This window comes from Frigoriflavimonas asaccharolytica, from assembly GCF_013294015.1.
Lineage (GTDB): Bacteria > Bacteroidota > Bacteroidia > Flavobacteriales > Weeksellaceae > Frigoriflavimonas > Frigoriflavimonas asaccharolytica.
Map to the genome: position 1 here is coordinate 57,672 of NZ_JABSNO010000007.1, position 110,275 is coordinate 167,946.

Sequence of the window (110,275 nt, forward strand, 5' to 3'; positions counted from 1 at the left end):
TTAAACCTGCTGCATCACTCAAATAATCACCAAATGCAGTTCCCAAACTATTGGAAAATAAAACGGCAATCCAGAAAAATAATTCCTTTTTTCGTTCAACAATCGGACTTACATTTAAGTTGTTGTAATTTTTAAACCATATAAAAAGTGTAATTATCAAGCCAAAAACCAGCAACAAACTTCCGTATCCGTATCCTAAATGCAAACTTCTATCTATAAAATCTGAAATTTCTGTACCCAAAGTTGTGGTTGCAATGATGACCAACCAAAATGCCAAAGGTTGATATTTAGCAAGTTGTAATTGCCAAAAAAGCACTGCGAGAAAAAATACCAAAGTAATCCCAATTCCTGCTAAATATCCAAGATCCAAAGTCATAGAAATGAAATCTCCCAGCGTTTCGCCCAAAGTTGTGGCTACAATTTTCATCAACCAAAATAGCAAAGTAATTTCTGCAATTTTGTTGAACTTTAGATTTTCCATTTTTACTAAAATTTTAGAATAGTAAATGTAGTCTTTAAATAAAAAAAATTGCCAATAAAGATTGGCAATTTTAATATTAAATGCAAAGGTGCAGAAATCTGATTACTCAATTATCAAGCACCATTTATCAATAATTTATTTATTCATACTCATCAAAAACTCTTCGTTGTTCAAAGTGTTTTTCATGTGTTTTTCTACCCAATCCATTGCTTCTACTGGGTTCATATCTGCTAAATATTTACGCAAAATCCACATTCTTTGTTGGGTTACATCGTCATGAAGAAGATCGTCTCTTCTCGTGCTAGAAGCTACCAAATCTATGGCTGGGAAAATACGTTTGTTGGCAATTTTTCTATCCAATTGCAATTCCATATTTCCTGTTCCTTTAAATTCTTCGAAGATTACCTCATCCATTTTAGAACCAGTGTCTATCAAAGCAGTTGCGATAATTGTAAGAGATCCACCTCCTTCAATTTTTCTCGCTGCACCGAAGAATCTTTTCGGTTTGTGCAACGCGTTTGCATCTACACCACCAGAAAGTATTTTTCCAGAAGCTGGTGTTACGGTATTATAAGCTCTTGCCAATCTTGTGATAGAATCTAATAAAATCACTACATCATGTCCGCATTCTACCATTCTTTGTGCTTTTGCCAAAACTAAATTGGCTACTTTCACATGTTTGTCTGCAGCTTCATCAAAAGTAGAAGCGATAACTTCTGCATTTACGCTTCTTTCCATATCCGTAACTTCCTCTGGACGTTCATCAATAAGAAGAACCATCATATAAGCTTCTGGATGATTGGTAGAAATGGCGTTTGCAATTTCTTTCAAGAGCATTGTTTTACCCGTTTTTGGTTGGGCAACAATCATGGCTCTTTGTCCTTTCCCGATGGGTGCAAACAAATCTACAATTCTGGTAGATTTTGTAGAACCTTTCGCAGCAAGATTAAATTTTTCCTCTGGGAAAAGTGGCGTTAAATATTCAAAAGCGACTCTATCTTTTATGAAATCTAAATCTCTTCCGTTTACTTCTGTAGGTTTTTGTAGAGAAAAATATTTCTCGCCTTCCTTTGGCAAACGCACAATACCTTTCACATTGTCTCCTGTTTTCAAACCATAATTTCTGATTTGGTTGGTAGAAACATACACATCATCTGGTGAAGAAATGTAAGAAAAATCTGAAGATCTTAAGAAGCCGTAATTATCTGGCAAAATCTCCAAAACACCTTCTATGGTTACCATTCCATCAAAAGAATATTCTTTCTTTTGCTCTTGTGGCGGATTGTTGTTGGATCTATTTTGGTTAGGATTTCTATTATTAGATTTGTTATCAGAATTTCCATTTTGATCTTCATTTTGGTCAGAAGATTTATTTTGATTTGGATTTCTGTTCTGATTTGGATTCTGGTTCGGATTTCTGTTGTTAGATTTCGCTTCCGAATTTCCGTTTTGCTCCTCGTTTTGCTCAGAATGCTTGTTCTGGTTGGGATTTCTGTTTTGGTTCGGATTCTGGTTTGGATTCTGGTTTGGATTTCTGTTGTTAGATTTTCCTTCAGCGTTTCCGTTTACATCCTCGTTTTGATCAGAAGATTTGGTTTGATTTGGATTTCTATTCTGATTCGGATTTTGATTAGGATTCTTATTCTGGTTTGGATTCCTTTTTTGATTCGGATTAGAATTTTGATTACCGTTTTGGTTCGGGTTTTTGTTTACATTTTCCCGCGGATTTTCGTTACTATTCTGATTTATATTCTCAACAGCATCTTCCTTCTTTATTTGATTAGGATTCTGCTTGGTTTGTTTCGCAGGCAAAGGTTTTTTTGCGACAGGTGGTTTTGAAGCTGGAACATCCTCTACAACTTCTGCAATTTTTTCTTCGTCTTTATTCTCTTCAATTTCTGCAACTTTCGGCTTTCTACCGCGTCTACTTTTTACTTCAACTATTGGAGCTTCAATCTCAGCAGTTGCTTCTATCGGAGTTTCTATTTGCTCTTCTACAGCCTCAACCTTTTTCTTAGGAACAGCTTTCTTGCGTGGAGCAGGTTTTTTTGCTGGAATTTCTTCTGTAGAAGCTGCCGTTTTTTCTGCAGTATCTTCTGTGGTTGTCTTCAGATAATCCAAAACTTGTTTGGTATTGGAAGCTTGAAAATCTAAAAGCGCAAAAACTTTCTCGTCTTGCGTGCTATTTCTAGGATTTTTAATATTTAGATCTTTAGAAATTTGGTTCAGTTCCGCATCAGTTTTAGACCGTAGCGTTTCGATTTTGAACATATAAAATGTTAGTTTATTGGTATGTAAAAATTTGAAAAAGCAATTGTATTACTTTAAGTTCAATCATAATCAGGAGATTATGTTTGGAGCATCTCGCTCTATGCAAATCTACAATTATTTTTGAATTATACAAATTTTATCCTATTTTTGCAGTATTATCTTTACAAATGCTACAAAGAATACAAACTATTTGGCTCGCACTTTCGGTTTTAGGATCATTTTTCCTGTTTTTGACAGGGCAAGATGTTTTCATTATTAAAGACATTCCAATTGTTTTGGGAAGTTGCATCGCTTTAGTTATTTTAGGATTATTAAGTATTTTTAGTTTTAAAAATAGAAAAAGACAATTAATGCTAAACAAAATTTGTTTGTATATAAATATTTTGTTGATGGGTATTATAAGTTATTGGTTGCTAAAATTATCTGGAGGAATTAATTTTCCCGAGAAAGGTATTGAGCCAGTTTTTGTGCTTCTTTCTATATTTTGCCTTGTGATGGCAAATATATATACGAGAAGAGACGAAAGGCTCGTGAAATCTGTAGACCGCTTAAGATAGCCAAAAATGATTTTTTTTGAGTGAAACAGTTCCCTATTTGGGAGCTGTTTTTTTTGTTTAAAAATTTGAAATGCGCCATCCTAATATTTTCCGTAATTTTGCACATCAATTTTCCAGAATGAACGAATATAAAAAAATCCTCAGATTTGCTAAGCCGCACCAAAAATATATCTACGGAAGTTTATTTTTCAACATACTTTACTCTGCATTCCAAATTGCTTCTCTAGGAACAATTTTGCCAGTTTTGGGAATGCTTTTTGGCACTATTAAACCCGAAGAATACAAATCTGCTCCTGTATATGATGGTGAAATTCTAGATTTCTTCTCCTATTTGAAGGACTATGCTAATTATTTTGTTCAAAAATTAGTTTTTGAATACGGGTCTTTAAAAGTTCTTGCTTGGTTGTGCATCATCACTTCAGTCATGTTTTTACTGAGAAATATATTTCGCTACTTAGGCTCTTTTTTACTCATCAATTATAGAGTTGGCGTCACCAAAGATCTACGTGGAGCGATGTATAGAAAAATTCTTTCTCTGCCCGTTTCCTTTTTCACCGAAAGTAGAAAAGGCGATCTAATGTCGAGAATGTCAAATGATGTAGGCGAAGTGGAGGGCAATATTTTGGGAAGTTTGGTAGATTTAATTAATGCCCCTTTTATGTTAATCAGTACATTGGTTACTTTATTTTTTTTAAGCACAGAAATGACGCTTTTCTCATTATTAGTATTGCCAGTAATGGGAACAATGATTGCTTTAATCGGGAAAAGCCTGAAAAAAGACTCTCATGAAGCACAGCACGAAATGGGAAACATTTTCTCAATAGTTGATGAAACTTTGAAATCTACTAAGGTTATCAAAATTTTTAGTGCAGAAAAAATAATGGACAACCGATTTATGGGTTCTATGCAAAAATGGATTAATAGCTCCATAAGTTTGGGACGAAAAAAAGAATTGGCCTCACCGATGAGTGAATTTTTGGGTTCAATTACATTCTTAATCATTGCTTGGTACGGCGGAAAACAAATCATTGTAGATCAGAGTATTTCCCCCGCCGAATTTCTTGTCTTTTTAGGGATTTTCTTTCAAATTTTACCTCCCCTGAAAAGTTTATCCAGTTCAATTTCTAATGTGCAAAAAGGAGAAGCTTCTTTGAAAAGAGTTCTAGAAATTCTAGATGCAGATGTGAAAATTGATGAAATTGCAAATCCGATACAGATTTCTACTTTAAATTCACAAATTGAATTTAAAAATATCGGTTTTTATTATGATAAAGATAATTTGATTTTAAAGAATTTTAATCTCACCATACCAAAAGGAAAAACTGTAGCTTTAGTTGGCCAATCTGGTTCTGGTAAAACAACCATTGCAAATCTTTTGGCTCGTTTTTATGATGTTTCCGAAGGAGAAATATTAGTAGATGGAGAAAATATTAAAAATTTAAAATTACTAGATTACAGAAAATTATTAGGAATGGTGACGCAAGAATCTGTTTTGTTTAATGATTCTGTATACAATAATATTTTAATGGGAAAACCCGATGCAACGCGGGAAGAAGTGATCACTGCGGCAAAAATTGCTAATGCAGATTTATTTATCACACAACTTCAAAACGGATATGAAACAAATATTGGTGATGATGGCGGAAAACTTTCTGGCGGACAAAAACAAAGAGTTTCCATCGCAAGAGCAGTTTTGAAAAATCCACCAATTATGATTTTGGACGAAGCAACCTCTGCTTTAGATACAGAATCTGAAAGATTTGTGCAAGATGCATTAGAAAAAATGATGGAAAATCGCACTTCCCTTGTTATTGCCCACAGACTTTCTACCATTCAAAAAGCAGATTGGATTGTAGTAATGGAACAGGGAATAATAATTGAGCAAGGAACTCACAGCGATCTTTACACCAACAACGGACATTACAAAAAGCTGGTAGATTTACAGAATTTTGAATAAATTTTTATTAAATTTCCTTACTTTTACATAAATTACAATTACATGAGTTTTCAAAATATCATTATCAATAAAGAAGCTGCAATTTCTATCGTTACCATCAATCGACCAGAAAGTTTGAACGCTTTGAACGCGCAAACCATCGAAGAATTGAGCCAAGCATTTTCTGAAATTGAAGCCGACGAAAATTGCAGAGTAGCAATACTAACCGGAAGTGGCGAAAAATCTTTCGTAGCTGGTGCAGATATTAAAGAATTTCAAGATTTTAATTCTGGAGAAGCTGAAAATTTAGCAAAAACAGGACAAGACAAATTATTTAATAAAATTGAAAACCTAAATAAACCTGTAATCGCAGCTGTAAATGGTTTTGCTTTGGGCGGCGGTTTAGAATTGGCAATGTCTTGCCACATTCGCTACGCTTCGGATAATGCAAAATTGGGTTTGCCAGAAGTAACTTTAGGATTAATTCCCGGATATGGTGGCACGCAAAGATTGCCAAAATTGGTAGGAAAAGGTTTGGCAAACGAACTGATTTTCTCTGCAAAAATGATTTCTGGCGAACGTGCAAAAGAAATTGGATTGGCAAATGAAGTATTTCCTTTAGAAGAATTGATGCCAGAATGCATGAAATTAGCTACCCAAATTTCCAGAAATTCACCATTAGCAATCACAAAAGCAATAGCAGCCGTAAATCTTTCCGATACCGAAAAAGGCTTTGAAAAGGAAATAAAATCCTTCGGAGAATTGTTTGAAATGAAAGATAAGCAAGAAGGGGTTTTGGCATTTTTGGAGAAAAGAAAACCGCAGTTTTAAGCTGAGAAAGATTACCACAAAAGGAATACAAGCAGTCTCAATTATTTATAAAGTTGCTGTAAATTTTTTTTACGGTTAACAAAAGTTTTGAAAACCTACGGTTTCAGTTTATATCCTTCTTTAATTACTAAATTCCCACAAAACTTTTGTTACTTTTGTGGTTAAAATTACACTTTGAGTTTAAACAAAAATCCTACAAAATTTGATATTGCTTACCTGAAAATGGCGATGGAATGGGCAAAATTGTCATATTGCAAGCGCAAACAAGTTGGCGCACTCATCGTGAAAGATCGCATGATTATTTCTGATGGTTACAACGGAACACCTTCTGGTTTTGAAAATAATTGTGAAGATGAAAACGGAAAAACGCAATGGTTTGTGTTGCATGCAGAAGCCAACGCAATTTTGAAATTGGCGAGTTCTACCCAATCTGCAAAAGGCGCAACTTTGTACCTCACACTTTCACCTTGCAAAGAATGCAGCAAACTTATTTTGCAAGCTGGAATTTCAAAATTGGTCTACATCCACGAATATTCTGATGATGATGGTATTTCATTTTTAAAAAATCATGGAATAGATGTATTGCAAATTTCGGAAGAAGATTTTTAGCTTAAATTTGAGATAATTAATCACTAAATTAGCCTTATGAATTTACGAGACGCAATTAATACGAAAATGGCTGAATTTTTATTGTTATGTGAAAATCATAATGTGAAAAGTTTATATGCTTTTGGATCTTCAATTACCCCAAATTTTGATGAAAGTAAAAGTGATATAGATTTAATGATTGAAATTAGTGATGAAGATCCACTACAACATGGAGAAAAACTGATGTCAATTTGGGATAAATTTGAACTTTTTTTTGAAAGAAAAGTTGATCTACTTACTTATAAATCTATAAAAAATCCTATCTTAAAAAAAAACATCGACGCTACTAAAATTTTGATTTATGATGGACAGGACTACAAAATATCTTAATGACATTTTAATAGCTGTAGATTTAATAGAGAATTTCACAGCGGATCAAAAAGATTTTGATGAATATCAAAAAGATTTAAAAACTCAAAGTGCCGTAGAAAGACAATTAGCAATAGTAGGCGAAGCTCTTAATAATTTAAAAAAAATAAATCCAAATTTAAATATTGAGCATTCTCAAAAAATTATTTTCTTTAGAAATAGACTTGTGCATTCTTATGATAATATTGATAGCACAATAGTTTGGGCAATTATTCAAAGGCACCTACCTCAATTGAAACTTGAAGTTTTAAACATATTAAAGAAAATTTAGTCTTCGCTTTTAAAAAACTATGACCTGGAAAGAAAAACTCAAAGACTTTCAAAACTACCTAAAATTTGAAAAAAATTTTGAGAAAAATACCATTTCCAGTTATTTAAGTGACGTTTCTAAACTGAAATCTTTTGCCGAAACTGACGATCAATTTTCCCCAGAAACAATCAATTACGAAAATATTCAGCATTTTTTGTTTGAACTTTCTAAAGAAAATTTAAGCGAAAGAACGCAAGCAAGATGCATTTCTTCTCTGAAAGCGTTTTTTAATTATTTGGTAGAAGAAGAAATTCGCGCAGACAATCCAACCGCACTTTTGGAAGGGCCAAAATTGGGAATTTATTTGCCAGATGCCTTAAGTTTAGAAAATATCGAAAAAATAATTGCAGCTGTAGATCTTTCAAATCCCCTTGGAAAACGAAATCTATGCATGATAGAAGTGCTTTATGGTTGCGGCTTGCGCGTTTCTGAAATGACGGGACTAAAGATTTCTAACATCAACTTCAAAGAATTGTACTTGAGAATTGAAGGAAAAGGTGGTAAAACGCGTTTCGTTCCTTTGGCAGAATTTACTTCTAAAATTATTAAAAATTACATTAATAATGAACGTGCAGAAGGAAAAATTAATGAAAAATTTAGCGATATTTTATTTTTAAATAGAAGAGGAAATGCCATCACCAGAAATATGGTTTTCATCATCATTAAAGATTTAACGGAAAAAGCAGGCATCAAAAAAAATATTTCACCCCACACTTTTCGCCATTCTTTTGCAACACATTTGATGCAAAATGGTGCAGATTTGCGCTACATACAAGAAATGCTTGGACATTCTAGCATCACCACTACAGAAATTTACACACATTTGGATACCGAAGAATTGCGAGATGTAATTTTAAATTGCCATCCGAGAAATAAAAATAAATAATCGCTAAATTGACAAAAGCCTATAACGCGTATTTAGTTTTTCAATAGTAACCAAAATTTTGTAGTAAATCTATTCCAACTCTAACAAAATCTTTAACTTAACTTTCGTTTCTTTTGCAGTAAAAAATTGCACTAAATATTTAATATTACATTTTGATTCACTAAATTTATCAAAGATTTTTTAAATTTTGTTTCAGTGCATTACAAAAATTAAAATCTGAAAAATTAACCATTACTTGTCTTGTTCTCAAAACGAGAAAAGTCACAAAAGCAGATGTTTTTAAGTTGAAATTAAAATATTTTCAAACTTATTTTAACTTTTGAACTACTTCTTTAGCAGTTTCCTTTTGTTTCTTTTGTGGTTTAAAAATTTTTTGCTAAATAATTTTGTAGTTAAATAAACCTATGGAAAATATGCCTTTCTGCCCAAAATGCGGCAACAAAACTTTGCAATACGATGGCGAAAAAAAATGGAGCTGCCCATGCAATTTCACGCTGTATAATAATGTTGCAGGTGCAGTTGCAGTTCTTATAAAATGTGGCGACGAATATCTTTTTACCAAGCGAAACCAAGAACCAAAAGCAGGAAAATTAGATTTGGCAGGTGGTTTTGTAGACCCAAAAGAAAGTGCAGAAACCACTTGCAAAAGAGAACTTTTTGAGGAAATGAAAATGGATATTGATGAATCTAAATTGGTGTATGTAGCCAGTTTGCCCAACGTTTATCAATACAAAAATATAGATTACAATACGATAGATCTCTTTTATCTCTACGAAATGCAAGAAAAAACCGAAGTGCAATTAGAAATTTCGGAGATTTCTGAAATACAGTGGATTACAAAAGAAAACCTGAATTTAGAAGATCTGGCTTTTGATTCTCAGCAAAAATTTTTGAAAAATTATTTTAATTTGTGAGTACCAGAATCCAAAACTTTTTTGAAATAATTAGCTAATAAAGTTCGCTCTGCAGTATTGATATTTGCTTCTGGATGATTGGCTACATAGCTTTGTTTTGGCATGCTTCTATCTTCCAATGCATCTATTGCATTTTGCAACATGCTGCGCTGCAAATCCGGATTTGTAGCAGCCCAAGTTGAAAAATTCATCTGACTTCTCGCTTCTTTTATGTGCCCATTTATCACCCAAGAAATTGGAGCAATAGATGCATAATTAGGATATTTAGTTTCCAAAGAGTGGCAATTGTAGCAGGTATTTTTAAGTAAATTTACAATTTTTGGTGGCGTATTTTCCACTACTTCAAATTTCGCTTTTTGGTCTATTGGTTTTTGAGATTGATCTATCGGGATGAGTTGTATCAACCCAAATCCTAAAATTATAAATCCTATTATTTTTAAAAATTTTTTCATCGTCTTAATTCTTTTGTAGATTGATTGGTAGAATTAAACCCATTGCTGGATCTATCTAATTTATTTCTCTCGTTTTCTTCGTTATTTGGAAGGTTAGTGGGTTTGGAAATCGTGGTGGCAGATGGATCTAATTTTCGCTCATCTTTCAAATCCCATGTTTCTTCTATGGTCCAAAGTGGACGAATATTTAATTTTTTATAAAAGACAAATACTGGTTCGGCATCTTTTAAAATAGAAAAATCTGAATCATCATAAAACCCATTTTCGTTTTCATCAGAGAGAATTTTTACGAAATATTCCCCAGGTTTTATGATATTGAATGAAATATCAGATGCATTGGTGTATTTGCTATACATCACATTTTCATTTGTATCCAAAAGTTGAATCCAAAATTTATTGCTCGGTATATTACTTAATTTCACAGAAAACACACCATAATTTTCCGTCTTATCACCTTCAAAATCAAAACGATATGGTTTTGCATTGCTATCGTAATAAGAAGAAACTGTCTTTGAGGCTACTGTTAATTGATATTTATCTCCTTCTACAAAATTGGCTTTTACCAAAACTTGAAAAGGATTTGTTTCGGAAATTCTTGCAGTAAAAGGTATTGCAACCGTACTATCTTTATTTAAAGTCCAACTTTCTGGCTGTACTTTGTCTACAATTTGATTGGAGGTAAATCTAAATTCCTTTAGTGGTGGCAACAGATTTCCTTCATTATTAATGATGGTCATTTCATTTTTCTCATTTTTTTTGTAGAAAAGGGAAACAGAATCTTTTTTGCCATCTGCATTGTAAGAAAATTCTAATTTTTCGGTTTGAGCAATACCAATATTTTGAGAATCTGCATTGAAATAAACCCTCACAGAATCTGAAAACTTTTGGTGAACAGCCTTATATTTTGTCAATTTTTCTGAAATAGAAAGCACATCAATTTTTTCTGGATTTCCCTCAAAAGTCATTAAGACTCCACCATTCATTTCGGTAAGTTCTTTATATTTAACTTTCTTTTTAGCTTTAAATAATTTCAATGGTATGCCAGAAATATTTTTTTCTAACACGATATTTTCTTTTTGAAATGCTACTTTTTCCTTTCCTTCATCATATATAGAATTGCCATTCTCGTCTTCAAAAGCTAATATTTTATAGGTTCCGGGTGATAGATAATTCAATTCAAAATATCCATCGTCATCTGCATTAGAAATATAGTATGGCTTTTCTTTATAATTTAAAGAGTCGGAATCTTTGTATAATCCTACTACATTTTTACTCATAGTATTAGCAACTTTGGTTATTTTAGACCCATCGGAAACCTCGCCACTTATGTATAGATTATCAATTTTATCTCCGGTAGAAAATGCAAAATTAAAATACCTCAATATGTTAGATTCGTTATTGTCTTGTATAGAATTTCCAAAATTGAAATTGTAGGTAGTATTTGCCTGCAAAGAATCTTCCCAAGTAATTTCTACAAATTTTGTAGCCAAAGTGGTTGGCAAAATTTTCACTATTTTCTTGATGGGCGGAGAAATGATTAAACTTTTTTGCACATCTTTTAATTGAATGTATTCATTAAAATCTAACCTCAATTTTTTGATGTTCCTATCTACATTTATTCTCGTGGTATCTATATTTGCGCCCAAAAATACAGGTGGAATGGTATCTCTCTCGCCACCAACAGGAGATCCAACTCTGGCGCAAGAAAAAAATAAGAAACCCATCAAAAAATAAAGCACACATCTCTTCATGAAAGAATTTTTGGCAAATTTACGGGTTTATTCGGAATATACGTTTGTGCTATCAGATACTTTGGCAGGTTCTTCCGTTTCGCCTATTGCTTTATTAAATTTTTCTGCTTCATACGGCAGATTCTCAAAAAGAGCGGAAAGCGAAAGCGCAGAATACACCCTTCTAGAAAATTTATTGCCTATCGCGATAATAGTTACTTTTGAATCTAAAAGATGTGCAAATACGGAATTTGTACCATGCCACCAACCATTGTGATAGGTTAATTTAGAGTTTTCGTCAAAAATTTTCATCCGAAAACCTATTCCATAATTGTTGACTCCAGCTTTTTCGTTAGAAAAAGGTTCAAAAATCATAGCTTTCAAATCTTCTCTCAAAAAATCTTTGGAATATAAAGCGATAGAAAAATTGAGCAAATCTCGTGGAGTTGTGTACACGTTTTTATCGCCGTATATTAAATCTAGCCTGTCATAAGGATAAACTTTTGGCCCTCTTTGGTAAAAAGATCTTGCGGCAGACTTCATGTTTTTTTTCTGAAAAATAAAGGAATTTTTCATTTCCAATGGTTGAAATACCATTTCATCCATTGCTTTTGGAAAAGGTGTTTTAGTAGCTTTTTCTATAATTAAAGCAAGCAGTGCAAAATTGGTATTGCAATATTCAAACCCAGTATTTGGTAAGCGAGAAACGGGTGGTTTGTATTTTATTAAAAGATTTACTACATCCTCGTTTTTCAGATAATCTTTGGAAAGTTCTTTGGCGAGAGGATCGATGTGATCTACAAAATATTCATATTTTGGAAGTCCACTTCTTTGGGTTAAAAGGTTTTTAACTGTAATCCCTGGGTAAGGAAATTTTGGAAAAAATTTAGAAAGATCATCATTAAGATTGAGTTTCCCCGCTTCTACTAATTTCAAAGTTGCCATTGCAGTAAGGGTTTTACTGATGGAAGCTACATGAAGTGGCGTATTATTTTCTATTGGGTTTTGATTATTTTCTTGAGAAAATCCCCGGTATTTTTCGTAAATAATTGTATTCCCTTTCGCTATCAAAAACCCACCCCAAAGATCTCCATTTTCCCAAACATTTTTGTAATAATCGTCTACTTTCGCAATCGCAGAATCGCCATTTTCTAGCTTACCTTCTTCTTTGGTGAAGACATCATCTAATTTTACGTTTGAAAAGTTGGGTAGATCTGATTTAAAAATTTTGGAAGAATTTTCATCTTTTTTGCAAGAGAAAATGAGTAGAAAACAGAAAATTAAGAAAAGAAAATTCTTCATTGTATCATCTTGAAATTTAGATTGAAAGCAATTTACAGAAATCTTCTAAAAATCTATTTTTTTAAATACATTTTGGGAAAATTTTAACAGAGGATCTAAACAAAAATTCCTGCGTGGTGCAGGAATTTTATTTATTGTTTTGTGAAAATAATATTTGATGCTACTGGTAGATGAATTGTAATATCAGATCCTGATGGACATTTATTACTATCTAATAATGTGCTGTTAGGTTCATAGTCCCAAGAAAGCTGATTTTAATTAAATTTTGTTAATTTTATTTCGCCCCATCCTACTCCACAATTTGTACCACCGTAATATAAAAGTAATTTTGTTCCGCTGTCTTCAACCCACATGCTGCGTATGGTATGTCTTAGTTGTGTCTGTGAAATATACTGATCTTGAGTATTATAAACAATTAAACCATTAGTAGTTTCTATTTTATAATCTATGTTTATTAAATCATTGTAGTAATTATTTAGAAGACCATAAATCAATTTATGGTTTTCCAGATTTATATTTAAAGTAATAATATAGTTTTGATAATTTGCCTTGTAAATCCCTACGAAAGACGGTAATTCATTGTTTAGGTCTTTTAAATAAGAATTATTAGGTATTTCAGTGTAATCCGTTTTCAACGGATATTGAGCTGTACAAGAAATTCCAAGGTAAAATGTAATTAATAGTATAAAATTTTTCATAGTCCAGTAAAGTTAAAAATTTCTGCGTGGTGCAGGAATTTTTTTATTGTTTTGTTAAAACAATATCTTTAGGAAAGTTGACGGGAAAGTCTCCATATTGTTGCTCATAAGCATTGTGTTGGCAATCTGCATCGTAGTAACTAGGCTCATATTCAAAATGCAAGGTCATTTGTGTAGTTGTAAAACTTTTGATGTATAATGAGACCCGCTTTCTACACATGTTTTTAGGCGAAAAAAGAAATTTTTCTTCCCCACTGTAGCTTCGAAATGGTCCCCTAATTTCAGGACTATCAAAATCGAAATTTGTTATCCTATCTATTTCTACTACGCCATTTGAACTAACAACCTTTCTTTCTCCAAAAATTCTATCTTTATAATATGGATATTGTGGGTGATTTCTATGATCTTTAACTTTTTTGAATTCAATAGAGAGCGTTTTTCCATTCCAATTTCCTACCCAAATACCTACATATTTATCAAGTTCGTTATCTAAATCTTTTATATATCCATTGTAAGGCACATCATCCAAATTTGTGTTTAAAGGAAAGATTTGTGATTTGCAAGAAATAGTTGTAATTAATAGTAAGAATAATATTGTTTTCATAATTTATTTATTTTGTTTTAAGGACAAGCCGTTCGTTTTCGTTTTCCATTCACTAAAGATATTTCAAAATTTCCAGAATCCAAAACTTCAAATAATTTCATTTTTGGCATTGGCATATATTTTTCAGTAAATTTTAAGAACTGGTATTCTAGTTTTTCCATATAATCTTGTTGATAAGAATTTCCTGCAGCAATCATATAGTCCTTGTAATCATCGATAATATCATCAAATTCTTCTTGTGTATACGCGGGGTAAGCATCAATAGTTGTACTATCAAATGACATAAGGTATGTGCTAGTTTCAGTAACAACTGAAATTGTTAATTCTTTTACGTTTATTTTAATAGTATTATTAGGATCAGCATTATAGGCTATCACGCCTGCAATCCATTTGTTTAACTCAATCAAATCATCTGGCGAAAAGATTGGATACAACCCATTATGATGTGAATGTAAAATAGCGAATGTTTGGGGCGTGTAATTAAAATTAAGCCTATTGGTACCCGGATAATTTTCAAGTATTTGATCTTGAGTACCAACCTGATTTGTACCTGGCATTGGATAACTTAATTTGTACCCAACCTCATTAGTTAAATTTACTTTAGTTTTTAGAATTGCTTTTTTAGCAATAAACTTTGCATCATCCGTCGTTTTTTTAATTAATTCACAAGGGGTTTTGCCTTTTATTGGCCCCACATTCGGTTGCGTAGGCACACCAATAGCACAACCATTTCCATCTACAAGACCAACTTCCCCAGGATTTGATGCTGCATTCACACAAGGATCTGGTGCTGGTCCTAGATCTCCACCGCCACCACCTGGACCGCCAGAATCTCCACCACCACCAGCTCCATCAATAGGTACAATCGCTTCTGCAACTTCTTCACAACTATATGATGTATTTATATAATAACTAGGTTGATGTTCAGGAGGATTCTTACAATTTGCCCAGTTTGCAAAAACATCAGCCGTTACATTAAAATTAGTTTCATTGTGTGCTCCTCCTTTACAAGGTTGATAAACGATAGTAGATTTCCAAACGCACACCATCGTACTTTTTGCTAAGTGATTACCACTATTCATTGTACCAGCAGTAAGTTCCGTTATTAAAGTTTTACCTTTTGTATCTACAGGATGACCAAAGATTAATTTTTGTTTTTCTTGCACACTTAAATTATAAGAAACAAAAAATTCTTGATATGTTCCATTTGGCAAAGGTGCAAGTAAAAGATTTTCTACAGGGTCATTTGCTTGCGGATTTGTTCTTTTTATATTAAAAGTATAAGTGTGGTAATTAGGTCCATTTTCTATATAGATTACACCTTCTGTATCTATAGAAATACTATCCCCAAAATTTATTGTTTTACCAAACGGATTAATTGATTTATTAGTAAGCTGCTGCTTTGCAAATTTCAACTCTGGCAAAATTTTATTTCTATGCGCACTTTCTTTTAAAGAAATAATTTTAGAAGTTAGGCCGCTTTGTGCCGCTTGGTTTCTTGCATCTTGCTCCAGAAGAATATCTGGACGGCAGGAAAACAGGATTGCAAAGAGCAATAGCATCGCTGGGATTACATTTAAATACTTTCTATTCATAATTTGATTATTAGTTGCCCGAAACATAAAAACAAATTTTAACATAGGCAAATACGCCTACTATATTTTTTCTTTAAAATCCAAACTTTGCCTTGTGCAAAACCAAGACGAAATAATACTAATTAAAATTGGAAAGAAAATCCAAGAAATACGTCTTGCAAAAAATCTTACGCAAAAAGATATTGCTTTTGCTTTGGATGTAGAGATTTCCCAAATTACCAGAATAGAACGTGGGAAAATAAATACTTCAATTCTCAATATTTTAAAAATAATTGATGCTCTTGATGTTTCTAAAGAAGAATTTTTTGCAGAATTAGAAATTTAACTAATTATTACATCTTCAAAACTCCTATTTCGGGCTTGTTTAATGATAGCTTGCGGTTGTATTACTAATATTTTGCCCTTCTGAAATGATATTTTGCGGTCTGGAAAACATCTCACGGCTTACAAAACACCTTCGTTGCGGTTGATATACCCCAAAATAGGCTTATTGAACCTGAAAATATCATCTCAAAACCTCAACACTTTATTCTGTAACCTCAAAAGTAGGGTTCTACAACCCCAACAGTTGTATCTGGAACGTGTAGCGAGGGGTTTAATAATGATTTGGTGTGGTTTTTAACTGAAATTTACCAAAATCTTATCCACAATCACTTGTGCCAATTTTCTTTTGCTTTCAACCGTCCAACCTGCGATGTGCGGAGTGACGATTACTTTTTCAGATTCTAAAAGGTATTGCAGATCTGGGTTTTTAGTATTTAAATTCTCAAAAGAGGGTTTCTCATACTCTAAAACATCTAAAGCTGCACCCAAAATTTTGCCGGCTTTTAAAGCTTCTATCAAACTTTTGGATTTTACTTGCTCTCCTCTTGCAGTATTAATTAGATAGAAATTTTTCTTCATTGCAGCTATGAATTTTCCATCTACATAGTATTTACTTTCTTGCGTTAATGGCAAATGCAAACTCACAATATCTGCTTTTTCTTGCAATTCTTGGCGAGAAACTTGCGTTGCAAATTCATCTTCTAAATTGGGCAAAATATCATGAAAAATAACTTCAACCCCGAAACCAGAAAGTCTTTTTGCCACGGCTTTTCCCATGTTTCCATAGCCAATAATGCCGAAAGTTTTGCCTTTCAGTTCTGTACCACGATTTTCTTCGCGTTTCCAAATTCCGTTTTTTACTTCTATTGAAGAGATAAAAAGTCGGTTCATCAACACTAAAAGCATGCCCACAACTTGTTCTGCAACGGCATCTCTATTTCCTTCGGGAGAATTGATGAGTTTGATATTTAATTTTTGGGCGGTTTCTGCATCTATATTTTCCATTCCCGCACCAACTCGCGCTATGAATTTTAAATTTTTTGCATTCTCTAGAAAGTTTTTGTCTAATGGTATTCTGCTGCGAATAATAATGCCATCAAAATGACGAATTTTTTCTAAAATTTCTTGGTAAGAAGAATAAAAATCTTCTTCTATTAAAAATCCTTTCGCCGAGAGTTGCTCAGCAATTAAACGGTGGTTTTTGTCTAGTTGAAGGATTTTCATAATTTAAATTTTTAAAATTAAAAAACAACGATAAAAAATTTTCACAAATAATTTGAATAACAAAAAGCTTGAGAAATTTTTTCAAAAATTAAACGAACTTTAAACTTGCTACACTTTGCAGCCCGACCTGAGTGAAGCTCTTTTTCTGTGACTGAGCCCAAAGCGAAGCAACAGAAAAAAGCGGGAACGGAGGGCGGAAATGTCTGCCATAAAAAAATAAATTTTAGTTTTCGACGTAGTCAAATGTCTGCCATAATAATAATTAAACATTCGACGAAGTCAAAAAGCTGCCATAAAAAATAAATTTTAGTTTTCGACGTAGTCAATTATCTTCCAAAATAATATCAATACTAATTACAAAACAATTTTTTTAATTCTACAGAATCTGCAGGTTTCATTCTTCCAGATAATATTAAAGACAGTTCTTTTCTACGCAAAGCGCCATTGAAACGCTCTTTTTCTAGATCCGTTTCTGGTATTAAAGCAGGAATAGGCACTGGTTTGTTGTATTCGTCTACCGCTACAAACGTGTAAATCCCATCGTTTGTATGAATTTTTGTCTGGTTAATAGGATCGTCTAACCAAACGTCTACGTAAATTTCCATAGAGGTAGAAAATGCGCGAGAAACTTTGGCTTCCAAAATCACAATTCCACCTTCTGGAATGGGATGATTGAAGGATACATGATTGACGGAAGCTGTAACCACACGTCTTTCGCAATGTCTTGCAGATGCGATTGCGGCACATCTATCCATTTTAGAAAGTAGTTCTCCTCCGAAGAGATTTCGCAAAGAATTGGTTTCATTGGGTAGCACAATATTCGTCATAATTGTATGAGATTCAGCGGCTACTTTTTCATTTTTCGTTTTCATGTTTGAATTTCTATTTATTTAAATGGAGATAGATAATGGCAAACGCGCAATTACTAATACACCAAAAATATTGTTGCGATTTCACGCTTAATTACTGATTTTTAATGTTTTGCGGAGCTATTTTTAAGCTATCCATTTTTGTAGAATCTACAATTATTTGTACTTTTTTTGCTGGTTTGCTATCTTCTATTCTGTGCGTCGCATTTTTGATGGTAACATCATTAAAAGATTTCTTGCCAAATATAAATTCTTGATTGGTGAAGGCAAAATATGCCAATGCTGAAATTGGAATTATTAACAGAAACAACCACAAGATGCTTTTGCTTAGTTTATAATCCTGATTTTTTTCTGCAGCATTAGGAGAAATTTCTTTCTCTTTATTCTCAATTTCGGAAAACACAATTTCTTCTAATCCAAAAAAGTCTGGTGCTAATGCAGGTAGTTTTTTCCCAACAAAGTTCATTTGGTGGTTTTCTAACACAAAACTTCCTAGTTCTGAAATAGCAAATTCTTCTTTTGCAGCAATTTTCTTTTTCCAAAAGTCTGTTTGCGTTTGGATTTCATGTTTCGCATTTTGGGCAGAAACATTTTTTTCCTTGGAAATGTATTGAATTAAATTTTCATTCTCTTCCGCAAAATTTTGCTGAAAACAAACCAATTGTGAAGGCGGCATAATGCTTTTATTTTCATTATTGAATTGTGCACCCGCATTTTTCAAAGTAAAAACACCGAAATTTGGAACAATCGCACGTTGATGATTTTGCAAATAATCTAAAATATATTGGGGAATATTTTTCACGTTGCAAATTTAGGTGTTTTTTGCTATTCTAGAAAGTTAATTTTTGAAAGTACAATTATTTTAAAATTATAGAAAATCCTGCCATGAAATTAAATCCTGCTTGAGAATAATAATATGGATTTACATCATACACAAATCCGTTGTTCACATATTGCTTATCAAAAATATTGTTTAATAGTAAATTAAAATCTACTCCTACTCTTTTTAAATCTAAATGATAAACCGCATTGAAATCTGATAAGAAATAAGATTCTAATTTCAATTTTTCATTATCTGTATTGTCTAAAAACTGGCTTCCAATGAATTGATTTTGAATAAACAAACTCAATTTTTTAGTAGGATTAAATTGAACTAATACATTCGAGATCACTTCTGGCGAGAAAGAAATTGGCGTATCTCCCAAATTGTTGATGCCACTTGCATTTTCTATATTGAAATCTTTATTTCTATTCTTGCTAAAAGTTGCATTACCAGAGAGCATCCATCGAGCAGATAAATTTGCTTGAGCAGAAAATTCTATACCAGCACGATAGCTATTTCCGGAATTGATGCGGATAAACTCGCCAACATTGTTTATTTCTCCATTCAGAACCAATTGATTTTTGTAATTCATGAAATATAAATTACTAGAAAATTGATATATACCGATAGATTTTTCTACTCCTGCTTCAAAATCATGCAATCTTTCAGATTTCGTTTCTGGGTTGCTCAACAAATCGTCTCTATTCGGTTCTCGGTTTGCTTGTGCGTAAGAAAAATACAATTTCCCAGACGGAATTTTGTAATTAAAACCAACTTTTGGATTGAAAAACAGCCAAGAGTTACTCAGATTTGCTCCTTCATCATCACCTTCCATTACTACATTCGTATCGTAATTGATATTTCTCAATTGCAAATCTCCAAAAAACTCGAATTGATCTACCTTATATAAAGCCTTCGCAAAAGATGAAAATTCTTTTTTCACAGAATTATTTCGGTAATATTCGTGCTCATTAATCTCTGGAAGGAAAACGCCTGTCACGTTGCCAAAATGCTTGCCATCATATTGATTTGCAACAATTCCTACATTAAAATCCACATCTTTAAAACCACCTGAAAGTGTGGATATAACGCCGTAGAAATCGTTATCCAACCATTTTTTTCGTATGAAATCTGTTCTGGAAGAAGTTCCAACATTTGCTAAATTATATTTAGAAAATTTTGCAGATTGTTTGTAGTTTTCATAAAAACCCTTGCCTTTTGTAAAGTGCAAGGTTGTTTCTAAATTCCAATTATTTTTAAGCTTTTGGTTCCAAAGCAATTGGTAATGGTTTTGTCTATAATTATCGGTTTCATTATCATAAAAATCGACAATATTTTCAAAGTTTTGGTCGTAGATGGCACCAGAGATATTAAATTTAGGATCGTTTTTATACGTTTCTGCATCAATTCCATTCCAAGCTTGATAGGTTTTTTCCTTCCCACCAAAAGCTAAGAAGCGTATCTCCGTATTTTTCTCTTCAAATAAAGCCGCAATATTGTATGAATTTAAATTTGAAGAAGCACGATCTATAAACCCATCAGATTGAATACGGGTATATCTTCCCATGAGGCTCAATTTATTATTCAAAAATTTTCCAGAACCAATTTCGGCAGAATTTTTAAAAGTATTGAAAGAACCAAAACTATTGTCAGATTTTACATAAAATTTTTCTTCTGGTTTTTTAGAAATGATGTTTACACTTGCTCCAAAAGCCGCAACACCATTGCTAGAAGTTCCTACTCCACGCTGAATTACAATTTGCGATGCCGAACTCGTAAGATCTGGAACATTAACAAAAAATGTACCTTGAGACTCAGAATCATTGTAAGGAACGCCGTTCAACATTAGATTTATGGCGGTTCCACTTACACCACGAATTCTAAAGCCAGTATATCCTACTCCGTTTCCGGCATCAGAAGTTGAAACGATGCTCGTTTGGTTTTTCAGTAAAATAGGGAGATCTTGTCCTAAATTTTTTCGAGAGAGATCTTTTTCCACAGAAATAATCTCTTTTGCGATGGGTAATTTTTTGGTAAAAACTACAGACTCTATGTCTTGTGTTTTCAGCGTGTCTTGCGATTGTTGAGCAAAACTAAATGGACTAATGGCTAGTCCTAAAATAATGAATCCTTTCATTCTTGTAAATTTTTGTTTAATTTATTTGAATAAAAGGGGCTTTTTGTGATATAATGACAATAGATAATAAGCAATATACATCGCTTATTACCAATTCTTCATTGGTTTTCCCTAAACAGCATTACCTGTTCTAGGTTCATTGGGTATCATCTCAGCTTTTTACAGCACCCCTTAAATTTGCAAACACAAAACTACAAATAATTATGTTTAAAATATATAAAAAGGAATTATTATTTAGGAAGTACATAAGAACTTCCTATTTTTTTGTATTTTTGTTTTCCACAATTTTTTTGATAAATAAAACATTACAGATATGACTTTTGATTTGGACATGATAAAGAAGGTGTACGAGCAATACCCTCAGAAAATAGCTGCTGCTAGAAACGTACTAGGAAAGCCATTAACGCTTTCGGAGAAGATACTTTACACTCACCTTTGGGATGGCGCTGCTTCTCAAACCTTTGAGCGAGGAAATTCTTACGTAGATTTTGCGCCAGATAGAGTTGCGATGCAAGATGCAACAGCACAAATGGCCTTACTTCAATTCATGCAAGCGGGAAAAGCGAAAGTTGCAGTTCCATCTACTGCTCATGCAGATCACTTGATACAAGCGAGAGTTGGAGCAGAATCTGATCTTCAAGATGGAATCAACAAAAACTCTGAAGTATTTAGTTTTTTAAGTTCAGTTTGTGATAAATATGGAATCGGTTTTTGGAAACCAGGCGCAGGAATTATTCACCAAGTTGTATTAGAAAATTATGCATTTCCTGGTGGAATGATGATTGGAACAGATTCTCACACCGTAAATGCTGGTGGATTGGGAATGGTAGCCATCGGAGTTGGTGGTGCAGATGCAGTAGACGTGATGGCAGGAATGGCATGGGAACTGAAAATGCCAAAACTAATAGGTATAAAATTAACAGGAAGACTAAATGGTTGGACTTCCGCAAAAGATATTATTTTAAAAGTAGCCGGAATTCTAACCGTGAAAGGTGGAACTGGTTGTATTGTAGAATATTTTGGAGACGGTGCAATTTCCTTATCTGCAACTGGAAAAGGAACTATTTGTAACATGGGTGCAGAAATAGGAGCTACAACTTCTACTTTTGGGTATGATGATTCTATGCGTAGATATCTTTCTGCGACAGGAAGACAAGATGTAGTAGATGCAGCAGATGAAATTGCAGAACACTTAACAGGTGATGCAGAAGTATATGCAAATCCAGAACAATATTTTGATCAGGTAATAGAAATAGACTTAGATACTCTTTCTCCACATTTAAACGGACCTTTCACACCAGATTTGGCTACTCCGGTAGCAGAATTTAGAGAAAAAGCTTTGGCAAACGATTGGCCAATAAATATAGAATGGGCTTTAATTGGTTCTTGCACCAACTCCTCTTATGAAGATCTTTCTAGAGCTGCTTCTATAGTAGAAGACGCTGTAGCAAAAGGTGTAAAACCAGTTGCAATTTTAGGAATTAATCCTGGTTCTGAAACCGTGAGATTTACGGCAGATAGAGACGGATTCTTAGATTCTTTTAGAAAATTTGAAAACGCTAGAATTTTCACCAATGCTTGTGGACCTTGTATCGGACAATGGGACAGAGAAGGAGCAGAAAAAGGTGAAAAAAATTCTATCATCCATTCTTTTAATAGAAATTTTGCAAAAAGAGCAGACGGAAATCCAAATACTCATGCTTTCGTTGCTTCACCAGAATTGGTTGCTGCAATTGCTTTAGCGGGTAGATTAGATTTTAATCCTATCACAGATACTTTGACAAACCAAAATGGTGAAGAGATAAAATTGAACGAACCAAGTGGAATGGAATTGCCTCCAAAAGGATTTGATGTAGGAGACAATGGCTTTCAAGCACCTGCAGAAGATGGATCTGGAGTTGTAATTAAGGTAAACCCAGAATCTGATCGTTTACAATTACTAACACCTTTCCAACCTTGGGATGGGAAAAATATTACCAATGCAAGAGTTTTAATTAAAGCTTTTGGAAAATGTACAACAGATCATATTTCTATGGCAGGACCATGGTTGAAATATCGTGGACACTTGGACAATATTTCAAATAATATGTTGATAGGTGCTATAAACGCTTATAATATGGAAACCAATACCGTAAAAAATATGGTAACTGGAGAATATATGGAAGTTCCGGCTTCTGCTAGAGTTTATAAAGCAGAAGGAATTCCTACCATCGTAGTTGGAGATCACAATTATGGAGAAGGATCTTCTAGAGAACATGCAGCAATGGAGCCAAGACATCTTGGTGTGAAAGCAGTTTTGGTGAAATCTTTTGCAAGAATACACGAAACAAATTTGAAAAAACAAGGAATGCTTGGTCTTACTTTTAATAATGAAGAAGATTACAATCTTTTTCTAGAAGAAGACACAATCAATTTCCTAGATTTAGATCAATTTGCACCTGGAAAACCATTACTATTAGAATTGGTTCATGCAGATGGAAGTAAAGATCAAATTGTAACAAACCACACCTACAATCAAGCACAAATTGATTGGTACATCGCTGGTTCTGCTTTAAATTTAATTGCGGCAGAAGCAAATAAATAAATTTTTATCTTAAAATATTCCCTTTCAGTCTCGCTTTAAATCGATATTGGAAGGGATTTTATTTTTAAATAACCTACAGCGAAAATATTTTGAAAAGGAAAAACATTCTATTTATATCCTCTTGGTTTCCAAATAAAACAGAACCTACCGCTGGAAATTTTGTGCAAAGACATGCAGAAGCAGTTTCATTATTGAATGATGTAGAAGTATTGCATACAGTTGGAATTAAAAATCAGAAGGAGAAATTTGTTTTTGAAGATCAAATTATCAATGATGTAAGAATATTAATTATTTATTTTAAAAATTCTAAATTTTCTACGCTCAATTTTTTGCGAAGAATGAAAGCGTATAAATTTGGATTTCAAAAAATGACAAAACCAGATTTGGTGCACGCAAACGTGATGCACAATCCTTTGCTTTTCGTTGTTTGGCTAAAAAAAATGTACAATATTCCCTTTATTATTACGGAACATTGGACGGCTTTGCAAAAAGATAATTTGCACAAGACACCAAATTTAATATTAAAAATCGCAAGAATTATTGGAAACCAAGCAGAGTTCATCCTTCCAGTAAGCCAAAACCTTTTAGAAAGTCTAGAATTAATTGGAATTAAAACTAAAAAAAAGGTAATTTCTAACGTAGTAAACACAGAAGTATTTAATATTAAAAAAAATGAAATTTCGGTTCCAAAATTTCTGCATATTTCAAATTTAATTCCAAGAAAAAAAGCAGATAGAATCATCGCGGTTGCAAAAAAATTGCATGATGATGGTTTTAAATTCACAGTAGAATTAGGTGGTGATGGAGATTTTCAAAATTTACAAAAACAAATTGAGAATTTAAATGCTGAAAATTTTATAGAAACATTTGGTGAATTATCTTATCAACAAGTTGCAGAAAAAATGCAAAATTCCAGCTGCTTTATCCTTTTTAGTGAAAACGAAACTCAAGGTTGCGTTATTTTAGAATCTTTTGCCTGTGGAATTCCCGTTATTTCTACAGCTGTAGGTGGTGTTCCAGAATTCTTGCAAAAAGATTTCGGAATTCTAATAAAAAAAAATAACGAAACAGATTTGTATGAAGCAATGAAAAACTTGCTAGAAAATACCATTAAAATAGAAAAGCCAGAAGTCATGAGAAATTATGTGCTTTCGAATTTTTCCAGAGAATCAATAGCCAAACAATTTGACGAAATTTATACAAAAGTTTTGCAATGATAAAGGGGTTTTCCATACAAATAAATTCATCAGAAAATACTTTCAACTCTTTTCTGCAAAATAATTATGACGATTTTTATCTTCAAACAGAAAATTTTGATTTTCTTTTCGAAGGAGTATTATTGAACAAGAAAAAATTATTAAAAGAATTTGCTTTGAAAGATTTTGAAACTTTCATCAGAGAAAAATATCGAAATCAAAAAGAGCAAATTATCAATTTATTCGAAGGAGAATATCGTGGTTTTATTGTGGATAAAATTCAAAATAAAATATTTATCTTCACCAACATAACTTCCACACAAAGGGTTTTTTATGGCAAATTTAAAGATACAATTTTTATAGATTCAAGTTTAATTAGATTAAATGAAAACCTTAAAAAATCTGGTGTCATTTCAGAACCAGATGAAGAATCTCTTTATCAATTATTATGTTTCGGAAACTTACCAGAGGATAAAACGCCGATTTATAAGGTGAAAAAACTTCTAGACGGCTGTTTTTTAGAAATCGATTTAAATACATTAGAACTTACGGAAAAACAGTATTTTTCTCTTGCAGATATTTCGCGAAGTACTTTGAACAAAGAGAAATCTATAGATAAAGTTCATGAGATTTTCACAGAATCTATCGTTTTAGAATATGAAAAAGATGCTGAATTAAATACAAATCATCTCGCGTTTTTAAGCGGTGGTTTAGATAGCCGAGTTGCGATGCTGTATGCTATTAAAAATGGATATAAACCAGACAACGCGCTTTGTTTCTCACAATCCAATTATTTTGATCATACTATTTCTAAAAAAATAGCTGAAGATTTCAACATTCATTATGAATTTATTCCTTTAGACGAGGGCAGATTTTTGAATAAAATAGATGAGCTTATAGAAATTTCTGAAGGCATGAGCTTTTTCACCGGTGCAATTCACGTTCAACATGCGCTAGAAAATATGCAATACGAAAATTTTGCGCTTTTTCATGGTGGTGCGATTGGAGATGGCGTTTTAGGAGCTTTTAATTCTGAACCGAAAAGAAAAAAACCAACTGGTTATAAATTTATTGGCAATGATTTTTTTCTACCAAAAGTTCAAAATTCTCTAGATAAAATGATAGACGATTATGAAACTGAAGAATTATTTCTAATAAGAAACATTGCATTCAATAGAACTGTAATTGGCGCGCATGTTTTAGAAAAAAAAGCCTATCAAACTTCGCCTTTCATGACAAAAGATTTCCTAAAATTCGCAATTTCTATTCCAGAAGAGTGGAAGTACAAGCATCAATTCTATGTAGAATGGATCAATAAGCATTGCCTAGAAGCAACAAAATATCGTTGGGAAAGAACATTAATGAAACCAAACGCCGCATGGAAAACCACTTTTGGAGATCAAGTTGTGAAAAGAGGTTTTAATATTTTAAATAATAAAATCTTCAAGATGCCGCAAGCTGCGAGTATGTATCCGTATCAATATTATTTTGAAAAAAATAGTAATTTGCAAAATATTTATCAAACTTATTTTGAGGATAACATTGGGAGAATTGAAGCTTTTCCAGAATTGCAACAAGATTTAATCACGTTGTTTTCTTCCAAAAAATTTCATTACAAATGCCAATCTATCAATATTTTAGGTATTTTTAAACTTTATTTTTCCAAATGAAAAGTTTAAAGCTATTTCTAGAACAATTTTTGAAAAGCAAAGGACAATTTGTATTTCTATCTTTGCTTTTAGGTAAAATTACCGCTTTTCTTGGTTCTTGGCTTATCATCAGAATGTTGCCTATTTCAGAATTTGGAACCCTTACGATTGTCGCTTCCACTTTTGCAATTTTCTCCACATTTAATGGTTTTGGTAGCCAGCAAAGTCTATTGCGTTTTGGCTCAGTTTCTACAGAAAATTTAGAAAAAAATAACCTCGCTGCTTATCTATTTAGGAAAGGATTATTATATCAAATAATTTTGAGCCTTGCTTTTCTTTTATCTTCAATATTTTTCATTAATAAATTTGAAGATATATTCCTTGTTTTCATATTCTTCACTATTCGATTGGTTGGTTTTTATTTTTTCAACCATATCCAATGTTACTTTAGAATACAAAATGAAAATGGAAATTTTGCAAAAGTGAACAATTATGTCAATGTATTTGGTTTAGTTTTATTAGTATCATTAACTTATCTTTTTGGTTTCCAAGGTTATTTATTTTCGATCGCTTTTACGCCATTTATTTCTTTGTTCTGGTTAAAAAAAATTCCTACTAAATCATTAAAAATAAATTTTTCATTTACAAAAAAGGAATTGTTTCAATATGGTATTTTCGCTTCTGCCACAGCATTATTATCAGATTTGATGTTTTCTGCAGATGTACTACTATTGGGTTTTATTTTAAATGATACTGCTGTTGCAAACTATAAAGTTGCCATTTTGATCCCTGCAAACATCACCTTTCTTTCTTTGGTTTTTATGCAAACTGATTTTCCGAAATTGGCGAAAAATTTTAAAAACAAGGTGTTTCTAAAACATTATATCATCAACTATTACAAAATATTTTTACCAGTTTGTACCATTATTTTTCTAGTAGGGTTTTACTTTGACCAGCAAATATTGAGCTACTTTTTTGGAAGCAAATATGGAAATAACGGTTGGATTTTCAGCATCTTACTTTTTGCTTTTGCCTTCAATATGCTTTCTAGAAATTTATATGGAAATTTGCTTTCTGCAGTTGGGAAAATAAAAGTTAATAGCATTGTTTCGTTTTTATCCTTAATAATTCTTGTAATTTTATCCTTTATTTTGGTGCCAAAAATGCTCATTTTGGGTATGGCAATTAGCATTTCTGTAGCGATGATTTTTTCAGGTGTGTTTTTTGCATTTTTATTTTATCTATATTACCGTAAATTATAATTAAATGAAAAAATTTTTAAATATATTCTCCACCATTATTTTATGTTTCGTCTCTGTAATATCTTGTAGAACAGACGATTCTGTGATACGCGAAATTGATCAAACCTTAAATATATTTGTAGATTCTGCTGGTATAGATATGTTGAACAGTAATGTAGATTTTGGATATCAAACGCTTACTTTCAACGACATCAATGGAGATACAGATAGTTCTCCAGTAACTATTAATTTGTTGAAAACTGCCGATACCATCAATTATTTACAATACGTTGCGGGCGCAAAACGTGTTTTAATAGATTCCTCAAACCTAGATAGAAAATTATATCAATCTAAAATTGCATTGAAGTTTTCAAAACCAACACCAAATCTGGGAACTTTTGTTGTAGATGATACCATGATTATCAATTATTCTTTCTCGCCAGAAAGATTTCAAATAGACAATGTGATTTATAATAATGAGCAAGTTTTTACAAAAACCACTAATGGTGAAAATACTTTTAAAATTTTGAAATAAGATTAATCAAAATTGTAAATTTGCTACTGATTTTTAATAATAAGAAAAATACTACTAAATGCTACAAGTTCAATTTTTGCGAGACGAGAAAGAAAGAGTTTTAAATGGTTTGAAGAAAAAAAATTTCTCACCAATATCTTTGGTTGATGACGCAATTTCTACAGATGATTCTAGAAAGAAAATTCAATTTGATTTAGACGAAAATCTTGCAAAGATGAATGCACTTTCCAAAGAAATTGGAGAATTGATGAAAGCTGGAAAAAAAGATGAAGCCAATGAAGCGAAAGTTGCTACATCTAAATATAAAGAAGAAATTGAAAAACAAAAGGAAGAGTTAAAGAAAGCGGAAGCAGAATTACAAGATATTCTCTACACAATTCCAAATATTCCAAATGAAAAAGTTCCGAATGGACTAACACCAGAAGAAAACGAAATCATCTTTCAATCTCATGAAGTAAAAGGTCTTGGCGAAGGCAATATTCCACACTGGGAATTGGCAAAAAAATACAATTTAATAGATTTTGAATTGGGAGTAAAGATTGCTGGAGCAGGATTTCCCGTTTATTTTGGAAAAGGCGCAAGATTGCAAAGAGCTTTAGTACAATATTTTTTAGATAAAAATGTGGATGCTGGTTATTTGGAAGTCAATCCGCCTCACGTAATTAATGAAGCATCTGGATATGGAACTGGACAATTGCCAGATAAAGAAGGACAAATGTACTACATCAACGAAGACAAATTATTTTTAATTCCAACTGCAGAAGTTCCAATCACCAATTTGTACAGAGATGTTTTGCTAGAAGAGAAAGATTTGCCGATAAAAAATACTGCATTCACCCAATGCTACAGAAGAGAAGCTGGAAGCTATGGCGCTCATGTACGCGGTTTGAATAGATTGCACCAATTTGAAAAAGTTGAAATTGTACGTCTTGAAAAAGCAGAAAATTCTTATGCTGTTTTGGAAGAAATGGTAGATCACGTGAAAAGTATTTTGGAAGATCTAGAATTACCCTACAGAATCTTGAGACTTTGTGGTGGCGATATGGGTTTCGCTTCTGCAATGACGTATGATTTTGAAGTTTGGAGTGCAGCACAAGAAAAATGGCTAGAAGTTTCTTCTGTTTCTAATTTTGAAACTTTCCAATCCACAAGATTAAAATGCAGATATAAAGCAGAAGGTAAAAATCAACTGGTACATACATTAAATGGTTCTGCAATGGCTTTACCAAGAATAATGGCGGCGCTTTTGGAGAACAATCAAACAGAAGATGGTATCAAATTACCAAAAATAATTGCAGATTATGCAAAATTTGAGATGATTGGATAGTTCATTTTTATAAATAAATTATAATCTGTGAATTTTTTTCACAGATTTTTTTTGCTTTGATTTGAAACAATTTGCAAAAATTATATTACTGTTTTTAAGCTTACTTTTTTATTTTTGAATGATTTTAATTTAAAGATATGAACTCTACAATGCTTCAATTTTTCCATTGGTATACCGAAGGAAATTCTACATTATATGATGAAATAAAAAATTCTGCAACACATTTAAAAGAATTAGGAATAGATAATGTTTGGTTTCCGCCTGCTACGAAAGGAAATGGTGGAGAAAGCACTGTTGGATACGATCCTTACGACCTTTTTGATCTAGGAGAATTTGATCAAAAAGGATCAATACCTACAAAATATGGTAGCAAAGAACAGTATTTGAGTGCCATAAAGTCTTTGAAGGATAAACAGATAAAGGTGATTGTAGATATTGTACTCAATCATAAAGCTGGCGGAGAAACTACAGAGAAATTTCAAGTAGTAAAAGTGGATCCTGAAAATAGGGAAAAGCCAATCAGTGATGTGATGGAAATAGAATCTTACACAAAATTTGATTTTGAAGCAAGAAATAATAAATACTCGGATTTCAAATGGAATTTCACTTGTTTTTCTGGCGTAGATTATGCTGAAGGACAGCAAGATGGGATTTTTCGCATTGTTAATGATTACGGAGATGGTTGGGATACAATGATTGACGGTGAAAAAGGAAATTATGATTTTCTAATGTTTAATGATATCGAACATCGAAATCCATTCGTGCGAGAAGAATTAAATCATTGGGGAAAATGGTACCAAGAAACGACAGATTTTGATGGAGTTCGATTGGATGCTGTGAAGCATATTTCTTTTGATTTTTATAAAGAATGGCTTACAACATTGCGATCTAATGCTGGCAGAAACATATTTGCTGTGGGAGAATATTGGGCACCCGGAAATTTACCACTGTTGCAAAAATATTTAGAATATACGGAAGGTTGCATGAGTTTGTTTGATTCCTCTTTGCAACACAATTTTCACGTAGCTTCCAAAGAAGGAAACTCCTACGATTTAAGACAAATATTTGCTGAAACATTAACGCTTGCAGATCCACTGCACTCTGTTTCTTTGGTAGATAATCATGATACGCAACCTTTGCAGGATTTGGAAGCGCCAGTAGAACCTTGGTTTAAACCTTTGGCCTACGCGTTAATTTTACTGAGGGAAAATGGTTTTCCATGTTTGTTTTATCCAGATTTGTTTGGCGCAAAGTATACCGATAAAGACAAAGAAGGCAACGATCAAGAAATAATTTTACCAAAAGTAGAGAAGATTGAAGAATTATTAATAGCAAGAAAAAATTTCGCTTACGGAATACAAAGAGATTACTTTGAAGATGCCAATTGCCTTGGATGGACACGTGAAGGTGATGAATCTCACGCTGGTTGTGCAGTAGTTTTAAGCAACAAAGATGCCTACCAAAAATCCATGGAAATGGGCCAAAAATATATTGGGAAAACTTTCTATGATTATCTTGGCTGGTATGAAGATAAAGTAATTATAGATGAAAACGGTTGGGGAAATTTCCCTGTTCCTGCAGGAAATGTTTCCGTTTGGGTGGTGGAATAAAACATCACTAACAACTTTAAATACCACTAATCTTTTTGTTAATTTTTTATAGTTCTGTTAAAATTTTCTCAAAAAACAATATTATCCCTTTTTTAAATTATTAGACCTTAAATTTACAATAATAAAATATTTATGAATACAAATACAGTAAAAGCCTACGGTACAGAATCCAAAGAAGCAGATTTAAAAGAAATAAACATCGAGAGACGTGAAGTTCTAGCAAATGATATAGAGATAGATATCCTTTTTTGTGGTGTTTGCCACAGCGATTTGCATACCGCAAGAAACGATTGGGGCGGCACAAAGTATCCTTCCGTTCCAGGACATGAAATTGTAGGAAAAATTACAAAAATCGGAAGTGAGGTAAGTAAATTCAAAGTTGGAGATTTAGCAGCAGTTGGCTGTATGGTAGATTCTTGTAGAGAATGCGAAAATTGCAAAAGAGATCTAGAGCAATATTGCACCAATGGAATGGTAGGAACTTATAACGGAAATGATAAAAATTTAGGCGGACACACTTTTGGTGGCTATTCAGAAAAAGTAGTCGTAGATGAAAACTATGTTTTGCGCGTACCAGAAAATTTAGATTTGGCTGCAGTTGCACCGCTTCTTTGTGCAGGAATCACCACCTATTCGCCTTTAAAACATTGGAACGTGAACGAAAATTCAAAAGTTGCTGTAGTTGGCTTGGGAGGTTTGGGTCACATGGCAATAAAATTAGCAAAAGGTTTGGGAGCACACGTAAGTTTGTTTTCTCGCTCACCAGAAAAAACGCAAGATGCGTTGGATTTGGGTGCAGACCAAGTAATTATTTCTACAAACGAGGAAGAAATGAAAGCAGTGCAAGGCAAATTTGATTTAATAATAGACACCGTACCTTACGAACACGAATTGAATGAATATGTGAACACCTTAGATATTGATGGAACCATAGTTTTACAAGGTTTCATAGGGGAATTAAACAAAATGATTTCTACCGTTCCTATCGTTTTGGGAAGACGTTCTATTTCTGGTTCTTTAATTGGTGGAATTGCAGAAACGCAAGAGATGCTAGATTTTTGTGGAGAAAAAAACATCGTTTCGGATATAGAAATGATCAATATGGAAAACATCAACGAAGCCTACGAAAGAATGCTGAAAAGCGATGTGAAATATCGCTTCGTGATTGATATGAAGAGTTTGAAAAACTAGATCTTTCACCACATAAGTTTCTTTGTTTTAGTATTAACTTTAAGAAACATTCGCGCACATTAGCGTTAAAAAAAAATTAAACACTTCAGAAATGGGGTGTTTTTTTTTAAATAATTTTTTAAATAAAAGAAATAAGTTTAATGTTTATTTAAAATTACAAAAACAATTAACAATTAGAGAATTTCTTTGGTTTCAATTTCTTTGGTAGTTGCAAATCTTACTTTAATGTATTTTACGGTAGCAATAAAGGCTTTGAAAATCAGAATACCAAATATCCAACCTGACCCAATTCCAAAAATAACACCACTAATAATTGCTATTAAATTACTAGTCCACGGCCAAATTTGATTGCTTAAAATGAAGAAAATTAACGATGCAACAATTGTTAAGAAGGAACAACCAATGATAAATAACGTTTTGAAACCAGCAGACAAACTCTTTTGATGAAACCCAACCAAAATAGAAGACGATATTGCGCCAACTGCGGCAAGTATAAATAATATTCCAAGAATAAGCACGGTGAATACAATGACAACGATAAACGCAATGATAGAAAAGATTGCGCCCATTATCATCAGACTGATTAAAAAATTTTCTTCATCATTAAATGTGTAAATCATGTAGGAAGCATTTAAAAAGCACTTAAAAAAAATTTGAATTGCTAGCATTTTATTATAAATTCTTTTCAAATTTACCTAAATTTTCGCATTTTGAAAGGCAAAATTTAGCCTAGAAAATTCATTCTTCGCCTATTCACATTTATTGCTTATCTTCGCAGGACTTTTTGGTCTTGTTGAGAAACGAGATAATAGGGAATGAAGCGTAAATCTTCAACTGTCCCCGCAACTGTAAATCACGTAAGAAAATTTTTGCAAATCAGCCACTGTTGAAAAATGGGAAGGCGCAGAAAAAAGTGAAAGTCAGGAGACCTGCCAAATTGCAATCAAAAAATATTGAACGTCTTCGGAGGAAAGGCAACAAGATTATGAAAAAATTTTTTCTATTCATTCCGCTACTCTCTTGCATTTGCTTTTCCGCACAGGAAAAAGTGATAGACACCGTATTTTTGTTTGATAATCAACAAAAATCTTCGGAAAAAACTCAATCCGTACTTACCTTAAAAAACGAAGATATCAAGAAAAATGCGACCAATCTTTCTGAGGTTTTGCGTTTTCAATCTTCTGTTTATATTAAAGAAAACGGACGTGGTGCTGTATCTTCGCCTTCTTTTCGTGGAACTTCTGCACAGCAAACAGCATTTATCTGGAATGGATTAAATATTAATTCGCTTTTTCTAGGCCAAGGAGATGTAAACAATCTCGGACTTTTGGATTATGATCAGATTGATATAAAATCTGGCGGTGGAAGCGTAATCTACGGTAGTGCAGCAATTGGCGGCAGTATCCATTTGAATAATTACACGAAATACAATAAAGGTTTTCAGCAAAAACTATTTGTAGAATATGGCTCTTTTCAAACAATTAATTCTCAATTAGTTTCCTCTTTTAGCAATGAAAATTTGAGTGTTAAATTTTCCGCTGGTTTATCAGATAGTGAAAATCAATACAAAATAGAAGAGAAAGATTATGAAAATTTTAATGGTCAATATCAAAATGAGACCATAAGTTTAGAAGCAGCCTATAAATTTAGTAATAGAAACCAAATTTCTTGGCTCACTCAATTTGTAGATGGTAGCCAAAATTTTCCAATCTTCACTGAAAATGGAAATAAAACAAAATATGAAACCAGCAGTGCAAGAAATCTTTTGTCGTACGAATATAATTCAGCGAAAATAAAGAATATCTTTCGCTTGGCATATTTGGAAGAAAATTTTGATTATTTCGCAGATATTGACGGACCAAAATCTAGCGGTGGAACGGGTAAAAATTATATCATTAAAAATGATGTGACATACCAAGTTGGAAAGCAATTTAATGTAAATCTAGTTGGCGAATTTCGGAAAGAAGAAGCACAAGGTTTTGGTTCTGGAATAGAAAATCCTAGCAGAAATGTAGGATCTGGAGCAATATTGTTTCGCTATTCTCCCTCAGAAAAATTGTATTTGGAAGGTGGGATAAAAAAAGACATTATAGAAAACCTCACAACACCAATTTTATATTCTTTTGGAAGCAGCTATCAAGTTTCCAACTGGTATCAATTAAAATTAAATATATCCAAAAATTTCAGATATCCATCCTTCAATGATCTTTATTTTCAACCTGGCGGAAATTTAGATTTAAAACCTGAAACTGCCTATCAAGGTGAATTGAGCAACAATTTTAAGTACAAAAACTTAACATTAAATGTAATGCCTTATTACATCTATATCAACGACATGATCCGTTGGATGCCTACTGCGAAAGGATATTGGTCGCCAATGAATACGAACAAAGTGCAATCCTATGGTTTAGAAACTTCTTTAAATTATAAAAAAGACTGGCAAAATTCTGGAGTGAATTTTAAACTTGGCTACGCCTACACAAAATCTGAAAATCTGGAAACCAAACAACAATTATCTTATGTTCCCTTTCACAAATTATTTGGAAACATAGATTACAACTATCGCTGGATCAGCATTTTTTCGCAGGCAATGTTCAATGGTTTCACTTATACCAGCACAAATGAAGATCTTGCATCTTCTTTGAAAGAATATCTCATCATCAATGCTGGTATTTCTGTGCAACCAATCAACCATTACACCATAGGTTTTCGTGTTAATAATCTCACAAATCAAATCTATGAAACTACCCGCTTTTTCGTAATGCCAAAAAGAAACTACGCAATAAATATCTCTTTAAATTTTTAAAAATAAATATATGAAAACAAAAAAATTATTGTCCCTTGCAGCTGCTGCAATCCTCTTATTTTCCACATCTTGTAGAAATGATGAAGAAATATACACAGAACTTCCAACCTCCCCAAAAGGTGCTTATGAAAATGGTATTCTCATCTCTAATGAGGGCAATTTTGGTACGCCATCTGGTACTGCTTCTTACATATCCAAAGATTTAGGAACGGTACAAAACAATATATATGCAGCCAATAATAGTGGCGCCAATCTAGGAGATATTTTCCAATCTATCGCTTTCAATGGAGATAATGCCTATTTAGTTTTGAATAATTCAAATAAAATTGAAATCGTAAATAGATACACCTTCAAAAAAACTGCTACATTAACGCAAGAGATCAACCAACCAAGGTATATCGCCTTTAATGGTAACTACACCTATGTAAGTAATGACAAATATTTGGGAGCAAAATATTTGAGTATTTATAATAATGCAGACAATTCCTTCGTGAAAAAAATTACCTTCACAGATGCCGCAGAAGTAGTAGTTTCTGCTGGTAGCAAAGTATTTGTACAAAATTCTACCTACGGCTATGGCAACAAAATTTCTATGATAGATGCACTTGCAAATTCTTTGGAAAAAACAATTACACTACCAAATGGAGATTTGAACGAGATTGTATCCTATAATGGCAACGTGTATGCCATTGCATATACTAGTACAGATTCTTATATCTACAAAATAGATACCGCAGGAAATATAGTGAATACCAAAACTCTGACGGGAATTGCGAATGGAGATAATTTAGAAATCTACCAAGATAAATTCTATTTCAGCTCGGATACCAAAGTGTACACTATGGATATTAATAGCACTGTAGTACCTACTACTACTCTATTCACTGTGGCATTTACACCGTATTCTTCCTTATACGGTTTTAATGTGATAGATGGCAAAATATATACTTCCGACGCTAATAGTTTTACACAGAACAGTACTGTAACAGTATATTCCTTAACAGGAGCCGTTTTGAAAACCTTCACCACAGGTATTGGAACCAATGGATTCTATCAGAATTAAAATGAATTATAATTGATGAAAAGCACCCCAGAAATGAGGTGCTTTTTTTATAATAATGAACTGTAAAAGCCTGAAAAATTAAAAGCAGCGGCTTCTGATCGCTTTAGCTAGCAGGTATAAAAGAGCATAATTGTTTTACCATCGTTAATAATGCCCATAATATTTCAATCATAGCAGTTATTTTGCTTGTCGGGAACTTCTGAAAGTTATAGAATTATTGCTTCTCGTGTTGCACAGAAATTCATTAAACAATAAGAAACTGTTTATTTTAAAATTTTATAGGAGAAAGTTTCAAACTAGGGTGCGAGAAGCTTTCCGCTAGATGAGAAAGTCTGTTGCGAGGGTGTTTGGGTTTTTCTCGCCTTGCACAAAGCTTGTTGCGAGGCTACAAGAAGCTTTCTCGAAAATAATATTCTGCATTTGAAATTGCGAGGCAATCACTGTAATATTATAATTTTATAACTGTGAAAATCCATAGGCGAGTCGTGCGCTCTTTCTAATATAAAAATGGATTACTTCGCTCGATAGCTATTAGAATTGCAGTGACAGTCTTAATGACATGTTGCATGATCACCCATTTTGTGGGCTTCGGAAGCGTTGTGTATTACTTCTAAAGAATCATGTGGTGGCGAAATGTAGGGAATGCCCAATTCTAAACCTCTTAGCACGAATAAACCTCCCAAGACAATCATTAAAACAGGAACGGCTTTCAAGAATTTTGCACGAACGGGTATGCTCAACAAACTACCAAACAAAACGGCGGCAAACATAAAGGGAAATGTACCTAAACCAAAGAATGCCATGAATGCAGCACCTTGCCAAACGCCACCTGCTGCAAGAGATGCCGTCATCGCAACGTATACCATTCCGCATGGCAACAATCCGTTTAAAATTCCGGTGAGGAAACGGGAAGAATAATCTGTTTTTCTTAGCAGCTTGCCCAAATTCATTTTAATCTTTAATAAAAAAGAATTGAAAAAGGGAACGTTAGAAGCAAAATTGGGAGAGCCAAAGGTGAAAATAGCCAAAACAATCATGACAATACCTACAGAAATAGTTAAGTATTTTTGAATACCGACCATGTCAAAAGCTTCTCCAACGATGCCTAAAATTGCACCTAAAACTGCATAAGTAAAGATTCTACCAAATTGATAGGTGGCATTTTTTAAATGAAATTTTGCTTGGTTTTTTTTTGATAAACCTAGGGACAAAGCAATTGGTCCGCACATTCCGAGGCAATGAAAGCCGGTGAAAAACCCTATAGTAAGTGCAGAAAGTATGATTGCTATTTCCATTGCAGTGCATAATCTTGTTGAAAATCTTTTTTATTTTGTTTCCATTTTACTTTTAAAGTATAAGAACCTGCTTTCAAGATTTTTGCTGGAATGAAAATCGAGCGCGTGATATTCAATTTTTCTTTGTTAGAAACATCAAAATTGGCATCATCTGTTCTATACAAAACGAAAGAAACCACACCATTTTCTGGCGAAATTTCTTTAGGAAATGCTAAACGAATACCAGCTTTCGTTTGTGTGTAAACGGGTTTGATAGGCAATGCATCTGCATTCCCTTTTGCATCTATTACATTTTGAAATTGCAACTCTTCTTCATAGTAATTATCAGAAACCAATTCGGAATTTTTCATTCCGTTTCCGAAATAAATAATCATGTATAATATGAAGATAATGAAAGAGCCAAGCGCTACAACGATGCCATGACCCCATGTGAATTTTTTGAACATAATAATTTTTAAAACTGAAGTTTAAAAGGTCCTTCAAAATAAGTATCAAAAGTATCTAAAAGGTCGCCTTCTTGATTATAAACGCCAATTTCTACTTTTTGTTTGGAAAATTTCATCTCTTTTTCCGGAAAATTTATACTCACGCTTCCTTTTGAGATCACGCCTTTTTTCATTTTAATAATGTTGCTACCACTAAAGGAAATAGTACCATTATTTGGCTCCATCACTTTGATGGTAACCAATAAATCTTCATTGGATTTATTAAGAATTGTATAATTGTAAATATTTGTAATCTGGTTATTCTTAATAAAATATCCAGATCCTGCTGGTTTGATGAATTTTGCATCTAAAGTACCTCTGTCATATAAAAGAAAACCTAAAAATCCTATCAATAATGCTAGTACGATTGTATATGCTTTTAATCTACCATCAAATTTGAATTGTTTTTCATTTTCTATTTCATCTTCACTTGCATATCTTATCAAGCCTTTTGGTAGGCCAACTTTCACCATTACTTCATCGCAAGCATCTATACAAGCTGTACAGTTGACGCATTCCAATTGTTGTCCATCTCTGATATCTATACCAGTTGGACATACTACCACACATTGGTTGCAATCTATGCAATCTCCTTTTCCCTCCTCTCGTCGATCTTCACCTTTTTTCCATTTAGATCTGTTTTCTCCTCTTTTGAAATCGTAGTATACGTTGATTGTTTGTTTATCTATTAAAACTCCTTGCAATCTTCCATACGGACAAACCATTGTGCAAACTTGCTCTCTAAACCATGCAAAAACAAAGTAGAATGCTGATGTGAAGACAATCATCACTGTGAAATTTGTAAAATTCACAAAAGGACCTTCTCTCATTATTTCAAACACCCTTTCATATCCAACAATATACATGAACATTACGTGGGTAATTACTAAAGATAACAATACATATACACCCCATTTTAAAGATCTTTTCCAAATCTTTTCTGCATTCCATTCTTGCTTATCTAGGCGTATTTGCTTATTTCTATCTCCTTCTATTAAATATTCAATTTTACGAAATACCATTTCTAGGAATATGGTTTGAGGGCAAATCCACCCACAAAAAATTCTACCAAAAACTACCGTAAAAAGTATAATAAAAACTAATGATGTAATGGCGCCTAACGCAAGAATATAAAAATCTTGAGGATAAAATGGCTGTCCACCGATAAAAAATTCTCTGCTTGCAAGATTCAGTAGTAAAAATGGATTCCCATCTACTTTTACGAATGGTGTGATAAAAAATACAGCCAGCAGAATGAATGCAACAAAATTTCGATAATTGGTATATGTTCCTTTTGGCTTTCTTGGAAATACCCATTTTCGTTTACCAGATTGCTCCATTGTACCAACAGAATCTCTGAAGGTTTCTGCAGTTATAACTTGTCCTTGTCCTCCGCGAACTTCGTTTACGTCTTCTACCATAGTAGTGATATTAACCAAAAAATTCGTTATTTATTTAAAAAAATTAATAACGAATTTTGAATTTTTAAATAATTAAATGTTTATTTCTCCCATTTAGCAACAGTTCCTTGCGGAGCTGCTCCATTTGGTGCTGGTGCTTGTTCTTGATTGATGTGATAAACATACGCTGCTACATTTTGAATATCAAAACCAGAAAGTTCTCCAGTTTTTCCAAAAGCACGCATTGCAGGATTGTTTGGCGATCCATTTTCCACCATATTAAATACATTTTTGAATAATGTTTTCTCTGGTTGATTGATCCAATAATTATCCGTAAGGTTTGGTCCGATACCACCTGCTCCACCTGCCATGTGACAAGTAATACAAATAGCATTGAAAACTTCTTTTCCTGCTTCAATATTATCTGCAGAATATTCTGCATTATCTATAGTAGGAGGTGGGGTATCAATCAACCACTGAGCGTGTACAATTGCAGCTTCTTTATTTTCTGCATTATATTCTGACACTGGATTTGCGAAATCTGTAGTCCAATAGGTAGCCATGTAAACTATGCAAAAAACAACGCCAAAGTAGAATAAACCTAACCACCATTTTGGCAATTGATTGTCCAATTCCATAATTCCATCAAATCCATGATCAATAAGAATATCTTTTTCCTCTGTAGAAGATTGTTTCTTTACAGCACTATCATACAAACCTTTAAAATAAGGTTTGTTTTTTTCTTCAATATATTTTGCTTTATCCTCTTCAGATAATTTTTGAAATTTCTGATTTTCTATTAAATCCCCTAAAGAATGTTGAATAAAAGCTAAGATACACATTATTGCTACCGTGATCCAAAAGTATGGAGAAGATAGAAATGAGAAATCTTGAACAAACATGTTGTAGGCTATCATTAATATCACTAGAATAATGATAATACTTATATAAACCGGAGTCCGTTTTTTCATAACGTTATTTTTTAAATTTAAATTGATCATCTGGATGATCTTCAGCTAAAGGAGCATTCGCTTCTTCCTTATAATGATTTTTTGATCTTGAAAACACATACCAAACCAATGCGATAAATATTAACATAAACAACAACATTGCTATTGTTTGATATAAACCAACATTACTACCATTTGATAAAATTTCTTTTAGACTTTGTGGTATCATATTTATAAATTTTCTACTAAGACAAATTTTACTTTGTACTAGCAGTTTTTATTTCTGTAGTTTTTATATCTGTACCCAATCTTTGTAGGTAAGCTATCACAGCTACAATTTCTTTTTTCTCAAGCTGATCAGATTCATTTCTATCTGCATAAGCTTTTTTAACGTCAGCTGCTTCAGAATAAATTTGTTTTACAATAAATTTCGCCTGATTATTTGCCCAAGCATCAATGGTATCGATTTCTGATTTCGTATAAGGAACATCAAAAACGTCTTTCATTAATACCAGTTTATCCTTCATTTGTGAACGATCTAAATCGTTAGTTATTAACCATGGATATCTTGGCATAATAGAACCTGCGGAAGTAACTCTAGGATTTAGCATATGTTTGTAATGCCAAGAACTTGCATTCTTTCCACCTTCTCTTTGCAAATCTGGTCCTGTTCTCTTAGATCCCCAAAGGAATGGCCTATCATATACAAATTCACCTGCCTTACTGTATTGCCCATTTGCACCATTAAATCTAACAACCTCATCTCTAAAAGGCCTTACAAATTGAGAGTGGCATGCATTACAACCTTCCCTAATATATATATCTCTACCTTCTAATTCCAAAGGTGAATAAGGTTTAACTGCAGCTATTGTTGGTACATTATCCTTGATCGTTAAGGTCGGTAGTATTTCTAATGAGCCACCAATTGCGACAGCAACAAAAGATAAGACAGTTAATAAAACTGGCATTCTCTCCAACCATAGATGGAAACCTTCTCCTTCTTTTCTTTGTTTGCCAATGTTAGCCAATGCAGGCGCTTCAGCTGCTACATTTTTTTGGAAAGAACCAGCTCTTGCTGTTTTGTAAACATTCACACACATGAAAATCGCACCAGTCAAATAAAACAATCCACCTAAAACTCTTAATTGATAATAAGGTAGTATTTCTGCAAGAATCTCTAACCAGTTTTTATATAATAAAGTTCCGTCTGGGTTGAATTGTTTCCACATCAATCCTTGTGTAAATCCTGCGATATAAATAGGAACTGCATAAAAAATAATTCCTAATGTTCCCAACCAAAAATGCCAGTTCGCTAATTTTGTAGAATATAATTTTGTTCTCCACATAATTGGTACTAAGTAATAGATCATACCAAAGGTCATAAATCCATTCCAACCAAGTGCACCTACGTGTACGTGAGCAATAATCCAATCTGTAAAGTGTCCAATTTTATTCAAAGATTTTGTTGCTAAAAGTGGTCCCTCAAAAGTTGCCATACCATAGCAAGTTAATGCTACAACGAAAAACTTCAAAACAGGATTCTCTCGCACTTTATCCCATGCTCCACGAAGTGTAAGCAAACCGTTCAACATTCCTCCCCAAGATGGTGCAATCAACATAATTGAAAATCCTGTTCCCAAAGCTTGAGCCCAAGCTGGAATTGCAGTATACTGCAAATGGTGTGGACCTGCCCAAATATATACGAATATTAAAGACCAAAAGTGAATAATTGATAACTTGTAAGAAAATACTGGTCTGTCTGCAGCTTTTGGGACAAAATAATACATCATACCCAAAACCGGAGTAGTCAATACAAACGCTACAGCGTTATGACCATACCACCATTGAACCAAAGCATCTTTCACACCCGCGTAAGCAGAATAAGATTTCCAACCTGCAAAACTTATTGGCACCTCAAGATTATTAAAAATATGAAGCATTGCAATTGCAACCCACGTTCCTAAATAGAACCAGATAGCAACATATAAATGCCTAACCCTTCTTTTGGCGATGGTACCAAACATATTGATACCGAATAAAACCCATATTATCGTAATGATAATATCTATTGGCCATTCGTGCTCCGCATATTCTTTTGAGGTATTGATACCCATTGCAAAAGTAATTACAGTTGCAACAATCATCAATTGCCACGACCAGAAATGAATCCAAGATAGCGTATCGCTATACATTCTTGTTTTCAAAAGTCTTTGCATAGAGTAATAAGCTCCGGCAAAAAAACCATTCATTACAAAAGCAAAAATAACCGCACTTGTATGCATCATTCTTATCCTTCCAAAACCAAAGGCTCCTTGCGTATCTATAAGCCCTTGCAGAGAATTCACCCCGTGCAAACTATAAGTACTGGTATCATCTGTCCCAAATAATAACTCTGGTAATTCTGGATAGATAAGCATCGTAGCTGCTATAATTCCCAGTGTAAATCCAATGATAGCAAATACAATTGTGGCATAGAGAAATGCCCGAACTATATTATTATCATAACTAAATTTTTGTGTCTCCATAATGTATAATCACTTTAAAGTACTAAATATTTTCTTCAGATTTAGCATCTGACTCTTTTTTTTCTTTGATGATTTCTGTGTCTAGAAGCATTCTAACAGCAGGAGATTCATCATCTTCAAATTGTCCGTTTCTGGCATTTACAATAAAAATAATCAAAAATATTACAGCTAAAGAAACGCTGCAGATAATCATTAAATATAGTATATCCATCGTTAGCAAAGATAGGAATTTTAGATGCACAATTTAACAAAAATTTATGAGATTAATCAGAAATGTTTTGTTTTTCCAAATTTATAAAAATTCTAAATAGTAATCAAGCCAAACTACTGCTTAAAGTATTTTTTACCAGATACAAATGTTGCGACACTTGTAAAAATTACAACGCTAATGGAACTTGCCGGCATCAAAATAGCTGCTACCAAAGGCGAAAGATGACCTGTAACGGCAAAGCCAAGACCTATCACATTATACATTAAACTCACCGCAAAAGTGAATTTCACGATCCTCATTGCGTCTTTGCTCAATTTTAGAAAATCTGGCAAATATTTCAACTGATCTCCATTCATGATTACATCTGAAGCTGGCGTGAAGGAATTGCCATCATCCGAAATTGCAATACCTACATTACTCTGTTTCAGCGCTCCTGCATCATTTAAACCATCACCCATCATCGCAACTTTTTCTGTAGAATTTTGCAAAACTTCTACAAATTTCAATTTATCTTCCGGACTTTGATTAAATGCTAATTGAGAATCTTTAGGTAAAATAGACCTCAGTTTTTCCTCCTCAGATGCATTATCTCCACTTAAAATATGAATGGTGTACTTTTCTAATTTCTTAAACAACTCCTGCAATCCTATCCTGTACTCGTTTTTAAAAGTATACTTTCCTAAGAACTCATTTTCTTTTTTGATGTAAACCGCCGTTTCCAAATTACTAGCCTCTTCTCCTAAAAATTTAGCAGAGCCAATAGTGTAATTTTTACCCCTCACAACACCAGAATATCCTTTTCCTGCAGTTTCCACAAAATTTTCAATCGGAAAATACCCATCTGCAATATCTACAAAATCATACAAAGTTTTGGAAAGCGGATGGTTGGAATTTTTGAGCAAAGTTTTGATATTTTGCAGATCAAATTCATATATTTCTGTACCAATATACTTAATATTAGATTTTTTATTTTCAGTAATGGTTCCTGTTTTATCAAAAACCAATGTCTCTATTTTGCTTAGCTTTTCTATTGTTAGTGTATCTTTTACGTAAAATTTATTTCTGCCCATTATCCGCATAATGTGTCCGAAAGTAAAAGGTGCAGAAAGCGCCAAAGCACATGGACAAGCAATGATCAAAATAGCAGAAACTACCTGAAACATTTTGTCAAAATCTATTTGATACCAATAAATTCCAGAAATAATTGTAATCGTTAAAATACCGATTGTAAAGTATTTGCTGATGGTATTTGTAAGTGTATCTAATCCTGTTTCTGTTTTTTTAAAAGCTTCCTTATTCCAAAGTTGTGTTAGATAACTTTGATCTACATTTTTGATAACTTCCAGCTCCAAAATTGCCCCAGATTGCTTGCCTCCCGCAAAAATTTTATCTCCTGGTTGTTTAGTAATCGTCGCACTTTCTCCCGTGATGAAACTATTATCAACGTTTCCATCCCCTTTAATTAGAATACAATCTACAGGAATAATTTCCTGATTTCTCACCATTATTCTATCTCCAACTTTTAATTCAGATAAAAGAATATTTTCCTGCGCACCGTTGAAATCTATTTTTGTAACAGCAATTGGATAGAAAGATTTGTAGTCTCTATCGTAAGAAAGAGCGCTATACGTTCTTCTTTGAAATAGTTTGCCAGCAAGCATAAAGAATAACAGACCGCACAAAGTATCAAAATATCCTGCGCCGTAATCCGTAAGAACCTCATATAAACTACGGAGAAATAATACCAAAATACCTAAAACGATCGGAACATCTATATTGATGGTTTTATTTTTTAACCCAAACCACGCAGATTTAAAATAATCTGAAGCCGAATAAAAAACAACTGGTATTGAAAGCAAAACCATCAAAAAACGAAATAAATATTTATAGCGCTCCATCCAGAAATCTCCTCCACCAATATATTCTGGAAAAGTGAAAAACATTCCGTTTCCGAAAGCGAAACCTGCTATTGCGAGTTTTATAATTAAGGTTTTATCCAGGGTAACTTCCGTTTTGTCGCTACTTTCTAAATTTATGACTGGTTTGTACCCAAGATTACTTAGAAAAGTTGCCAATTCACTCAACGGTAACTCTAAATGATTAAAAGAAACCTGCACCGTTTTGCGTGTGAAGTTTACTTGAGAATATTTGATATTACTATTAATATTTTGCAAACTTTCTAGCAACCAAATACAAGAGGAACAGTGAATTACAGGAATTTCGAAAGTCACCAAGCTCGTCTCGCCTTCAGAAAAATCTACTACTGTATTGAAAATTTCTGGAGTATCTAAATATTCGAATTGCGTGGTATTATCCGAATTTGGTTTGATACCTGCATTCTTATTTAATTCATAAAAATTATCTAAATCATGGATATTTAGAATTTCAAAAACAGACTTGCAACCATTGCAGCAAAAGAGATGATCATCAAAGGTAATTCTCTCTTTTTCAATCGGCTGTCCACAATGAAAACAATTTTCTTGCAATTTATTTTATTTAATTATGCAAAATTAAGGCAAAAAAGATTGTCTTTTATCCTTATAATAGTTAAATTCGCTGATAAATATCATTGGTATGTCTTTAGAAAAGCAGGAGCAAATAGAGGATCAAATTTCCCGAGTATTTAACGAAAAATTCTACAGTGAATCTCTGCCGAAAGCAGATTATGAAGCCTATATGAACGCTCGCGAAAAATTAACCTTCAAAAAAGGAGAACTTATATTCGAAGATGGCGCGGAATCTAAAGGCGTATACTTCGTAGAACACGGGACAGCCAAACTTTCAAAATCTGGCGTTTACGGCAAAGATCAAATTTTAAGATTTATAAAAGAGGGAGATCTAATTGGCTATCGTTCTCTATTGATAGGCGAAAAAATACAGGCAAAAGCCGAAGCTATGACGGATGTGGAAATAGTATTCGTGCCAGGTGAAATATTCATAAATATTTTGAAGGTAGATTCTAAATTATCTTTCGCCTTATTGCAAAAAATAGCGTACGAATTGGGAGAATCTTCTAATACGATTACATTTTTAGCCCAAAAAACAGTGCGAGAAAGATTGGCAGAAATCCTATTGTTATTAGAACAAAAATTGGGTGTAGATCCCGAAGGATTTATAAAAATATCTTTAACCCGAGAAGAAATCGCCAATTTAATAGGAACTGCTACGGAAAGCGCTATTCGTTTGATTTCAGAATTTAAACAAGATAAATTAATAGAAACAGAAGGAAGAAATATCCGTATTTTAGACAGAGAAAAATTAATAAAATTGGGCCATGTAGTTCTCTAAAGTTAATAATCAGAAGAAGAAGGTCTACAGTTTTTCCAACTTATATATAGATAAAGACTTTTTCCAAACTTATCTACTTCTATTTTCAGACTTTCTTCATCCAACTTTAAACAAAAAAAGTAAAAAACCATGTCAGTACACAAAGATGTAAAAAGAGTTACCACAGAAACGCTTCGAAAAATGAAATTCGATAGCGAAAAAATCACCATGCTTACTGCGTATGATTTTACAACTGCAAAAATGGTAGATGTAGGTGGAATAGATGCTATTTTGGTGGGAGATTCTGCAGCAAATGTAATGGCAGGACATGAAACTACGCTTCCTATTACATTAGACCAAATGATTTACCATGCGCAATGCGTGGTTCGTGGTGTAGAGCGAGCTTTGGTGGTGGTAGATTTACCTTTCGGAAGTTACCAAAGTGACCCGCAAAAAGCCTTGGATTCTGCCGTGAGAATCATGAAAGAATCTGGAGCACATGCAGTAAAATTAGAAGGTGGTGAAGAAGTAGCAGAATCTGTGAAAAGAATCATCAATGCCGGAATTCCCGTAATGGCACATTTGGGATTAACGCCGCAAAGCATCTATCAATTTGGAACTTATAAAGTACGTGCAAAAGAAGAAGAAGAGGCAGAGAAACTGATGAGAGATGCTAAATTATTAGAAGATTTAGGATGTTTTGCCTTAGTTCTAGAAAAAATTCCGGCAACGTTTGCCAAAAAAGTCTCAGAAAGCATTACGATCCCAACCATCGGTATTGGAGCTGGTAAAGATTGTGATGGGCAAGTTTTAGTGTATCATGATATGGTGGGAATGAATAAAGATTTCACCCCAAAATTTTTGAGAAGATATTTAGATTTATATTCAGAAATTTCTGGAGCTGTTGCTCAGTATGTACAAGATGTAAAAAGTGTAAACTTCCCGAATGATAAAGAAAGTTATTAAAAATTTATCTTTATTCCTTATTATTTTACTTTTTTATAATTGTTCAGTTTTAAAAAATAACGACAGAACATTTACAGAAATAAATGACCACAAAGATTCTACTGCAGATATTTCTAGAATTAAATTTATAAAAAATTTAGACTACTCAGATTTTAAAGAAGGTAAATTTGACGATAAAAATCTAACGGTAAATTATAGATTGCTGAAGCCGAAAACGATTGCAAAAAATAAAAAATATCCTTTAGTTTTAGTTTTTCACGGTTCTGGAGCAATAGGCACAAACAATACTTCGCAAATGGGAGTTCTATCAAAAATGTGGCTATTACCAGAAAATAGAGAAAAACATCCTGTATATGTACTGTCCCCACAATTTCCGGTAAGATCTTCTAATTATCATTTAGACGAGAATAGAAATGTGCAAGTTTCCGAATCTAATGAATATTTGGATTTAGTTTTAAATTCTGTAGATTCGCTCTCGAAAACTGAAAACATAGATGAAAATAAAATTTATGTTATCGGATTTTCTATGGGAGGAGCAACCGTGATGAATGCAATTTCTAAAAGGCCAGATTTATTTGCTGCTGCCATCAATATTTCGGGCATTTCTGAATTTTCTAATGAGATAAATTTAAAAAAATTACCGATTTGGATCGTTCATGGAGGTTTAGATACAGACAATAAACCAGAAAGTAATTTGAAATTTTACGACGAAATGAAAAATTCTGGAAATGTGAAATTTTGGAAATACAAAGACAAATACCACAACAATATATTATCCGCCGAACTGGTGAAGGAAATTCCACAATGGATTTTTAAATATAAAAAATAAAATGAAATCGCCAACAATAATTCGGTAACCAAACACCAAGAAATCTAGCGATTCCATATGACCTCAAAAAATATTAAAATCTACTTATGAAAAATACACAACAAATACAAGGCATCGTTTCCATTGCAGCATTAGCTTGCTTGGCAATTGGTTGGTTCAAATTGCTATCGCCAGAAGTGAACGATATACTTTATCATCAAGTTTTCTATGCGTTGATTGGCATCAGTTTTTATTTACAAGCGCCAACTTTAGCGAATCCAAAATTCGTATATCCTATGTATGGAGCTGCTGCACTTTGTGTAATTGGTGCTGTATTGCCAGTAAACCTGGGACTTACCTTTATAAAAACAATTGGGCTTTTTGCGGGAGTGATAATTTCTTTGATTGGAAGACCAAAGGCTATAAAAAAAGACTAATGGCAAATCAAAATTTTCAAGAATCTCAAATTCTTTTTGAAGACAATCATCTTCTTATCATCAACAAAAAAGCCGGACAACTAGTGCAAGGCGATAAAACTGGTGATGAATCTTTAATTGAAGGCATCAAAAATTTTATTAAAAAAAGAGACGAAAAACCAGGTAATGTTTTTCTTGGTTTAGTTCACAGAATTGATAGACCAACTTCTGGTTGCGTAATTTACGCGAAAACTTCTAAAGGTTTGACGCGCTTAACGGTGATGGTGAAAAACAGAGAAATTGTGAAGACTTATTGGGCAGTTGTACCAAAAGTAGAAATTTCAAAGGCTCAAAAATTGAAACATTATCTGAAGAAAAACGAGAAGAATAATAAATCTACCGTTTTTCCAAAGCCAACAGAAGGTGCTAAAGAAGCTGTTTTAAATTACGAAATCATCAAGATTTTGGATAATTTCCAACTGCTGGAAATCGATTTAGAAACGGGTCGTCATCATCAAATTCGGGCGCAACTTTCTAAAATTGGAGCATCAATAAAAGGCGATTTAAAATATGGAGCAGCCCGCTCTAATGCCGATGGTGGAATTCATCTTCATGCAAGAAAATTAGAATTTTTGCATCCTGTAACGAAAGAAAATATTGTTGTAACTGCGCCTGTTCCAAGTGGAGACACTATTTGGGAAGCGTGTGAAATTTAGCAATACAAAACTTTAAATCGCAAATTACAAACTCATAAAAATTTATAGAAACCGAAAAATTTGTTTGAATTTTTCGGTTTCTATTTATTTTTGGAAATAAATATTGTAATTCTAAGGTTATTTTTTCTCATTTAAGTAAATAGACGACTTTACAATCCTATATAATTTAATAATTCCCTATTTTTGCCACAAATTTATTTATTATGGCGAAGCAAGAAGATGTTTTCAAAAAAGTAATTTCTCACGCAAAAGAATACGGGTTTATCTTCCCTTCCAGCGAAATCTACGACGGACTTTCTGCAGTTTACGATTACGGACAAAATGGTGCAGAACTGAAAAACAACTTGAAACAATATTGGTGGAAAGCCATGGTGCAACTCAATGAAAATATTGTAGGATTGGATTCTGCAATTTTGATGCATCCCACAATTTGGAAAGCTTCCGGTCACGTTGATGCTTTCAATGATCCATTAATTGATAATAAAGATTCTAAAAAACGCTTTCGTGCGGATGTTTTGGTAGAAGATTTCTGCGCAAAATTAGAAGATAAAGCACAAAAAGAAATAGATAAAGCCGCCAAAAGATTTGGTGATGCTTTTGATAAAAATGAATTTGAAACTACCAATACAAGAGTGGTAGAATATAGAGCAAGACAAAAAACCATTTTAGAAAGATTAGCAAAATCTCTTACAGAAGAAAATCTTGCAGACGTAAAATCTTTGATAGAAGAATTGGAAATTGCAGATCCAGATACTGGTTCTAAAAACTGGACAGATGTTCGCCAATTCAACTTGATGTTTGGTACAAAACTCGGTGCATCTGCAGATTCTGCAACAGATTTATACCTTCGTCCGGAAACGGCACAAGGTATTTTTGTGAATTTTGCCAACGTACAAAAAACTTCTCGTCATAAACTTCCTTTTGGAATTGCACAAATTGGTAAAGCCTTTAGAAATGAAATTGTTGCACGTCAATTTATCTTTAGAATGCGAGAATTTGAGCAAATGGAAATGCAATATTTCGTTCCACCAGGAACAGAATTAGAATTCTACGAAGCGTGGAAAGAAAAACGCATGAACTGGCATTTGGCTTTAGGTTTGGGCGAAGAAAATTACAAATTTCACGATCACGAAAAGTTGGCACATTACGCAAATGCTGCTGCAGATATTGAATTTAAATTCCCATTTGGTTTCAAAGAATTAGAAGGAATACATTCTCGTACAGATTTCGATTTGAGTGCTCACGAAAAACATTCTGGTAGAAAATTGCAGTATTTTGATCCAGAAAGAAACGAAAATTACGTACCGTATGTGGTAGAAACTTCCATTGGTTTGGATCGTCTGTTCCTTGCAGTTTTCTCTACAAGTTTGAAAGAAGAAGTTTTGGAAGACGGCACAGAAAGAACGGTGCTTTCGCTTCCACCAGCTTTAGCTCCTGTAAAAGCAGCAATTTTACCTTTGATGAAGAAAGATGGAATGCCGGAATTGGCGGAAAAAATCTTCAACGATTTAAAATACGATTTCAACATCATTATGGAAGATAAAGACAGCATCGGAAAACGCTACAGAAGACAAGATGCTATCGGAACGCCTTTCTGCATTACGATAGACCAAGATTCTGTACAAGATTTCACGGTAACAATCAGAGATCGAGACACGATGAAACAAGAACGTGTACCGATGGAAAATTTGAGAAAAATAATTGATGAAAAAGTGAGTTTTAGAAGTTTGTTGCGGAAGGTGTAGTCATTTTTAATTTCCAAAATTTAATTTTAATACATACAAATGGAAAATTTAAAACAAAAAAAATGAAAATTAGAATTATTTTATTGGCAATCTCTCTATTATCTTTAATGGGCTGTACAATTCCTACAGGATTTCGTTTACAGAATTTAACGGATAGAATTATCCCTTTAAAAATAACTTTTCAAAAGCCTTACAAAGAATTTATTTCAGGTGAGGGAATTGAATTTTATAGTTCAAATGAAATTACGATCGCCAAAAATTTACGAAACAGAAGGAATTCAGTAAAACTCGATTTTATTAAAATTGACGAAAAAAATTTCATTATTAATTTACCCCCAAAATCTACAACGGAAATAGAAAAGACAAAAAATTTTAATTATAATATTGACAAAATTGAAATTGAAGGAAAACAAAGAAACTTGGGGGAATTAATAGCAAATTCTAATATGAAAAGAGATAACTATATTTACAGAATTATTTATTAATAATTCAAAAATGGATTTAAAAGAACACCGCCAGAAAATTGAAGAGGAAGGTTTTACAATCATTAATGATGTTTTTTCTACTGATGAAGTGGAGGGAATTTTAAAAAAAATTGATGAAGCAGACTCTGAAAAACCAACTTTTAGAAAATCTGACAATCTTTTTGCTATTCGCCAGTTTTTGAAAGAGATTCCAGAAATTCAAAAGAGCATTTTTACAGAAAAATTAAAAAAAATAATTTTTGAACTTTTCGGAAATGATTATTTCGTTACAAAATCCATTTATTTTGATAAACCAGAACAATCCAATTGGTTTGTTGCCTATCATCAAGATTTAACGATTTCTGTGGATAAAAAATTAGAAATTGACGGTTTTGGACCTTGGACTACCAAACAAAACCAGTTTGCAGTGCAACCATCATTAGATTTTTTAGAAGATAATTTCACGATTAGAATACATTTAGATAATACCAACGAAGAAAATGGTGCTTTAAAAATAATTCCAAGATCTCATTTAAAAGGGATTTATAGAGCAGAAACAATAGATTGGAAAACAGAAACTGAAGTAAGTTGCAATACAGAAAAAGGTGGAATTATGATCATGAAACCGTTGCTACTTCACGCTTCCAGCAGAACAACTAATAATGAAAAACGACGCGTAATTCATATAGAATTTGGTAATAAAGAACTTACAAATGGTTTAAATTATTCTGAACGGATTGATTTACAATTAGTTTAAAATTATTCTATGACCTTTCTAAAAAACTAATAATCCTTGAAAAAATTTTCAAGGTTTTTTTTGTGAAAAACTCCAACGTTCAAGTTTTAATTTTATCTTTGAGTATGAAAACCTTTCAAAAAATTATAAAAGTTGTCGCTGTATTTCTGGCTCTGTGTGTAGGTTTGTCTTATGCTTTTGGTTATGATTATCTGTTTAAAGGTATCGCGAAAACATATTTAATAGGAGAAACAGGCGCAACTATTGATGATGCAAAACTTTTCCCAAGCAACATCATCGAAGCTAAAAATCCGAAACCTTGGCAAAAAGACTCGCTCTACAACAAACAAAAATTAGCAAAAAACATTTTAGAAGATTTAGAAAAAAGTAATACATCTTCACTTTTAATTATTAAAAACGGTAAACTCTTGCACGAGGAATACTGGAGCGGTGCAAATGAAAACACAAAAACCAACTCCTTTTCTATGGCAAAAACCATCAGCGTTTTGCTTTTAGGAAAGGCAATTGAAGATGGTAAAATAGAAAGTTTGGATCAGAAATATTCCGCATTTTATCAAAATTATGCTACCGTTCCTTTTGGTAAAAATCTCACTTTACGAGATTTGGCTGCAATGGAAGCTGGACTAGATTGGAACGAAGATTACAAAAATCCCTTCGCACCAAATGCAAAAGCCTACTACGGAAATAGTCTTGCAGAAGCAGTATTTTTACGAGGTTTTAAAGAAGAACCAGGCAAAAAATTTGAATATCAAAGCGGCGCAACGCAATTGTTGGGTTTTGCAATACGCAAAGCAACCAACGAAAAACTATCTAGTTATTTATCAAAAAAAATATGGACGCCAATTGGAATGGAGCAAAATGCGACTTGGAGTACAGATGAAAATAATATGGAGAAAACATTTTGTTGTATTTCTAGCATCTCCCGAGATTTTGGGAAGATTGGTCAGCTTTTTTTAGATGATGGAAAGGTGGATAGTTTGCAAATCATTAACCCAAATTTTTTGCAAAAAATGCTGCAACCAAATCCAAATTCTAGAAATACTTATGGTTTGGGCACCTGGCTAAACTATGAAAATACGATTCCTTATTATTTCTTGTGGGGTTTGCAAGGGCAATACATCATTATCGTACCATCAAAAAAAATGGTGATTGTGAAAACGGGAAGTTACAAAGATCAACCACAGAACGACAATGGAAGACCAGACCAAGTTAAGTTTCTTGTAAATGAAATTGCAAAGAGTTTTTAACAAAAAGCTGAATCAAATTTCATTATTTTTGTAGTATGAAACCTCGTTTTTTTTTGCTGATTCTTTTTTCTTGCTTGCAGAATATTGCAGGACAGCAAAAACAGGATTCTACAAAAATTTCCGTTAGTGATTCTATTACAAATACTTACAAAGAAAAACTAGATAGATACGTTGGTTTGCGATTGGATACAAATACCAATGTATCTAAATTTAGTTTCATCAATAGAGCTCCGCTTAAGAATATAGATGTGGTGCCCAATCAAGATTACCAAGCGAGAATAGCTATCAATTATAAATGGTTGACATTGGCATTCAGTTTTTCTCCTAAAATTGGTGGTTTAAATGACAATGTGCAAGAAAAAGGAAAAACAAAAATAACCAGTTTTGATTTCAGTTTTAATTTAAAAAAAACGCAACATCGGTTATTTTTTACCAAAACCAAAGGCTACTATCTTTCTAATTCGGAAATTTATAGAGCAGAACTTTTAAACCAAAATATCTTCAGCAGATACGCAAAATTACCAGATTTCGAATCTATTCAATTGGGATCAGAAACTTTCTATTTCTACAATTCCGATCAATTTTCTAAAGTTTTTTCTAGAGATAAATCTGAAATACAATTGAAAAGCGCGGGATCTTTTGTTAGTTTTTTAGGGTTGTATTATTCAAAGATTGATGGTAGCGAGCAAGATTTATCTTTTTTAAACCTTTTTACCAATAAAGATATTCCGTATCCAAACATCAACGAAAGTTACTATGGTGCTATAGGAAAGGGATATGCTTATAATTATATTTTTGAGAAAAACTTTTTCATCACAGCATTGGGTATTCCATCTGTAGGTGTTCAATATTCTAGATTGCAATATCCTTTTGATGCTGCAGACACAAATAAAACAGAATTAACAGTCTCTATACTTACAGAAGCTTCTATCGGATTCAGCGATAAAAAATGGTTTACAGGAATTCTCGGAAATTACACCGGCTTCACAAGTACGAGCAAAGGAAATAAACTTGCAGGAACAAAAGGCTATGCAACATTATTTATTGGCTATCGCTTTGCACCGCCAAAAGTAGTAAAAAATACTTTTGAATATATAGACGGACAGTTGTAATTGCAAAAATCTAGCTTGGTTTCCAATCTATTACCGCTTGTATGAAAGCTCCAGCATTCTCTACAGGAATGTTTGGTAGAATGCCATGACCAAGGTTTACAATATATTTATCTTTGCCAAATCTATCAATCATTTCGTGCACCATTTTCCGGATAGTTTCTGGGGAAGAGTGCAGTCTAGAAGGATCAAAATTACCTTGCAAAGTGATGGAATTACTGGTGAGTTTTCTCGCCATTTCTGGGGTTATCGTCCAGTCTACACCCAAAGCAGAAGCTTTGCTTTTTGCCATATCTTCTAGTGCAAACCAACATCCTTTGCCAAAAACTACCACAGGAGAAATTTCGTGCAATGCATTCACAATTTGCTCTATATATTGATAAGAAAATGTTTGATAATCTGCTGGCGAAAGTGTTCCTCCCCAAGAATCAAAAATTTGAACAGCAGAAACGCCTTTTTCTATTTTTTTCCGCAGATAAGCTATCGTTGTATCGGTAATTTTTTGCAGAAGCGAATGTGCTGCTTCTGGGTTTTGCCAACAAAATGTCTTTGCAATATCAAAAGTTTTACTTCCTTTTCCTTCTATACAATAGCATAAAATTGTCCAAGGTGAACCTGCAAAGCCAATTAATGGTATGCTATTGTCTAATTTTTCTAGTGTTAATTCTATGGCATCAAAAACATATCCTAGAGAATCAGAGACATCTGGAACTTGAATTTTTTCTACTTGTTTTGCAGATCTGATGGGATTTTCTAAATATGGACCTATACCATCTCGCATTTCAAACGGAATTCCCATTGCTTGCGGAACTACCAATATATCTGAAAAAAGAATTGCAGCATCCAAAGGAAATCTGCGGATTGGCATCATTGTAATTTCGGATGCTAATTCTGGAGTTTGGCATCTGGTGAAAAAATCATATTTGCCACGCATTTCTCTAAATTCAGGTAGAAATCTTCCGGCTTGTCTCATCATCCAAACTGGTGGTCTTTCTACGGTTTCACCTTTTAATGCCTTTATATATAGATCGTTTTTTATCATAACTTATTTTTTATCAGATGAAGTAAATCTTCCAAAGTGCTTTCTTCACTGGTATAAATTTCATCTTTTGTGAATTTTTCAATTTCTTTGGTGGTTGTTTCGCCAATAGAAAATATCTTTTTACCTTCAATTTTATTATACTTCACAAAACTTTGCACACCACTCGGACTGAAAAACACCACCTCATCAAAAGGGTTTTCTATCTCGGGATATCTAAATTTTGTATTGTAGACAACCACTTTTTTATACTTTATCTTTTCATTTTTAAATTGAACTTGCAGTGTATCTAACGCTAAATTTCCACAAAAGTGCAAAAAATTCTCTTTATTAAAATTTTCGATGATGAATTTTGCTAAATCCTTTGCGTTATTTTTGATTTTAAAAGTTCCAAAACCGTGCTTTCGCAAAGCATTTTTAGATTTTTTACCAACAGTATATATTTTATTAAAATCTTTTTCTACAAAATTTTCATTTGGCGAAAAACCGTTTTCGAAAAAAGCATTTACACCTTGAACACTCGTGAATATTAAAGACTTGTTTTTAAGATCAAACGTTGGAATTTTCAAATTTTCAAAAGAAAGAACATCTACAAAATCTATATCTAAATTCTCGCCCAATTCCTTGGAAATCATTTTTCTATCTAAACCTTTTTTGGTGAAAAGGATTTTCTGCATTGTTTCGTTATTGAGCTTTAATATCGTTCATGATGTTTTGGGCACCACTTTTCAGCATTTCTAATGCTATTTTTTCACCAAAATTTTCTTCAGAACTGTATTTAAAAACATCATCAGTTTCTATTTCATTTTTTCCGTCTAAAGAGCAAATTCTACCACGAAATCTCATTTCATCGCCAATTATTTCTGCAAAAGCGCCTATCGGTGCAGTGCAACCACCTTCCATAGTTTGCAGAAAGATTCTTTCCGTTTCTACACAAATCTGTGTTTCATCGTCGTTGATGAAGTTAACCAAATTGATTATTTCTGCATCATCTGTTCTCGCAACAACTGCTATTACGCCTTGTCCAGGAGCAGGAATTAGATTTGTTAATTCTTCATAATCTATTTTCAATTTCATTCTTTCTATAGCTGCCTGAGAAAAGATGGTCGCGTCAAAATCTTGTTCTTCCAGTTTTTTCAATCTGGTGTTCACATTTCCACGAATGTCGCAAAACTCTGTTTCAGGAAAATCTTTCAGCCAAAAAGCACGTCTTCGCAAACTGCTGGTTGCAATTTTCAACTCGTGGTGTTCTTTGTTTTTGCTAGATTCTTTTTTCACCAAAACATCTTTTGGGAAATCTCTCTTCAAATAAGCAATGATGGAAAGATTATTTGGCAATTTTGTCGGGATATCTTTCAAAGAATGAACGGCAATATCAATACGGTTTTCTAGCAGTGCAACGTCCAAATCTTTCGTGAAAACCCCCGTAATTCCCATCTCGTAGAGTGGGACCGCCAGATTTTTATCACCAGTAGAAATTATTGGGATAATTTCCGTCTTATAATTTTTATTTTGCAGATGTCTTGCCACTTCTCTAGCTTGCCAAAGTGCTAAAGGAGAATTTCTACTGCCAATTCTAATGTTTTTCATTAAATTCTGTATTGGGATATTCTACCAAAATTTCGTGCATCAACTTGCTTATTTCATCGGCTCTATCTGGATGATCAAGGATAAATTTGGCGAATCTGTTAGTAATTTTTTGAATCATTTTATTAGAAAGCTCCATATCCTCTACCTTTGCGTAACGAAATTTCTTGTGGATATTGTGCAATTCATTGGTTTCAATATTTTGCAATGCTGCTTTAAATTGATGAATATTTGGTGCCATTTTTCTTTTATTTTCCCATTCTTCAAACTCCAATGTCATTTCTGCGATGATATTTTCTGCTTTCGGAATTTCTTTTTTTCTATTTTCTAATGTTCCTTGTATGTTTTGAGATAGAAAATCTACATCTACCAATTCTACATTAGGATTGTCGGTGATGTTTTTTTCTACATTGTGTGGTATGGAAAGATCTATCACCAAAGTTTTCTTACCATTCGGGAAGTGCCCTTTATTGATGATGGGATGCGCTGCTCCAGTAGCCACAATAAGAATATCTGTTTCTTTCAATTCTGCTTGAAAATCGTCGTAATGAATATGCGGAATATTGTATTTTTCAGAAATTTTTTCTGCTTTTAAAGAAGATCGATTGGCAATTTTCACATGAGGATTGTACACATGTTTCACTAAATTCTCTACGGTGTTTTGGCCAATTTCACCTACTCCCAATAGCAAAATATTTTTGTCTGAAAGTTGCTTTTCATTATTTAAAATATAATGTACTGCGGCATAAGAAACAGAAGCTGCACCGTTGGAAATGCCTGTTTCGTTTTTAATTCTTTTAGAAATTTGTATCGCAGAATTAATGACTCTCTCTAAATATGGATTGGCATTTTGCTTTTCTTTTTTAAATCTATGGTAAGCATTTTTTATCTGCCCAATAATTTCAAAATCACCAATGATTTGACTCTCTAAACCTGCAGCAACACGAAATAGATGTTTCACAGCTTCTTCTCTTTTCAAAATATGTACAAATTGCATATATTCTTGAATAGAAACGCCAACGGTATCGCAATATAATTCTGCGATGTGCAGATAATTTTGCGTGGTGGTATAAATTTCTGTTCTATTGCAAGTAGAAACCACAAATGCATCACCCAGATTTTCATCTTTGATGTTGTTTACAAAAGCTTTTATATGAGAATCAAAAAAAGCGAATTTTCCTCGCGTTTCTGCATCTGCTTTTTCATAGCTTAGAGATAAAACTGCGAAATTAGATGTTTGATGTAAGATGGAATTCTCTGCAATCATAGGATAGCAAATTTACGACAATTTTAATGATAATACCAATGAGGTTTGTCACAAAAAAACGCTCTCATTTCTGAAAGCGTTTGATTGTAAGTTTATTACTTTATGTTTAATAATTTTCTATTAAAAATATTATTTTCGTATTTCAAATTTACCATTTTGGTTACAATAAATTACATCGGAATTTGATTCAAATTGTTTATAACAAGCATCGTTGGTTTTTTCTGCTAATAAAAATTTATTGTTGTAAGAAATAAAATTTAATTCTACTCCATTGTTTGTTTTTATCGTCGTAGCATCATCTACTAATACAAAATCAGCATCCCCATTATCTTTGTATATCCAAACTTTAGCTTTGGTAGGATCATCAGATTTCATTAAACTTCCTTCGGATAGATTCGCAAAACGATCTATTTTAAGTTTTCCAGTTTTCGCCTGTCCTTTTTGAATAACGCTTCCGTCTAAATTGATATAATATACAGAATCATAAGATAAATTATTGATTTTCACGCCACTATTCTTCGAGTTTACCAGGATAAAACTATCAATAATTGATTTCGTGTTTGTTGGCCACATGCTAAACATACCCACATTTTGTTTGGCAGTTTCAAGATATTCTAATGATTGATCAAAATTGGAAAGAAAAAGATTTACGAGCGATAAATTGAGGTAAACAATTTCATTAAGATCTTTAGAATTTATTTTCTTATACTCTTTTCCTACAAAACTGGAATAAAATTTTTCCAAACCTGATAAATAAGAATTATCTAATGAATTATTTTCTATTTTATTTAGAAATTCATCAGTTTTAGTATTAAATTCTATTAAATCTTCAAATTTATCAGCTTTTTCAAATATGCCATAATTTAATGTAAACTCCTTTTCATTAGTAATTAAATTATTATCTCCTATGTATTTATATGCTAAATTATTTAAATCATTTGTAAGACTTTGATTGGGCTTCCCATTGTAAGTTACTGAATACATTGCGGCATTAAGTCCTTTTTCATAGATAATCTCATTATTCTTATCTAAAATTAAATATTTAAAATCTCCATCCAAAGCAAATTGACCGTTACTAGATTTCTTGTAAGTAGCTCCTTTATAACCCATAAACACACGAAAATCAGGATTTATAGTATCTTTTTTAGAATAATTTTCGATGCTATTTTTCGTCACATTGTGTTCATAGGTTTTTTTTGTCTTGTGAGCATATTCTTTGTTCCAAGAGTCATCACCCTGAATGATAATATCATACGTATTTAAGCCTTTATAAAATTCGTTTTTAGGAATTTTGATTGTAACTTTTTTCTTTTCAATTTCAGCTTTTTGAGCGTAAATAAATGTTGTAAATCCAGTTAGTAATAATAAAATTATTCTCTTCATAGTGTTTTTAATAATTTGCAAAAATATAAAAATAAGTGAGTTAAATACATGAAAGTTTGCTGATATAAATCTAATTTTAAAGAATTAATTTGTTAAAAATGATGCGATATATTATTAATGAATAATCGCTAAAATCTAAATCTGAAAAGAAAAACTAAATTTTTTTTAATTTTAAGACTTTTTAACCAAAAATATAAATATTTCCCTCCTTATAATGCATCAAAATTTATATCTTTGTAGCCTTATAAAAAGCAGAAAAACATAATGGGATTATTTGATATGTTCACGCAGGAAATTGCGATTGACCTTGGTACAGCAAACACTTTAATCATTCACAACAATAAAATTGTGATAGATCAACCTTCCATCGTAGCGATAGAACGCTCCACTGGAAAACCAATAGCTGTAGGTGAACAGGCAAAACACATGCAAGGAAAAACCCACGAAGACATCAAAACTGTGAGACCATTGAAAGATGGTGTAATTGCAGATTTCGCTGCTTCGGAACACATGATAAAGGAATTCATTAAAAAAATCCCTGCTTTGAAGGGCAAATTATTTCAACCAGCTTTAAGAATTGTAATTTGTATTCCATCTGGAATTACGGAGGTTGAAAAACGTGCTGTTAGAGATTCTGCTCAAAAAGTAAATGCAAAAGAAGTTCGCCTTATTTTTGAACCTATGGCTGCAGCAATTGGTGTAGGTATAGATGTTCAAAAACCTGAGGGAAACATGATTATTGATATAGGTGGTGGTACTACAGAAATAGCAGTGGTTGCTTTAGGAGGTATCGTTTGCGATAAATCTATAAAAATTGCAGGAGATGTTTTTACCAATGATATTGCTTATTATCTGAGAACACACCACAATCTTTACATTGGAGAAAGAACAGCAGAAAGAGTGAAAATTGAAGTTGGCTCTGCAGTAGAAGAATTGGATGTGGATGTAGAAGATATTCCAGTACAAGGTAGAGATTTGATTACTGGGAAACCAAAAGAAATCATGATTGGCTATAAAGAAATAGCAAGAGCGATAGATAAATCTATCATAAGAATAGAAGATGCAGTAATGGAAACACTATCTCTTACTCCGCCAGAATTGGCTGCAGATATTTACAAAACAGGTATTTATCTTGCAGGTGGCGGTGCACTTCTAAGAGGTCTTGCAGATAGAATACATAGAAAAACAGGCTTACCTGTTTTTGTAGCAGAAGATCCGTTGAGAGCAGTAGTTCGCGGAACTGGAATTGCACTTAAAAATATTGATAAATTTAATTTTTTAATTAAATAAAATCTAATTTACTTCACATCATCTCATGGGTTTTCTACTGCGGTTATTTTCCAAGAACGGACTATTGATGTTCTTTCTATTCTTGCAAATAATTGCATTGGCATTGATTTTCAGTAGAAATTCTATGCAAAAATCTTGGTTGGCTGCGCAAGTTGCAGCTTTCAACTCTTCCGTTTCTGGTGTGGTAGATGAAGGGGCTTCTTATCTTCAATTAAAACAAACCAACGAGAAATTGGTGGCGCAGAACAAAGATTTGATGAAACAAGTCTATGGAAAAGATGCCAGCAAAATTCCAATTTTTCGAAAAGTGCACGATACTGTTGGCGGAGGGCAAATTTTCACATTCGTTTCTGGCGAAATTGTTTATAATTCTATCAATAGAAAAGACAACTACTTTACCATTAACCGTGGAAAACGCGATGGCGTAACTACGAAAATGGGCGTAATGGCACCAAATGGAATCGCAGGTATAGTGATAAATACAACGGATAGTTATTCTTTGGTGCAATCTGTATTAAGCATGAGCAAAATTAAAATAAATGCAGCGCTCAAAAACACAGGATATTTCGGGACTTTAACGTGGAGCGGAGAAAACTCTAGAATCATGCATTTGAATGAAATACCAAAATATGTACCCCTGAAAATTGGAGATACTGTGCAAACAGACGGAAAATCTTCCCTATTTCCACAAGGTAAAACAATAGGAACTATTGCTGGCTACAAAGTAGATAGCAAAACGGGATATTGGGACATTTCTGTAGAACTTACAGAGAAAATGGGTACATTAAGTACTATTTATGTGGTGAAAAATCTTAAAAAAGCGGAAGTACAAAAAATACAAGACACCTTGCAAGCTACAATAGATAGAGAATGATAAGCAGAACCATCTACACAGACCTATTACTCATTGCTTTTCTTTTGGCTTTGCAAATTTTCGTGCTCAACAGAATCCGATTATTTGGAGAATACACCCCCGTTTTGTATCCAGTTTTTGTGATGTTTTACCCATTTTTTCGCAATAAATTTCATTTTCTTGGCTTAAGTTTCATCATAGGTTTAGGAATAGATGCATTTCTTGGAACTTGGGGTATTAATGCCTTTGCCACGGTTTGCTTGGCATACTTTCGCTTAATAATTTTCCGAACATCTACAGATACTTCCACAGATTTTTTTTCTTTTAGCTCTTTGCAGTGGACACAATTTTTAATATTTATCTTAGCGTCCATCTTTTTTCATCAATTTTTGGTGCAATTTTTAGAGTTTTTCAAATTCTCTAGAATTTTTGAAATTTTATTAGATATCCTTATTTCTAGTGGTATTTCTTTTATATTTATTGTACTTTACGCACTCATCTTTAAAATCAAACAAAAAGTTTGAAACCTCAATATTATAAAATTACTATCGCCTTATCCATCATTGCTCTTATTTTTGTGGCAAGGCTTTCCTATTTGCAATTGTTTACAGATAGATATGCGCTAAATGCCGCCAATACTTCTATAAAAACCCATTACGATATTCCACAACGAGGCGTTATATTTGATAGAAACGGCAAAATCTTAGTAGGAAATCAACCCGCTTACGAAATTTCTTACACAGAAGCATTGATGCGACCAGATTTCGATACCTTAGATTTTTGCTCGCTGTTGAAAATAAGCAAAACAGATTTCATTACTAAAATAAAATCTATAAGAAAGGAAGAATATTTCTCTAAGTTAACTCCCATTACTTTTATAAAAAATTTAAATAGAGAGGAGGTTGCAAGAATCCAGGAAATTATTTTTAAATATCCCGCATTTAATATAGTTTCAAGACCAGTTCGCCAGTATGAAGTGAGTACTTCCGGAAATCTTTTGGGCTATACAAATGAAGTAAATGCAGGCGACATCAAGAAAGATTCTACCTACTATCGCCCAGGAGATATTGCTGGAAAAACAGGCGTAGAAAAATCTTACGAAAAATTTTTACGAGGCGAAAAAGGAGTACAATTCATTCAAAAAGATATTAAACTTCGAGATGTTGGCCCTTACAAAGATGGAACATTAGATGTAGACAAAGTTATTGGCTCAGATATTACCCTAACTATAGATTATGATTTGCAAAGAATTGCAGAGGAAATGATGGTTAATAAACGTGGTGCAATTGTAGCTCTAGACCCAAAAACTGGCGAAATTCTAGCAATGGCAACTGGACCAGACATAGACCCAAATATTTTTGTAGGGAGCAATAAATCCAGAGATATCTATCGTTTAGGAAAGGACACTTTCAATATGCCAACTTTTGATAGATCTATACAAGCTGGATATCCACCTGGTTCTACTTTTAAATTATTAACGGCACTTGCAGGAATGCAAATGGGCGTTCTTGATGAAAATACCGTATTCCCATGTGGTGGCGGTTTTAATTATAAAGGATTACGCATAAAAGGACATGGCGGCGCAGTTCCCATGATACCTTCTATACAAGTTTCCAGCAACTGTTATTTTTCTTATGCAATGTTGGCAATCATTAACAAATATCCTGGAAACCCATCAAAAGGCGTAGATGAATGGCGCGCCATAATGAAAAGTTTTGGCTTAGGAGACTATATGAATAATGATCTTGCTGTAGGAGCACCTGGTAAAATTCCATCTGGGAAATATTATGAAGATTATCAAAGAAGAATCTACAAAGGAGCAGGCATAGATAAAGATGTAAAAGATTGGAGTCCGCTTTCTACTGGGGCAATTTTTGATGGAATGGGACAAGGAGATATTTTGGTTACACCACTACAAATGGCGAATTTCACAGCAGCTATTGTGAATAAAGGTTGGTATGTCACACCTCACATCGTTAAATCCATCGACGGAAAACCAAACCCAGATCCAAGATTTAAAGTAAAACATAAAACCCTGGTTACAAATCCGCATTATTACGATGTTGTGATGAAGGGTATGGAACAAGTAATGCTTGCAGGAACTGGTAGAAGCTTAAAATCCAAAGATTTCACGCAGCTTGCAAAAACGGGAACTGCGCAAGTGCCACAAGGTAAAGATAATTCAATATTTGTTTTGGCTGCGCCTGCAGAAAATCCAACAATCGTAGTAGTTGCCGTTATGGAACACGCTGGTTTTGGAGCAACTTGGGCAGGACCAGCTTGTACCGTAATTGCAGAGAAATTTTTGACAGGAGATATAAAAAGAGAAAATCTATACAAAAAAATGATCAACGGAAGTTTCATGAGTGAGTATAGACGACAAGAAATTGCACGCCTGAAAAAGAAAGGTTGGTACAAAGAACCCAACAAAGATTCTCTGAAGATTCTCCAAATACAAGATAGTTTAAAATTTATAAAAGATGCCGCGCTTCGTGCAGAATTGCTTTATAAAAAAGATTCTCTACAGATAAGATTAAACCTAAAATCCAAAAAATGAAGTGGCTAGAAGGTTTAGATAAAATTGGCATTCTTTGCTACCTATTCATTTGTGGTTTTGCCGTTGCAAATGTATATTCTGTAGACGAAAAACTAGGCAACAAGCAAGCCTTGTATTTAGGAATTTCCCTCTTTCTAGGCTTGATAATTTTCGCTATGCGCACCAAATTTTTCGAGAATTTAGCAGGTGTTTTCTATATCGGTGGCGTATTACTTTTGATAGGTTTATTTCCATTTGGTACAGAAATTCTTGGACAAAGAAACTGGTACAAATTCGGAAGTATGACGATGCAACCGGTAGAATTTGCAAAAATTGGAACAGCACTAATGCTTGCCAATTATGTATCTGGAGGAGATTTTAATCTTAAAAATAATAAATCCCTCGTCACTTCTATTGCCATTATTGGCATACCTGCTTTTGTAGTTCTTATGATTCCAGATGTAGGTTCTGTACTCGTATTTTCTGCCTTTGTGATTGCACTTTTCCGCGAAGGATTAAGTGGTTATGTATTTGGAGTGGTAGGTGTTATTGGCGCCGTATTTCTAATCTCTTTAGCAGTAGATCCGCTTTATGTGGTGATTGCAATTATAATATTAGCAGCTATTTTAATCGTAGTAAATTTATACAGAATTACTTGGGATATAATAAGTATCGGAAAATATTCTGGGATATTAATTTTTCTTTGCGGGCTTTCTTTCGCTTCGCCATTAATTTTAGAAAAAATGCCAGACCATCAAAGAGAGCGAATTTTAGTATTATATAAAGGCGAAAAAGCCTTTCGAGATACTTCTGGCTACAATCTTTTATACTCAAAAACGGCAATCGGTTCTGGCGGATTTTTCGGGAAAGGCTACAAAGAAGGTTCTGTAACGCAAGGTAAATTTGTACCAGAACAAGAAACAGATTATATATTTTGTACAGTTGGCGAAGAATGGGGTTTCTTTGGAAGTTCTTTGTTAATTTTAATTTATTCCTTATTCATCGGAAGAATCTATTATTTAGCAGAAAAACAAAAAACGGTTTTCAATCGGGTTTTTGGCTACTGTTTCGCGTCTATTTTATTGCTACATTTTTCTATAAATCTCGGAATGGTGATGGGACTTTTCCCTACCGTTGGTATTCCACTACCCTTTTTCAGCTATGGCGGAAGTTCTTTGGTTGCCTTTTCAATCATGACGTTTGTTTTCTTTAAGTTGAATTACAGCGATCAGAATTCTTTGGTGTAAACTAAAAATTTTGGTTTCACAATTGAAGATTCTTCGACAGTTAAACTGTTATTTATACTAAAATTTCGTCCAGAAGTATTTAATTACTATTCTGCAGAACTTCAATGGCTTGTTGAAGAATTACGAATGAATTTTGCTTCACTCCGAATGAGTTTGAAGTGAAATTTGAACCGTCGTAGAAGGATTTTATGCTTTTTGATAAAAATCATGTTTTATTGTATGAAAACTTCAAATTTTTCTTCACTATCTTTACAATCAGCAAGTTCAATTTTTAATAATGAAAACAATCGCCGGTTTAGATTTCACAGATCCTGTTACATTTCTGGTGTCGCTGGTTTTGATATTCATCATTGTTTACATCCGCTATATTTTGCTTTCGGGTTTTTATCAATGGTTGGTTTTCAAAATTTTTGATAGAGGAAACAAAGAACGCATTCTTTTCACACCTAAAAATAATGGCAAACAGATACAAAGAGAATTGATATTATCTTCCTACAGCGCCATCATTTTTAGTGTGATGGGTATGATTTTGCTGGTTTTTTGGCAGCTTGGTTTCACCCAAATTTATACAGACATCTATGATTTTCCACTTTGGTATATCCCAATAAGCGTGATCATTTATCTACTGATCCACGATTTTTATTATTATTGGTTGCACAAATGGATGCACACTTCCAAAATTCTGAAAAAATTTCACATGGCGCATCATCAAAGTGTAAACACCACCGTTTTCACCTCGTTTTCATTTCATCCCGTAGAATCTTTTTTGCAAGCCATCATCGTTCCTGCAATATTGATGGTTTTGCCAATGAGTTTCGTAGCTGTGATGATTACGCTATTTTTAATGACGCTTTCTGCCATCATCAATCATGCTGGTGTAGAAATCTATCCTTCTATCAAAAAATTTAAATTTTTCCAGAAGCATATTATTGGTGCTACTCATCATGATCAGCACCACAGAAATTTAAAGAAAAACTTCGGTTTGTATTTTACTTTTTGGGACCGATGGATGAAAACTGAAAAGTAAATTGTTAACTGAACTATTAAGAAATTAAGGGAAATTAAGTTTTTGGTAGAAACTATTTCAAAATTGACGAATGATGTACTTAATAATCTTAATTTCTTAATGGTTGAAAAATCTTTTCAAATTTCTAGCAATAAAATTTTTCTAAAATTAATTGTTTACTGTATCTTTAAAATTTCACGCTATTTTTTCTTTATTATAATATGACAACTTCTGAAAATAAATACGATTACATCATCGCAGGATCTGGAGCTGCAGGATTGAGCTTGCTCTACAGAATTTTGAAAAATTCAACATTAAACAAGAAAAAAATCCTCGTGATAGACAAAGCTGAAAAGAATAGCAATGATAGAACTTGGTGTTTTTGGGAAACTGGAAAAGGTATTTTTGAAGAAGTAGTCTGCAATCAATGGAAAAATTTAGAATTCAAAACTGAAAAATTTACCAAAGAATTCCATTTGAAAAATTATAGCTACAAAATGATTCAAGGTTTAGATTTTTATCAATTTGTGTTTTCTTTTGCTAAAGATTTTGGGAATGTAAGTTTCTTAACAGAACCTATTGTAAATATTTCGTCTGAGGAAAATTTGGCAATAGTAGAAACAGATAAAGGGCGATATTCAGCGCAATATATCTTTAATTCCACGACTTTATTTAATCCTGAAATCAACGTAAAAAACGCCTTATTACAGCATTTTACAGGTTGGGTGATCCAAACTGAACGCGCAACATTCAATAGTGAAATTGGCACCTTGATGGATTTTACTTTAGACCAAAAAAACGGCGCAACATTTATGTATGTTTTGCCTACGAGTTCTACGGAAGCCTTGGTAGAATACACTTTATTCAGCGAGAAAGTTTTGGAAAAAGAAGCGTATGAGATTGCGTTAAAAAAATACATCCGAGAAGATCTGAAAATAGAAAATTTTAAGATTAAACACACAGAATTTGGCATCATTCCGATGTCTTTAGCAAAATTTGAAAGAACGGCTTTACTTTCTAAAAATATTATCAATATAGGAACTGCAGGTGGATTTACGAAAGCAAGCAGCGGATATACTTTCCAATTTATTCAGAAAAACACTGCAGAAATTGTGCACAATTTAGAGTTAGATAAATATCCTCATCCTGCAAAAACCTTTCGAGATAAAATGTTTGATTGGTATGATCGTACGTTGCTAGAAGTGTTGCTGAGTAAAAAACAAACGGGTAAAGAAATTTTTGCCGTAATGTTCAGAAAAGTATCCCCAGAAAAAATTTTTAAATTTCTTGGAAACGAAAGTTCCATCTGGGAAGATATTAAGATAATGAGCGTTTTGCCCATCAAAGATTTCCTTATTTCAGGTATAAAACAATTAAAATAATTCAGCAAAATTCAACAAAAAAAATCCTTTGAAAATTTTCAAAGGATTTTGTATTTTTAAAACAAAGCTTTTTAGTTTTGTGCCATATTCACTGGTTCACTATCTGCGTTGATGATTCTTTTTGCATATCTAAATTTAGGGCTCCAATAGCTGCTTTCGCCCAAGGTCGTTATCATCACACCTTTGGATGTTGCGGCATGTATAAATTTGATATCACCTTCTGCCGTTACTTCTTCTACAATACCAACGTGAGAAATTCCTCTTCCTTTTGAGAAAAACAACAAATCTCCTTTTTGCAAATCTTCTTTTGCGATATCTTCTCCTTCTTTCGCTTGAGAAGCTGCTACTCTAGGCAAAGAAACTCCTGCCGCTGCACCAAATACTGAAAGAACGAATGCGCTGCAATCTATACCTTTTCTAGTTGTTCCGCCGTATCTGTATGGCGTTCCTAAGTAAGATTTTGCTTCTTCTAGCAATGCATCTATTGTTTGTGTGTGCTTTGCAATTTTTGCAATCTCTAGTTTTTTTAATGCAGAAACTGTAGATTCTACAGAATTTGGTTTGTTATATGCAAAACTATTGATTAATACTTTTTTATTCTCTGCTAATATTTTTGAATCTATAGAAGAGATATTGGCATTAGAATTGTAACTTTTAGAATATATAGCTGGTTCTGAAACTACATAATTGGTAACGCAAGATTGCATAGAAAATAAAGAAACCAAAACAGCTGAGAATAATAATAATTTGCTTTTCATATAGTATATCATGTGATTAACGAGAGCAAAAATAGAGATTACGATAAATATCTACGTAATTATGAAAAACTGATCGGTGTCTTTTAACGTATTTTAACAGAATTTCCATGTATGTTAATAGAATTATCATTTAGATTCCCTATTTTAGTGATATATGGTTTCAATAATTTTATGATTTGTTAACATAAAAAAGGGTGTTTTTCCTGTAAGCTGTATTAAAAATTTATTTTACATTGAATTTTTCGATATTTATGATTGTTTAAAATGAAGCTTTTTATTTTAAACAATTCATTTATTATATATTAATAAGGACAGCCATATTAATTTTTTTTCCGAATTTCCTTCATTAAATCTTCCAAATAATCTGTTTGCAATTCTTGAATTTCGAGCATCATTTTGTTTTGATGAACCAAAAGATGGTCAATTTTTTCGCTTAATAATTTTATTTCTAATTCTGCTTTTAGATTGATTTTGTAATCGTGCTCGCCGCGTATTCTATCTTTAGCTTCTTGTCTGTTTTGGCTCATCATTATTATTGGCGCTTGTATAGCTGCTAAACAGGAAAGAATTAAATTTAATAGAATAAATGGGTACGGATCAAAAGATTTAGCAGCTAAAAACCAAATATTTATAAAAATCCAAACCATTATAAAAGTGAAGAAAACTAGAATAAACGTCCAACTTCCACCGAAAGAGGCCACTTTATCTGCAAGATTTTCTCCTACTGTATTTTCTTTTTCTACCTCATCCTGAATGTTTTCTGATAGAATAGAATTATTATTAATAGCATCCATCACATCCACATCTATCATATCCAACTCTCCTTTCTCCTCTGTAATAAGGGAAGTTAGGTATAACCTTCGGTATAGATTAAGTTCTTGTAGTGATATGTAATCTGACTGAGAAAAATCTGGATACTGTTTTTGAATCAATTCCAAAATACCTTTTCTTAAATCTTCACCACCAACTTGTTCCCCTTCATTTATTTCCGTTTTACTGATAAAACTTGTTTTCATAATTTTGTATTTTTGAAATAGAATTTTGTACTAGATCAGTACTTTTTCGGATGAGTAAAATTAATCAAATTGTAGTACAGATTCTTGTTTTGAATGAGTTTTTAAAATAAAAAACAAAAAACTCCTAATAAAATCAGGAGTTTTAGTATTAAATTTTAAAATGTATTTATCTTGTGAAAAGCATTTCTCTGTATTTCGTCAATGGCCAAAGCTCATCATCTACCATCATTTCTAGATTATCTGCTGCAGTTCTTATCGTTTCGAAAAACGGAATTACATCTTTGCAATACGCTTCTGCTTGCGTTTGGCTTCCTGCGGTATCTCTTGCTTTTCCTTTTGCTTCCAAAAGATTTTCTACACCTAATTTTATGGTAGAAACATTTCCAGAAATATTAGCAATCAAACTCATTTGCTCTTTTGCCAAAACTCTAAATTCATCATCTGGAAAAATTTCTTTCAAACCTTTCACATTTTCTATCAATCTGTTTTGATAATTTAATGCAGAAGGAATGATGTGATTTCTAGCGATATCTGCCAAAACTCTGGCTTCAATATCAATCACAGTGGAGTATTTTTCCAATTTAATTTCATTTCTAGCTTCCACTTCTCTATGCGTGAAAATTTCTAAATCTGCATAAAGATCTACAAATTTCTGGTCCAATTCTGAAGCCAAAGCTTCTGGCGTCGTTCTTAAATTATTCAAGCCGCGTTTCTCTGCTTCTTTTGCCCAATCGTCGGAATATCCATCACCTTCAAACATTATATTTTTAGAATCTTTGATGTATTCTCTTAGAATATTGAAGATGGCTTCATCTTTTTTCAAGCCACTTTCTATTAAAGCTTCTACCTCAACTTTAAAATCTTTCAGTTGTTTTGCAACGATGGCATTCATCACAATCATCGTTTCTGCACAATTTGCAGAAGAACCAACAGCTCTTATTTCAAATTTATTTCCTGTAAATGCAAACGGTGAAGTTCTGTTTCTATCTGTATTATCCAAAAGGATTTCTGGAATTTTACCAACTACATTAAGTTTAAGATCTGTTTTTTCGTCTGGAGAAAGTTTTCCTTCGGTTACTTTTTCCAATTCCATCAATACATTATACAATTGCGAACCGATGAAAACGGAAATAATTGCTGGTGGAGCTTCGTTGGCTCCCAATCTATGGTCATTACTTGCAGATGCAATTGCTGCACGCAGCATATCTGCATAATCGTGAACAGCTTTTATAGTGTTTACAAAATAGGTAAGAAATTGCAAATTTTTCTTCGGGTTTTTTCCTGGGCTTAATAGATTTTCGCCTTTATCTGTAGAAAGCGACCAGTTATTATGTTTTCCACTTCCGTTTACACCTGCAAAAGGTTTTTCGTGAAACAAAACGTTGAAATGATGTTTATGCGCAATTCTCGCCATAATATCCATCAATAATGAATTGTGATCTACTGCAACATTGGCTTCTTCAAACATTGGTGCAAGCTCAAATTGGTTTGGCGCAACTTCATTGTGGCGTGTAGTAACGGGAATTCCCAATTTCATACATTCAATTTCTACTTCCTTCATATAGTTCATCACTCTTGTAGGAATGGAACCAAAATAATGATCGTCTAATTGTTGTCCTTTCGCAGGAGAATGGCCTAAAAGTGTTTTCCCCGTCAAAACTAAATCTGGACGAGATTTGTATAATGCAGAATCTATCAAAAAATATTCTTGTTCCCACCCAAGTGTTGGTGTTACTTTCGTAATGCTTTTATCAAAATATTGCATCACAGAAGTAGCAGCTTCGTCTATAGAATGTAGCGCTCTCAAAAGTGGTGCTTTATAATCTAAAGTTTCGCCAGTATAAGAAATAAAAATAGATGGTATGCACAAAGTTGTTCCCATAATAAATGCAGGAGAAGTAGGATCCCACGCTGTATAACCTCTTGCTTCAAAGGTATTTCTAATACCACCATTTGGGAAAGAAGATGCATCTGGTTCTTGTTGAATCAACATTCCACCAGCAAATCTTTCTATTGCTTTTCCACCTTCTAATGGCGTGAAAAAACTATCGTGCTTCTCTGCAGTTGCACCCGTTAATGGTTGAAACCAATGCGTATAATGCGTTGCACCTTTGCTCATTGCCCAATCTTTCATGGCAACAGCAACTTGATCTGCAATATTTCTAGGAATTTTACTTCCTTTATTCATGGCATCCAACAAAAAGGTGAAAGCATCTTTGGTAAGATATTGCTTCATCGTATCTTCAGAAAACACATTGGAACAATATAGTTCTGAAAGTTTTGCGGGAACCTCAATCGCATTATCTCTTCTGTAATCTCTAAATGGCAATTCTGCCAAAGCTTTAAATCTTAGTGTGGACATTTTTTTTAATTTATTCTGCAAATTTAAAGTAATTTTTTAAATATCTAAGCTACACCCCTCATTTTTTAGTAATATTTTTAGAAATATTAATTTTTAAATCAAACAACCCCTTAAAAATTACCGTAATTTTCAATATTAATGGTTTTTACAAAATCATTTATAATTATTAAATAAGTTATTTTTGTTTAAACATTTTTATCATTGTTATGAATAAATTAATTTTAATTTTTAGTCTTATATTATTTCAAGTTGTTTCTTCTCAGAATAATGCCATCTATTTTGATAAAGATTGGAAAAAAACGAGCAAAGCAAACGCGGCTTTTTACAGACCAATACCAATGAAAGAAGTAGGCGAATTGGTTTTGATAAGAGATTTCTATATGAATGGAACTCTACAATTTGAAGGATATACTTTTAAAAATAATGAAGAAAAATATGTAGGCGATATTTCTTATTACGACGAAAACGGAAACAACTCCAGTTTTCGACAATACATCAACAAAACAAAAAATTCTACGCTAGAATACTATCACGCCAATGGAAAAATAAGAAAAACTGTGCATTATAAAGATGGTTTAAAAGATGGTGAAACAGCAGTTTATGATAATAATGGAGAAGTTTTAATGAAAGGAATTTATAAAAATGGAAAACCCGTAAGTGGAGATTTCGAATTCTTTTCAGAAGATTATGATTACAATAGAGGAGACGAAGAAGAATATAATTCTAATGAAAATACAACGGAAGCTCAAGCCATTATTGTGCGACCAATGATGCAAAATGAAAATACTTCTCGTGTAGAAACACCAACAAAAAAACCTGAAAATAAAACTTTAAAAACAATTTCTCAAAAAATATTCTGGAGAGATTCTAGAGTTTTAGCCCAAGAATTAGTCTATAGTATCGAAAGTTACGGCAGAGATTTAATACAACAGAAAAACTACGATAAATCGGGAAAATTAATTCAAAATATCACAGAAAATAATTTAACAAAATATGGAAACCCCATCATCAACGGAACTGAATATAAGTACTTTGAGCAAAATAATTTTGCAAAGGAAGTAAAATCTACAACACCTTATGTTAAAGAAAAAATAACTGGAAAATCCACCGCTTATTTCCCATCAGGAAAAATTTTATCTGAAACGCATTATAAAGATTGGCAGAAAGAGAATGAAATTATTTACACGGAAAATGGTACTATAAAAACGAAAAGAATATACAAAGAAAACGATCCTTATGAAGGGAATTTCGATGAAAATATTGGAGAATTTACGGTAAATCTAAATTACCAAAACGGCAAAAAAGAAGGAGAAGCAATTGCGAAAAATGAAGATGGGAAAATATTTGCTAAAGGAGTATATAAAAACAACGAACCTTACAATGGAACTTTTGTAGTGAAATTAGGAAGAGACAATGATGAAGAATTAATTAATGTTGAAAATTCTAAGAAAACGGGATTGCAGAAAAAATTTGGTCATAGAATAGAAAATCTTAAAGAAACTTATACAATTCAAAATGAAAAATTGAATGGAATAACCACTTTTTATAAAGATGAAGAGCCAATTGCAACTTTAGTTTATAAAGATGATGAACCAATGGAAGGAACTTTGATTGAAGAAGAAAGCAGTACAATTTTTAAAAATGGACAAATTGTTTCAGAAATCTATCAAGATAGATACGCTTTAAACGATGAAAATATTGTGAAACAAAAATTCTATGAAAACAATCAAATTGCAAAAATTCAAGATTATTCTTTTTCAATAGTTGCAGATCCGCAAGAATTTTATACAGGCATTTTTAAAAATGGAAAACCTTTCTCTGGCTATTTTGAAAACGATGAAAATAGAGAGTTTAAGCAAGTAAATTACTACGAAAACGGACAGCCGAAATTTCAATATTCCAATGATTATCTTTCAAATATGGATGAATACAGACATCAATATTATGATATAAAATCCACTTTTAAAGACGGTAAAATCTATGATGGTATAGAATACACCATAGGAAGTAAGCAATTTATCTCTAAATACCTAACCAATGGTGAATTGAAAAGTTTTGACTGGGATCTTTTTGCAATGAATTATTTTAATAGAATTCATTTTGAATTAAATGGAAATAGCATAGAAATGCATGATCTGCAAGAGAATAAGAAAGCCAAAATAACACTAGATTTTTCTGAAGATAATTTAAGTGTAAAACTATATACCGACAATTATATTGTGGATGAAAGAACATACAATACGAATAAAAATCTGGCCGGAAAATTTGTTGAAAGTATCATAACATACAGAATCGAAGGTGAAAAATTAATTTCCAACACAATACAAATCAAATTTCGTGAACATGACAATTATGCTGGTTCCAAGTTTTTTTACCACGCTTATTCTTTAATTAATGATGAATTTAAAACTGCTCAAAATGTATTTAATAATCTTTCGGAAATCATCACTTTAGATAAAATGGAATCCGGCGAAATAGATGGCAATATTATTTCTGGAGTTCGTTTGGATCCATATGGCAAGCCAACGGACGGAACTTTAATCACAGAATTACCTGGGAATAAATACAAAATTCAAGTATATGAAGATGGTAAATTAATAAATACCATCAATAATGTTGCTTTCAAAAATCTTGAAACCGAATTGAAAAAAGCTTTTGGTCGCAACTAAATTTCCTTTATAAACTTCTAAATACATCAACTCAATTTTACCGATAAACAATAGGAAATGCGCTTGTTTTTAAAACAAAAAAGGTGTTTTTCCTATTTTTATTTAGGGGTTTTTCTATAATAAATCGCGTGATTATCCTTTGAAAATAGATCCTGATCTGGTCTACATTTGTCCCAATATTAATCACAAAGAAATTTTATTATGAAAACTTTAAAAATGTTAGCAATCGGAACTTTATTAGCAGCCAACTTTATAACTGCACAATCTACCAACGAAGTAAATTTTGGCGTGAAAGCTGGCGCCAATTTCGCAAACCTTTCAGGATCTGGAGTTACCAGCAACGATGCAAAGTTTGGCGCTTATGGCGGTGCATTTGTAAATATACCAATTAGCAACAAAATCAGCGTGCAACCAGAAGTACTTTACTCTATGCAAGGCACGAAATGGACTACGAACACTCCCAATTTTCTACCCTTGATGGATTTGAAATTAGAAAATGATATACAATTAGACTACGTAAACGTACCAATTGTAGTACAATATGAATTTGGAAATGGCTTCTATGGAGAAATGGGGCCACAGGTTGGGTTTTTAGTAGGGGCAAAATCTAAAAACGAAATGACGATAGACGACAGAAATTTCACTCCCACAGTTACAAATATCACTTCTACAACTACAGATATAAAAAGCTTATTAAAAACTGCCGATTTCTCTGGTGTGATAGGTGCTGGTTATAAACTGCCTACAGGTTTAAGCTTTAATGCAAGATATTCAATCGGATTTACAGATATAGATAAAGCAAATACACAAGCAAAAAATTCTGTATTCTCACTTGGTTTAGGATATACTTTTCAATAAAAATTTTACTTTTTTTCTTAACCGTCTTTGCAAAAAGGCGGTTTTTTATTTAAAAATTTTGAAGGTCATTTCGTATCTTTGCAAAAATTTAATTCATGGTATATTCAAGAGCAAGGGAAACAACGGAAGCAATAGAAAGATTATATGTAACGATGAGACATCTCTTCTATCGTGGCTTTTTCAAACCTGCAGGAGTTTCTGGTAGTTCGTTGAGGACTTTATTGATGAACATCAACCCAGAAATCTATGGTAGCATGAGTGTGCCCAATAAAATAGAACTAGATGGCTTGATGTATGTTCTAGATCGTTTGCCAGAAGGAATTGAGGAAACTGCATTCGTGCATCTTACCTCCGATGAAGGATTTGATAAAGCCAGTTTTGAAGCCATTATTCCGAAAAAAAGAAGAAGAGATTGCTATAGAATAGACGAACACCAGATGAATATTGAAGTTCTATTAGGTCGTTCAGAAATTTACGATATTCTTACTCACCTTACCTTTTTATATATAGAAGCCGATAAAATTAGAAATCTTGGATTTTTGATGGAAGACGATTGCCGACCAAAACGCACCTGGAAAATAATAGAAGAGGTTGCCATTGGCGAAAAATCTTTTAGCAGAAAGGAAAAAGAAGTAGCATTAATCCATCTTTCGTCGCTTTTGGGCAGAACTTTTGATGAAACTTTGGTTGCCTACAATGCTTTTGGTTCCGATGAAAACCCAGATCGTTTCTTTAAAATCATTTATTTTTTAGGTCAAAATTCTATGTTGGACCACAAAGAAATTCGTGAAAGAGAAATTCACTTCTCTGCGATTTTGAGAGAAAGAGTTGGCCATCATTATTTTGGCGAAAAGTGGGCACAAAAAGTGAAAGAAGTTTTGGTAGAAAATGAATTGGGCAATCGTCCGCTTCATATAATTTCTGCAAATATGCATTCTGTGAAAAATATGCTTTTTGCCAACCAAGCTTTAAAAAAGAAAAATACGCAAGATGCAGATTACCAATTGTACGCAGAAATTAGTGATACAAAAACACTGCAAGATCAGATTTTAGAATATTCTTTGCAACAAGGTTTGATCTATATTAATGATAAAAGTGGAAGTAATATAGATGTGCAAATCATAGATTTAAGTAAAATAGATTTTAAAAATACACCGTTTGAAGGCACTCAGTTTTCTGGAGACGATGTGATTTTAGTATTTGATTATGCTTTTGGCGAGCAAGCCTATGAAATAATGGACGAACTTCTTCGCCCATACAATGTAAATGAAGAAGTATATACCATGAAGGTGAAATCTATTTCCATCATGGGGAAAGCGGGAATTCTTGCAGGCGAAAAAGGCGATATTATGATCCCAACTTCCCATATTTTTGAAGGAACTGCAGACAATTACGTGTTTGAAAACGCATTGAAATTAGAAGATTTTATAGACGATGAATTAAAAGCCTTCGAAGGCGGAATGATTACCGTTTTGGGAACATCTCTGCAAAATAAAGACATTCTACAATACTTTATGACGACTTCTTGGAAAGCCATCGGTTTGGAAATGGAAGGAGCACATTACCAAAAAGCGATACAAGTTGCAAGCAAAATTAGAAAGCATATTTCCGAAGATTTGTTTGTAATGTACGCTTATTACGCTTCCGATAATCCTTTGAAAACGGGATCTACTTTATCTTCTGGAGGTTTAGGATTAACAGGAGTGAAACCTACTTATTTAATCACTTTGAAAATTTTAGAGAAGATTTTGGAGAGTTCTGGGAAATAAATTTTTTTTAAAATATATTCAAAAATCCAATGATTCATTTCATTGGATTTTTTTTGATTTCTGCACAATTTTTTCAATCACAAAGAATTTTCCTATCTTTCCTTTTTAAAATTTAAAATCAATGATCAGAAATATTTTCATCCTCACCTTTGCAATTTGTGCAAATTTTATTTCCGCGCAAAAAGGTCCGTACTACCAACAAGCTGCTTCCTACAAAATGAATATCGATGTAGATGCAAAAGCCCTGACTTACAACGGAAAACAAAACTTAAAATACACAAACAATTCCCCAGATGAATTGAATGTCGTCTACTTTCATTTGTATTGGAATGCTTTCAAACCTGGTTCTATGATGGATCAAAGAGTAACAAACCAAGGGACAAATGGAGATTCCCGTTTGCAAAAAGATGGTATTTCTCGTTTAGCAAGTATTCCAAAAGACAAAGAAGGTGCGCAGAATATTCATTGGATCAAACAAAACGGCAAAACCTTGAAGTTTGAAATTCAAGAAACCATTATGAAAGTTTATCTTGCCGACAACATCAAAGCAAATTCTACCACAAATTTTGAAATGGAATGGGATGCAAAAATTCCTATGCAAATTCGAAGAAGTGGTAGTAATAATCGCGAAGGTATTGATATGACGGTAACACAATGGTACCCAAAAATAGCAGAATACGATTATGATGGTTGGGCAACTTTTGATTACATCGGTAGAGAATTTCACGCTCCTTTTGCAGATTTTGATGTAAAAATTAATATCGACAAAGATTATATCATCGGTGCTGGTGGAGTTTTAGAAAATCCTACAGAAGTAAAAGGTTACGATGCAAATTCAAAAATAAAAGCAGACAAAAACAAAAAAGCAACTTGGCATTGGACCGCAAAAAATATGTTGGATTTTGCTTGGGCAGCAGATAAAGATTACACCGTAGAAAATTTTCAAGTTGAAAATGGACCAAAAGTATATTTCGTTTATCAAAAATCTGAAAAAACAAAATATTGGGAAGAAGCAAAACCTTACATTTCCCGCTTTTATCAATACATGAATTCCAATTTTGGAAACTATGTTTATCCTACCTATTCCTTTATACAAGGCGGAGATGGCGGTATGGAATACGGAATGTGCACCATGATTTTGGGCGAAGCACGCAGTTTAGAAGGTTTGGTTGGTTTGATGGTGCACGAAGGTGGACATTCTTGGAATCAGCAAATGATGGCGTATAATGAAAGTATGCGACCATGGATGGACGAAGGTTTCACCAGCTATTATGATGATCAAATAATGAATGAGCTTTTCCCGCCAGAAAACGCGATTCCAAATCCATTCTATCAAAGCGTGCAAGGCTACATTAAATTTAATAAAACTGGGAAAGAAGAACCAGCAGGTTGGTTGGGAGATCATCACGACAATGGTTCGGCATATTCTGTAGCATCTTACACGAAAGGAAATACGTTTTTAATTCAACTAAATTATATTGTAGGAGCACCAACTTTAAACAAAATAATGAAGGAATTTTACAATCAATGGCATCTAAAACACCCAACAGATAGAGATTTCATCCACATTGCACAAGAAATTTCTGGTATAGATCTCAAATGGTTTCATCATTATTGGATCAATACCACGAAAACGATTGATTACGCCGTAAAAGATGTGAAATACAATGCAACTTCTACAACCATCACTTTAGAAAAAATTGGCGATATACCAATGCCGATAGATTTTAGTATCATTACCAAAGATCAGAAAATTACAAATTTCCAAATCCCTATGAATATGACTAGAACTTGGAAAAAAACGGATGCGTATGGAGATTTCAAAACACTGGAATATTGGCCATGGACGCAGAAAGAATACACGTTTACCGTACCATTTTCTAAAGATCAAATAATAGCTGGTGGCATAGATGTTTCCCAAAGATTAGCAGATGTGAATGCGGAGAATAATTTTTTTGAGAATAAGTAATTAATTAAAATCAATTTAAACGTGAGTCATTGCGAGGAACGAAGCAATCTCGACATGAAGTAAAAAACGTGTCAAGATTGCTTCGTTCCTCGTATTTATGGTTGTGTAGACAACAAATAATTTCTTTGTATAAATTTAAAAAATTTTTGTTTTTAATTAGTTTTAACTAAGAGAATATCTAAATTTCAATCGCAAGTAATTAATTATAATGAAGTCAACATTTACCATAATTCTATTATTTTTGATTTTTAGTTCTTGCAATGAGGAAAAGCGGAAATATGAAACAAAAAAAGAAACATTATTAACTGTTATGAACCAAAAGAATTTTAAAATTACTGTAGAAAAAATAAGAACATCCAATACTTTCGTTGATCCCAAGAATTGGGCAGCTCGTGGACTAAACCCTTCTGAACAATCTATAATTCTAAAACTCAGAAAAGCTACAAATGATTTCCTCGATAAACTTGAAAAAATTTACAGTGCAAATGAAGATTCGGAACCGAAATATAAAGAAGTTTCAAATATAGTAGATGAACTTCCTTGGGACGAATTGGATACTGAAGAGAAAGAATTTTTAGCAGACGAATTAGCACCAGCAATAAAGGCAGCTGGATTTGACCCTTCGACGATCTTTTAAAATAAGAAAAATACAAATCGTAAATTAAAAGTCTATTCTTAATTCAAAACTAAAAGTTATTTTAGTTCACGCATAATGATAAAAAAAAATGGGAAACCGTTTTATTACAAACAAGCATATTTTGATCTTCGGAAGTTTTAATCAATTGAAACCCCCATCTTCCCTAAATTCCCTACATTTACGGCAGAATAAAATTCATCTATGAAATCCATCGTCATCAATATAGGAAATACCAACATTCGTTTTGGATTATTTAATGAAGATAATTGCGAAATTTCCTGGATCATCAACACAAAACCATACCGCACAAGCGACGAGTTGCAAATGCAATTCAGCATGATGTACCAAACACATAAATTAGAAGCTACAAGCATCGAAAAAGTAATCATCGGATCTGTAGTTCCACAACTAACGCGTGATGTTTCTAGCGCAATTCGGAAAATCCACGGACAAATGCCCGTTTTGGTTAGTAGAGAAACCAAATCTGCTGTCTCGCCAAAATCTAACCAAATGGGAACAGATATCTACGCCAATTTGGTGGCTGCACATCATCTTTACCCAAAAAGAAAGAAAATAATTTTCGATTTTGGCACAGCACTCACCGCAAGTTGTGTTGCAGAAGACGGCGAAACTTTGGGCGTCATCATCGCACCAGGAATTATCACTTCTCTCAATTCTTTGATCCAAGATACGGCACAATTGCCAGAAATTGAACTAAAAAAACCAAAATCTGTGCTCGGTTTAGATACGGAAACCTGTATGCAAAGTGGCATGGTTTACGGATATTTGGGAATGGTAGAAGGTTTTATAGATAGAATAAACGATGAGGTAAAAGACGACTGTTTCGTAATTGCAACAGGTGGAGTTTCCCACGTTTACAAACCTTTGACGGATAAAATACACATTGCAGATCGATTGCACACGTTGAAAGGATTGTATTATTTAGGGAAAGAAACAAACTAAAAAAGGTTTTTAACCGCAAAAGAGACAAAAGATTTCAGTGCATATTTAGAAAATCAAAAGAAAATTTAATAAACGAATATTTGAAAATCTTCGATTTTCAAAACTAATGTTCCCCTTATGTTTAACTTTAACGCGTACACCTAAAAAAACTTATGTGTTAAAAAAATTGTTTAAAAATGAAAATAGGAATTATCGGTTGCGGTTGGTTAGGAACCAGAGTAGCCCAAAAACTAGAAAAAGAAAATGAAATATTCGTAACCACAAGATCAGATGAAAATACAGCTCATCTCAAAAGCTTGGGATTGGAAACCTATCAGATAGATTTTCAAACTGGTTTTGACTTAAAAACTGCAGAACTTTTTAGAAATCTAGACCTTGTAATATTAAGCTTGCCAGTATCAAAAAAGCGATTTTCGGAAGAAATGGCTGAAAATGCACAAGAATTTTTAGGAGATTTTAAAGGACAAATAATTTTCTTTAGTTCGGTTGGCGTTTATCCTCATGAAGATGGAATTTACACAGAAGAAAGCACGGAAAATTTAAATAAAAACATTTCCGCAGCAGAAAATTTTTACAAAAATGCTTTTCCGCAAATCAACATTTTACGTTTTGGTGGATTGATGGGCGATGAAAGAAAATTCTCCAAATATTTTGAAAACAAAGCTCTTCCAAAACCCGATGATATTGTGAATCATATTCATTATGAAGATATTGCAGAAATTGTAGACCATTTAATAAAAAACAAAACTAATGGCAAATTATACAATGTAGTTGCGCCACTTCATCCTACAAAACAGCAGGTTTTAGATTACCAAACCGCGAATATAAGTTCAGAAATTGAAAATTCACAAGATGGAAGAATTGTTCTCGGGAATTTATTAGAAAAAGAATTACAGTACACTTTCCTGAAACCAAACCCAGTAGAATTTTAAAAAATGAAAAGTTCATTTTTATTGTTTTTCGCAATTTCTATTTTTGGTTTAAATCTTACAGCACAATCAAAATCAGCCGGATTTTACAAAATATCTTCAGGAAATCCGGATGATGGTGGTTACAACTGGTTCTTATTTGAAGATCACCAATTTGCAATGCTCACTTTTGGCACTTTAATATCAGGAACTTGGGAAGAAAATGATCATCAAGACATCACATTTATTCCAAATGCACCGAAAGAAAAATTTGAAGTTTTTGGTAGAAGAAATGAAGCATTGAAAGGCTCGAAAATAATTTTTCTGAATCTAGACATTAACGAAAATTCTTACATTGGCTTTTCGTCAGATGCTTTGCAACCTATTTTAAATGAAGATGCAAATTGCTTGGATCAACCAATTGTAAAGGTATTTGACGAAAACGTAAAAGCGTTATTTCTATCAAATTTTACCTCGGAAAATAATGTTGAAAACAAAAAAGCGTATCAAATAAATTTAGAAAACAATAATGAATTTATCATTTCTTACAATGAAAATTCTAGAATGTTGGCCAAGTTTACCGGCAAAATCGAAAAAAATAAATTGACTATCGATTTTGGCAAAAAATCTTCTGAAAGAGGCGAAATAGAACCAAGTGAAGCTCTAGAAATCAAGAAATACATCAATCAGCAAAAAAAATATTATGCGAAAAATGAATTAATCATCAATGCTGAAAATAGATTTCTGAATCTTTTGGAAGATAATGAAGGAATGGAAGGTCACCGATCTTTGTATAAAAATAATTATAATTTTGATAGCAAAACGCAAATTTATACCGCCAAAAGCCCGGACGATTTTGAGGATAAATATGATGATACGAACACACTTTACCTCTACAAAAATCTATCTTTCTCGAAGGTAATCCCCTCAAAATTATCTTCCAAAAAGAATCTATTGCAATATACTTGCTACGGAAAATAATTACCTTTTATTTAAAAAAAACTCTTTTAAAATTGCAGAACACTCGTTCTCCAAAATTCCTGTCGCAATTTCATTTTTAGGGTGAAGCGCTAAATTTTTGTTGATAAACCCGCGCTGTTCATCTCTCGCACCAATCACAACTCTAGATATTTGAGACCAATTAAGAGCTCCTGCACACATGACGCAAGGTTCTAATGTTACATATAAAGTGCAATCTATCAAATATTTACCACCTAAAAAATTGGCAGCAGAAGTGATGGCTTGCATTTCTGCATGCGCAGTTACATCATTTAAAGTTTCTGTAAGATTATGAGATTTCGCAACAATTCTATCCTTACAAACAACAATACAACCCACAGGAATTTCATCTTTTTCAAAGGCTTCTTGAGCTTCTTGCAAAGCCAATTTCATGAAATATTCGTCTGTAAACATTAGGAATTGATTTTAAACACAAAGATAATTTTAATTAAATAAAAAATAATAGATTTTAATTACCAAAAAAGGAACTCTTTTAAACCACGGATTTCGCCTTTATTTTACTTAAATTTGCACGGTGCTATTTTCCTTTATATTTTAATTGAATTTTTGCATCAATTGTTAACTAAATGAAAAATTATGCTTCCAAATATAAACCCCGAAAACACCATTGCTTGGCAAAATCTTGAAGCCCATTTTGAGCAAAACGATTTTGAATTGAATACCTTGTTTAAGTATAATGAAAAAAGATTTGAAGAGTTTTCTATAGTAAATTCTGATTACTTATTTGATTACTCTAAAAATTTAGCAAATTCTAAAACAATAGAATTGCTGATTGATTTGGCAAAAGAAACAAAAGTTGAAGAGGCAATAAAAGCGATGTTTTCTGGAGAGATCATCAACGAAACCGAAAACAGAGCCGTTTTGCATACTGCACTTCGAGATTTTTCTGATAAGGAAATTTTGGTAGATGGGGAGAATATAAAACCTGGGATAAAAAAAGTTCTTCAGCAAATGAAAACTTTTTCAGAAAATATAATTTCTGGAAAGCACAAGGGTTTCAGCGGCAAAGAAATAACCGATGTTGTAAATATCGGAATTGGAGGTTCTGATCTTGGTCCTGTGATGGTTTGTAAAGCCTTGATGCACTACAAAACGAGACTAAATGTTCATTTCGTATCCAATGTAGATGGAAATGATTTTGTAGAAAAAGTGAAAAATCTGAATCCAGAGACGACGCTTTTCATCATTGCTTCCAAAACTTTTACTACACAAGAAACCATGACCAACGCTGCAACTGCAAAAGATTGGTTTCTAAAATCTGGAAAAGAAGAAGATGTTGCAAAACATTTTGTAGCACTTTCTACCAACATAGATTCTGTGAAAAAATTTGGAATAGCAGAAGAAAACATTTTCGAATTTTGGGATTGGGTTGGAGGTAGATATTCCTTGTGGAGCGCTATTGGTTTGAGTATTGTTTTAGCTGTAGGCTATGAAAATTTTATTGAATTATTAAAAGGCGCAGAGAAAACCGACATCCATTTTCAGACATCAGAATTGAAAGATAATATTCCAGTTGTGATGGGAGTTTTAGGCGTTTGGTACCGTAATTTTTATGATTCCGCTTCCTATGCCATTCTTCCCTACTCGCAATATTTGGAACGTTTTCCGGCGTATCTTCAGCAAGGAGATATGGAAAGCAACGGAAAAAGCATCGATAGAAATGGAGAGTTTGTAAATTATGAAACAGGACCAATAATTTGGGGTGAAGCCGGAACAAACGGGCAACACGCATTTTATCAACTTATTCATCAAGGAACGGAATTGATACCAGCAGATTTTATCGCTTATGCAAAATCTAATAATCAGGTTTCTGATCATCAAGATAAATTATTGGCAAACTTCTTTGCACAAACAGAAGCTTTGGCTTTCGGAAAAACTGAAAATGAGGTAAAAGATGAATTAAAAAATTCTGGTTTAGAAGATGATAAAATTAATAATTTAGCACCTTTCAAAATATTCACTGGAGATTCACCTACGAATTCTATTTTATTCAAAGAATTGTCTCCAGATACTTTAGGACAATTAATAGCGTTATATGAACACAAGATTTTTGTGCAAGGTATCATATGGAACGTTTTTAGTTTTGATCAATACGGGGTAGAATTAGGCAAAGTACTTGCCAGCAAAATACTTCCCGAATTATCTGATAATCAAGAAACAAACTCACATGATAGTTCTACAAATGGTTTGATTAATTACTACAAAAATTTTAAATAAAATTTCCAAAAAGAAAATATTATGGCTCAAATTTTAGATGGATTAAAAATTTCCAAAGAAATAAAACAAGAAATAAAGATAGAAGTAGCAAAAATAACTGCATCTGGTAATAGAGCACCTCATCTCGCTGCAATTCTTGTTGGCGAAAATGGTGCAAGCAAAGCTTATGTAAATAGCAAAGTGAAAGATTGCGCAGAAATTGGCTTTCAATCTTCTTTGTTTAAATTTGCCAGTGATATTTCGGAAGAAGAACTTTTAGATAAAATAAAAGAACTGAATGAAAACCCTGAAATAGATGGTTTCATCGTGCAGTTGCCATTACCAAAGGAAATGGATCAGGAAAAAATTATTATGGCTATCAACCCTAAAAAAGATGTTGATGGTTTTCACCCAGAAAATTTTGGGAAAATGGCTTTGGAAATGGAAACTTTTTTGCCAGCAACACCTTTTGGAATAATCACATTATTAGAAAGATACAATATAACTACGGAAGGGAAAAACTGTGTAATCATTGGAAGAAGTAGAATTGTAGGAAAACCTATGAGTATATTAATGGGAAGAAAGGGCAATCCTGGAAATTCTACAGTTACATTAACACACAGTTATACAACAGACATTGAAGAATTTACTAAAAACGCGGATATTGTGATTACTGCATTGGGAAATCCACACTTTTTGAAAGCTGAAATGATAAAAGATGGTGCTGTAATTGTAGATGTAGGAATTACAAGAGTAGAAAATGACAGCAAGAAAGGATATTATTTAGCTGGAGATGTAGACTATGAAAGCTGCGAGAAAAAAGCAAGTTGGATCACACCTGTTCCTGGTGGTGTAGGACCAATGACGCGCGCTATGCTTCTGAAGAACACAATATTAGCCTATAACAATTCTGGTATAAAAAATTAAAAATTGGACGAAGAAATATTATTAAAAGAAGGAAAAATGCTCCCTGTAATGGAGCATTTTTACACTATACAAGGAGAAGGAGCACACACCGGAAAAGCAGCTTATTTTATAAGATTGGGTGGTTGTGATGTTGGTTGCCATTGGTGTGATGTAAAAGAAAGTTGGGACCCAAAACTTCATCCACTTTTAGATGCAGAAGAGGTTGCAATAATTGCGGCAAGTTTCTGTAAAACAATTGTATTAACTGGTGGAGAACCATTGATATGGAATCTAGAAATTTTAACAAACAAACTAAAAGAGCTTGGCTGCCAGATACATATAGAAACTTCCGGCGCATATGCCATGAGTGGAATTTTAGATTGGATTACGCTTTCACCCAAAAAAACTGGACTTCCAAAACCAGAAATTTATACAAAAGCGCACGAACTAAAGATGATTATTTTTAATAATAATGATTTTCAATTTGCTGAAGAGCAAGCCGCAAAAACTGGTGAAAATTGCAAGCTTTATTTACAAAGTGAATGGAGCAAAAGGGAAGATATGTACCCAAAAATAACAGATTATATTTTAGCAAATCCGCAATGGAATGCTTCTGTGCAAACGCATAAATATTTAAATATTCCATAATCGAGCGGATTTTCGCTACATTTATTTTTTATTAGACTTTAATGCAAAGACTTCGGTATTCCAGATATTTGAAAATTGGTGTTATCTTATTAGATATCATCGTGATTTCGCTGGTATTTGTCTTTTTTTTTATTGAAAGAAATAGAGATTTACAACTAAATACTGATCTTTGGGAGCAAAATGCACTTTCTATAGTATTGCTTACATTATTTTGGATTTTATTGAGTGGTAGAACAAAATTATACACCATACCAAGGAATTTAACCTATACTTTGTATCTGGAACGATTTGTTTCTCATATGCTTATCTTTCTTTTTGGCATCATACTTTTAGGAAAAGTAAGCAATAATCCATTTTTGAAAAGCGAAAGGTTTTGGCTCGCGATTAGTCTTTTCATTTTATTGCTGCTTTTAAAATCATCCATATTTTTTGCCGTTAAATATTTAAGAAGTAGAGGAATTAACTTTAGAAACATTATGTTTCTGGGCCAAAAAACAGATAGTCGGGAAATTCTTGAAAATATAATGCAGGAAAGAAAAGACTATGGATTTCGTATTAAAGAATTTGGAAATCAAGATTTAGAGGTAGAAAAACTAGTAGCATTTTGGAAAGAAGAGCAGATACACACACTCTATTTCCCCGTAGATAATAGCAATATTAATAAAGAATTAGAAGGAAAAATACATTCCGCTGCAGAAGTAAATAAGGTGAGAATTGTGCTCATTCCACATATCGTAAATAATAATTTTTTCGAATACGAATTAAATTATATAGAAACACAACCCATCTTAACTCCTGCAAAATTTCCGCTAGATTTCTTTACAAATTATTTATTAAAAAGAATATTTGACATCTTATTTTCATTAATAATCTTGGTTTTAATTTGCTCTTGGCTCTTCCCTATCATTGCAATTTTAATAAAAATAGATAGCAAGGGAGCAATATTTTTCCGGCAACTAAGATTTGGTTATCATGATGAAGTTTTTAGCTGCATCAAATTCCGAACAATGTTTGAAAATGAAGAAAATGCTACACAAACCACCCAGATCAATGATGTAAGAATTACCAAAATAGGAAATTTTTTGAGGAGATCTAGCTTAGACGAGATGCCGCAATTCATCAATGTGCTTTTGGGACAAATGTCTGTAGTTGGTCCAAGACCGCATATGCTATTGGTAGATAAATATTATAAAGCAAAAATTGGTAGATATACGGTCAGAAGCCTCGTGAAACCAGGAATTACAGGACTTGCACAAGTAAGCGGATTGAGGGGAGATATGGGAGATATGAGTATAGAGATGAAAAAAAGAATCCTAGCAGACATTTTTTACGTAAAGAATTGGAGTTTAGTATTGGATTTCGTAATCGTTGTGAAAACAACATTCCTATTTATAAAAGGGGATAAAAAAGCAAGGTAGCCACATATTTTTATCAAATTAAAACATTAAATTAGCAAAATGATTAAAACTTTTCTAAACGCTTTTGGAGAATATTTTCTTCTCATGGGAAAATCTATGAGAGCTCCACAAAAAGCCTCCGTTTTTTGGAAACTTTTTATGAGAGAAGTGAGTGATTTGGGCATCAATTCTTTCGGATTGGTAGTCTTTACCTCCATATTTGTAGGAGCAGTCACCTCCATACAGATGTACAATAATTTTAGTGCATCAGATTTCCCTATCCCAACATCTTTTGTTGGATACGCTTCCAAAGCGGTTTTAATTTTGGAATTCTCCCCTACCATTATTAGTTTAATTCTAGCAGGAAAAGTAGGCTCTTATATAGCTTCTAGTATGGGAACAATGCGCGTATCTGAGCAAATAGATGCATTAGATATTATGGGTGTGAACTCTGCAAACTTCCTTATCCTACCAAAAATAATAGCAACGGTAATTTTCAATCCTCTATTAATTGCATTAAGCATCGTTGTAGGAATTGGCGGTGGCTATATGGCAGGAATGGCAACTGGAAACTGGACTACTGCAGATTTTACAACTGGAATCAGAATGTATATGCCACCACTTTTTTATTATTATGCCTTAATAAAAACATTGGTATTTGCCTTTATTATTGCAACAGTACCAGCATATTTTGGCTATACTGTTTCTGGTGGATCTTTAGAAGTAGGTAGAGCAAGTACACAAGCTGTAGTTTGGACGATGGTTTTCATCATTCTTTCAGAATTATTAATCACTCAACTCGTATTAAGCTAATGATAGAAGTACAAGACTTAAAAAAAGAATTCGACGGAACGAAAGTTTTGAAAGGTATTTCTACAACTTTTGATAGTGGAAAAGTGAATCTGGTAATAGGACAATCTGGCTCTGGAAAAACGGTTTTTCTTAAATCTTTGCTCAATGTATATGAGCCAACAAGCGGCCATATTTTGTTTGATGGAAGAGACATTATGCAAATGAGCAGAGACGAAAAGCAAGAACTTCGCTCAGAGATTGGCACTATTTTTCAAGGTGGAGCTTTGTTTGATTCTCTTACCGTTGAAGAAAACATCACTTTTCCATTGGATATGTTTACAAATCTTACCTATCGAGAAAAAAAACGCCGTGCATTTGAAGTAATGGGAAGTGTAAAATTAGATGGAGCCACAAAAAAATTGCCTGCAGAAATTTCTGGTGGTATGCAAAAAAGGGTTGCCATTGGTAGAGCAATAGTCAATAATCCGAAATATCTTTTTTGTGATGAACCCAATTCTGGTCTAGATCCTTATACCTCCAATGTAATTGATGATCTATTGATGGAAATTACAGAGCAGTACAAAACCACAACCATCGTAAATACACATGATATGAATTCTGTGATGACGATTGGACAGAAAATACTATACTTAAAAGATGGACTGAAAGAATGGGAAGGTGATAAAAACACCGTAATGCGGGCTGGAAATAAAAATTTGATAGATTTCGTTTACTCTTCAGAATTATTTAAAGAATTGCGAGAATATTTATTGAAAGCTGATAAAAGTTCGATTTAATTACCAAATAATTATCCTTAAAATTAAAGCAAATTTAATTTAAAAATTTCTTTGATTATTGAAATCTTGGCTTGGAGTTTTAAGGTCTTCTACAGAAATGTTTTGCTGTTGTTTTGCTAATTCTGCAGCTTGTTTTTCCAATTCTGTTTTTTCTAATTGTAGTTGTCTGTAGTCTTTGCGCTGTTGCGCTTCCCTTATAGATGCACCTTTGCTTGCATATCCTACGATGCCACCAATAATTAAACCAATGCCAATTCCAGCAAGAATTCCCATTAAAGTGGTAGGCTCAAATAAATCTATAAACTTAAAATTATTAGAAAGATAGTATAGCAAAAATGCTATTGCCAATAAAATAATGCCTACAAAAGTTAAATTCTTCATCTTCTTTTTAGTGTATTTAATTAAAAAACCTTCCCAAATTTACAGAAATTTTAAGAAGGTTTTATATTTTTATTGAAAAAAACTTTTATTTCCCACGAGCGGCATTGTAATATTGCATAGCTTTTGGCATATTTTTGTTTAATTCTGCAATTCTATTTCCTGGTCCTGGGTGAGTAGAAAGAAACTCTGGCTGTTTTTGCGCTCCGCTACTTGCAGCTTCCATCCTATTCCAAAAAGGGATAGATTGTTGAGGGTCATATCCTGCCATTGCCATCAGATAAAGTCCCATTTGATCGGCCTCTAGTTCTTGTTTTCTACCATAAGACAAAAGAGTAACTTGAGTACCAATAGGATAAACTTGTTGAAATATAGCATTCATTTGTCCATTAGAAATTGATGCACCAGCTACTTGTCCCAATCCTTGTGCAATCATACCTTGCGAAATTCTTTCATTCCCATGTCCAGCAAGCGCGTGAGAAACTTCATGTCCCATTACTACAGCTAATCCAGTTTCATCTTTCGTTACTGGCAATATCCCTGTATAAACCGCTACTTTTCCACCAGGCATACACCATGCATTCAATTGATCTTCTTGAATTAAATTAAATTCCCAATTGTAATTTGCCAAATCTTGTTCTCTTCCAATACTCGCATAGTAAGCATTTGCAGCGTTTTTAATTTTTACGCCAACACTATTCACAAGATTAGCTTGTGATGTGCCTTTCACCACCTTTGCAGCAGCAAGTGTAGTTTTATATTCCTGCGCAGCCATTGTTGCGATCTCCGAAGAGTTTGCAAATTGGATACTTTTTCTTCCCGTGATAGGATTTGTGGTACAAGCAATAAATGCCAAAGAAATTGCACCAACTCCTAAAATTCCAGATATTTTCATTTCTATAGTATATTTTTATAATGCAATTTACACAATTATTATTCCAAACGCTATTTCATGAATTGTTTAGCATTAAATTTGCAATCAACATATAACAAAATTATAAAAAAATGAAAAATATAATCTTTGCACTGTTTGCAGTTTTTTTTATTGCCAATAGTTGCACTTCCCAAACATACATAGAAAATGGTTTGCTAAATAAAATTATAGAGCAAGAAGAATTCACCTTCATGGCAGAAAAAGCAAATATTGACAATGCTGATGTTTTAAATATTATGAACTCTCTACCAGGTAGCGCTACAAACAGAATACAAAATCTAGATTATGGCTCCGGTATCGTATTTCACAATAAAGAAATGAAAGTAAATCTTCCTTTTTTTGGTAGAACCTACAACGCTAGAAACAGAGAAAATGGAGGTTTCGTATTTACGAGCAAAGAGTATACTATTGAAAAAAAAGCGGGCAAAAAAGGTCAACAAATACTTACCATCTCTCCAAAAGATGCAGAATATGTGAATAAAATTTATTTGGAAATTAATACAAATGGGAAAACGTACGTCTCTATCAGCTCAAACGATAGACAGCCAATGTCTTTCATTGGATACATAATGAAAAATGAGGACTTAAAAGAAGAAGCAACTTCTAAATAGTTTTTTTCATTAAATTTTCTACAAAATTCTTTGCTTCAGAACTTGGATTCGCTTTCAATTCTGAAGCATTTTTTTTGTTTAAATCATACAATTCCTGCATGCTAGAATCCGTTTTAGTTTTTTCTAAAATATATTGCTGCACCCAAAAATCAAATCTTTTTTCTGCCTGATTTTTTCTTTTTTTATCAAAGGATCCGCTACTTTTTGTAAGGTTGATGTAATTTTCTATTTCTAAATAAACCTCATCCAATCCAACATTATTCAATGCTGAACCTAGGGAAATTGGCACTTTCCAACCTATTTCTTTTTCTGGTAAAAAATGCAAAGCTCTTTTCAATTCTACTTTGGTTTGTTTAGCTTTTTGCAAATTGGTTTCATCTACTTTATTGATGAAAATAAGATCAACCATTTCCATGATGCCACGTTTTATGCCTTGCAATTCATCTCCGCCGCCAATTATTTTTAAAAATAAGAAAACATCAGAAATATCATGCACCAAGACTTCACTTTGCCCAACTCCTACGGTTTCTATTAAAATTAAATCGTAACCTGCAGCTTCACAAAGCAAAATAGTTTCAAAAGTAGTATTGGCAATTCCACCTAAAAATCCAGAGGTTGGACTTGGTCGAATAAATGCGTTTTCTTCTCTAGCAAGATCTTCCATCCGGGTTTTATCTCCCAAAATGCTGCCTTTATTCAGCGTAGAACTCGGATCTATGGCAAGAACAGCCACTTTTTTACCCAGAGAAATCGCCAACTTTCCGAAGTTTTCTATGAAGGTAGATTTCCCCGCACCTGGAACTCCCGTAATTCCAACCCGAATCGAGTTTCCTGTGAAAGGCATGATCTGTTTCAAAACTTCTTCTGCCAAAATTCTATGTTCTGCTTTTTTGCTTTCAACCAAAGTAATGGCTTTTGCGAGCAAACGTTTGTCGCTTGCTTTTATGCCGTTTATTAATATTTCTTTAGAAAGTTTCATTGATCAATTTTACAAAAGAAATTACTCTTCATATTTTCTGTCAAAATTTAACATCCATTTTTTTGCTTCATAAATACAAACTTTATTAAAGTTCTCAAATGTTACATTATAATTATGGTATGAAGTTCCTAAATCAATCAAATCCTCCCAAGAAAATTTTAGCAAATAAAATGGATATAGGTTATCGTCATAATCATTATCTATGCAAATTTTACAAAGATGGTTCAAGTTTGTAATAAGAACTCCTTCATCATTCAAAATTTTTTCTACTTCCGAGTAGGCATTATTTTGTACTGCTTCATCCCCATAAAATTCTCTTAAATTAAATTCTTTCAGAATCTCTGTAACGTAGGGATTGATCTCCAAAGAGTTGACAGGTTTATGAAAACCAGCAACGATCTGAATATTTTCTGTAACAATATTGTTTACTAATAATTCTATTGCCCAATCTACACAAAAATCATAATTAAATATCTCAATTCCTTTTAGGGATTGAACGACTTTTGTGCTTTTTGCATCTGTAATTAAAAATTGTTTTATCATTTTATCATTTCATCATCCCCTCCAAAATCTCACAAGCAGATTTCGGTAAATTCGTTCCTGGTCCGAAAATAAAATTTGCACCATTTTCATAAAGATAATCGTAATCTTGCTGCGGAATTACACCACCCACAACTACCAAAATATCTTCCGCTCCCAATTTTTGCATTTCTTTTACCACTTTCGGTACCAACGTTTTGTGTCCGGCAGCCAAAGAAGAGATTCCTAAAATATGCACATCGTTTTCTATGGCTTGCTTTGCAACTTCTTCTGGCGTTTGGAAAAGCGGGGAAACATCTACGTCAAAACCCATGTCTGCGAAGGATGTTGCCACCACTTTTGCACCACGATCATGACCATCTTGTCCCATTTTGGCAACCATTATTCTTGGTCTTCTACCTTCTTGATCTTCAAATTTTTGAGAAAGCGCCAAAGCTTTTTCAAAATATTCATTTTTTCCTGCATTCATAGCATAAACTCCAGATATGGTTTTTATATTGGCTTTGTATCGCCCAAAACTGGTTTCCATTGCATCAGAAATTTCACCAAGTGTGGCTCTTTTTCTAGCAGCATCTATGGCAAGCGTTAAAAGATTTTGGTCTGAATTTTTTGCTGCATCTCGCATTTTCTGCAAAATTTCTTCAACCTCATCACTATTTCTGTTTGCTTTTACAGAAGCTAAACGTTCCAATTGTTTGCGGCGAACTTCGGTATTATCGATATCTAAAATTTCCAAATCCAATTGTTTTTGGGAAGATTGAAAAGCATTTACACCGATGATTAATTCTTCGCCACTATCAATTTTTGCTTGTTTTTTTGCGGCAGCTTCTTCAATCCTCATTTTCGGAATTCCTTCTTCTATGGCTTTCGTCATTCCACCTGCTTCCTCAATTTCATTGATGAAAATCATGGCTTCATCGATCATTTTTTGCGTTAATGATTCTACCAAATTACTGCCACCGAAAGGATCTACCACTTGGCAAATTCCGCTTTCTTGTTGCAGAATAATCTGGGTATTTCTCGCAATTTTTGCAGAATAATCTGTGGGAAGTGCGATTGCTTCATCCAGAGCGTTGGTGTGTAAAGATTGTGTGCCACCCAAAACTGCCGAAAGTGCTTCAATGGTAGTTCTGGTTACATTATTAAATGGTTCTTGTTCGGTTAAACTCCAACCAGACGTTTGACAATGCGTTCTCAAAGCCAAAGATTTCTGATTTTCTGGCTTGAATTTCGAAATTAAATTTGCCCAAATATATCTTGCTGCGCGCAATTTTGCAATTTCCATAAAATGATTCATCCCAATTGCCCAAAAGAAGGACAATCTTGGTGCGAAATCATCAATTTTCAGACCTGCTTCTATTCCAGTTTTCACATATTCCAAACCATCTGCCAAAGTATAAGCCATTTCTAAAACTGGCGTTGCTCCAGCTTCTTGCATGTGGTAACCCGAGATAGAAATTGAATTGAATTTCGGAATATTTTGCGAAGTATATTCAAAAATATCTGAAATAATTTTCATAGATGGTTTTGGCGGATAGATGTAGGTATTTCTCACCATAAATTCCTTCAAAATATCGTTTTGTATCGTTCCAGAAAGTAGATTTTCCGCAACACCTTGTTCTTCTGCGGCAACAATATAAAAAGCTAAAATGGGCAAAACTGCACCATTCATCGTCATAGAAACCGAAATTTGATCGAGTGGAATTTGATCAAATAAAATCTTCATATCTTCTACAGAATCTATGGCAACTCCAGCTTTTCCTACATCTCCTTCTACTCTTGGATGGTCGGAATCGTAACCGCGATGCGTTGCTAGATCAAAAGCTACGGAAAGTCCTTTTTGTCCGGCTGCAAGATTCCTACGGTAAAAAGCGTTGGATTCTTCGGCAGTGGAAAAACCTGCATATTGTCGGATTGTCCATGGTTTTTTCACGTACATTGTAGAATATGGACCACGAAGAAAAGGTGCAATTCCGGCAACTGTTTTGTTTTCTATTAATGGTTTTGCATCAGTTGCAGTATATGCAGATTTCATTTCTAAGCCATCTTTTTCAAAAAAGTAAGGTAAACTTTCTGGAAAATTAATTTTGAAATCTGGATTTTCGTTCTGGATTTTCGTTCGCATTTTTAGAATATTCGGTGGAAGTAAATTTACAAATTTTTGGGCAAAGAAAAGAATTCATTTAATACTAAAATTCTAGAGCTTTTTCGGCAATTTTATTTTTTTTAATTTAAGTAGGTAGTTAATTGCATACTAATTCAGATTGATAGATTTTATCATTTTCAACCATTCTCTTTAATAAGTTGTTGAATATTGTAGATTTACTTTGAGATCGATTAATACGAAAACAAAATTCTTTGAGGTACCTTTTCAATTATTGGGACTCATCCAAGAATATGTGGTTCTAATCCATGATTCAAACTGATGAATCATTGTGTGTACGACTTGAAATTTAATCCTTTATCACTCTAAATTTGATCATTCAAAACTAGATTTGGATTAGTTGCTCACTTAATCTAAAGAAAACCTCAAAGTTGATTGACTTTGAGGTTTTTTTGTCTAATTAAATTCTGAAAGTTCAGACTTCAAAATTTGAATATAAAATGATTCGTTTATTTTTTCTCGTAATAATTTTCAACTAAAATAGACTCTCCATTTAAAAAACTTTTTTCTGAAATTTTAAATTGTTTGTCGGACAATTTTTGTAGTGTTTCGGATTTACGGATGTCATTTTCTGTATAATTTAAATTGCCATTAGTAAAATTAAGTCCACCTGTTTTAATTTCATGTAAAGTGCAGTTTTTACCTGTAGCAAAATGTTTTATTAAATTATGTCTACCATCAGTTTCAGCTATTTCCCAATAGGATTTTCCTTGGCATTCCATTTTTAAGTTGGTTTCGGTACCATTTTTTTGCACTTTTAGTAGCGTATTGTACCATTTACCTTTTAATTTTTCAATATTTTCAAAAGTAGTGCTTTGTTTGAAAGATTTTTTAGTCTTTTGAGAATTGCATTGCATAAATAATAGAAATGCAAAGATGAATAAGAAATTACTTTTCATTTTTTTTAAATTATTAGATTAGTTGAAATTTGCTGCTGCCATTTTATTTAAAATAAAATGGGTAATCTAAAAAAATAGATTACCCAAATTAAAGTATAAATTATTAAATGAGCCTATTTAACAATTAATTTTTCTGTTGTTTCTGTTTTACCAGAATTAATTTTTACGATATAATTACCTTTAGTTAATTTAGAATCTACGTTCAAAACGCTATTGTTGGCTGTTCCGGTATTTTGATATACTAATCTTCCGGCCATATCTACTATTGCAACTTGAACATTTTTTATAGATGCATCTCCAAATTTGATACTGAAGACACCATCATTTGATGGATTAGGATATAATGAGATGCCATTATTTTTTGTTCCATTATTTTCCACAGCCAATGTTGCATTGGTAATAGTTACCATATAATCTTCTACTTGACCATAAGCAATATTAGTAGCGCAACTTGCATAACTATCATCTGCACCTACAACTCTCATTCTCAACGGAGTGTCTAGAACAACTCCCGTAGAAGGAATTACAAATGTATTGATACTTTGTGTACCAGCTGGAACAGTGAGCGATGAAATTATTTTTTCTGTACTTTCATTGAAAGCTCCGTCGTTGTTGTAATCTATATAAACATTAAAAACATTGTCATTTGTAGTACAAGATAAGGTGATTGATTGTGGATTTGAATTGGCAGATAATGTAGTAGAATATTTTGTATTGCTACAAGTAAGCAAAGAATAATCATAGTACGTTTTGTTGTTATTACTATTATTACTTCCTGTAGTTGCATTATTAATAGTTCCTAATTTTACTAAAGTAGGGCCAAATTGAAAATTACCAGTATTTGTATTATTTACATTTGGCACACAAGCTGCGGCAACAAGTGTTGGCGAACTTGCAGAAGGAGGAGTTCCGCCTAAAGATGTAGTAAGACCGCTTCTATTTGCTAAAAACAATGCCGTTCCTCTATTTTTTTGTCCTTGTGTGAATAATCTGCTAGAACTTGTGTAGTTCATTACATTAAATTGCACATTATTCCAACCTGCTGCATCACATGGATTTACGGAGCCATTTGCAGGCAAAGGATCTACACCTAAAAGGCTTTTGGTAGAAGGTGTATCACATACTTTATCGTTATCCGTTGTGCAACCTCCAGATGTAACCGTAGGACAAGCAGTTGTAGTTCCTGTATTAAATGGATGATCCAAACCTAAAGAATGTCCGAACTCATGTGGCAATGTTGTAGGATCGTTTGCATCTATCACTACATAAGCCTTCATGAAAGTATCAAAAGATGCATCTGGATTTGTAGGAAAACTAGCGTAACCTTGCAAACCTCCAGTTTGAGAAACTGGTGTAGAATCAAAAGTATTAACTACATAAATATTGTAATAAGATTGTGGATCCCATCTGGATAAAGCTCTTGCTTGGTCTGGAGAAACACCATTGGTATTATCACTATTTAATCCTGTAGTTGTATATTGAGGATAAGTAGCAGTTACATTTATTTGGTTGATACCTGTAGTCGCTCCACAAGTTGGAGATCTTTTTGCCAAAACCAATTTAAATGGAATTACTGTACCACCTTGAGCAACAGTAAGCCAGTCTCCTCCAAAAGTAGTATCATAGAATTTATTACAATTGTTGATCCAGGTAATAATTTCTGCATCTGTTCTTAAAGGTGCAGTACCATCATTCAGCAAGTGAACTACTACTGGAATTTCATAAACAGTTTCCGCTTTACCTGTTAAAGATCCGTGTCCATTATCTCTCAAGAATTTTTGGATATCCATTGCCATCAATTTAGCTTCCGCTTCTTCGCGTGCTTGCTTTATTGCTGGATTTGCTTTTTCTAATCTTGCTTGGTTTTGATCAAATGCACAAGGCTCTTGTGCAGACGCATAAGAAAAAAACAGCGCAGTAAAAATAAGTAGTAAATACTTTTTCATATTTTATTTTTTAAAATTGGAAACAAAGATAATATTTATTGGGTACACAAACAATAATTTATATTATTTTCATATTAATAAAAATTTAATAATGTTTAAGGGATATTTAATAAATAATCAAAAAAAATCTGCGATTTATTAATCGCAGATGTAGAATTTTTTATAGTTTGAAGATAATTTAATAATTTTCTTCCTCCCCTTTCATTTTCTCGGCATTTTCTGCCATGATTACGGCATCTATCATTTCTTGAATATCGCCATTCATGTATGCATCTAGATTATACAAAGATTTATTTACACGATGGTCTGTAACTCTACCTTGGGAATAGTTGTAAGTTTTTATTTTTGCAGAACGATCTCCTGTAGAAACCATAGATTTTCTTTGTGCTGCAATATCGCCGACAGATTTTTGAACTTCTATATCGTATAATTTGGTACGAAGCATCTCCATTGCTAATTCTCTATTTGCGAGTTGAGAACGAGCTTGTTGACAAACAACTACCATCCCAGAAGGTTTGTGCGTTAGTTGTACTTTAGTTTCTACCTTATTCACGTTTTGTCCACCTGCACCACCAGAACGGGACGTTTGCATTTCTATATCGGCAGGATTTAATTCGAAATCTATTTCTTCGGCTTCTGGCAAAACAGCAATAGTAATTGCAGAAGTATGCACTCTTCCCTGAGATTCTGTTTCCGGAACTCTTTGAACGCGGTGAACACCAGATTCAAATTTCATAATTCCATAAACTCCTTGTCCTTCTACTTTGATCACCAATTCTTTGTAACCTTTGCTGGCTTCGCTGGAATCTGTGATTTCATGCTTCCAACCTTTCGTTTTGAAATACATGCTGTACATTCTGTAAATATCTTCTACAAAAATGGCTGCTTCATCTCCTCCAGTTCCGGAGCGAAGTTCTACAATTACGTTTTTATCGTCTGTAGGATCTTTTGGGATTAGCAGTACTTTCAACTCCTCCTCAAAAACTGGTAATTGATCCATGGCTTCGTATTTTTCTACTTTTGCCATTTCTACAAACTCTTTATCAGATCCATCTGCGATTATTTCGTCGGATTCCTCAATTGTAGTCAAAGCTTGAGTATACTTATCAAACACGGCAACGATTTTTCCTAAATCGCTGTATTCTTTGTTTAAGGTTGAATATTTTTTCTGATCAGAAATTATTTCTGGTTGTATGATGAGATCTGCAACTTCATTGTAGCGTTGCTTTATGGCTTGTAATTTTGGTATAAGAGATTGAGACATGCGTGATATTTTGTGAATGCAAAGATAGTGAATGAAAAAAGAAAGTTTTCTATTTTGAATTTTGAAAAATGAAACACTTTATAACCTAACCCTGATAGGAACGGCATCCTGTTTTTGCGAGGTATAAAGCAATCTGATAATGGGATTGCTTCGTACCTCGCAAATACAGATATAGTGGATAGCAGGCTAACTTTTTAAAAAAAGCGACCCTCTTTCTGTTTCTAAAAAGAAAAAAAGATTGCTTTCTAGAAAACAATCTTTATATAATCGCACTTTTTGAAAAGTGAAAAGTTTAATTAATGATGAGCGTGATCGTCGTGAGCATGCAAAAATGGACCATGCCCTTTTGGTTCGTTAAAAATAACAGTAACTCCTTCTTGCTCATAGATTTTCTTTCTGCGGATATCTTCTGGATTAAATGGTTTTGTTTTCCCGAAATATTCTCTCAAACCTACCGTTAACCAAATAGGGATTACATAGCCGAAGAACATAAATATACACCAAAAACCGATAAGGAACATGGTGATGAAAAATACAATCCAAAGGAATTGATAAAAAGGCCAGAAAGAAGATAATATGGTAATCATTTTATTATAATTTTTAGCAAAAATAATTCTTTTAATCTAAAATAAAAAGTTTTCTAGGGTAATTTTTACCATATTTAATAAAAGTATAAATAAAAAAGTGCAATGAAGATTTTTAAATTTATAGCAATTAGTACTATTGTTTAAATTGGGATTGAAGTAAAACTATGTTTATTCGAATAACTAATATTATTAAATATTTAATAGATAACAAACTTACATATTAATTTATAACTATTTTTACTTTAAAAATATAAATATTTGCAATTAACCACTCCTCATCTATAACCATCACTACTCTTCCTGCTTACGACAATAATAAATTAACCGTCATGGTAAGAGATGTAGCTACAAGTACTTGGGAAACAGTACTCGCAAGTGATACCAATATGGCATCTTGGAGAACTCAAGTGATAACGCTTAACCCAAGCTATATAAACAAAACCATAGAAGTACGCTTTATTGTTGATAAAAACGTAGCTGGAAATGGGTATTTTTATGACGATTTGCTATTAGATGAAATAAAGGTAAATTCTTTGGCATTGCTAAGAACTTCCGAAAATAGCAAAGAGCAGAAAGATGTAAAACTTTATCCAAATCCCTTCACAGATATTGTAAATGTTTCTGATGCAAAAGCTTTGGTTTCTGTATCCGTTACAGATCTTTCTGGAAGATTGGTGAAAACAATTAATAAACCAACTTCACAAATAAATTTGGGAGATTTGAAAACTGGTATGTATTTAATTACTTTAAAATAACAAAATGGAACAACGAAAACCGTGAAAGCTCTTAAGAAGTAAGCTTTAACAATTAATCTTAAATTCAAGCGGCTTTTACAGCCGCTTTTTCGTTTAAATTTTTAATTCTCACCTAGTGATCTTACAAATAAAGAGATTCCTAACAACCTTAAAAACCGACAAATAAAATTAATATTACAAATAAATCATCTTTAATTCATTAATTGTAATTATTCATTAAAAAAATCATTGAACATACAATAATAATTCAAAAAATACGATATGTAATTAATATTAAATTTACTTATTTTCGTTGAAATTTAAATAAATTACCTATGGAAAAAAATTACTTACAGAAATTATTAAGCAGATATCTGCATCTAAATTGGCGCACCACTTTGGTACTAGCTTGCTTTACAATCTTCGGGTTAAATTCCGTAAAAGGACAAGTAAGCAGTTATATTTTTACGCAAAACAATAGTTCTTTCACTTCCGTAAGCGGAACGATATTGGCAGCAGCAACTTCTAATAGTGGAGCTACAAGTTTGTACAATGTTTCCTATCCACTTACGCTACCCTTTGCTTTTAATTTTAATGGTCAATCTTATTCAGATTTAACGGTATCCTCCAATGGATATGTGACTTTTGGAGCTGGTGCTGCAACCAACAACACTCCAATTTCCTCTGCCGTAACCTATAATGGTGCGATTTCTGCTTGGGGAAGATCCATCAATTCTATTGGTGACGTCCTAGGTAAATCTGGTAATATAAGTTGGACTGTACAAGGAACTGCACCAAACAGGGTGGCCATAATACAGTGGGAAAATTTTAGACCTATATATTCAACCTCAACCACATCAGTACATGTTTTTTCTTTTCAAATAAAATTATCAGAAACTACAAATGAAATTTCTACAATATACTCCGCAGGTTCTATATTGGTTGGAACTGGAGCATTTTCTTCTACAAATGCACAAATAGGATTGCGTGGTGCAAGCAGTGCAGATTTTAATAATAGAACAAACCCATCTACAGTAGCATTTACTAATTCTAACGCAGGAATTGCTAGTGGTGATGGTCAATCTTTCAACACGCTAGTAGATCCTCCTGGAATGCCTGCAGATGGATTAACATATACTTGGACACCAACTACCTGTATCCATCCAACTGCATTATTAGTTGATAATATTACAACTACATCTGCTATGGTATCTTGGACTGCTCCAATATCTGCCCCCGCAAATGGATATGATATCTACTATAGCACGAGTAGCACCTCGCCAAATACCACAACTTCGCCAACACTTTCTGGTGTTACAGGTATATCTCAAAATTTAACTTCGTTAACTCCTGCTACAGAGTACTATGTTTGGGTAAGGTCTGCATGCAACAGTATGGAATCTAGCAGTTGGCTAGGTTATTATAAATTCACTACAGCTTGTAATCCAGTTACTTACATGTATGAAAATTTTGATAGTTATATTACAGGAAGTATCGTCCCAATTTGTTGGGATAGAATTATCAGCGGTACGGGATCACAAACAATTAATTCTGGTACACCAAATTCTCCTCCAAACAATTTGTACCAATATAGTTTTACCCCAGATAGACAAACAATAGTTGTCTTGCCAAACTTTAGTAATATTAATGCTGGTACACACTGGATAAGATTAAAAGGAAGAGTAACTACAGCTCCAAGAACAATTGAATTTGGATACGTAACAGATCCTACCGATGCAAACTCATTTGTTTTAATTGAAGCAAAGGATATTACAAATACAACCTATGGCGCGGCAGATTCTGAATACACAATAGAAGTACCTGCTACAGTACCTGCTAATGCAAGATTTGCAATTAAAAATCCTGGTACAGTATCTACCACTTTTTATTATGATGATGTTTATTGGGAGCCAAAACCTACTTGTTTAGCTCCTACAACTGTTACCGTAACTAACATTACGACTTCAACTTCCACTATTTCGTGGGTAGCATCTACTTCTACACCTGCAAATGGCTATGATGTTTATTACAGCACTATAAATACGGCACCAGTAGCAGCCAGTGTTCCAAATCATTCTAATGTTATGGGATTATCACAAAATTTATCGGGTTTGGCAGCAGCAACAACTTTTTATGTATGGGTACGTTCCGTATGCAGTACTTCAGATCAAAGCAGTTGGACAGCTCTACCAAGTTTTACAACAGAATGTACTCCAGTAGCTACGATGTTTGAAAATTTTGATAGTTATGCAGCCACTAGCATTGTACCAGATTGTTGGGATAGATTAATTATAGGATCTGGAACACAGACCATAAGTAGTACTGGTGCAAATTCTGGAACTAGAAATTTATACCAATATAGTAGTTCTGTTTTAAATCAATCAATCGTAATATTACCACCTTTTAGCAATATAAATGCGGGTACACATTGGTTGAGATTAAAAGCTAGAGTAACCGCAGCACCAAGAGATATTGAATTTGGATACATTACAGATGTTAATGATGCTAATTCTTTTGTAATAGTAGAAATAAAAAGCATTACCAATACTTCATATGCGGATTTAAGCGCAGAATACACATTCGCACTTCCTACTACCGTTCCTGCAAATGCAAGGGTTGCTATCAAAAATGCTGGTGGAAGTTCTACCATAACATTTTATTATGATGATGTTTACTGGGAAGTTGCACCTACGTGTTTACCATTGGCAAACATAGCACCTTCTAGTGTAAATACTACAACAGCAGAGGTTTCTTGGACAGCACCAATACCTGCTGCTGCAAGTGGATATGATGTATATTATAGTACTACAAACAGTGCACCTACTGCTGCTACAGTTTTAAATAGTACAAATTCTGTGAGTGTTGGCTCCGCTGTTGCGATGGCAAACTTAACGGGACTTACTCCTGCAACTACTTATTATATTTGGGCAAGAGCTAAATGTTCTTCTTCAGATTTTAGTACGTACACTTCTGGTGGAAGTTTTACCACTGCATGTATCGCTTTCTCAGCTCCTTTCACAGAATCTTTCAGCTCTGGTACGATACCAAATTGCTGGAGCAATACCAGTACAGATGGTTCTGCAGGTGCATTGTGGAAATTTACAGGTGCACCAGGATATGGAGCTACCCCAAATGGAAGTACAGTTGGTACTTATGCTTGGGTAGACGCTTCTACACCATACACAGGAGGTGTAAATGATGTTACCCTTCAAACTCCTTTAATAAACTTGATGGGAATTACAGATCCAGGAATTCAATTTAATTGGTTTAAAAATCACTCCTCATCTACAACCGTCACTACTCTTCCAGCTTATGACAACAATAAATTAACTGTTATGGTAAGAGATGTAGCTACAAGTACATGGGAAACAGTATTCGCAAGTGATACCAATATGGCATCTTGGAGAACTCAAGTGATAACTCTTAACCCAAGCTATATAAACAAAACCATAGAAGTACGCTTCATTGTTGATAAAAATGTAGCTGGAAATGGGTATTTCTATGATGATTTATTATTAGATGAAATAAAGGTAAATTCTTTGGCATTGCTAGGAACTTCCGAAAATAGCAAAGAGCAGAAAGATGTAAAACTTTATCCAAATCCCTTCACAGATATTGTAAATATTTCTGATGCAAAAGGTTTGGTTTCTGTATCCGTTACAGATCTTTCTGGAAGATTGGTGAAAACAATTAATAAACCAACTTCGCAAATTAATTTGGGTGATTTGAGAACGGGTATGTATTTAATTACTTTAAAATATCAAAATGGAGAATCTAAATCTATAAAAGCAATTAAAAAATAAATTATTCTTTTATAATTATTGATAACGTCGCAGATTTCTGCGGCGTTTTTTTTATGATAAATTTAATTTACATATAAATCAACAAAATCAATGTTACTTTAAAAATAAAAGAATGTATATTAAGTTTTTTTAGTTATTTTAGCTTCAAATTAAAACTTTACTACATGAAACAAAATTACTTTAAGAATTTGGGGCGCAAATTGCTGCGATTCAATTTTAAAACCTGCTTAGCACTGATAATGCTGACAAGTTTCGGACTTGGTTCGCTGAATGCCCAAGTTAGCGGCTATGTGTTTTCACAAGCCAATGGTTCTTACTCTTCTATTGGTGGAACAGTTCTCGGAAATGCAACATCAAATAGCACTGTTACTTCCTTGTATTTGACATCATTCCCAGTAACGATGCCCTTCGTTTTCAAATTTAATGGGCAAAGTTATACCAACCTCAACATGTCTTCGAATGGTTATGTATCTTTCGGGACTGGCTCCGCAACTGGAACATCTCCCATCTCCGCAACTACCACCTACGATGGTGCGATTGCAGCGTGGGGAAGAAGTATAAATTCTATTTATGATATTTTGGGGAAATCCGGGAACATGAGTTGGACGGTAGAAGGAACGGCGCCAAACAGAGTTGCTGTTTTTCAATGGGAAAACTTCAGACCATCCTACACCACTTCTACAAGTCAAGTTTATGTGTTTTCATTTCAAATTCGATTAGCAGAAAGCACCAATGTAATTTCAACGGTCTACTCTTCGGGAAATTATTTAATTGGAGGAACTACCACATATTCTGGAACGGGAACTCAGATAGGATTGCGTGGTTTCACAAATTCAGATTTTAATAATCGACTCACAGCGAGCACAGCAGTTTTTGGTAACTCTACACCAGGAACTGCTAATAGCAGTGGGCAATCGTTTAATACAGTTACATCTACACCAGGGATGCCTGCAGATGGCCTTACCTACATTTGGACACCTCCAACTTGTTTTGGACCTACAGGAATAGCAGTTTCAAATATTACAACAAATTCTGCAGATTTAGCTTGGACAACATCAAGCTCAACACCTACAAATGGATATGATGTATATTATAGTACTACAAATACAGCTCCTAATGGAACTACAACTCCCAACCACACTTCTGTAATGGGATCATCACAAGCTTTATCTGGTTTATCGCCTTCAACCACTTATTATGTGTGGGTAAGATCAGTTTGCAGTGCGTCTGATACCAGTTCTTGGATTGCATTACCAAATTTTAATACACTTTGTGCTCCACTAAATTATATGTACGAAAATTTTGATAGTACTATTACAGGTAGTGTAGTTCCAAATTGCTGGGTAAGATTAGCAGGAACTGGAACTCAAAGCATTACAACAACAAGTCCTGTTTCCGCTCCAAATAACCTTTACCAAAATAGCACGTCAACTACCAATCAAACCATTGTTGTCTTGCCAGAATTTAGTAATATAAACGCTGGTACGCATTGGTTAAGATTAAAAGCGAGAGTTGGAGTTGCACCAAGAGTTATAGAATTCGGATACGTCACCAATGCTAATGATGCAAGTACATTTGTACTAATAGAATCGAAAAACATCAATAATATAGTATATACAAGTAATGATTCTGAATATACCATCATCGTACCAAGCACAATACCAGCAAACGCTAGATTAGCAATAAAAAATCCAGGAACAACATCCACCGCTTTATACTACGATGATGTGTACTGGGAACCAATACCTAGTTGTATGCCACCTTCCGCACCTACAGTGAGTAACATTACATCAGCAAGTGCAGATATTGCATGGGTAGCATCTACAACAACTCCTGCAAATGGTTATGAAGTTTATTACACTACTACAAGCGTAGCTCCTACAGCTTCTACCACGCCAAACCACACTAATGTGACGGGATTATCACAATCTCTGTCTGGTTTAATTCCAGCAACCGAATATTTCGTGTGGATTAGATCTAAATGTAGCTCCTCAGATTCTAGTACTTGGGTTGCAGTACAATCTTTCAATACAGCTTGTTTATCCGTTACAAGCATGTACGAAAACTTTGATACGACACCAACAGGATCTGTTGTGCCATCTTGTTGGGATAGAATTGTGAGTGGTGCAGGATCTCAAACAATTTCAACAACTTCCCCTAATTCTTCTCCTAATAATGTTTACGCATTCAGTAGCTCTAGCGCAAATCAAGTAATATTAGTTCTTCCCGTTTTTAGTAATATAAATGCAGGAACTCACTGGCTAAGATTAAAAGCAAGAGTGTCTACAGGACCAAGAACCATAGAATTTGGCTATGTCACCAATGTAACAGATGCAAATTCATTTGTATTGCTTACAACCAAAACAATGTCTAATATCACTTATTCGAGTATAGATTCGGAATATACCATCATCGTACCGAATACTGTACCAGCAAATGCAAGATTGGCAATAAAAAATTCCGGATCCGCATCTACAGCATTATATATTGATGATGTTTATTGGGAAGTAGCTCCTACTTGTTTTCCACCAGATGTTGTAACACCTTCTGGAGCAGGATCTACCACAGCTACGATAAGCTGGACAGCTGCTATACCTGTTCCAACAAATGGATACGAAATTTATTATAGCACCAATAATACTCCACCAACCGCTGCTACAATTCCAAATGTAACTGGTATTGTTGGCAATTCAACAACTATCTCTGGTTTAAATCCAGTTTCAACGTATTTTGTATGGGTTCGTTCAGCTTGTAGCACAATCGACAAAAGCACTTGGAGTAATGTAGCATCGTTTACAACTTCTTGTCAACCACCAGCTCTTTTGACAACTACTGGCGCAACGGTTTGTCCAAATGGAACAGCCACTTTATCTGCAACTGCAGATCCTGGAGCTACAATACAATGGTATGATGGTGCAGGCACACTTCTATCAACAGGAAATTCTTTCACTTCACCTGCACTTACTACAACAACTACTTATTTTGCTACAGCTGCAATAGGATCTAACAATCTTCCTGCTGGTAAAGCAAATTATGGTTCTGGACCAACAAGTGGTTCTGGAACTACGAATTTCGGATTGGTGTTTGATGTTATTTCACCATCAACTCTAACTAGCGTTACTATCTATCCTGTAAGTGCAACCAATACCGCTGGAACCGTAATTATTGATATTATAGATGGCAACGGAAATATTTTGCAATCTAAAACAGAAAATGTAACAGGTTCTCCAGCTGGAACTCCAGTAGCTCATGTTGCTACTTTAAATTTCTCCTTACTTCCTGGTACCAATTATAAAATAAGACCAAGAAGTTACACTGGAATTACAGGATTACTTTTTGATCCTTCTGCAACTGCCCCAAGTGGAAATTATGGCTATCCTTTTGTTCTACCTGGTATTTTAACTATTAACTCTAGTACATTAACAGCCACACCAACAAACACTGCAAGAACTGATCTTTATTATTATTTCTATGACTGGAAAGTTTCTTCTCAATGTGAATCTGCACAACAAAGTGTAGTTGCAACAGTAGATGCGGCATGCTTATCAACTTCAGAAGTAACTAAAAATGATGTGAAAATTTATCCAAATCCATTCACAGATGTTATTAATATTTCAGATGTGAGAGGTTTAGCTTCTATTACAGTGAATGATGTTTCTGGAAGATTGATTAAAACAATTCTAAAACCTAATGAAAAAATATTTTTAGGAGAGTTAAAATCTGGAATGTACCTTCTGACATTGAAATATCAAAATGGACAAACTAAAACGATAAAAGCAATTAAAAAGTAAATATTTATTTTAAATATGAAATCAACGCCGCAAAATTTTGCGGCGTTTTTTTTGTGATAAATTTCAATTGTGTAATCTTTCAGAATTAATTAAATTTATACAAAATATTAAAAACTATGAATTTTAGAGTAGAAAAAGATACCATGGGCGATGTACAAGTCCCTGCAGATAAATTTTGGGGTGCACAAACAGAACGCTCTCGCAACAATTTCAAAATAGGACCAGAAGCATCTATGCCTACAGAAATAATTGAGGCGTTTGCAGTCTTAAAAAAAGCTGCAGCCTTCGCAAATTGCGAATTGGGTGTTTTGCCAGAAAATAAAAGAGATTTAATTGCTGCTGTTTGTGATGAAATTTTGGAAGGCAAGTTGGCAGATCAGTTTCCATTAGTTATCTGGCAAACAGGTTCTGGAACGCAATCCAATATGAATTTAAACGAAGTGATATCCAACAAATCTCACGTAAATTCTGGCGGAAAACTAGGCGAAAAAGCAGAAGTTCATCCAAATGATGATGTGAATAAATCTCAATCTTCCAACGATACTTATCCAACGGCAATGCACATTGCAGCCTACAAGAAAGTAGTAGAACACACACTTCCTTCCGTAGAAAAATTGAGAAATACTTTGAATGAAAAAGCCGAAAAATTTCAAAATGTTGTGAAAATCGGTCGTACGCATTTGATGGATGCAACACCTTTAACGCTTGGTCAAGAATTTTCTGGTTATGTAGCACAATTGGATTATGCGATGAAGGCAATTTCTAATACCTTAGACCATTTGCAAGAATTGGCTTTGGGTGGAACCGCCGTAGGAACTGGCTTGAACGCACCAAAAGGTTATGACGTTTTGGTTGCGAAATATATTTCAGATTTTACAAACTTACCTTTCATCACTGCTCCAAATAAATTTGAAGCTTTGGCAGCACATGATGCCATCGTAGAATCTCACGGTGCTTTGAAGCAATTGGCAGTTTCTCTTTACAAAATTGCCCAAGATATTCGTTTTTTAGCTTCCGGACCAAGAAGTGGATTGGGGGAAATAATGATCCCAGAAAATGAACCAGGATCTTCCATCATGCCAGGAAAAGTAAATCCTACACAAAACGAAGCTATGACAATGGTTTGCGCACAAGTTTTAGGTAATGATACTACCATTTCTTTCGCAGGAACACAAGGAAATTTTGAACTCAATGTTTTCAAACCTGTGATGGCGTATAATTTCTTGCAATCTGCACAACTTTTGGGCGATGCTTGTGTTTCTTTTAATGATCATTGCGCTATCGGAATTGAAGCCAACGAAACTAGAATTACTGAATTATTAAATAAATCTTTAATGCTTGTAACCGCATTAAACACACACATCGGCTACGAAAATGCTGCAAAAATTGCAAAAACCGCTCACAAAAACGGTACAACTTTGAAAGAAGAAGCCGTGAATCTTGGTTTGCTCACGGCAGATCAATTTGATGAATGGGTGAAAGCTGAGGATATGATTTAAAAGACTATTAGAAAATAGACTGATAGATAATAGATTTTAAAAGCGTGAGAATTTTCTTGCGCTTTTTTTTATTTAAAAAATTATTCTTCAGTTGAATCTCCTTTTTCATTGATAAAATCTTGTTCTTCTTTGGTGAGATTAGACTGTACTTTTTCCTCGCTTATCTTTAATTCGTTCCAAAAATTTTCATTAATTGAGACAGGTTTTGAAAGTCCAGATTTTGTGGAAGGTTTGAAATTTTTAAAAATTATATCTCTTGCAGATCGATATATATAGTCAGCCATTAAAAACTATTTAAACAACTGATTAATAGTTATTTAGAAGTTATAAAGTTTGTTTATATCTGCAAGAAAACGTATCTTTATGT

General features: G+C 33.3%; 95 protein-coding genes, 1 pseudogene and 1 riboswitch (1 of these 97 running past the window's edge). Of the genes and pseudogenes, 55 read left to right on the top strand and 41 right to left on the bottom strand.

Annotated elements, in window-relative coordinates; all coding sequences use genetic code 11:
* Together HNQ03_RS06250 and rho are read right to left on the bottom strand one after the other, a co-directional pair.
* Positions 1-481: the 5' portion of a COG4705 family protein gene (locus tag HNQ03_RS06250; RefSeq protein ID WP_173778818.1), read on the bottom strand. The gene continues 269 nt to the left of window position 1, outside the view; the window shows 481 of its 750 coding nt (coding positions 1-481); it begins with the start codon at positions 479-481; its stop codon lies off the left edge, out of view.
* Positions 482-616: 135 nt separating this feature from the next.
* Positions 617-2,752: a transcription termination factor Rho gene (rho, locus tag HNQ03_RS06255; protein ID WP_173778819.1), complete on the bottom strand. Its 2,136-nt coding sequence runs from the start codon at positions 2,750-2,752 to the stop codon at positions 617-619.
* A gap of 167 nt (positions 2,753-2,919) precedes the next feature.
* Between rho and HNQ03_RS06260 the strand changes: the two genes are divergently transcribed.
* The 8 genes from HNQ03_RS06260 to HNQ03_RS06295 all read left to right on the top strand — a co-directional run bounded on the left by HNQ03_RS06260 (position 2,920) and on the right by HNQ03_RS06295 (position 9,203).
* The gene (locus HNQ03_RS06260) at positions 2,920-3,309 is read left to right on the top strand and encodes a DUF4293 family protein (protein ID WP_173778820.1); all 390 of its coding nucleotides are present in this window, start codon (positions 2,920-2,922) and stop codon (positions 3,307-3,309) included.
* 118 nt (positions 3,310-3,427) lie between these two features.
* A complete protein-coding gene (locus tag HNQ03_RS06265) occupies positions 3,428-5,266 on the top strand; it encodes an ABC transporter ATP-binding protein (RefSeq protein WP_173778821.1) in 1,839 nt (612 codons plus the stop codon).
* Between the two features lie 42 nt (positions 5,267-5,308).
* Positions 5,309-6,076 (top strand): enoyl-CoA hydratase/isomerase family protein, encoded by a 768-nt coding sequence (locus HNQ03_RS06270; RefSeq protein WP_173778822.1) that lies wholly within the window; start codon positions 5,309-5,311, stop codon positions 6,074-6,076.
* Between the two features lie 174 nt (positions 6,077-6,250).
* A complete protein-coding gene (locus HNQ03_RS06275; RefSeq protein ID WP_226927446.1) occupies positions 6,251-6,685 on the top strand; it encodes a deoxycytidylate deaminase in 435 nt (144 codons plus the stop codon).
* Positions 6,686-6,721: 36 nt separating this feature from the next.
* On the top strand, positions 6,722-7,054 hold the full coding sequence (locus tag HNQ03_RS06280; RefSeq protein ID WP_226927447.1) for a nucleotidyltransferase family protein: 333 nt from the start codon (positions 6,722-6,724) through the stop codon (positions 7,052-7,054).
* On the top strand, positions 7,026-7,364 hold the full coding sequence (locus HNQ03_RS06285; RefSeq protein WP_173778823.1) for a HepT-like ribonuclease domain-containing protein: 339 nt from the start codon (positions 7,026-7,028) through the stop codon (positions 7,362-7,364). Before HNQ03_RS06280 ends, HNQ03_RS06285 begins: the two co-directional genes overlap by 29 nt.
* Positions 7,365-7,383: 19 nt before the next feature.
* A complete protein-coding gene (gene xerD, locus HNQ03_RS06290) occupies positions 7,384-8,289 on the top strand; it encodes a site-specific tyrosine recombinase XerD (protein ID WP_173778824.1) in 906 nt (301 codons plus the stop codon).
* 404 nt (positions 8,290-8,693) lie between these two features.
* Entirely contained in the window at positions 8,694-9,203 is a 510-nt protein-coding gene (locus HNQ03_RS06295; RefSeq protein ID WP_173778825.1) for an NUDIX hydrolase, read from the top strand.
* Here HNQ03_RS06295 and HNQ03_RS06300 read toward each other — a convergent pair.
* The 6 genes from HNQ03_RS06300 to HNQ03_RS06325 all read right to left on the bottom strand — a co-directional run bounded on the left by HNQ03_RS06300 (position 9,188) and on the right by HNQ03_RS06325 (position 15,584).
* Positions 9,188-9,655 (bottom strand): heme-binding domain-containing protein, encoded by a 468-nt coding sequence (locus tag HNQ03_RS06300; protein ID WP_173778826.1) that lies wholly within the window; start codon positions 9,653-9,655, stop codon positions 9,188-9,190. The two genes, HNQ03_RS06295 and HNQ03_RS06300, sit on opposite strands and share 16 nt — an antisense overlap.
* On the bottom strand, positions 9,652-11,406 hold the full coding sequence (locus HNQ03_RS06305) for an Ig-like domain-containing protein (protein WP_173778827.1): 1,755 nt from the start codon (positions 11,404-11,406) through the stop codon (positions 9,652-9,654). The genes HNQ03_RS06300 and HNQ03_RS06305 overlap by 4 nt, the downstream gene beginning before the upstream one ends.
* Positions 11,407-11,433: 27 nt before the next feature.
* A complete protein-coding gene (locus HNQ03_RS06310) occupies positions 11,434-12,687 on the bottom strand; it encodes a serine hydrolase domain-containing protein (RefSeq protein WP_173778828.1) in 1,254 nt (417 codons plus the stop codon).
* Between the two features lie 254 nt (positions 12,688-12,941).
* Entirely contained in the window at positions 12,942-13,385 is a 444-nt protein-coding gene (locus tag HNQ03_RS06315; protein WP_173778829.1) for a hypothetical protein, read from the bottom strand.
* 43 nt (positions 13,386-13,428) lie between these two features.
* Complete coding sequence (locus tag HNQ03_RS06320; RefSeq protein ID WP_173778830.1) at positions 13,429-13,989, bottom strand: DUF6705 family protein; 561 nt, start codon at positions 13,987-13,989, stop codon at positions 13,429-13,431.
* A gap of 17 nt (positions 13,990-14,006) precedes the next feature.
* Positions 14,007-15,584 (bottom strand): hypothetical protein, encoded by a 1,578-nt coding sequence (locus HNQ03_RS06325; protein WP_173778831.1) that lies wholly within the window; start codon positions 15,582-15,584, stop codon positions 14,007-14,009.
* 94 nt (positions 15,585-15,678) lie between these two features.
* Here HNQ03_RS06325 and HNQ03_RS06330 point away from each other — a divergent pair, with 94 nt between their 5' ends.
* A complete protein-coding gene (locus HNQ03_RS06330; protein ID WP_173778832.1) occupies positions 15,679-15,909 on the top strand; it encodes a helix-turn-helix domain-containing protein in 231 nt (76 codons plus the stop codon).
* A 293-nt stretch (positions 15,910-16,202) separates the two neighbouring features.
* Here HNQ03_RS06330 and HNQ03_RS06335 read toward each other — a convergent pair whose 3' ends face one another.
* From HNQ03_RS06335 to HNQ03_RS06350, 4 genes are all read right to left on the bottom strand, one after another.
* On the bottom strand, positions 16,203-17,132 hold the full coding sequence (locus HNQ03_RS06335) for an NAD(P)-dependent oxidoreductase (protein ID WP_173778833.1): 930 nt from the start codon (positions 17,130-17,132) through the stop codon (positions 16,203-16,205).
* Between the two features lie 350 nt (positions 17,133-17,482).
* The gene (locus HNQ03_RS06340; RefSeq protein ID WP_173778834.1) at positions 17,483-18,004 is read right to left on the bottom strand and encodes an acyl-CoA thioesterase; all 522 of its coding nucleotides are present in this window, start codon (positions 18,002-18,004) and stop codon (positions 17,483-17,485) included.
* A gap of 91 nt (positions 18,005-18,095) precedes the next feature.
* On the bottom strand, positions 18,096-18,803 hold the full coding sequence (locus tag HNQ03_RS06345; RefSeq protein ID WP_173778835.1) for an HU domain-containing protein: 708 nt from the start codon (positions 18,801-18,803) through the stop codon (positions 18,096-18,098).
* Between the two features lie 55 nt (positions 18,804-18,858).
* Positions 18,859-20,961 (bottom strand): TonB-dependent receptor, encoded by a 2,103-nt coding sequence (locus HNQ03_RS06350; RefSeq protein ID WP_173778836.1) that lies wholly within the window; start codon positions 20,959-20,961, stop codon positions 18,859-18,861.
* A gap of 313 nt (positions 20,962-21,274) precedes the next feature.
* Between HNQ03_RS06350 and HNQ03_RS06355 the strand changes: the two genes are divergently transcribed.
* The 8 genes from HNQ03_RS06355 to HNQ03_RS06390 all read left to right on the top strand — a co-directional run bounded on the left by HNQ03_RS06355 (position 21,275) and on the right by HNQ03_RS06390 (position 32,294).
* On the top strand, positions 21,275-23,545 hold the full coding sequence (locus HNQ03_RS06355) for an aconitate hydratase (protein ID WP_173778837.1): 2,271 nt from the start codon (positions 21,275-21,277) through the stop codon (positions 23,543-23,545).
* Positions 23,546-23,634: 89 nt separating this feature from the next.
* Complete coding sequence (locus HNQ03_RS06360) at positions 23,635-24,762, top strand: glycosyltransferase (protein ID WP_173778838.1); 1,128 nt, start codon at positions 23,635-23,637, stop codon at positions 24,760-24,762.
* Positions 24,759-26,411, top strand: a complete 1,653-nt coding sequence (locus HNQ03_RS06365; protein WP_173778839.1) for an asparagine synthetase B family protein — start codon at positions 24,759-24,761, stop codon at positions 26,409-26,411. Before HNQ03_RS06360 ends, HNQ03_RS06365 begins: the two co-directional genes overlap by 4 nt.
* Positions 26,408-27,652, top strand: a complete 1,245-nt coding sequence (locus HNQ03_RS06370) for an oligosaccharide flippase family protein (RefSeq protein WP_173778840.1) — start codon at positions 26,408-26,410, stop codon at positions 27,650-27,652. Before HNQ03_RS06365 ends, HNQ03_RS06370 begins: the two co-directional genes overlap by 4 nt.
* Before the next feature lie 4 nt (positions 27,653-27,656).
* Entirely contained in the window at positions 27,657-28,166 is a 510-nt protein-coding gene (locus HNQ03_RS06375; RefSeq protein ID WP_173778841.1) for a hypothetical protein, read from the top strand.
* Positions 28,167-28,224: 58 nt separating this feature from the next.
* The gene (serS, locus tag HNQ03_RS06380) at positions 28,225-29,493 is read left to right on the top strand and encodes a serine--tRNA ligase (RefSeq protein ID WP_173778842.1); all 1,269 of its coding nucleotides are present in this window, start codon (positions 28,225-28,227) and stop codon (positions 29,491-29,493) included.
* 137 nt (positions 29,494-29,630) lie between these two features.
* On the top strand, positions 29,631-31,103 hold the full coding sequence (locus HNQ03_RS06385; protein ID WP_173778843.1) for an alpha-amylase: 1,473 nt from the start codon (positions 29,631-29,633) through the stop codon (positions 31,101-31,103).
* Between the two features lie 132 nt (positions 31,104-31,235).
* A complete protein-coding gene (locus HNQ03_RS06390; RefSeq protein ID WP_173778844.1) occupies positions 31,236-32,294 on the top strand; it encodes an NAD(P)-dependent alcohol dehydrogenase in 1,059 nt (352 codons plus the stop codon).
* Between the two features lie 173 nt (positions 32,295-32,467).
* Here HNQ03_RS06390 and HNQ03_RS06395 read toward each other — a convergent pair whose 3' ends face one another.
* Positions 32,468-32,914: a hypothetical protein gene (locus HNQ03_RS06395; protein WP_173778845.1), complete on the bottom strand. Its 447-nt coding sequence runs from the start codon at positions 32,912-32,914 to the stop codon at positions 32,468-32,470.
* A 148-nt stretch (positions 32,915-33,062) separates the two neighbouring features.
* A riboswitch (cobalamin riboswitch) is annotated at positions 33,063-33,245 on the top strand.
* A 34-nt stretch (positions 33,246-33,279) separates the two neighbouring features.
* On the opposite strand from HNQ03_RS06395, the gene HNQ03_RS06400 reads away from it, so the two are divergent.
* Both HNQ03_RS06400 and HNQ03_RS06405 read left to right on the top strand, forming a co-directional pair.
* A complete protein-coding gene (locus HNQ03_RS06400; RefSeq protein ID WP_173778846.1) occupies positions 33,280-35,100 on the top strand; it encodes a TonB-dependent receptor plug domain-containing protein in 1,821 nt (606 codons plus the stop codon).
* A 10-nt stretch (positions 35,101-35,110) separates the two neighbouring features.
* Positions 35,111-36,163 (top strand): hypothetical protein, encoded by a 1,053-nt coding sequence (locus HNQ03_RS06405; RefSeq protein WP_173778847.1) that lies wholly within the window; start codon positions 35,111-35,113, stop codon positions 36,161-36,163.
* A 551-nt stretch (positions 36,164-36,714) separates the two neighbouring features.
* Here the strand turns inward: HNQ03_RS06405 and HNQ03_RS06410 are convergent.
* The 8 genes from HNQ03_RS06410 to HNQ03_RS06445 form a co-directional block, all read right to left on the bottom strand.
* A complete protein-coding gene (locus HNQ03_RS06410; RefSeq protein ID WP_173778848.1) occupies positions 36,715-37,458 on the bottom strand; it encodes a sulfite exporter TauE/SafE family protein in 744 nt (247 codons plus the stop codon).
* Positions 37,449-37,904: a FixH family protein gene (locus HNQ03_RS06415; protein ID WP_173778849.1), complete on the bottom strand. Its 456-nt coding sequence runs from the start codon at positions 37,902-37,904 to the stop codon at positions 37,449-37,451. The genes HNQ03_RS06410 and HNQ03_RS06415 overlap by 10 nt, the downstream gene beginning before the upstream one ends.
* Positions 37,905-37,912: 8 nt before the next feature.
* On the bottom strand, positions 37,913-39,364 hold the full coding sequence (ccoG, locus tag HNQ03_RS06420) for a cytochrome c oxidase accessory protein CcoG (protein ID WP_173778850.1): 1,452 nt from the start codon (positions 39,362-39,364) through the stop codon (positions 37,913-37,915).
* Positions 39,365-39,444: 80 nt separating this feature from the next.
* Entirely contained in the window at positions 39,445-40,314 is an 870-nt protein-coding gene (locus HNQ03_RS06425; RefSeq protein WP_173778851.1) for a cbb3-type cytochrome c oxidase N-terminal domain-containing protein, read from the bottom strand.
* A 4-nt stretch (positions 40,315-40,318) separates the two neighbouring features.
* Entirely contained in the window at positions 40,319-40,522 is a 204-nt protein-coding gene (locus HNQ03_RS06430) for a cbb3-type cytochrome oxidase subunit 3 (protein WP_173778852.1), read from the bottom strand.
* 28 nt (positions 40,523-40,550) lie between these two features.
* Positions 40,551-42,818, bottom strand: a complete 2,268-nt coding sequence (gene ccoN / locus HNQ03_RS06435; protein WP_173778853.1) for a cytochrome-c oxidase, cbb3-type subunit I — start codon at positions 42,816-42,818, stop codon at positions 40,551-40,553.
* 22 nt (positions 42,819-42,840) lie between these two features.
* Complete coding sequence (ccoS, locus tag HNQ03_RS06440) at positions 42,841-43,059, bottom strand: cbb3-type cytochrome oxidase assembly protein CcoS (protein WP_317170350.1); 219 nt, start codon at positions 43,057-43,059, stop codon at positions 42,841-42,843.
* Between the two features lie 83 nt (positions 43,060-43,142).
* On the bottom strand, positions 43,143-45,515 hold the full coding sequence (locus HNQ03_RS06445; protein ID WP_173778855.1) for a heavy metal translocating P-type ATPase: 2,373 nt from the start codon (positions 45,513-45,515) through the stop codon (positions 43,143-43,145).
* Between the two features lie 88 nt (positions 45,516-45,603).
* Here HNQ03_RS06445 and HNQ03_RS06450 point away from each other — a divergent pair, with 88 nt between their 5' ends.
* The 10 genes from HNQ03_RS06450 to HNQ03_RS06495 all read left to right on the top strand — a co-directional run bounded on the left by HNQ03_RS06450 (position 45,604) and on the right by HNQ03_RS06495 (position 54,527).
* A complete protein-coding gene (locus tag HNQ03_RS06450; protein WP_173778856.1) occupies positions 45,604-46,317 on the top strand; it encodes a Crp/Fnr family transcriptional regulator in 714 nt (237 codons plus the stop codon).
* Positions 46,318-46,446: 129 nt separating this feature from the next.
* Positions 46,447-47,262, top strand: a complete 816-nt coding sequence (panB, locus tag HNQ03_RS06455; RefSeq protein WP_173778857.1) for a 3-methyl-2-oxobutanoate hydroxymethyltransferase — start codon at positions 46,447-46,449, stop codon at positions 47,260-47,262.
* Positions 47,243-48,091 carry a carboxylesterase family protein gene (locus HNQ03_RS06460; RefSeq protein WP_173778858.1) on the top strand — a complete coding sequence of 283 codons (849 nt, stop codon included), beginning with the start codon at positions 47,243-47,245 and terminating at the stop codon, positions 48,089-48,091. The genes panB and HNQ03_RS06460 overlap by 20 nt, the downstream gene beginning before the upstream one ends.
* A gap of 86 nt (positions 48,092-48,177) precedes the next feature.
* A complete protein-coding gene (locus HNQ03_RS06465) occupies positions 48,178-48,507 on the top strand; it encodes a hypothetical protein (RefSeq protein ID WP_173778859.1) in 330 nt (109 codons plus the stop codon).
* Positions 48,507-49,202, top strand: coding sequence for an RluA family pseudouridine synthase (locus HNQ03_RS06470; RefSeq protein WP_173778860.1), 696 nt, complete (start codon positions 48,507-48,509; stop codon positions 49,200-49,202). Before HNQ03_RS06465 ends, HNQ03_RS06470 begins: the two co-directional genes overlap by 1 nt.
* A 203-nt stretch (positions 49,203-49,405) precedes the next feature.
* Positions 49,406-50,947, top strand: a complete 1,542-nt coding sequence (locus HNQ03_RS06475) for a glycine--tRNA ligase (protein WP_173778861.1) — start codon at positions 49,406-49,408, stop codon at positions 50,945-50,947.
* Positions 50,948-51,009: 62 nt separating this feature from the next.
* On the top strand, positions 51,010-51,432 hold the full coding sequence (locus HNQ03_RS06480; RefSeq protein ID WP_173778862.1) for a hypothetical protein: 423 nt from the start codon (positions 51,010-51,012) through the stop codon (positions 51,430-51,432).
* Between the two features lie 10 nt (positions 51,433-51,442).
* Positions 51,443-52,168: a phytanoyl-CoA dioxygenase family protein gene (locus tag HNQ03_RS06485; protein ID WP_173778863.1), complete on the top strand. Its 726-nt coding sequence runs from the start codon at positions 51,443-51,445 to the stop codon at positions 52,166-52,168.
* A gap of 104 nt (positions 52,169-52,272) precedes the next feature.
* Positions 52,273-53,415 carry a serine hydrolase domain-containing protein gene (locus HNQ03_RS06490; protein WP_173778864.1) on the top strand — a complete coding sequence of 381 codons (1,143 nt, stop codon included), beginning with the start codon at positions 52,273-52,275 and terminating at the stop codon, positions 53,413-53,415.
* 53 nt (positions 53,416-53,468) lie between these two features.
* On the top strand, positions 53,469-54,527 hold the full coding sequence (locus HNQ03_RS06495) for a DUF4421 family protein (protein WP_173778865.1): 1,059 nt from the start codon (positions 53,469-53,471) through the stop codon (positions 54,525-54,527).
* A 10-nt stretch (positions 54,528-54,537) separates the two neighbouring features.
* On the opposite strand, the gene hemE is transcribed toward HNQ03_RS06495, so the two are convergent.
* The 5 genes from hemE to HNQ03_RS06520 all read right to left on the bottom strand — a co-directional run bounded on the left by hemE (position 54,538) and on the right by HNQ03_RS06520 (position 59,800).
* Entirely contained in the window at positions 54,538-55,566 is a 1,029-nt protein-coding gene (hemE, locus tag HNQ03_RS06500; protein ID WP_173778866.1) for a uroporphyrinogen decarboxylase, read from the bottom strand.
* Positions 55,563-56,240 (bottom strand): uroporphyrinogen-III synthase, encoded by a 678-nt coding sequence (locus tag HNQ03_RS06505; protein WP_173778867.1) that lies wholly within the window; start codon positions 56,238-56,240, stop codon positions 55,563-55,565. Before HNQ03_RS06505 ends, hemE begins: the two co-directional genes overlap by 4 nt.
* 7 nt (positions 56,241-56,247) lie before the next feature.
* Entirely contained in the window at positions 56,248-57,153 is a 906-nt protein-coding gene (gene hemC, locus HNQ03_RS06510; RefSeq protein WP_173778868.1) for a hydroxymethylbilane synthase, read from the bottom strand.
* The gene (hemA, locus tag HNQ03_RS06515; RefSeq protein WP_173778869.1) at positions 57,140-58,417 is read right to left on the bottom strand and encodes a glutamyl-tRNA reductase; all 1,278 of its coding nucleotides are present in this window, start codon (positions 58,415-58,417) and stop codon (positions 57,140-57,142) included. Before hemA ends, hemC begins: the two co-directional genes overlap by 14 nt.
* Before the next feature lie 129 nt (positions 58,418-58,546).
* Entirely contained in the window at positions 58,547-59,800 is a 1,254-nt protein-coding gene (locus HNQ03_RS06520; RefSeq protein WP_173778870.1) for a hypothetical protein, read from the bottom strand.
* Between the two features lie 264 nt (positions 59,801-60,064).
* On the opposite strand from HNQ03_RS06520, the gene HNQ03_RS06525 reads away from it, so the two are divergent.
* The 7 genes from HNQ03_RS06525 (at position 60,065) to HNQ03_RS06555 (ending at position 68,114) form a co-directional block, all read left to right on the top strand.
* Positions 60,065-61,090: a rod shape-determining protein gene (locus HNQ03_RS06525; protein WP_173778871.1), complete on the top strand. Its 1,026-nt coding sequence runs from the start codon at positions 60,065-60,067 to the stop codon at positions 61,088-61,090.
* A gap of 25 nt (positions 61,091-61,115) precedes the next feature.
* Positions 61,116-61,964 (top strand): rod shape-determining protein MreC, encoded by an 849-nt coding sequence (mreC, locus tag HNQ03_RS06530; protein WP_173778872.1) that lies wholly within the window; start codon positions 61,116-61,118, stop codon positions 61,962-61,964.
* Entirely contained in the window at positions 61,961-62,467 is a 507-nt protein-coding gene (locus HNQ03_RS06535; RefSeq protein ID WP_173778873.1) for a rod shape-determining protein MreD, read from the top strand. The genes mreC and HNQ03_RS06535 overlap by 4 nt, the downstream gene beginning before the upstream one ends.
* Positions 62,464-64,500 (top strand): peptidoglycan D,D-transpeptidase FtsI family protein, encoded by a 2,037-nt coding sequence (locus tag HNQ03_RS06540; RefSeq protein ID WP_173778874.1) that lies wholly within the window; start codon positions 62,464-62,466, stop codon positions 64,498-64,500. The genes HNQ03_RS06535 and HNQ03_RS06540 overlap by 4 nt, the downstream gene beginning before the upstream one ends.
* Positions 64,497-65,726, top strand: a complete 1,230-nt coding sequence (rodA, locus tag HNQ03_RS06545) for a rod shape-determining protein RodA (RefSeq protein ID WP_173778875.1) — start codon at positions 64,497-64,499, stop codon at positions 65,724-65,726. The genes HNQ03_RS06540 and rodA overlap by 4 nt, the downstream gene beginning before the upstream one ends.
* Before the next feature lie 277 nt (positions 65,727-66,003).
* Positions 66,004-66,753, top strand: a complete 750-nt coding sequence (locus tag HNQ03_RS06550) for a sterol desaturase family protein (protein WP_173778876.1) — start codon at positions 66,004-66,006, stop codon at positions 66,751-66,753.
* Positions 66,754-66,953: 200 nt separating this feature from the next.
* The gene (locus HNQ03_RS06555; protein ID WP_173778877.1) at positions 66,954-68,114 is read left to right on the top strand and encodes a lycopene cyclase family protein; all 1,161 of its coding nucleotides are present in this window, start codon (positions 66,954-66,956) and stop codon (positions 68,112-68,114) included.
* 71 nt (positions 68,115-68,185) lie between these two features.
* Here HNQ03_RS06555 and HNQ03_RS06560 read toward each other — a convergent pair whose 3' ends face one another.
* From HNQ03_RS06560 to HNQ03_RS06570, 3 genes are all read right to left on the bottom strand, one after another.
* Positions 68,186-68,872: a C40 family peptidase gene (locus HNQ03_RS06560; RefSeq protein WP_173778878.1), complete on the bottom strand. Its 687-nt coding sequence runs from the start codon at positions 68,870-68,872 to the stop codon at positions 68,186-68,188.
* A gap of 320 nt (positions 68,873-69,192) precedes the next feature.
* The gene (locus HNQ03_RS06565) at positions 69,193-69,888 is read right to left on the bottom strand and encodes a DUF1003 domain-containing protein (RefSeq protein WP_173778879.1); all 696 of its coding nucleotides are present in this window, start codon (positions 69,886-69,888) and stop codon (positions 69,193-69,195) included.
* Between the two features lie 166 nt (positions 69,889-70,054).
* Entirely contained in the window at positions 70,055-72,250 is a 2,196-nt protein-coding gene (locus HNQ03_RS06570; RefSeq protein WP_173778880.1) for a glutamine synthetase III family protein, read from the bottom strand.
* A gap of 206 nt (positions 72,251-72,456) precedes the next feature.
* Between HNQ03_RS06570 and HNQ03_RS06575 the strand changes: the two genes are divergently transcribed.
* The 8 genes from HNQ03_RS06575 (at position 72,457) to HNQ03_RS06610 (ending at position 83,004) form a co-directional block, all read left to right on the top strand.
* Positions 72,457-74,919, top strand: a complete 2,463-nt coding sequence (locus HNQ03_RS06575; protein WP_173778881.1) for a toxin-antitoxin system YwqK family antitoxin — start codon at positions 72,457-72,459, stop codon at positions 74,917-74,919.
* 201 nt (positions 74,920-75,120) lie between these two features.
* Positions 75,121-75,777, top strand: a complete 657-nt coding sequence (locus tag HNQ03_RS06580) for a porin family protein (protein ID WP_173778882.1) — start codon at positions 75,121-75,123, stop codon at positions 75,775-75,777.
* A gap of 95 nt (positions 75,778-75,872) precedes the next feature.
* Positions 75,873-77,546: a DUF6909 family protein gene (locus tag HNQ03_RS06585; RefSeq protein ID WP_173778883.1), complete on the top strand. Its 1,674-nt coding sequence runs from the start codon at positions 75,873-75,875 to the stop codon at positions 77,544-77,546.
* Between the two features lie 121 nt (positions 77,547-77,667).
* A complete protein-coding gene (locus HNQ03_RS06590; RefSeq protein WP_173778884.1) occupies positions 77,668-79,515 on the top strand; it encodes a M1 family metallopeptidase in 1,848 nt (615 codons plus the stop codon).
* Positions 79,516-79,723: 208 nt separating this feature from the next.
* Positions 79,724-80,152: a hypothetical protein gene (locus tag HNQ03_RS06595; protein ID WP_173778885.1), complete on the top strand. Its 429-nt coding sequence runs from the start codon at positions 79,724-79,726 to the stop codon at positions 80,150-80,152.
* A gap of 201 nt (positions 80,153-80,353) precedes the next feature.
* Positions 80,354-81,115, top strand: coding sequence for a type III pantothenate kinase (locus tag HNQ03_RS06600; RefSeq protein ID WP_173778886.1), 762 nt, complete (start codon positions 80,354-80,356; stop codon positions 81,113-81,115).
* Positions 81,116-81,291: 176 nt separating this feature from the next.
* The gene (locus HNQ03_RS06605; protein ID WP_173778887.1) at positions 81,292-82,047 is read left to right on the top strand and encodes a Rossmann-fold NAD(P)-binding domain-containing protein; all 756 of its coding nucleotides are present in this window, start codon (positions 81,292-81,294) and stop codon (positions 82,045-82,047) included.
* Between the two features lie 3 nt (positions 82,048-82,050).
* On the top strand, positions 82,051-83,004 hold the full coding sequence (locus HNQ03_RS06610) for a hypothetical protein (RefSeq protein ID WP_173778888.1): 954 nt from the start codon (positions 82,051-82,053) through the stop codon (positions 83,002-83,004).
* On the opposite strand, the gene HNQ03_RS06615 is transcribed toward HNQ03_RS06610, so the two are convergent.
* Positions 83,005-83,436 (bottom strand): nucleoside deaminase, encoded by a 432-nt coding sequence (locus HNQ03_RS06615; RefSeq protein ID WP_173778889.1) that lies wholly within the window; start codon positions 83,434-83,436, stop codon positions 83,005-83,007. It lies immediately after the preceding gene.
* 183 nt (positions 83,437-83,619) lie between these two features.
* On the opposite strand from HNQ03_RS06615, the gene pgi reads away from it, so the two are divergent.
* Genes pgi through HNQ03_RS06645 form a run of 6 tightly spaced genes read left to right on the top strand, consistent with a single transcriptional unit; the run spans position 83,620 to position 89,779 of the window.
* Complete coding sequence (gene pgi, locus HNQ03_RS06620; protein WP_173778890.1) at positions 83,620-85,260, top strand: glucose-6-phosphate isomerase; 1,641 nt, start codon at positions 83,620-83,622, stop codon at positions 85,258-85,260.
* Between the two features lie 21 nt (positions 85,261-85,281).
* The gene (locus tag HNQ03_RS06625; RefSeq protein ID WP_173778891.1) at positions 85,282-86,166 is read left to right on the top strand and encodes a bifunctional 5,10-methylenetetrahydrofolate dehydrogenase/5,10-methenyltetrahydrofolate cyclohydrolase; all 885 of its coding nucleotides are present in this window, start codon (positions 85,282-85,284) and stop codon (positions 86,164-86,166) included.
* 36 nt (positions 86,167-86,202) lie between these two features.
* Complete coding sequence (locus HNQ03_RS06630; RefSeq protein WP_173778913.1) at positions 86,203-86,793, top strand: 7-carboxy-7-deazaguanine synthase QueE; 591 nt, start codon at positions 86,203-86,205, stop codon at positions 86,791-86,793.
* Positions 86,794-86,834: 41 nt separating this feature from the next.
* Complete coding sequence (locus tag HNQ03_RS06635; protein WP_173778892.1) at positions 86,835-88,211, top strand: exopolysaccharide biosynthesis polyprenyl glycosylphosphotransferase; 1,377 nt, start codon at positions 86,835-86,837, stop codon at positions 88,209-88,211.
* Between the two features lie 39 nt (positions 88,212-88,250).
* Positions 88,251-89,003, top strand: a complete 753-nt coding sequence (locus HNQ03_RS06640) for an MlaE family ABC transporter permease (protein ID WP_173778893.1) — start codon at positions 88,251-88,253, stop codon at positions 89,001-89,003.
* The gene (locus tag HNQ03_RS06645; RefSeq protein ID WP_173778894.1) at positions 89,003-89,779 is read left to right on the top strand and encodes an ABC transporter ATP-binding protein; all 777 of its coding nucleotides are present in this window, start codon (positions 89,003-89,005) and stop codon (positions 89,777-89,779) included. Before HNQ03_RS06640 ends, HNQ03_RS06645 begins: the two co-directional genes overlap by 1 nt.
* 39 nt (positions 89,780-89,818) lie before the next feature.
* On the opposite strand, the gene HNQ03_RS06650 is transcribed toward HNQ03_RS06645, so the two are convergent.
* Both HNQ03_RS06650 and HNQ03_RS06655 read right to left on the bottom strand, forming a co-directional pair.
* On the bottom strand, positions 89,819-90,160 hold the full coding sequence (locus tag HNQ03_RS06650) for a hypothetical protein (RefSeq protein ID WP_226927448.1): 342 nt from the start codon (positions 90,158-90,160) through the stop codon (positions 89,819-89,821).
* Between the two features lie 85 nt (positions 90,161-90,245).
* Positions 90,246-91,052 carry a M48 family metallopeptidase gene (locus HNQ03_RS06655; RefSeq protein ID WP_173778895.1) on the bottom strand — a complete coding sequence of 269 codons (807 nt, stop codon included), beginning with the start codon at positions 91,050-91,052 and terminating at the stop codon, positions 90,246-90,248.
* A gap of 110 nt (positions 91,053-91,162) precedes the next feature.
* Between HNQ03_RS06655 and HNQ03_RS06660 the strand changes: the two genes are divergently transcribed.
* On the top strand, positions 91,163-91,702 hold the full coding sequence (locus HNQ03_RS06660) for a DUF4251 domain-containing protein (RefSeq protein WP_173778896.1): 540 nt from the start codon (positions 91,163-91,165) through the stop codon (positions 91,700-91,702).
* Here the strand turns inward: HNQ03_RS06660 and meaB are convergent.
* From meaB to HNQ03_RS06700, 8 genes and pseudogenes are all read right to left on the bottom strand, one after another.
* Positions 91,695-92,681: a methylmalonyl Co-A mutase-associated GTPase MeaB gene (gene meaB / locus HNQ03_RS06665; RefSeq protein WP_173778897.1), complete on the bottom strand. Its 987-nt coding sequence runs from the start codon at positions 92,679-92,681 to the stop codon at positions 91,695-91,697. The two genes, HNQ03_RS06660 and meaB, sit on opposite strands and share 8 nt — an antisense overlap.
* A gap of 21 nt (positions 92,682-92,702) precedes the next feature.
* Positions 92,703-93,224: a hypothetical protein gene (locus tag HNQ03_RS06670; protein ID WP_173778898.1), complete on the bottom strand. Its 522-nt coding sequence runs from the start codon at positions 93,222-93,224 to the stop codon at positions 92,703-92,705.
* Positions 93,225-93,228: 4 nt separating this feature from the next.
* On the bottom strand, positions 93,229-95,346 hold the full coding sequence (scpA, locus tag HNQ03_RS06675) for a methylmalonyl-CoA mutase (RefSeq protein ID WP_173778899.1): 2,118 nt from the start codon (positions 95,344-95,346) through the stop codon (positions 93,229-93,231).
* Between the two features lie 118 nt (positions 95,347-95,464).
* Positions 95,465-95,673 (bottom strand): annotated as a pseudogene (locus HNQ03_RS06680) (IS1595 family transposase); the annotation flags it as partial.
* A 161-nt stretch (positions 95,674-95,834) separates the two neighbouring features.
* Positions 95,835-96,284: a hypothetical protein gene (locus HNQ03_RS06685; protein ID WP_173778900.1), complete on the bottom strand. Its 450-nt coding sequence runs from the start codon at positions 96,282-96,284 to the stop codon at positions 95,835-95,837.
* A gap of 113 nt (positions 96,285-96,397) precedes the next feature.
* Positions 96,398-98,230, bottom strand: a complete 1,833-nt coding sequence (locus tag HNQ03_RS06690) for a zinc-dependent metalloprotease (protein WP_173778901.1) — start codon at positions 98,228-98,230, stop codon at positions 96,398-96,400.
* 178 nt (positions 98,231-98,408) lie between these two features.
* The gene (gene prfA / locus HNQ03_RS06695) at positions 98,409-99,494 is read right to left on the bottom strand and encodes a peptide chain release factor 1 (protein ID WP_173778902.1); all 1,086 of its coding nucleotides are present in this window, start codon (positions 99,492-99,494) and stop codon (positions 98,409-98,411) included.
* 296 nt (positions 99,495-99,790) lie between these two features.
* The gene (locus HNQ03_RS06700) at positions 99,791-100,081 is read right to left on the bottom strand and encodes a hypothetical protein (RefSeq protein WP_173778903.1); all 291 of its coding nucleotides are present in this window, start codon (positions 100,079-100,081) and stop codon (positions 99,791-99,793) included.
* Positions 100,082-100,410: 329 nt separating this feature from the next.
* Here HNQ03_RS06700 and HNQ03_RS06705 point away from each other — a divergent pair, with 329 nt between their 5' ends.
* The 4 genes from HNQ03_RS06705 (at position 100,411) to fumC (ending at position 109,908) form a co-directional block, all read left to right on the top strand.
* Entirely contained in the window at positions 100,411-100,836 is a 426-nt protein-coding gene (locus HNQ03_RS06705; protein ID WP_173778904.1) for a T9SS type A sorting domain-containing protein, read from the top strand.
* A gap of 314 nt (positions 100,837-101,150) precedes the next feature.
* Positions 101,151-104,618 (top strand): fibronectin type III domain-containing protein, encoded by a 3,468-nt coding sequence (locus HNQ03_RS06710; RefSeq protein ID WP_173778905.1) that lies wholly within the window; start codon positions 101,151-101,153, stop codon positions 104,616-104,618.
* A 239-nt stretch (positions 104,619-104,857) separates the two neighbouring features.
* Positions 104,858-108,409, top strand: coding sequence for a fibronectin type III domain-containing protein (locus HNQ03_RS06715; protein WP_173778906.1), 3,552 nt, complete (start codon positions 104,858-104,860; stop codon positions 108,407-108,409).
* Positions 108,410-108,525: 116 nt separating this feature from the next.
* Positions 108,526-109,908, top strand: a complete 1,383-nt coding sequence (gene fumC, locus HNQ03_RS06720) for a class II fumarate hydratase (protein ID WP_173778907.1) — start codon at positions 108,526-108,528, stop codon at positions 109,906-109,908.
* A gap of 80 nt (positions 109,909-109,988) precedes the next feature.
* Here fumC and HNQ03_RS06725 read toward each other — a convergent pair whose 3' ends face one another.
* Positions 109,989-110,192 carry a hypothetical protein gene (locus HNQ03_RS06725; protein WP_173778908.1) on the bottom strand — a complete coding sequence of 68 codons (204 nt, stop codon included), beginning with the start codon at positions 110,190-110,192 and terminating at the stop codon, positions 109,989-109,991.
* Between the last annotated feature and the right edge of the window lie 83 nt (positions 110,193-110,275).

Coding starts and splice junctions, on each gene's coding strand:
- rho (WP_173778819.1), bottom strand. CDS start 2,752: ATGTTCAAAATCGAAACGCTACGGTCTAAAACTGATGCGGAACTGAAC.
- HNQ03_RS06260 (WP_173778820.1), top strand. CDS start 2,920: ATGCTACAAAGAATACAAACTATTTGGCTCGCACTTTCGGTTTTAGGA.
- HNQ03_RS06265 (WP_173778821.1), top strand. CDS start 3,428: ATGAACGAATATAAAAAAATCCTCAGATTTGCTAAGCCGCACCAAAAA.
- HNQ03_RS06270 (WP_173778822.1), top strand. CDS start 5,309: ATGAGTTTTCAAAATATCATTATCAATAAAGAAGCTGCAATTTCTATC.
- HNQ03_RS06280 (WP_226927447.1), top strand. CDS start 6,722: ATGAATTTACGAGACGCAATTAATACGAAAATGGCTGAATTTTTATTG.
- HNQ03_RS06285 (WP_173778823.1), top strand. CDS start 7,026: ATGATGGACAGGACTACAAAATATCTTAATGACATTTTAATAGCTGTA.
- xerD (WP_173778824.1), top strand. CDS start 7,384: ATGACCTGGAAAGAAAAACTCAAAGACTTTCAAAACTACCTAAAATTT.
- HNQ03_RS06295 (WP_173778825.1), top strand. CDS start 8,694: ATGGAAAATATGCCTTTCTGCCCAAAATGCGGCAACAAAACTTTGCAA.
- HNQ03_RS06300 (WP_173778826.1), bottom strand. CDS start 9,655: ATGAAAAAATTTTTAAAAATAATAGGATTTATAATTTTAGGATTTGGG.
- HNQ03_RS06305 (WP_173778827.1), bottom strand. CDS start 11,406: ATGAAGAGATGTGTGCTTTATTTTTTGATGGGTTTCTTATTTTTTTCT.
- HNQ03_RS06310 (WP_173778828.1), bottom strand. CDS start 12,687: ATGAAGAATTTTCTTTTCTTAATTTTCTGTTTTCTACTCATTTTCTCT.
- HNQ03_RS06315 (WP_173778829.1), bottom strand. CDS start 13,385: ATGAAAAATTTTATACTATTAATTACATTTTACCTTGGAATTTCTTGT.
- HNQ03_RS06320 (WP_173778830.1), bottom strand. CDS start 13,989: ATGAAAACAATATTATTCTTACTATTAATTACAACTATTTCTTGCAAA.
- HNQ03_RS06325 (WP_173778831.1), bottom strand. CDS start 15,584: ATGAATAGAAAGTATTTAAATGTAATCCCAGCGATGCTATTGCTCTTT.
- HNQ03_RS06335 (WP_173778833.1), bottom strand. CDS start 17,132: ATGAAAATCCTTCAACTAGACAAAAACCACCGTTTAATTGCTGAGCAA.
- HNQ03_RS06340 (WP_173778834.1), bottom strand. CDS start 18,004: ATGAAAACGAAAAATGAAAAAGTAGCCGCTGAATCTCATACAATTATG.
- HNQ03_RS06350 (WP_173778836.1), bottom strand. CDS start 20,961: ATGAAAGGATTCATTATTTTAGGACTAGCCATTAGTCCATTTAGTTTT.
- HNQ03_RS06355 (WP_173778837.1), top strand. CDS start 21,275: ATGACTTTTGATTTGGACATGATAAAGAAGGTGTACGAGCAATACCCT.
- HNQ03_RS06365 (WP_173778839.1), top strand. CDS start 24,759: ATGATAAAGGGGTTTTCCATACAAATAAATTCATCAGAAAATACTTTC.
- HNQ03_RS06370 (WP_173778840.1), top strand. CDS start 26,408: ATGAAAAGTTTAAAGCTATTTCTAGAACAATTTTTGAAAAGCAAAGGA.
- HNQ03_RS06375 (WP_173778841.1), top strand. CDS start 27,657: ATGAAAAAATTTTTAAATATATTCTCCACCATTATTTTATGTTTCGTC.
- serS (WP_173778842.1), top strand. CDS start 28,225: ATGCTACAAGTTCAATTTTTGCGAGACGAGAAAGAAAGAGTTTTAAAT.
- HNQ03_RS06385 (WP_173778843.1), top strand. CDS start 29,631: ATGAACTCTACAATGCTTCAATTTTTCCATTGGTATACCGAAGGAAAT.
- HNQ03_RS06390 (WP_173778844.1), top strand. CDS start 31,236: ATGAATACAAATACAGTAAAAGCCTACGGTACAGAATCCAAAGAAGCA.
- HNQ03_RS06395 (WP_173778845.1), bottom strand. CDS start 32,914: ATGATTTACACATTTAATGATGAAGAAAATTTTTTAATCAGTCTGATG.
- HNQ03_RS06400 (WP_173778846.1), top strand. CDS start 33,280: ATGAAAAAATTTTTTCTATTCATTCCGCTACTCTCTTGCATTTGCTTT.
- HNQ03_RS06405 (WP_173778847.1), top strand. CDS start 35,111: ATGAAAACAAAAAAATTATTGTCCCTTGCAGCTGCTGCAATCCTCTTA.
- HNQ03_RS06410 (WP_173778848.1), bottom strand. CDS start 37,458: ATGGAAATAGCAATCATACTTTCTGCACTTACTATAGGGTTTTTCACC.
- HNQ03_RS06415 (WP_173778849.1), bottom strand. CDS start 37,904: ATGTTCAAAAAATTCACATGGGGTCATGGCATCGTTGTAGCGCTTGGC.
- ccoG (WP_173778850.1), bottom strand. CDS start 39,364: ATGGTAGAAGACGTAAACGAAGTTCGCGGAGGACAAGGACAAGTTATA.
- HNQ03_RS06425 (WP_173778851.1), bottom strand. CDS start 40,314: ATGAAAAAACGGACTCCGGTTTATATAAGTATTATCATTATTCTAGTG.
- HNQ03_RS06430 (WP_173778852.1), bottom strand. CDS start 40,522: ATGATACCACAAAGTCTAAAAGAAATTTTATCAAATGGTAGTAATGTT.
- ccoN (WP_173778853.1), bottom strand. CDS start 42,818: ATGGAGACACAAAAATTTAGTTATGATAATAATATAGTTCGGGCATTT.
- HNQ03_RS06450 (WP_173778856.1), top strand. CDS start 45,604: ATGTCTTTAGAAAAGCAGGAGCAAATAGAGGATCAAATTTCCCGAGTA.
- panB (WP_173778857.1), top strand. CDS start 46,447: ATGTCAGTACACAAAGATGTAAAAAGAGTTACCACAGAAACGCTTCGA.
- HNQ03_RS06460 (WP_173778858.1), top strand. CDS start 47,243: ATGATAAAGAAAGTTATTAAAAATTTATCTTTATTCCTTATTATTTTA.
- HNQ03_RS06465 (WP_173778859.1), top strand. CDS start 48,178: ATGAAAAATACACAACAAATACAAGGCATCGTTTCCATTGCAGCATTA.
- HNQ03_RS06470 (WP_173778860.1), top strand. CDS start 48,507: ATGGCAAATCAAAATTTTCAAGAATCTCAAATTCTTTTTGAAGACAAT.
- HNQ03_RS06475 (WP_173778861.1), top strand. CDS start 49,406: ATGGCGAAGCAAGAAGATGTTTTCAAAAAAGTAATTTCTCACGCAAAA.
- HNQ03_RS06480 (WP_173778862.1), top strand. CDS start 51,010: ATGAAAATTAGAATTATTTTATTGGCAATCTCTCTATTATCTTTAATG.
- HNQ03_RS06485 (WP_173778863.1), top strand. CDS start 51,443: ATGGATTTAAAAGAACACCGCCAGAAAATTGAAGAGGAAGGTTTTACA.
- HNQ03_RS06490 (WP_173778864.1), top strand. CDS start 52,273: ATGAAAACCTTTCAAAAAATTATAAAAGTTGTCGCTGTATTTCTGGCT.
- hemE (WP_173778866.1), bottom strand. CDS start 55,566: ATGATAAAAAACGATCTATATATAAAGGCATTAAAAGGTGAAACCGTA.
- HNQ03_RS06505 (WP_173778867.1), bottom strand. CDS start 56,240: ATGCAGAAAATCCTTTTCACCAAAAAAGGTTTAGATAGAAAAATGATT.
- hemC (WP_173778868.1), bottom strand. CDS start 57,153: ATGAAAAACATTAGAATTGGCAGTAGAAATTCTCCTTTAGCACTTTGG.
- hemA (WP_173778869.1), bottom strand. CDS start 58,417: ATGATTGCAGAGAATTCCATCTTACATCAAACATCTAATTTCGCAGTT.
- HNQ03_RS06520 (WP_173778870.1), bottom strand. CDS start 59,800: ATGAAGAGAATAATTTTATTATTACTAACTGGATTTACAACATTTATT.
- HNQ03_RS06525 (WP_173778871.1), top strand. CDS start 60,065: ATGGGATTATTTGATATGTTCACGCAGGAAATTGCGATTGACCTTGGT.
- mreC (WP_173778872.1), top strand. CDS start 61,116: ATGGGTTTTCTACTGCGGTTATTTTCCAAGAACGGACTATTGATGTTC.
- HNQ03_RS06535 (WP_173778873.1), top strand. CDS start 61,961: ATGATAAGCAGAACCATCTACACAGACCTATTACTCATTGCTTTTCTT.
- rodA (WP_173778875.1), top strand. CDS start 64,497: ATGAAGTGGCTAGAAGGTTTAGATAAAATTGGCATTCTTTGCTACCTA.
- HNQ03_RS06550 (WP_173778876.1), top strand. CDS start 66,004: ATGAAAACAATCGCCGGTTTAGATTTCACAGATCCTGTTACATTTCTG.
- HNQ03_RS06555 (WP_173778877.1), top strand. CDS start 66,954: ATGACAACTTCTGAAAATAAATACGATTACATCATCGCAGGATCTGGA.
- HNQ03_RS06560 (WP_173778878.1), bottom strand. CDS start 68,872: ATGAAAAGCAAATTATTATTATTCTCAGCTGTTTTGGTTTCTTTATTT.
- HNQ03_RS06565 (WP_173778879.1), bottom strand. CDS start 69,888: ATGAAAACAAGTTTTATCAGTAAAACGGAAATAAATGAAGGGGAACAA.
- HNQ03_RS06570 (WP_173778880.1), bottom strand. CDS start 72,250: ATGTCCACACTAAGATTTAAAGCTTTGGCAGAATTGCCATTTAGAGAT.
- HNQ03_RS06575 (WP_173778881.1), top strand. CDS start 72,457: ATGAATAAATTAATTTTAATTTTTAGTCTTATATTATTTCAAGTTGTT.
- HNQ03_RS06580 (WP_173778882.1), top strand. CDS start 75,121: ATGAAAACTTTAAAAATGTTAGCAATCGGAACTTTATTAGCAGCCAAC.
- HNQ03_RS06585 (WP_173778883.1), top strand. CDS start 75,873: ATGGTATATTCAAGAGCAAGGGAAACAACGGAAGCAATAGAAAGATTA.
- HNQ03_RS06590 (WP_173778884.1), top strand. CDS start 77,668: ATGATCAGAAATATTTTCATCCTCACCTTTGCAATTTGTGCAAATTTT.
- HNQ03_RS06595 (WP_173778885.1), top strand. CDS start 79,724: ATGAAGTCAACATTTACCATAATTCTATTATTTTTGATTTTTAGTTCT.
- HNQ03_RS06600 (WP_173778886.1), top strand. CDS start 80,354: ATGAAATCCATCGTCATCAATATAGGAAATACCAACATTCGTTTTGGA.
- HNQ03_RS06605 (WP_173778887.1), top strand. CDS start 81,292: ATGAAAATAGGAATTATCGGTTGCGGTTGGTTAGGAACCAGAGTAGCC.
- HNQ03_RS06610 (WP_173778888.1), top strand. CDS start 82,051: ATGAAAAGTTCATTTTTATTGTTTTTCGCAATTTCTATTTTTGGTTTA.
- HNQ03_RS06615 (WP_173778889.1), bottom strand. CDS start 83,436: ATGTTTACAGACGAATATTTCATGAAATTGGCTTTGCAAGAAGCTCAA.
- pgi (WP_173778890.1), top strand. CDS start 83,620: ATGCTTCCAAATATAAACCCCGAAAACACCATTGCTTGGCAAAATCTT.
- HNQ03_RS06625 (WP_173778891.1), top strand. CDS start 85,282: ATGGCTCAAATTTTAGATGGATTAAAAATTTCCAAAGAAATAAAACAA.
- HNQ03_RS06630 (WP_173778913.1), top strand. CDS start 86,203: ATGCTCCCTGTAATGGAGCATTTTTACACTATACAAGGAGAAGGAGCA.
- HNQ03_RS06635 (WP_173778892.1), top strand. CDS start 86,835: ATGCAAAGACTTCGGTATTCCAGATATTTGAAAATTGGTGTTATCTTA.
- HNQ03_RS06640 (WP_173778893.1), top strand. CDS start 88,251: ATGATTAAAACTTTTCTAAACGCTTTTGGAGAATATTTTCTTCTCATG.
- HNQ03_RS06645 (WP_173778894.1), top strand. CDS start 89,003: ATGATAGAAGTACAAGACTTAAAAAAAGAATTCGACGGAACGAAAGTT.
- HNQ03_RS06650 (WP_226927448.1), bottom strand. CDS start 90,160: ATGAAGAATTTAACTTTTGTAGGCATTATTTTATTGGCAATAGCATTT.
- HNQ03_RS06655 (WP_173778895.1), bottom strand. CDS start 91,052: ATGAAAATATCTGGAATTTTAGGAGTTGGTGCAATTTCTTTGGCATTT.
- HNQ03_RS06660 (WP_173778896.1), top strand. CDS start 91,163: ATGAAAAATATAATCTTTGCACTGTTTGCAGTTTTTTTTATTGCCAAT.
- meaB (WP_173778897.1), bottom strand. CDS start 92,681: ATGAAACTTTCTAAAGAAATATTAATAAACGGCATAAAAGCAAGCGAC.
- HNQ03_RS06670 (WP_173778898.1), bottom strand. CDS start 93,224: ATGATAAAACAATTTTTAATTACAGATGCAAAAAGCACAAAAGTCGTT.
- scpA (WP_173778899.1), bottom strand. CDS start 95,346: ATGCGAACGAAAATCCAGAACGAAAATCCAGATTTCAAAATTAATTTT.
- HNQ03_RS06685 (WP_173778900.1), bottom strand. CDS start 96,284: ATGAAAAGTAATTTCTTATTCATCTTTGCATTTCTATTATTTATGCAA.
- HNQ03_RS06690 (WP_173778901.1), bottom strand. CDS start 98,230: ATGAAAAAGTATTTACTACTTATTTTTACTGCGCTGTTTTTTTCTTAT.
- prfA (WP_173778902.1), bottom strand. CDS start 99,494: ATGTCTCAATCTCTTATACCAAAATTACAAGCCATAAAGCAACGCTAC.
- HNQ03_RS06700 (WP_173778903.1), bottom strand. CDS start 100,081: ATGATTACCATATTATCTTCTTTCTGGCCTTTTTATCAATTCCTTTGG.
- HNQ03_RS06705 (WP_173778904.1), top strand. CDS start 100,411: ATGGTAAGAGATGTAGCTACAAGTACTTGGGAAACAGTACTCGCAAGT.
- HNQ03_RS06710 (WP_173778905.1), top strand. CDS start 101,151: ATGGAAAAAAATTACTTACAGAAATTATTAAGCAGATATCTGCATCTA.
- HNQ03_RS06715 (WP_173778906.1), top strand. CDS start 104,858: ATGCTGACAAGTTTCGGACTTGGTTCGCTGAATGCCCAAGTTAGCGGC.
- fumC (WP_173778907.1), top strand. CDS start 108,526: ATGAATTTTAGAGTAGAAAAAGATACCATGGGCGATGTACAAGTCCCT.
- HNQ03_RS06725 (WP_173778908.1), bottom strand. CDS start 110,192: ATGGCTGACTATATATATCGATCTGCAAGAGATATAATTTTTAAAAAT.